Origin of the sequence: Rhodococcus sp. A14, from assembly GCF_011603105.1 — a bacterium.
GTDB lineage: Bacteria > Actinomycetota > Actinomycetes > Mycobacteriales > Mycobacteriaceae > Rhodococcus_F > Rhodococcus_F opacus.
In genome coordinates this window covers 1-100,194 of sequence record NZ_JAAOQS010000022.1, presented here as the reverse complement: position 1 = coordinate 100,194, position 100,194 = coordinate 1, and the positions used below count along the sequence as shown (strand labels likewise).

Here is a 100,194-nt window from a genome sequence, read left to right as displayed (position 1 = left end):
GCGCTTGCCGCCCTCGGCCGTTTCCGGAATAGGGCGAAGTGGTTGAATGTTGCAATAGGTTCATGCAAACGCATGGAGTTCTGGCGCGAGAGGAACAGCTATGCAGTTCGGAATCTTCACCGTCGGCGACGTGACCCCCGATCCCACCACCGGCCGCACCCCCACCGAGCACGAACGCATCAAGGCGATGACGACCATCGCAAAGCATGCCGAGGACGTCGGGCTCGACGTGTTCGCCACCGGCGAGCATCACAACCCGCCGTTCGTGCCGTCCTCCCCGACCACGATGCTCGGCTACCTCGCAGCGCAGACCGAGAAGATCATCCTGTCGACGTCCACGACGCTGATCACCACCAACGACCCGGTGAAGATCGCCGAGGACTACGCGATGCTGCAGCACCTCGCGGACGGCCGGGTGGATCTCATGATGGGTCGCGGAAACATGGCCCCCGTCTACCCGTGGTTCGGACAGGACATCCGCCAGGGAATTCCGCTGGCGCTCGAGCACTACCGGCTGCTGCGCCGGCTGTGGGACGAGGACGTCGTGGACTGGCAGGGACAGTTCCGCACCCCGCTGCAGGGCTTCACGTCGACCCCGCGTCCGCTCGACGGCATCCCGCCCTTCGTGTGGCACGGCTCGATCCGCAGCCCGGAGATCGCCGAGATCGCGGCGTTCCACGGTGACGGCTTCTTCGCCAACAACATCTTCTGGCCCAAGGAGCACTACATCGCCCTGATCAACCTCTACCGCGAACGGTACGAGCACTACGGTCACGGCCGCGCGGATCAGGCGATCGTCGGACTGGGCGGGCAGGTGTTCATGCGCAGGAACGCCAAGGACGCCGTCGACGAGTTCCGGCCCTACTTCGACAACGCACCCGTCTACGGCCACGGGCCGAGCCTCGAGGACTTCACCGATCAGACCCCGCTCACCGTCGGCACACCGGAACAGGTGATCGAGAAGACCCTGACGTTCGCCGACTTCTTCGGCGACTACCAGCGGCAGTTGTTCCTCGTCGACCATGCGGGGCTTCCCCTGAAGGCGGTGCTGGAGCAGCTGGATCTGCTCGGCGGCGAGGTCGTGCCCATGTTGCGCAAGGAGTTCGCCGCCCGGCGACCTGCGGGCGTGCCGGACAACCCGCCGACGCACGCGTCGATGAAGGCCGATCGCGAGCCGGTCGATGCCGCCCGTCAGTAGGACCGAACGAGCGGCCGAGGCGTGGGAGGCTCTCTTCCGCGCCCAGGTCGCGGTGATGCGCAACCTCGCCGCCGACGACGTGTGGGACGAACTGAGCATGCGCGAATACGACGTGCTGTTCACCCTCGCCCGGGCACCCGGACACAGACTGCGCCTGCACGATCTCAACCGGGAGATCCTGCTCAGCCAACCGTCGCTGAGCCGGCTCGTCGAGCGGCTGTCCGGCTCTGGATTCGTCACGCGGGAGTGCGATCCCGGCGACCGTCGGGGAACCGTCGTCGCCCTGACGGACGAGGGTGCGCGCGTGCAGAAGTCCGTCGGACGCAGGCACGCGGCGAGCATCCGGCGGCACGTCGGCGCGGCACTGTCCGACGACGAACTCGACACACTCACCGAACTCTGCGCGAAACTGCGCGGCGCACAGGACTGACGGAAGGCACGATGGAGCAGTGAGCAATCTGGAGACGAATTCGGTGGAAGAGCGGTGCGAGTCGCACCCCGACGGCGGGGGCATCCAGGTGCTCGGTTCGCGCGAGGTCCCGCTCGGTGGTCCCCGCGCGATGCCGGTCCGGCGCACTCTCCCACAGCGCGAACGGTCGCTGATCGGAGCCTGGTGCTTCGCCGACCACTACGGTCCGGACGACGTCGGGAACACGGGCGGGATGAACGTGCCACCACACCCGCACACGGGGCTGCAGACGGTGAGCTGGCTGTTCACCGGCGAGATCGAACACCGCGACAGCATCGGTTCGCACGCGATGGTGCGTCCCGGCGAACTCAACCTGATGACCGCGGGTCGGGGGATCGCGCACTCCGAGGTCTCGACACCGCAGACGCGCATCCTGCACGGCGCGCAGCTGTGGGTGGCGTTGCCGGCGTCGGCGCAGGACGCGGATCCGGCGTTCGAGACGTACGCACCCGACCCGGTCGAACTGGACGGCGCGACGGTGCGGGTGTTCCTCGGGAGCACGGCGGGCTCCACGTCACCGGTCCGCACGTTCACGCCGCTGCTCGGCGCCGAGATCCTCCTGGAGCCGGGTGCGGACGTCACCCTCGACATCCAGCGCGGCTTCGAGGTCGGGGTGCTCGTCGACGAGGGTGAGGTGCAGCTGCGCGGGACCACACTGCGGTGGGCGGAACTCGGCTATCAGCCGCCCGGGGAATCGCTGGTGGCGTTGCGCAACACGGGCGGGACCCGGGCCCGGCTGCTGCTGCTCGGTGGTGAGCCGCTGGGCGAGCAGGTGATCATGTGGTGGAACTTCCTCGGCCGTAGCCACGAGGACATCGTCGGCTACCGCCGCGAGTGGCAGTCCGAGCTCCGGGGCGCGGCGCCCGCCGACCCCCGGTTCGGCACGGTCGAGGGTTACGACGGCGATCCGCTGCCCGCACCCGAACTGCCGAACAGCCGGCTGAAACCGCGCGGCTGACACGTCTGAGGATCAGAAGCTGGTCATCGACGTGTTGGCGCCGCAGAGCACCACACAGAGCGGCTTGTCGTCGGCGGGGGCGAGCTGTCCGGTGACGATCGCGGCGAGCGCCGCGGCGGTGCCGTGCTCGACGACGATCCGGAACTCCTCCCACAGCAGCGTTCGCGCGTCGATGAGGGCGTCGTCGTCGACGATCAGGCTGGACACGGGCCGCGACCGGACGGTGTCCCAGGCGATGGAACCGATCTTGGTGGCGCCGAGGGAATCGCCGGCGATGCTGTCGATGTCGATGTCCACGGGCTGCCGGGCGGCGACCGCGGAGTGCAGCGTCGCCGCTCCGCTCGGTTCCACGCCGTAGATGCTGTCGTCCTCGCCGCTGCCTGCGACGACACCGGAGAGCAGTCCGCCGCCGCCGACGGCAATCACGTAGGACAGCGGCTCGGCGACGTCGTCCTGGATCTCGAGTGCGATGGTGCCTGCCCCGGCGACGATGTCGGGGAGATCGTAGGCGTGCAGGGCGAGGGCGTTCGACGACGTCGCGAGTTCGTCCGCGTACTCGGCCGCCTCGGCGTATCGAGCACCGACCTTGCGCACGTCCGCGCCGAGCGCGATCAGCTTGTCGATCTTGACGTCGGGTGCCGTGACGGGGACGACCACCGTGCACTTCACGCCCCGCAGCCGCGACGCCCAGGCCGCTCCGATCGCGGCGTTCCCGCCGGACGCGATGACGACGCCCGCGTCGTCGAGCCGCCCGTCCTCCTCCGCGTGGAGCAGAGCGTTGAGGCTGCCCCGCACCTTGAACGAGCCTCCGTACTGCAGGAACTCGAGTTTGAAGATCACCGGTACGGGGCCGTGCACGGTGGGGACGGTGGCACGGAACGTGGGTGTCCGGCGGATCAGGCCGGTGATGCGCTCACGCGCCCTGTCCACGGATGCGCGATCGACGGAGTGAGCCATGGTCCCATCGTTCCATCCCGTGCGGCCGCGACTACCGCGGCTGCTTGACCGTCGCCGTGCCCTGGGCGGCGGCGCACAGTACCTCCGAGCCGTCGTCCTGCACCGCGTAGATGTCGCACCGGCACAACGCCTGGCGCCGGGTCGAGGCGTCGGCTCGGGCGTCCGCCCGCAGCAGCACGCCCTGTGCGGGACGGAGGTAGGTGATCGTGAAGCCCGCGGTCATGATGTTCGCGCCGAGCACGGTGCCTGCGGCGAATGTCAGAGCGTTGTCGGCGGCATACGACAGGACGCCGCCGTGCACGAAGCCGTTCTGTTGCCGGAGTTCGTCCCGGACGGGGATCTCGAGGGTGGCGCCGCCCTCCCCGAACTGCGTCATGCGGGCGCCGACCAGCATGCTGAACGGCTGGGCCGCCAGTACGGCCTGCGCGGTGTCGGCGGTGAGGGCGACGTCCACTGTCATGCCTCTACTCCTGGATCCGTAGCGAGTTCCACGCGGCGCGCGCCAGTTCGGGCGCCACCGCGGTGGGGTCGGTGGTCATGGCGCCCGCGAGCCACTGGCGGGAGTACTCCTGAGCCGGGCCCAGCCACAACGCGTAGAGCACGTCGAAGTCGAACCGGCGGACCGTTCCGTAGTGTTCGTGGACCCGCCACCAGTGGGTGACGTCGCGGAAGAACGCCGCATTGGTGGAATCGGCCCGCTCGTCGACGCCCGGGGGCCGGGGCGCGGCGAGGATGGTGGCCCGCTGCGGGTTGCCGGACACCCACTGCAGGTGGCGGACCACGGCGCCTTCCACCCCGGACCGGGCGTCGGCGCATTCCGAGAGCGCGGCCCGGAATCCGTCCTGATAGTCGGCGAGCGCGCGTAACCAGACCTGGAGGTACAGCACTTCCTTGTTCGGGAAGTGGTGGTAGACGGCTCCCACGCTGACACCGGCCTCGTGCCGGATGTCGGCAAGCCGGGTCGCGAGGACGCCGCGGCGGGCGAAATGTCCCTCCGCCGCGTCCAGCAACAGACTTTGAATCGGCACATACCGAATATAGTTCGGTCATGGCAACGGGGGAAGGCGAGTTCGCAGGATTACGGCGATGGGCGACGTCGTTCCTGGGACGATGAGGACGTGCGCATCCCGCGACAGCCCCGACGGATCACGCCCCGAACGGGTCGCCTGGTGTCCCCGCCGCCTCGCCCGCTCCGCCGCCCGGGTCCGGCACCCACGCAACTCCACGAGTTCGAGGCCGCCGGCCTCCTCGACGGACTCAGCGGATCGGATCGCTCTGCGCGCATGGGGGTGCTGAACACCCTGATCGAGGACGGGGTGTCGATCGACGAACTCCGCGTCGCGTCGCGGGACAATCGCCTCGCGCACCTGCTGCTCGAGCACGCGCTGGCGCCGAAGGGCCGGTACGGCATCGACGAGATCTCCCGGAAGACCGGCGTCACCGTGGAGGACACCCGGCGGTGGTTCCGGGCGATCGGCCGGGGTGCGTCGGAGGACGGGACGTTCTACGACGACGGCGACCTCGACCTCGCGCGCGGACTCAAGCAGTACCGGGACCTGGGGCTCGACGAGAGCGGAATCTTCGCGGCCGCGCGGGTCCTCGGCCGCAACCTCTGGACGGTCGCCGACGCCGCGGACGCGCTCCTGCAGGAGCGACTCGAGGCGACGCGCGATCACCCCGAGGTGGCCCTGCGGTACGCGGTGGAGGTGCGTCGCATCGCGGATTTCGAGGCGCAGATCCTGGCTCACCTCATCGCCACCACTCTGCGCCACCAGTTGCGGTCCGATGCGGTGGGCATCGCCAGGGACTCGAACATGCAGGTTCGCGGTGCGCAGGAGATCGGCGTCTGTTTCGCCGACCTCGTCGGATTCACGCTGCTCGGTGAGCAGGTGGCGCCCGCCGATCTGGGGCGGGTGGCCGAGCGGCTCGACGGGCTGGCCACCGATCTGGCGCTCGCGCCGGTGCGTCTGGTGAAGACGATCGGGGACGCCGTCATGTTGGTCTCGCCCGATCCCAACGCGCTGGCGTACTCCGCGCTCGACCTCGTGCAGGCCGCGCGCACCGAGGGGCTTCCGCCGTTGCGGGCCGGGATCGCCTGGGGCACGGCGGTGCCCAGTGCGGGCGACTGGTTCGGCAGGCCCGTCAACATGGCCAGTCGCGTCGTCGCGGTCGCACCGTCCCACGAGGTGGTCGTAACCGGTGAGTTCTACGACGAACTCGACACCGACGAGTTCTGGGGCGAACCGGCGGGCAGTCACCGGCTCAAGGGAATCGATGCGCCCCAGGAGCTCTTCGGGATCGGCCGCCGGTACGTCGCCTGAGCGGCGCGGCTTCGAAAACGTGTCGTACCCTCGCGATACCGTGATGGCACAGCTCACAGAAGTAGATCGAGTGAGGCGCATCATGACCGGCGATTCGGGTGCAGACTGGCATTTCTACGCGGTGGTCGAAACCGCGGTGGACGGTGGTCACACGCTCGCCGCGTTCGGGCCGCGACCGACGGCGCTCGACGCCCTCCGGCTGGCCGTGCATTCGGTCAACCACACCGCGTATTCGGTTCTGGAACAGGGGATCGCGGGCGATCCGCGTGCCGAGGCGAGTGTCGTCGAGCGGTTGCCGATCACGTCGTTCACCATCAGGCGGCACCGCCGCAGCACGAGCGAGCTCGATGCCCGCTGGATGCTGAACGGCGGCAGGCATCACCGGTAGGGCTACCGCGGTTCTGTCGTGAGGTAGTACTCGAGCACGGGCCCGACCCAGCGCATCAGCTGTTCGTGTGTCATGTCCGCCACGGGCGGGACCCGGAGTATGTAGCGGGAGAAGGCGAGTCCGAGGACCTGCGACCCGACGAGGGCCGCACGTTCGTCCGCGCGATCCGCCGCGACCACGGCGAGCGCGGGCGCCACCTGGCGGGCGAAGACCTGCAACATCGCCTCGGCGGCCCGCGGGCTGGTCGCCGCCGCGCGGAGGAGGGGGAGGAACGCACCGTCGTTCTCCCACACCGCGAAGAAGCGCGGCATCAGCACGCTCGCGAGGTCCTCGACGGGAATGTTGTGGAGGTCGGGCAGGTGCAGATCGAATTCGGCGGCCTCGGCGAACAGCGATTCCTTGGTGCTGAAGTACCGGACCACCAGTGCGGGGTCGACGCCCACATCCGACGCGACGGCGCGCATCGTCGTGCGTTCGTAGCCGTCGGTGCCGAACCGGGCGCGGGCGGCGTCGAGTATCGCGGCGCGGGTGGCGACGGCGGAGCGGGCGCGACGTTCGGGCATTCCACAAGTGTAAGTCAACAGCTGTTGACCTGGCGTGGGGATGCGCCTACCGTGGAAGTCAACAGATGTTGACTTGATGGACCATCTTTCGATCGGAGGCAGCGTCATGAAGCACATCGACGTGGTGGTGATCGGCGCGGGACCCACGGGATGCATGCTCGCGGGCGAGTTGGCGACGGCGGGCCGATCGGTGACGGTGCTGGACAAGCGCGCCGCGCCGTCCACCCTCAGTCGCGCATTCGGCGTCCACGCCCGCACCCTCGAACTGCTCGACGCCCGCGGCCTCGCCGACCGCCTCGTGGCCACCGGCGCCGCCTCACCCGGTCTGAAGTTGTGGCGCGGTGCGGCGCTGAATCTCGGGCGTCTGCGGTCCCGGTTCCCGTTCGTCCTCGTCACCCCGCAACGGAACGTCGACGCCCTTCTGGAGGAGCACGCTCGGGACTGCGGCGCCGACATCATCCGTGGGTTCACCGTGACCGGGGTGGAGCAGGACGGAAACGGCGTCCGCGTTCACGGCCGCGACGTTTCAGGACGCGAGAGTACGTTCCACGCGACATATGCGGTCGGTGCGGACGGCGCGCACAGCGCGGTCCGGACGATGATCGGGCAACCGTTCCCCGGCAAGGCCGTGCTGCGGTCGATCATGCTCGCCGACGTCGAACTCGAGAACCCACCGGACAATCTCGTGACCGTCAATGCCGTCCGAGACGGATTCGCGTTCATCGCGCCGTACGGCGACAACCTGTTTCGGGTGATCGCCTGGAACCGGCGCCATCAGGTGGACGACACCGCGCCCGTGGACCGGGAGGAACTGCGCAGCACCATCGAAGTCGCGATGGGCACGGACTACGGTCTCGGCGACGTGCGCTGGCAGTCGCGATTCCACAGCGACGAACGGCAGGTCCCGCAGTATCGGACGGGCCGGGTGTTTCTCGCCGGCGATGCAGCCCACGTGCATTCGCCCGCAGGTGGGCAGGGCATGAACACCGGCATCCAGGACGCCGTCAATCTCGGCTGGAAACTCGCGGCCGTCCTGGACGGCGCGGACGACGCGGTGCTCGACACCTACCACGCCGAGCGGCACCCGGTCGGCCGGCTGGTTCTGCGGTCGAGCGGTGCCACGATGCGCATGATGATCATCCGGCCGTGGATCCTGCGGAAGCTCCGGAACGGGGCAGTGGCGGCGCTTCTCTCCTTCCCGCCGATCGGCGACGCGGTCGCCCGGATGTTCTCGGGCATCGGAATCGGGTACGGCCACGACGCCGGCGAGAGCACCCTGGTCGGCCGACGCGCCGAAGACCTGCCCACCGACGCCGGGCGGCTGTACGAGGTGATGCGCTCGGGCGGTTTCGTCCTGGTCACCGAGCCCGGGGCTCCTGTCCCCGGCGATGTCCACGCGGTGCCCCGGACCGACGGCGGACCCGCACTGCTCGTACGCCCCGACGGCTACATCGCCTGGGCGGGCGACAGTAGGTCCGGCCTGTGGCGGGGCGTCCTGGAACGGTGGACGGCCCGCACGTCGACCGGTGCCCGGCCGGTCAGCCGGTGACGTCCGAACGGCTGTTGAACGCCTGCGCTCGCAGATCCCGGGCGAGATGATCCCGTTGCTCGAGCACCAGCCGTCGTAGCGCGGCGGGCGCGTCGGCGTTGGTGGCGAGCCATCCGTCCGCCGCGTCGAGTGTCGTCTCGGACGGGAACAGCCCGACCACGATCCGCCGCGCGATTTCGATACTGCGCTCCTCCCACACCGGGCGGATCGAGGCGAAGTAGCCGGCGGCGTACCCCTCGACGAGGTCGTGCCGGGCGCCTGCGCGGAACCCGGCGATGACCGCGCCGAGATGTTCGTTGGACAGGGTGCGGTCGTGGAAGATCGATTCCCAGGCCTTCGCCTTCACGTCCGGGTCCGGTCGCGAGAACTTCGCTCGCAGGTACGCGGTGCGGCCGGAACCGGTGTCGTCGCGGCGCAGCTCACCGTCGAGGTCGGCGTCGTCGGCGTGTCCGGTGGCGGCGAGCGCGCCCCAGAACCCCCAGCGCAGATCCGGGTCGAGCGCCAGCCCGGTCGGCACCGGCCCGCCGGCCTCGAGGATCGACCGGATGTCGGCCGCGCGACTGCCGTCCATCGCAGCGGCGCCGGCAACCGCACGTGCCCAGGCGAGTTGGCTTCCCGAAGCCGGCGGGGCGTTCCACAACGCACGCCAGGTGTGCTCGAGCCAGTCGAGGCGAGCGGTGTCGCGCGAGGGCTCGGGGAGGAAGTGCTCGATCGCGTACGGGGCGTTGGCCAGCACGGAGGTGAGGAGGGTCAGGTGTGACTCCGCCGGTGAGAACCTCCGGGCCATCGACAGATAGCGCATGGCGCCCAGATCGCTGTCGCGGGTCGCATTCCACAGCGACGACCAGATCAGGCCCCGCACCAGCGGGTCCCGCAGCCGGTCGAGCGAGGTCTCGACGGTGGTCAGCGATCGGTCGTCCAGCCGCACCTTCGCGTACGTCAGGTCGGCGTCGTTGAGCAACACGAGCGGCGCGTCGGCGAGATCGATCGGGGTGCGGGCGTCGGCGAGGTCGACCTCGACCCGCTGCACGCACACGAGGTCGCCGGTCCCGTCGAAGTCGTAGCGCCCGACGCCGAGCCGGTGCGGACGCGGATCGGTCTGCACGATCGCGGCACGCCCGTCGGCGTCCCGCTGCAGGCTCAGTGCGGACACGCCGGTGGTCTGCAACCAGGCGCGCGCCCAGCTCGTCAGGTCCCGGCCCGACGTGGCCGACAGTTCCGTCAGCAGATCCTTCAGGGTGGTGTTTCCGAAGGCGTGGGCGCGGAAGTAGCGGCGCGCCCCCTCGAAGAACGCGTCACGCCCGGCGTACGCGACGAGTTGCTTGAGGACGCTGGCGCCCTTCGCGTACGTGATGCCGTCGAAGTTCAGTTTCGCGGCCTCGAGGTCGACGATGTCCGCGACGATCGGATGCGTCGTCGGCAACTGGTCCTGCAGGTACGCCCACGCCTTGCGGCGGTTGGCGAACGCCACCCACGCGTCGGTCCACCGGGTGGCCTCCGCGTTGGCCAGTGCGCCCATGTAGTCGGCGAACGATTCCTTGAGCCACAGGTCGTCCCACCACACCATCGTGACGAGGTCGCCGAACCACATGTGGGCCATCTCGTGCAGGATCGTGTTCGCCCGGCCCTCGTACTGGGAGTCGGTGGCGGCGCCGCGGAACACGTACGCCTCGGTGAACGTCACGCAGCCGGGGTTCTCCATGGCGCCGAGGTTGTACTCGGGGACGAACACCTGGTCGTACTTGCCGAACGGGTAGGGGTAGTCGAAACCGTCCGTGAAGAATCCCAGCCCCTGCCGGGTGATCTCGAAGATCGTGTCGGCGTCGAGGTATTGCGCGAGCGAGGCCCGGCAGAGGACGCCCAGCGGGATCGTGAGGTCGCCGCCGCACCACTCCGAGTCGGCCCGGTGGTAGGGCCCGGCCACGACTGCGGTGATGTAGGTGGAGATCGGCAGTGTCGGCGCGAACGTGACCACCTGGCCGCCGGTGGTGTCTTCCCGTTCGGCGATCTGCTGGTTGGAGACCACCTCCCACTGCCGCGGCGCGGTGACGACGAACGTGAACGGCGCCTTCAGGTCCGGCTGTTCGAAGCACGCGAACACCCGCCGCGCGTCCGCCGGTTCGTACTGCGTGTAGAGGTACGTCTGCCCGTCCGCCGGGTCGAGGAACCGGTGCAGACCCTCGCCGGAACGGCTGTACTCGCCCCGGGCGGCGACGATCACGACGTTGGATTCACGCAGTCCGGTCAACGCGATGCGGGCGCCGTCGTAGTCGACGGGGACGTCGTCGCCGTTGACCGTCACCGACTCCACATCGGCGCCGAGGAAGTCGAGCCAGGTCGTGGACGTGCGGGCGGTGAACTCGACGGTCGTGGTGGTCGCGAACGTCGCGACCTCCGGGTCGACGGCGCCGAGTACGTCCAGTTCCACCCGATAGCCGAGAACGTCGATCACACGGGAACGTTCGGCGGTTTCGGCTCGGGTCAGGTTAGCGGTGCTCACGCGTCGATCCTGCCAGCCCGGCCCACCGGCCGTGCCGCTACCGGTTGCTCAGGACGGAGCCGACTCCGGCCGCGACGACGAGCGCGATCGCGGCCAGCGACTGCAGTCCGAGGACCTGCCCGAGCACGATCACCCCGGCAAGGGTCGCGGCCGCCGGTTCCAGCGCGATGAGCACGGCGAACACCTTCTTGCTCATCACCTGCAGCGCCCGTAGCTCGAGCGAGTACGGAATCACCGAGGACAGCAGGGCCACCGCCGCACCGACGGCAAGGATTCGGGGGTCGAACAGTGCGGTGCCGCCGGACACCGCGCCGAGCGGAAGCGTCAGGGCCGCCGCGACGATGCTCGCCCCGGCGAGGCCGTCCGCGCTCCGAACCGTGGCCGCGAGGTTCGAGCCGGCGACGATGTAACCGGCCCATGCCGCGCCTGCGGTGAGCGCGAAACACACCCCCACGAGGTCGAGGGACGCGGTGCCCGAGTTCTCGCGCAGGCCGAGCATGACCACGCCGGTCAGCGCCGCCAGTACCCACACACCGTCCCGCAGTCTTCGCGACAGCACGGCGGCGAGGGTGAGCGGACCCAGGAATTCGATGGTGACGGCGGTGCCGAGGGGCAGCCGCGCGAGGGCCTCGTAGAACGCCGAATTCATCACGGCGAGCGCCACTCCGAGTGCGAGGATGCCCTCGCGCTGCGTTCGTGTCCACCGTCGCCACCGCGGCCGCACGATCACCCCGAGGATGATCGCCGCGATCGTCAGTCGCAGCGACACCGCGCCACTGGCGCCCACCTCCTCGAACAGGGTGCTCGCGAAGGCGGCGCCGAACTGGACGGACAGCACCGATCCGAGGACCGAGACGACGGGAAGAAGCTGACTGCGCGGCTCCGCTGTCACCGGTGTGCGATGCCCGGGTTCACTGGCCGGTGAAGTTCGGGCTGCGGCGATCGAGCATCGCACCGACCGCCTCGTGATGGTCCGCGGTGTGATGGGCGAGCGACTGCATGGCGGCCGACAGTTCGAGGAGGCTCTCGAGGCTCTGGTGACGGCCTTCGCGGAGCAGTTTCTTGGTCATCCGCAGCACCTGCGGCGGGTTGACCGCCACCCGGTCGGCGAGCGCCCGTGCCGCGCCGAGGAGTTCCTCGGGTTCGGTGATCTGCGAGACGAGTCCCCACTCCAGGGCTTTCGCGGCGTCGATCGCGTCGCCGGTGAACGCCATCTCGCTTGCCCGCGCCATCCCGACGGCCTGCGGCAGGAACCAGGCGCCGCCGTCGCCGGGGACGAGTCCGACCTTGACGAAGCTCTCCGCGAACACGGCGGCCGTGGACGCGATCCGCATGTCGCACATCAGCGACAGGTCGCATCCGGCGCCGATCGCGGGTCCGTTGACGGCGGCGATGGTCGGCACCTCGCAGTGGTAGAGGGCGAGCGGGATGCGCTGGATGCCGTGCCGGTAACCCTGCCGCAGGTCGGCGGGGGAGCCGCCGAACATTCCCGCGCGGTCGCGCATGTGCTTGACGTTGCCGCCGGAGGAGAACGCCGAACCCGCACCCGTGACGATCGCGACGCGCACACTGGGATCACCGTTGACCTGGGCCACCGCATTCTCGAGCGCCTCGATCACGTCCGGCTCGGAGATCGGGTTGCGCGCCTCCGGACGGTTGAGCGTCCAGGTGACGATGTCGCCTTCGCGGGTGGTGAGCACGGCGTCGGTCATGGACGACTCCCTCGGGTGTGAGCGCGGATTCGAGACCGTCCCAGTCTGTCATTGCGCTCAGATGCCGGTGCGCCGTACCAGTGCGTCGGTGGCGGACGGCGCGAACGTGCCGAGCACCCGGAACAGTTCGGCGTAACTGGGGAGCAGTTCGATCGGGCGGGTACGCACGGCGGTCACGAACCATTCCGCCGCCTGCTCGGGCGTCAGGGCCGCCATCGCGTCGTAGTCCGTGGTGGGCGCGATCATCGGCGTCCGGACCAAGGGAAAGTCCAGGGTGGTCACGGAGATTCCGCGGTCGCGCACTTCGGCGCCGAGGCTTCGGCCGAACGCGCCGACGGCCGCCTTGGACGCGTGGTAGGCGGAGAACTTGGGCATGACGCCGGCGGGCACGCCCCACGTCGCGACGTTGATGATGTGGCCCTTGCGACGCTCGATCATCGACGGGAGCAACGCGAGGGTCAGTCGCGTCGAGCCGAAGTAGTTGACGGCCATGGTGCGTTCGAAGTCGTGGAAGCGGTCCAGCGAGTCCTCGACCGTCCGCCGGATCGACCGTCCGGCGTTGTTGACGAGAACGTCGACGGGGCCGATCTCCCCGAGCACCTGCGCGACGAGGGCGTCGACGGACTCCGGGTCCGTGAGGTCGCAGGGTACGGCGTGCGCGTCGCAACCGGACCGCAGGATGTCGTCGCGCACGGACTCGAGGGCGTCGGAGCCGCGGGCCACGAGGACGACCTCCGCGCCGAGGTCGGCGAGCCGGCGTGCGGCCGCTTCACCGACCCCCGAGGAACCGCCGGTGACGAGGATCCGCTTCCCGGCGATGCGGTGGCCGGTTCCCGGTACGACTCGGGCGGCCACTGCGCGCGGGGAGGGCAGTGGGTTGAGCGCGGCACGGGTGAGCAACTGTCGTATCACCTGACCAGCGTGGCAGCTCGCCGGACGATCCGCAGGCAAATAACAATCAATCGTGCTTGCTTTTTTATTGGGTCGGTGTGATGCTGGTCGCATGGCTGAACTGCAGAGGTTCATCGATGACTTGTGCGCCGAGAGCGATTCGCTGGATGCCCTGGTCGCCGACCTCCCCGACTCCCGCTGGGCCGATCCGACACCGGCCGAGGGCTGGACCATCGCCCACCAGATCGGACATCTGCTGTGGACCGACGAGGCCGCCCTCCTGGCGATCACCGACCCCGACGGCTTCACCGAGCAACTGACGGTGGCCGCCTCGAACCCCGCCGGCTTCGTCGACGCCGGCGCCGAGGAGCACGCCCGCAGGGAACCGACGGAACTGCTCGCCGCCTGGCGCTCGGCCCGGGCTCGACTCGCGGAGGCCCTCCTGGCGGTGCCGCCGGGACAGAAGATCCTCTGGTACGGCCCGCCGATGAAGGCGGCCTCGATGGCCACCGCCCGATTGATGGAGACGTGGGCGCACGGCCAGGACGTCGCCGACGCGCTCTCGGTGCCGCGCACACCCACCGAGCGGTTGAAGAGCATCGCCCACCTCGGTGTCCGCACCCGCGACTTCGCCTACGCCGTCAACGAACTCGCCCCACCCGCGGAGGAGTTCCGCGTCGAACTGAGCGCCCCCGACGGAGTGTCCCTCTGGACGTGGGGCCCCGAGGACGCCGCGCAGAAGGTCACCGGACCCGCCGAGGACTTCTGCCTCCTCGTCACCCAGCGCGCGAACCGAGCCGATCTCGCCCTCGAGGCTACCGGCGCGGATGCGGACGCGTGGCTGAACATCGCTCAGGCCTTCGCCGGCCCCGCGGGCGGCGGCCGTGAGGCGGGAACCCGATGACCGTGCGGATCGGCAACTGCTCCGGCTTCTACGGCGACCGGCTGTCGGCGATGCGCGAGATGCTCGAGGGCGGCGAACTCGACTATCTGACCGGCGACTACCTCGCCGAACTCACCATGCTGATCCTCGGCCGCGACCGCATGAAGGACCCGAACCGCGGCTACGCGAAGACGTTCCTCCGTCAGGCGGAGGACTGCCTCGGGCTGGCCCTGGACAAGGGTGTCCGCATCGTCGCCAACGCCGGCGGGCTCAACCCGGCCGGTCTCGCGGACGCGTTGCGGGAGGTGAACGACAAGCTGGGGCTGCAGGCGACGGTCGCCCACGTCGAAGGCGACGACCTGATCGGCCGGGCCGCCGAACTGGGGCTGGGCAGCCCGCTGACCGCCAACGCCTACCTCGGCGCGTGGGGCATCGTCGACTGCCTGAACGCCGGCGCCGGCGTCGTCGTCACCGGGCGTGTCACCGACGCGTCCGTGATCGTGGGCCCGGCGGCCGCACACTTCGGCTGGCGGCGAGACGCTTTCGACCAGCTCGCCGGCGCCGTGGTGGCCGGGCACGTCATCGAGTGCGGCACCCAGGCGACGGGCGGCAACTACGCGTTCTTCACCGAGATCGGCGACCTCGACCGTCCCGGATTCCCGATCGCCGAGATCGACTCGGACGGATCGTCCGTCATCACCAAGCACCCCGGGACCGGTGGCGCCGTGAACGTCGGCACCGTCACCGCGCAGTTGCTGTACGAGATCACCGGTGGCCGCTACGCCGGTCCCGACGTGACCGCGCGAATCGATTCCGCCGCACTGTCGCAGGACGGCCCCGACCGGGTGCGCATCAGTGGCGTCGTCGGCGAGGCGCCGCCGCCGCAGCTCAAGGTGTCGCTGAACACGCTCGCGGGTTTCCGCAACGAGGCCGTGTTCGTCCTCACCGGCCTCGACATCGAGGCCAAGGCGGCCCTGGTGAAGCGGCAGCTCGAGGGGTGGCTTCCCACCCGGCCGGCCGAACTCGACTGGTCACTCGCCCGCACCGATCACCCGGACGCCGACACCGAGGAGGCCGCGAGCGCGCTGCTGCGCTGCGTGGTCCGGGATTCGGACGCCAACGCAGTCGGGCGCGCATTCTCCTCCGTCGCAGTCGAAATGGCACTGGCGAGCTACCCCGGCTTCACGCTGACGGCGCCACCCGGGCAGGGTCAGCCCTACGGCGTGTTCACCCCGGGATACGTGTACGCCAAGGAGGTGCCGCACGTCGCGGTGCTGCCGGACGGAACGCGCGTCGACATCGAACCCGCCACCGACGTCCGGGAACTCGAGGACGTCGCCGAGCCCGCGCTCCCGGAGCCGCGGGGCACCGAACCCACAGTGCGGGTGGCGCTCGGGACCATCGCCGGAGCGCGCAGCGGTGACAAGGGCGGCAACGCGAACGTCGGTGTGTGGGTGCGCACCGACGAGCAGTGGCGGTGGCTGGCCCACGCGCTGACCGTCGACGAACTGAAGCGCCTTCTCCCGGAGGCCGCCGACCTCACCGTCACGAGATATGTGCTGCCGAAACTGCGCGCCGTCAACTTCGTGATCGAGGGAATCCTCGGGCAGGGCGTCGCGTCCCAGGCCCGGTTCGACCCGCAGGCCAAGGGTCTCGGCGAATGGCTGAGATCCCGGCACGTCGACATACCGGAAGCACTCCTTCCCGAAGGGACAACGTTGTGAGCGTGTGGGATTCACCCGAGCGGCAGGAACTGCGCAAGACGGTGCGCAGCTTCGTCGAACGACAGATACTGCCGCACCTGGACGAGTGGGAACGCGACGGCGAACTGCCCCGCGCGCTGCACCGGGAGGCCGCCGAGCTGGGTCTGCTCGGCGCCGGCTTCCCCGAATCCGTCGGGGGCGAGGGCGGAGACCTCGTCGACGCGGTGCTGATCTGCGAGGAATTCCACCAGGCAGGTGCATCGGGTGGCGCGTTCGCTTCCCTGTTCACGTCGGGAATCGCGCTGCCGCACCTCGCGGCGGCCGGTGACCCGGAGCAGATCGAGAAGTGGGTCCGCCCCACCCTGCGCGGCGAGCTCATCGGCTCGCTCGCCATCACCGAACCCGGCGGCGGTTCCGACGTCGGGCATCTGCGGACCACGGCGGTCCGCGACGGCGACCACTACGTCGTCAACGGATCCAAGACGTTCATCACGTCCGCTGTCCGGGCCGACTTCGTGGTCACCGCAGTCCGCACCGGCGGTCCCGGCGCGTCCGGGGTCTCCCTGCTCGTGATCGAGAAGGGCACATCGGGATTCGAGGTGGCCCGCAAACTCGACAAGATGGGCTGGCGTGCGTCGGACACGGCCGAGTTGTCGTTCGTCGACGCCCGGGTGCCCGCCGCCAATCTTGTCGGCGAGGAGAACAGCGGGTTCGCGCAGATCGCCCAGGCGTTTCTCACCGAGCGCATCGCCCTCGCCGCGCAGGCCTATTCGAGCGCGCAACGGTGCCTCGACCTCACGCTGCAGTGGGTGCGCGACCGCGAGACGTTCGGCCGTCCGCTGATCAGCAGGCAGTCGGTGCAGAACACGGTCACGGAGATGGCGCGCAAGACCGACGTGGCCCGCGTCTACACCAGAGCGCTGGTGGAGCGTTCGCTCGTGTCGAACGAGGACTTCATCGCGGAGGTCTGCTTCGCGAAGAACACCGCCGTCGAGTCGGGCGAATGGGTGGCCAACCAGGCCGTCCAGCTGTTCGGCGGCCTCGGCTACATGCGGGAGAGCGAAGTGGAACGGCAGTACCGCGACATGCGCATCCTCGGGATCGGTGGCGGTACCACCGAGATCCTGACGGGGCTCGCGGCCAAGCGATTGGGGTATCGGTCATGACCACGTTGAAGTCCACGCTGGACACGAGTTCCGAAGAGTATGCCGCGGCGGCGAAGGCCATGACGGACAAGCTCGCCGAGATCGACACCGAGCACGCCAAGGCGCTCGCGGGCGGCGGCGAGAAGTACACCGAGCGGCACAAGAAGCGCGGCAAGCTGCTCGCCCGGGAGCGAATCGAACTGCTCCTCGACCCCGACTCGCCGTTCCTCGAACTGTGCCCGCTCGCGGCGTGGGGCAGCGACTTCCCGGTCGGCGCCAGCACCGTCGTCGGCATCGGTGTGGTGGAAGGCGTCGAGTGCCTGATCGTCGCCAACGACCCGACTGTCCGCGGCGGCACCAGCAATCCGTGGACGTTGCGGAAGGGATTCCGCGCCAACGACATCGCCCGGCAGAACCGGCTCCCCGTCATCTCCCTCGTGGAATCCGGCGGCGCGGACCTTCCCACTCAGAAGGAAGTGTTCATACCCGGTGGCCGCATGTTCCGCGACCTCACCCAGCTCTCCGCCGCGGGTATCCCGACCATCGCCCTCGTCTTCGGCAATTCGACGGCGGGCGGCGCGTACATCCCCGGCATGTCCGATCACGTCGTCATGATCAAGGAACGATCCAAGGTGTTCCTCGCCGGACCGCCCCTCGTGAAGATGGCCACCGGTGAGGAATCCGACGACGAAACCCTCGGCGGCGCCGAGATGCATGCCCGCAAGTCCGGCCTCGCCGACTACTTCGCGGTCGACGAGCAGGACGCCATCCGGATCGGCCGCAGCATCGTCAAGCGCCTGAACTGGAAGAAGCAGGGTCCCGCGCCCCGGGCCGAGGTCATCGAACCGCTCGCGGACCCCGAGGAACTGCTCGGCATCGTCCCCGCCGACCTCAAGATCCCGTTCGATCCCCGCGAGGTGATCGCCCGCATCGTCGACGGCTCCGATTTCGACGAGTTCAAGCCGATGTACGGATCGTCACTCGTCACGGGCTGGGCCGAGCTGCACGGATACCCGGTGGGCATCCTCGCCAACGCGCGCGGCGTGCTCTTCAGCGAGGAATCGCAGAAGGCGACCCAGTTCATCCAGCTGGCCAACCGATCGCACACCCCACTGTTGTTCCTGCACAACACGACCGGATACATGGTGGGCAGGGAGTACGAGGAGGGCGGGATAATCAAGCACGGTTCGATGATGATCAACGCCGTATCCAACTCCACCGTCCCGCACATCTCGATCCTGCTCGGCGCGTCCTACGGCGCCGGTCACTACGGCATGTGCGGACGCGCGTTCGACCCGCGATTCCTGTTCGCCTGGCCCAGTTCCAAATCCGCGGTCATGGGCGGGGCGCAGCTGGCCGGTGTCATCTCCATCGTCAGCCGCGCCTCCGCCGAGGCCCGCGGGCGGGCGTTCGACGAAGAGGCCGACGCAGGCATGCGCGCCATGATCGAGAACCAGATCGAGGCGGAATCCGTGCCGATGTTCCTGTCCGGTCGCCTCTACGACGACGGCGTGATCGACCCGCGCGACACCCGAACCGTGGTGGGAATGTGCCTGTCGGCCATTGCCAACGCCCCGATCGAAGGCGCCGAGAACTTCGGCGTCTTCCGGATGTGAGGCCCGACATGATCCAGTCCGTACTGGTTGCCAATCGTGGTGAGATCGCCCGCCGCATCTTCGCCACCTGCCGCCGCGCAGGCATCGGGACCGTCGCCGTGTTCTCGGATGCCGACGCCCTCAGCCCGCACGTCGCCGAGGCCGACACCGCGGTCCGGTTGCCGGGCAACAGTCCTGCCGACACGTACCTGCGCGGTGACCTCGTCATCGAGGCGGCACTGCTCGCCGGCGCCGATGCCATCCACCCCGGCTACGGGTTCCTCTCCGAGAATGCGGACTTCGCGCGCGCCGTCCACGACGCGGGGCTGACGTGGATCGGGCCGCCCGCGCCCGCCATCGAGATGATGGGTTCGAAGGTGGAGTCCAAGAAGATGATGGCCGCCGCCGGAGTCCCGGTGCTGGCCGAACTCGACCCGGGTGCCGTCACCGAAGCGGACCTGCCGGTACTCGTCAAGGCGTCCGCAGGCGGCGGCGGACGCGGCATGCGCGTCGTGCGTGAGCTCGCGGACCTTCCGGAACAGCTGGAAGGCGCCCGCCGCGAAGCGCAGTCGGCGTTCGGCGACCCGACCGTGTTCTGCGAGCGCTACCTGGAAACGGGCAGGCACATCGAGGTCCAGGTGATGGCCGACCGGCAGGGAACCGTCTGGGCGGTGGGGGAGCGTGAATGCTCCATCCAGCGGCGGCACCAGAAGGTGGTGGAAGAGGCGCCGTCACCGTTGGTCGAAGCCGTCCCCGGGATGCGCGAGCGACTGTTCGAGGCCGCCCGGCTCGCGGCGAAGGCCATCGACTACGAGGGCGCGGGAACGGTCGAGTTCCTCGCTTCCGGTCGAGCGGAGCGAGGGGGAGACGACCCGGACGCGGGCGAGTTCTATTTTCTCGAGATGAACACCCGGCTGCAGGTGGAACACCCGGTCACCGAATGCACCACCGGCCTCGACCTCGTCGAACTGCAGCTGCAGGTGGCGTCCGGGCAGGCGCTCGGCGCCGAATCGCCCGCCGTGTCCGGCCATTCCATCGAGGTCCGGCTGTACGCCGAGGATCCGGCGCAGAACTGGCAGCCGCAGAGCGGACCGGTCCACCGCCTGGACCTGCCCGGGAACGCGGTCGAATTCGACGTCCTGCGCTCCCCGGGGATCCGCCTCGACTCCGGTGTGGTCGACGGATCCACCGTCGGCGTGCACTACGACCCGATGCTCGCGAAAGTCATCTCGTTCGCGCCCACCCGCACGCAGGCGGCCACGCGGCTGGCCACGGCCCTGAGTCGTGCGCAGATCCACGGACTGCGCACCAACCGCGACCTCCTCGTCAACGTGCTCCGCCACCCGGCATTCCTTGCCGGCGACACGGACACCGCCTTCTTCGACACACACGGGCTGGACGTGCTGGCGCGCCCGCTGGCCTCGGCCGACACCGAGCGACTGTCGGCGCTGGCCGCCGCACTCGCGGACGCCGCGCACAACCGCGACGTCGCGACCGTGAACACCTCGCTGCCCAGCGGATGGCGGAACCTGGCGTCCGCGCCGCAGAGCAAGACGTTCACGGGAACCGACGGTGACATCGAGATCCGGTACCTGCTCACCCGGTACGGGCTGAAGGCCGAGGGCTTCGACGACGTCGCGCTCGTGTCGGCCACGGCGCGGCACGTCGCACTGGACGTCGCGGGGCTGCGCCGCTCGTTCGACGTGTCCCGGTACGGGGACGACGTGTTCGTCGACTCCGCCCTGGGCCCGGTGAGCCTGCACGCCGCACCTCGATTCACCGATCCGAGCGCCGTCGTCGCCGAGGGGTCGCTACTCGCGCCGATGCCGGGTTCCGTCATCCGCCTCGGCGCCGCGGCCGGCGACACCGTGACCGCCGGTCAGCCGATCGTGTGGCTCGAGGCGATGAAGATGGAACACACGATCAAGGCGCCGGCTTCCGGTGTCCTCACCGAACTTTCCGTGACCGCCGGTCAGCAGGTCGACGTGGGAACGGTCCTGGCAGTAGTCGAAGCAGCGCAGCCTGAAGGAGTGTCATGAGCTTCATCGAGACCGAAGAACAGAAGGAACTCCGCGCCTCCGTGTCGAGGCTCGGGGAGCGATTCAACTACGTCGACTACGTGCTGCCCCGGGCGCGGCGCAGTGAACCGCTGACCGAATTGTGGAACGAGGCGGGCAAACTCGGCTTCCTCGGCGTCAATCTCCCCGAGGAATACGGGGGCGGCGGCGCAGGCATCTACGAACTCGCCCTCGTCCAGGAAGAACTCGCGGCCCACGGCGCTGGCCTCCTGCTGGTGGTCGTGTCGCCGGCCATCTGCGGCACGATCATCGGCAAGTACGGCACCGAGGAGCAGAAACAGACCTGGCTCCCCGGCCTCGCCGACGGTTCGAAGATCATGGCGTTCGGCATCACCGAGGCCGACGCGGGTTCGAACTCGCACCAGATCACGACCACCGCGCGTCGGGTCCGGTCGAGCGAAGCGAGGGGTGATGGTCAAGCCGAGGACTGGCTGCTGTCGGGGAACAAGATCTACATCTCCGGGGTCGACCAGGCCGACGCCGTGCTGATCGTCGCGCGGACCGAGGACTCGAAGACCGGCAAGCTGAAACCTGCCCTGTTCATCGTCCCCACCGACACCGCGAACTTCGTGAAGACGCCGATGGAGATGGATATCGTCGAGCCCGACCACCAGTTCATGCTGTTCCTCGACGACGTCCGGCTACCCGCCGACGCCCTCGTCGGCGAGGCCGATGCGGCGTTGATGCAGCTGTTCGCGGGTCTCAACCCCGAACGCATCCTCGGCGCCGCCATGGCGATCGGCATGGGCCGCTACGCGCTGGGCGCCGCGGTGCGGTTCGCGAAGGAACGCACGGTGTGGAAGGAGCCGATCGGCGCGCACCAGGGCATCGCGCATCCGCTGGCGCAGATCAAGATCGAACTCGAACTCGCCAAGCTGATGATGCAGAAGGCGGCCGTCCTCTACGACAGCGGCGACGACTTCGGCGCCGCCGAGGCCGCCAACATGGCCAAGTACGCCGCCGCCGAGGCCAGCATCAAGGCACTCGACCAGGCCGTCCAGACACACGGCGGCGCAGGCCTGACCAAGGAATACGGTCTCGCGGCGATGCTCGGCGCGGCACGCATCGCACGAGTGGCCCCGGTGAGCCGGGAAATGATCCTCAACTTCGTCTCCCAACACTCGCTCGGGTTGCCGAAGTCGTACTGATGTCGAACGGACAGCACATGACCGACGTGGAAGCCGACCGGTACGTCCGGTACGAGGTGACCCGGGGGTTCGCCACCCTCACCCTCGATTCGCCCCACAACAGGAACGCGATCTCCGGCAGGCTCGTGGACGAACTGCTGCAGGGATTGCGGGACGCCGCCGCGGACAACGACGTCCGAGGCGTCGTCCTCACCCACACCGGCGGCACGTTCTGCGCCGGCGCGGATCTGAGTGAGACGTCCGGCGACGTCGGCTCGCGCACCCGGCAGATGGCCGACCTGCTGCGGGCCATCGTCGAGTTGCCCAAGCCGGTGATCGCCCGGATCGACGGTCACGTCAGGGCCGGGGGCATGGGCTTGGTCGGGGCCTGCGACATCGCCGTCGCCGGTCCGCGCAGCACGTTCGCGCTCACCGAGGTCCGGCTCGGACTCGCCGCGTCGATCATCTCGTTGACCGTGCTGCCCCGGATCGATTCGCGCGCCGCGAGCCGCTACCTCCTCACGGGCGAGAAGTTCGGTGCCCACGAGGCGGAGGCCATCGGGCTGATCAGCGAGTCCGCCGAGGATCCCGAGGACACCGTCGAGGAAGTGCTCGACCAGTTGCGGCAGGCGTCGCCGCAGGGCCTGGCCGAGTCGAAGACCCTGACGACGCGCAGTGTGCTCGCCGATTTCGACCGCTACACCGACGAGCTGACCGCCCAGTCGGCGAGGCTGTTCGAATCCGAGGAGGCGCGGGAAGGCATGATGGCGTTCCTGCAGAAGCGGCCGCCGAGATGGGCCTCCGGCCCCGTGCGTGGTTGACGAGTCTCAGGACTCGTCGAGCACTCACGGGCGCGCAGCGCGACGAGAGGAAGTGACACATGACCCGCGAACCGAAGCAGGACCGTAGCCGGGTCACGCGCGGGCATCTCCTCGAGGTCACCATCGACTGCCTCGCCGAGCTGGGCTGGGGTGCCACCACGGTGAGCCTCGTCGCCCAGCGCGCCGGGGTGTCCCGCGGCGCGACCCAGCACCACTTCCCGACCCGCGAGGACCTCATCACCGCAGCGCTCGAGGTCATGTTCGATGCCCGGATGGAGCAGGCCCGGCGCGAGGCCACCGACCTGCCGACCGGGGAGGGGCGCACCGAGGCCGTGGTGTCGCGGCTCGTCGACTACTACACGGGCACCCTGTTCAAGGCGGCGCTGCAGGTCTGGACGGCCGCGGCCGCCGACCCCGAACTCCGGGCCCGGATCGTGCCGCTCGAGGAACGGTTCGGGCGGATCGCGCACCGCACCGCCGTCGAACACTTCGGATTCGACGACGCCGATCCGGTGGCGCACCGGCTCGTCCAGGCCACCCTGGATCTCGCCCGCGGACTAGGCCTCGCCGACGTGCTCACGGACGACTCCAAACGACGAGCGGAGATCGTGCGGCAGTGGGCGGCGCAGCTGGATGCGGCGTTACCGTCCGGACAGCCGCGGAGCGGCCAGTCGGCACACCCGCGGAGCGGTCAGTCGGTACAGCCGCCGATGCTGGACGCGGCCGTTCTCGACTGACCGGGCAAAGAGCGCGGGGATCGGTAGAGTCACCGACCATGGGCCGGAAATGGGGAGCGCTCGTCCTGATCACCGTCGCCGCCGGTCTGGCCGGCTGCGGGGGAGACGGAGACGATTCCGGTACCGAGCCTGCCGCGCAGCAACTCCCGCAGGTGACCGATCCGGGCCCGTTCTTCGGTCAGTGCGGTTCGGTCACCGACGACGAGGTCGCGAAGGCGTTCGGGATGCCGCCCTTCACCGGCGTGACGCGAAATTCCGTCGGCTGCGAGTGGGAAACCGCAGGAATAGGCGGTCCCAGCGTGACGTTCTCCTGGTACCGCGGCAGTCCCATCGGCCGCGAGCGGGCAGGTTCCGAGCTGATCGGCAGGCCGGCCACCGACATCGACATCCAGGGGCACCCCGGATTCATCGCATCGTCCGAAGGAATTCTGTGTGAACTCGGCGTGGAGTTCGGGGGCGACTTCGTCCACTGGTCGGTGATGTACGCGGACGCGCAACCCGCGGCGGACCCGTGCACGGTGGCGCGCGATCTCGCCGAACTCAGCGTGTCGAGGGCCAAATGAGCGGGGGAGTGATGAACGGCGGGACGTGGCGTGCGGTTCGGGTGCTGGCCGCGGCCACCGCGGTCGGGCTGATCGCGGGGTGCGGGTCGACGATCGAGGGCTCACCCAGGGCAGAAGGGGCGTCCTCGTCCGGTGACACCGAACAGTTCACGGCCCTGCTGGAGGAGTGCAACGCCGTCGCCGACGAACAGATCGCCCAGACCGTCGGCGCCGACGCCATCGAACGGGGCTTCTTCGGCGCGATCTGCCGCTGGGACGCGGTCGGCGCCAACGGTCCCGTGAAGGTGACGTTCAACTGGTTCGAGACGGGTTCTCTCGACACGGAGAAGTCGACCGGCGAGAAGCTCGGCTACACGGTGGAGTCCTCCACCATCCAGGGGCGCAAGGCCGTCGTGATGCGTCCCCGCGGCGATCCGGGGGCGTGCGGAGTGACGGTCGGATCACCCTCCGCGGGCGTCGTCGGCTGGTGGGTACAGTTCCAGACGGGGGCGGCAGACCCGTGTGAAGCGGCATCGACGCTTGCGGATCTGACGCTCAATCTGAGTAGTTGATGTGCCCGTGTCCGTACCGACAGCTCCGAGCAGCACCCCACATCGCAGGTCAGCCCTTACCACTGCCAGCCCACTTTGACCTTCCGGCGCGCCGCCGGGTATCGTTGTGGGTCGTGTCCGGCATGCCCGGGCCGATCTGTGTGCCTAGCGAGGTATTGCCGTGCGCGCGTTCGTGCAGATTTCTGCATGGAACGAGCATCCGGCTGCCTGTGTGGGGGTATGCGACACACCCGACCTCGGGTGCAGCTCGAGGTGCGGGTGAGGGGCAGCAGCTCTCTTGCCCCAACTGCTAGATCCCTAATTTCAGAACAGCCAAGGTTGCTTGTCCAGAGCAGTCTGTTCAACACGAAGAAAGCCGGTAAATGCCAACCATCAACCAGCTGGTCCGCAAGGGCCGCCGCGACAAGACCGCGAAGGTCAAGACGGCAGCCCTCAAGGGCAGCCCGCAGCGTCGTGGCGTGTGCACCCGCGTGTACACCACCACCCCGAAGAAGCCGAACTCGGCGCTCCGTAAGGTCGCGCGTGTGCGCTTGACCAGCTCCGTCGAGGTCACCGCTTACATCCCGGGCGAGGGTCACAACCTGCAGGAGCACTCGATGGTGCTCGTCCGCGGTGGTCGTGTGAAGGACCTCCCCGGTGTGCGCTACAAGATCATCCGTGGCTCGCTCGACACCCAGGGTGTCAAGGGCCGCAAGCAGGCCCGCAGCCGCTACGGCGCCAAGAAGGAGAAGAGCTAATGCCACGTAAGGGCCCCGCTCCGAAGCGTCCGCTCATCAACGACCCGGTCTACGGTTCGCCCCTGGTGACGCAGCTCGTCAACAAGATTCTCCTGGACGGCAAGAAGTCCACCGCCGAGCGCATCGTCTACGAAGCACTCGAGCAGGCGCGCGAGAAGACCGGCACCGATCCGGTCGTCACTCTCAAGCGCGCACTGGACAACGTCAAGCCTGCCCTCGAGGTCCGCAGCCGCCGTGTCGGTGGCGCCACCTACCAGGTGCCGGTCGAGGTCCGTCCGGGCCGCTCCACCACCCTCGCGCTCCGCTGGCTCGTGACCTTCTCCCGGCAGCGCCGCGAGAAGACCATGGTCGAGCGTCTCGCCAACGAGCTCCTCGATGCCAGCAACGGCTTGGGTGCCGCTGTGAAGCGCCGTGAGGACACTCACAAGATGGCCGAAGCCAACAAGGCATTCGCCCACTACCGCTGGTGACGTCACGTCGGAGCAGTCACCTACCGTGACTGCTCCGGCGTAGTCGCACGTCGGGCCCTACCGGGGACCGGCTGATCTACAACTCGAGACAATGGCCCCGCTGGTGGAACACCGGGGAGGCCGACACCCGATACACGAGCTACGAGCGGGGAAGAATCCTGTGGCACAGGAAGTGCTGACCGACCTGAACAAGGTCCGCAACATCGGCATCATGGCGCACATCGATGCCGGCAAGACCACGACCACCGAGCGCATCCTGTTCTACACCGGTGTCAACTACAAGATCGGTGAGACGCACGACGGTGCCTCGACCACGGACTGGATGGAACAGGAGAAGGAACGCGGCATCACGATCACCTCTGCCGCGGTGACCTGCTTCTGGAACAACAACCAGATCAACATCATCGACACGCCGGGCCACGTCGACTTCACCGTCGAGGTGGAGCGTTCGCTCCGCGTGCTCGACGGCGCCGTCGCAGTGTTCGACGGCAAAGAGGGCGTCGAGCCCCAGTCGGAGCAGGTGTGGCGTCAGGCCGCCAAGTACGACGTTCCGCGCATCTGTTTCGTCAACAAGATGGACAAGATGGGCGCGGACTTCTACTTCACGGTCCAGACCATCATCGACCGCCTCGGCGCGAAGCCGCTCGTTCTCCAGCTGCCGATCGGCGCCGAGGACGACTTCGACGGCGTCGTCGACCTGGTCGAGATGAAGGCTGTCACCTGGCGTGGCACGGTCGCCATCGGCGCCGAGCCCACCATCGAGGAGATCCCGGCCGATCTCGCCGACAAGGCTGCCGAGTACCGCGAGAAGCTGCTCGAGACGGTCGCCGAGTCCGACGAGAAGCTCATGGAGAAGTACTTCGCCGGCGAGGAGCTCTCCGTCGAGGAGATCAAGGGCGCCATCCGCAAGATGACGGTCAACTCCGAGCTGTACCCGGTGCTGTGTGGTTCCGCGTTCAAGAACAAGGGCGTTCAGCCCATGCTCGACGCGGTCATCGACTACCTGCCGAACCCGCTGGACATCGGCGAGGTTCAGGGTCACGCCCTGGGCAACGAAGAAGAGATCCTCACGCGTAAGCCGAGCAAGGAAGAGCCGTTCTCGGCTCTGGCCTTCAAGATCGCTTCGCACCCGTTCTTCGGCAAGCTGACGTTCGTCCGCGTGTACTCCGGCCGGATCGATCCGGGCGCCCAGGTCATGAACGCGACCAAGGGCAAGAAGGAGCGCATCGGAAAGCTCTTCCAGATGCACGCCAACAAGGAGAACCCGGTCGACGAGGCCGTGGCCGGCCACATCTACGCGATGATCGGTCTGAAGGACACGACGACCGGTGACACCCTGTGTGCACAGGACGCGCCGATCGTGCTCGAGTCCATGAGCTTCCCGGACCCGGTCATCCAGGTCTCGATCGAGCCCAAGACCAAGTCCGACCAGGAGAAGCTGGGCACCGCGATCCAGAAGCTCGCCGAAGAGGACCCGACGTTCTCCGTCGAGCTCGACGAGGAGACCGGCCAGACCGTCATCGGCGGCATGGGCGAGCTCCACCTCGACATCCTCGTCGACCGTATGCGTCGCGAGTTCAAGGTCGAGGCCAACGTCGGCAAGCCGCAGGTCGCCTACCGCGAGACCATCACCAAGAAGGTCGAGAAGCACGACTACACCCACAAGAAGCAGACGGGTGGATCGGGCCAGTTCGCCAAGGTGATCATCGCGCTGGAGCCGTTCGTCGGCGAAGACGGTGCCACCTACGAGTTCGAGAACAAGGTCTCCGGCGGCCGCATCCCTCGCGAGTACATCCCTTCCGTGGATGCAGGCGCGCAGGACGCGATGCAGTACGGCGTTCTTGCCGGCTACCCGCTGGTGAACCTGAAGCTGTCGCTGCTCGACGGTGCATACCACGACGTCGACTCGTCGGAAATGGCCTTCAAGGTTGCCGGTTCGCAGGCGCTGAAGGAAGCCGCCCGCAAGGCCGGCCCGGTCATTCTCGAGCCGCTCATGGCTGTCGAGGTCACCACACCCGAGGAGTACATGGGTGATGTGATCGGCGACCTGAACTCCCGCCGTGGCCAGATCCAGGCCATGGAGGAACGCAGTGGTGCCCGTGTCGTGAAGGCGCTGGTTCCGCTCTCGGAGATGTTTGGTTACATCGGTGATCTGCGGTCGAAGACCCAGGGCCGGGCGAACTTCTCCATGGTGTTCGATTCCTACGCAGAGGTTCCCGCGAACGTCTCGAAGGAAATCATCGCCAAGGCGACCGGCGAGTAACCTCGGTTCCAGCCGGCCGAAGCACGACCCAGTAATAACAACCGCACTGCTGCATACCGCAAGCATCAATCAGTCCAGGAGGACACACAGTGGCGAAGGCGAAGTTCGAGCGGACGAAGCCGCACGTGAACATCGGCACCATCGGTCACGTCGACCACGGCAAGACCACGCTGACCGCGGCCATCACCAAGGTTCTGCACGACGCGTACCCGGATCTCAACGAGGCTTCGGCCTTCGACGAGATCGACAAGGCTCCTGAGGAGAAGGCTCGCGGTATCACGATCAACATCTCGCATGTTGAGTACCAGACCGAGAAGCGCCACTACGCGCACGTCGATGCTCCCGGTCACGCCGACTACATCAAGAACATGATCACCGGTGCGGCGCAGATGGACGGCGCCATCCTCGTGGTCGCGGCCACCGACGGCCCGATGCCCCAGACGCGTGAGCACGTGCTGCTCGCCCGCCAGGTCGGCGTGCCGTACATCCTCGTCGCCCTGAACAAGGCCGACATGGTGGACGACGACGAGATCATCGAGCTCGTCGAGATGGAGGTCCGTGAGCTCCTCGCTGCGCAGGAGTTCGACGAGGACGCTCCGGTTGTCAAGGTCTCCGCACTCAAGGCGCTCGAGGGCGACCCCGAGTGGACCAAGAACATCCTCGAGCTCATGGCTGCGGTCGACGAGTCCATCCCGGACCCGGTCCGCGAGACCGAGAAGCCCTTCCTCATGCCCGTCGAGGACGTCTTCACGATCACCGGTCGTGGCACCGTCGTCACCGGTCGTATCGAGCGTGGCGTGATCAACGTCAACGAGGACGTCGAGATCGTCGGCATCAAGGAAACCAAGACCAAGACCACGGTCACGGGTATCGAGATGTTCCGCAAGCTCCTCGACTCGGGCCAGGCCGGTGACAACGTCGGTCTGCTGGTTCGTGGTATCAAGCGCGAAGATGTCGAGCGTGGACAGGTTGTCGTCAAGCCCGGCACCACCACCCCGCACACCGAGTTCGAGGGCCAGGCGTACATCCTGTCCAAGGACGAGGGCGGCCGCCACACGCCGTTCTTCAACAACTACCGTCCGCAGTTCTACTTCCGTACCACGGACGTGACGGGCGTTGTGACGCTGCCCGAGGGCACCGAGATGGTCATGCCCGGTGACAACACCGAGATGTCCGTCAAGCTGATCCAGCCCGTCGCCATGGACGAGGGCCTGCGCTTCGCGATCCGCGAAGGCGGCCGTACCGTCGGCGCCGGCAAGGTCACGAAGATCAACAAGTGATCTAGCTCCACCAACGCCAATGGCGCTCACCCTCCGGGGTGGGCGCCATTGGCGTTTTCGGGGTACGGACTTGGGTGGTAGTTCAACGCATCCCATTCTCGGATGTCGCCGGGATGCGCGATGCCTTCGAGGACGAACGGGTCGCGCGCGATAAATTGTTCTGCGCGCTCGCGGCTGCTGAAGATCGCCATGGACCGGTTGCTCGCCGGGTCGTCGAACGGTCCGAGACCGAGCAGCCCACCTTCCGCGGCGAACGCGTCGAGGTACTCCCACGCCCCGCGTCAGCTTTCGACGTGCACCGGGTGGTCGGCGCGGTCGAGGTGGAGCAGGACCTGGGTGGCGACCTCTTCACCACCGAGGGTCGATGCGACCCACGACGCGACGTCCTCGGATTTGCGCGTGAAGTCGTAGATGTCGAGGGTGGGGTCGGCGGTCACGACGATCGACAGGGTGGGGAGGCCGCGTTCGATGACGGCGCGAGCGCGTGTCTGCCGGACTCCGGGATACTGGGAGAGTTCACTGGCGACCCCGTTGGCGAGGGAGCCGAGGTCGACAGTCACGTAGGTGCCCGATTCGCGATCAGGTACGGCGACGGGGGACGTGCGTCGGCGGGTGAGGTCCAGGGCGAGGAGCACGATCCCGAAGACCAGTCCCACGACGACCGTGGCGGCGAGCGCCCAGCCCCACCAGTCCTGGTCGGGGAGTGCGGTGACGCGCGCGCGGTCGTACCGCGACACCCATTCGCGGACGATCGGAACCTGGAGGTCCCAGGCCATGGCGTAGGCGCCGAACCCGAGAAGCGCGAGCCCGACGATCAGGACGATGAGCCGGTTGACGGCGGCGGTCCGATGTCTCACGGCTTCACCTGCACTCGGAGTTCGGGGGACGTGCCGAGCAGCGACAGCGTCGGTTCCACCGCCTCGCGGACGGAGATGGCCACGTCGCCGGCGGGTGTCGATTCGGTGCGCACCACGCGGACGGTGACGTGCTTGCGGTCGACCGTCGTGTGCGCCGACAGCACCCCGGGGACGGTCTTGGCGTGGCTACTGGAATTGCGAGCGAGGTCCGTGGGGCGCAGCCAGACGATCGGGGTGTCACCTACGGCGAGCGGCAGGTGGGTGCGCGGCCGCGGTTTGAGGGCCGCGACGATGAACACGACCCCCAGGACGATCGCGCCTGCCGCAGCGGGGACGATCCACTCGGACCAGTGCAGCCGGCCCAGCCATTGCACGGTGTTGCGGATCCAGGGCGCGTTGGCGAAGGTGCCGCGCATGATGAGCAGCTCACGCGCCGCAACGACCGCGAGACCGAGGGCCCCGACGGCGACGATGATTGCGGCGGGCACGGCGGCCGGAGTCGCACGCGGCGTGCGTGGCCGGATGGGTGCCACCGGGGCGGGCGGCACGGCAGGGTCGCCTTGTTCGGAGTAGCGGCTTTCGGTCGAACTGTCTTCGGGGGCTGCGGATTCCGTTCCGACGACCACGATGTTGAGTTCGATGACCGGCATGCCCGTCATCTGTTCGACCTGACGGTGCACCTGCGCGCGGAGCCGGCGGTTGACGAGGTCGAGGTGACACGGCCACTGCACCGCGATGTACAGGTTGATCGCGACGGCGCCCGCTCCCGTCGAGACGTCGGCTCGGGGCAGTTCCCGGCCCGTCAGGCGAGACAGCCCACCGGACTGCTTGACGACGCCGGGTACCTGAAGCGCCGCGGCGACGGCGATCTTCACGACGGCGCGCTCCTTGATGACCAGTTCGCCGCGCAGGGCGGTGTCGTCGAGCGCCGTGTCGTCGTGGGGACCGGCGGAGGGTGCGGTGAAGGGTTCAGCCACGGCCGCGGCTTCGGAGGATGGCGCCGAGATCGAGGTGGCCGTCGCGGTGCGCGCCGACGGCCATGCCCAGCGCGCCGAGGAGGACGGCGAAGACGAATCCGCTGAAACCACCGAGGATGCCGGCGATGGCGAGAAGTAACCCGACGATCAGGCCTGTGATTGTGCTGTTCATTGAGCTTGTCCTGTCTCTGTCAGGAGATCTTCGATGGTCACGTCGACGGGGACGTCCACCAGCGATTCCACTGCGGCCCGCACTCTTTCGGCGGTGTCGACGACGTTGGCGGGGTAGCGCGCCGCGAGGTGGACGGCACAGGACGTGGGGCCGACGGTCACCCCGGTCACCCGGCGTCCGGGCAGGTAGGTCGCGACTTCACCGAACGCGCCGCCGTGCATCGCTGCCACCCCGGGGGTTGCGAGGACGGCAGCGACGATGCGTTCGGAGATGTCCTCGGCGTGGGTGTCCGGTGGAAGTGGTCCGGTCACTGCACCCTCGGTTTGCCGTCGAGCTCGGACGCGGCCTCGGATTCGTCGAACAGCATGACGTCGAAGACGGTGATGTTCACTTCGGTCACTTCGAGCCCGGTCATGCGCTCGACGGCCGCGATGACGTTTCGCCGGATGCCGACCGCGAGTTCGTGCAGTGCGACGCCGTATTCCGCGACGATGCCGATGTCGATGGCGGCCTGCTTCTCGCCGACTTCGACGGCGACGCCCTGGGCGTGGTTGACGCGGGCGCCGGGGATCCGATCGCGGAGAGCGCCGACAGCGCGTGCGGTGCCGCCGCCGACGTCGTAGACGCCGTTGATCTCACGGGTGGCGATACCGGCGATCTTGGCAACCACTGCGTCCGCGATGATGGTCCGTCCCTCGGAACTGACGAGTTCCGGCGTCGCCCCGGCACCGAACTGCACGCGGCTGCGTGCGCCTGAATCGCTGGTCATCGTGGATCCCCTTCGAGTCGCCTGCCTTCTCCTCAACAGTAATGATCACCGACCGTACGCGGGGTCTCCCACGCGCCTTTGCACCCGCGGATCTGCCGACGAATGACACCGAAAAATATTTGATATGACCACCCGGTAGCATCTGACGTGATGCAGGTAACAGAGGCGGGCACGACGAAAGGAACTCCATGGCGGAAGAGCCCACCGGTGAGGACGCCGCTCCCCAGGCCCGGACGCCGGCCGTCACCGCGAGTGTCGTGGTTCTGGCCGTCCTCGCGCTCGCGTTCGTCGCGGTCAGCGGCTACTTCGGCTACACGCACCGGCAGGCGGAGCAGGAGGCGCAGCAGAGATCCGAGATCCTCGATGCAGCGCGCCAGGGCGTCGTCGATCTGACGACGATGGACTTCGAGCGGGCCGACGAGGACGTGCAGAAGGTGCTCGACGGCTCGGCCGGAGAATTCCGCGACGAATTCGAAGCCCGGTCCGCAGACCTGATCGCGGTCATGCAGGAGGCCAAGGTCAAGTCCCAGGGGGAGGTGCGCCAGGCTGCGATCGAGACGCAGAACGGCGACTCCGCAGACGTGCTCGTGGCGGTCGCGCAGAAGGTGTCCAACGCGGGCGGCGCTGCCGAGGAGCCACGCGGTCAGAGAATGCGCGTGACGATGCAACTCGAGGACGGCACATACAAGATCGTGAAGGCAGGGTTCGTGCAGTGAGTACCGACGCATCGCCGAAGTCGCGCAGACTCCTCCTGATCCTGGGCGCGCTCACCGCGGTCGCGGCCGTGCTGGCGGGGGTTCTGTACTTCACGCTCTACCGGCCCGACCAGCGCGTCGACGACACCGTCCGCGCCGCCGTCACCGACACCGCTTCGCAGGGCGCGATCGCCCTGCTGTCGTACGAGCCGGACACGGTGGAGAACGACGTCGGCGCCGCAAAGGAACGCCTGACGGGGGAGTTCCTCGACTACTACACCCAGTTCACGACGGACGTCGTCGTCCCGGCGGCCAAGGAGAGTCAGGTGGCCACCCGGGCGACGGTGGCCGCGTCCGGTCCGGTCGAGGTGGCGGCCGACACCGCGACCGTGCTGTTGTTCGTCAACCAGACCACCACCAGTGCGGCGAAACCGGAACCGGCGGTGACGGCGACGAGCATCAACGTCGAGCTGACCAAGTCCGGCGAGAACTGGCTGATTTCCGGCTTCGATCCGGTCTAGCCGCACGGGTAGCGTTGGCGCCCATGAGTACTCTTCGAGAGGTCGGCGACCGCGAGTCGTGGCGCTGCTGGCTGTGTGACGAACCGGTGGATCCCGACATGTCGGTCAACGATCCGCGCGGCCCCAGTATCGACAGCGTCGTCACCGCGAAGAAGGCCAAGGCGAAGGGCGGCGTCGAACGCCTCGCTCACCGTGCGTGCAACACCAAGAAGGGTGCCGTCAAACCGGTCGTGCCGTGGCCCGACCGGTTGTTCGTCGTCGATCCCGCTCCGATCATCGGTGTGGTCGAACAGCTCGGCCGCAAGGGTGGCCGGGTGGCGGTGGCGCGGTGCCCGGGCAAATCGGACGCCGAGGACGCGGCGGCGTGGTTGCTCGACAGGTTGTCCCGTCTCGCACCGGAACTGAACGTCGAGACGCAGATCGATGCCGCCGGTGGTGCGTACCTGCTCGTCCTCCGCACCGCCTGACCTGTGAGCCGCACGAGGGAGTAACGTCGGGACCAGAACATGAATCCGACCTCGAGTGCGAAGGAATTCCGATGAATCTGGCCTTGACCGACGAGGAGCTGGCGTTCCGCGACGAGATGCGAACGTTCTTCACCACGCAGATTCCGGCGGAGATCCGCGAGCGGTATGCGCGTGGAGAAGAAGTGGGGAAGGAAGGGTTCATCGAGTCCCAGCGGATTCTGAACGCCAACGGTCTCGCGACGCCGCACTGGCCGGTCGAGTGGGGCGGCCGCGACTGGACGCCGGTGCAGAAGCACATCTGGCTCGACGAACTGCAGCTCGCGTCGGTGCCCGAGCCGCTCGCGTTCAACACCAGCATGGTCGGCCCGGTCATCGCGGCCTTCGGTTCGCAGGAGCAGAAGGAGAAGTTCCTTCCCCCGACCGCCAACCTCGACATCTGGTGGTGCCAGGGATTCTCCGAACCCGAGGCCGGCTCCGACCTCGCGTCGCTGAAGACCCGCGCCGTCCGCGACGGCGACGACTACGTGCTCAACGGCCAGAAGACGTGGACCACGCTGGCGCAGCACGCCGACTGGATCTTCGTCCTCGCTCGCACCAACCCGGACGCCCCCAAGAAGCAGGCCGGTATCTCGTTCATCCTCGTCGACATGAAGACGCCCGGCGTCACGGTGCGCCCGATCAAGCTGATCGACGGCGGCTACGAGGTCAACGAGATCTTCTTCGAGGACGTGCGCGTGCCTGCCGAGAACCTCGTGGGCGAGGAGAACCAGGGCTGGAGCTACGCCAAGTTCCTGCTCGGCAACGAGCGCACCGGTGTGACCCGGCTGGGATTCTCCAAAGTCCGTCTCGCGCAGGCGAAGGAACGCGCAGCCGAGATCTCGGTCGGCGAGGGGACGCTGCTCGACGATCCGCTGTTCGCCGCCCGGATCGCCGAGTTGGAGAACGAGATCATCGCGCTCGAACTCACCCAGCTGCGGGTGGTGGCCAGTTCGGCGGACGGCAAGCCGAACCCGGCGTCGTCGCTGCTGAAGCTGCGCGGGTCCGAACTGCAGCAGGCCACCCTCGAACTGCTCACCGACGTCGCGGGACCCGACTCCCTGCCCTTCGCCGCAGGTGACGGCATCTCCTCGCCGCTCTGGGCGCAGCGGACGACTCCGACGTATCTGAACTACCGCAAGGTTTCCATCTACAGCGGATCGAGCGAAGTGCAGCGCAGCATCATCGCCTCCTCGATCCTCGGATTGTGAGGGCGTGACATGGACTTCGAACTGACCGACGAACAGAAACTGCTGCGCGACACCACCCGTGAACTGCTGGGCCGCAGCTACGACGCGGAGAAGCGCAACGCCGTCACCGACACCGAGCAGGGGTGGAGCCCGCAGGTGTGGAAGCAACTCGCCGAGGTGGGACTGCTGGGCCTGAGCTTCGACGAGGAAGACGGCGGAATGGGCGCCGGACCGGTCGAGGTCGCATCGGTGATGACCGAGATCGGCCGCCGCCTCGCGCCCGAACCCGTCCTCGACGCCGTGCTCGTCCCCGGCGGCCTGATCGCCGCGGCAGGCAGCACGGAGCAGCGCCGCCGGATTCTGCCCGACGTGTCGGAGGGCAACCTCCTGCTGGCCTTCGCGGATCGGGAACCGGGTGTGCGCTGGCCGTCGACCCAGGTGTCCACGTCCGCGAAGAAAGACGGCGACGCGTGGACCCTCACCGGTACCAAGAACCCTGTTCCGCACGGCGGTAGCGCGAACACACTGGTCGTCACGGCGGCACTCCCGGACGGTGGGGTCGGACTGTTCCTCGTCGACGCCGGCGCCAGCGGCCTGACCCGCACCGCCTACGCGACCCACGATGGACTGCGGGCCGCGCAGGTGGAACTGTCGGACACCCCGGCGGAGCCCCTCGGTGAGGGCGGCGACGCGTCGTCGGCGATCGAGAGTGCGCAGATCCGGGCGCAGGCGGCGCTGTGCGCGGAGGCCGTCGGCGCGATGGAGGAGGCGCTGCGGCTGACCACCGAGTACCTGAAGACCCGCAAGCAGTTCGGTGTCCCGATCGCGAAGTTCCAGACGCTCACGCACCGTGCGGCCGACATGTACGTGCTGCTGGAACTGGCTCGCAGCATGAGTCTCTACGCGACGATGTCGCTGGCCGACGGAACCGTCGATCCGGTGGTCGCCTCGCGCGCCAAACTGCAGATCGGCCGCTCCGCCCGCACGATCGGGCAGGAAGCGATCCAAATGCACGGCGGCATCGGCATGACGGCCGAGTATCCGGTCGGACACTACGTGAGCCGGCTGACCGCCATCGAGCACACACTCGGCGGGTCCGACGACCACCTGCGGGTGCTCGCGTCGGCGACCACCCAGGGGGCCATCAGCATCATCTAGCCGCCCCCGTGAGTAGTTATTAACCGCCCGCGGTTAATAAGTACTCACGGGTCCAGGTCTCGGATTGGTATCGGAAAGAGCGTTTTCGACGTGTCGCACAGGGACCCCAGTGTGACGCGGCTAACGTTCTGCGCGCACACCAGAACTCACGGGGGATGTACGTAATCTCGGTGAAGGAGCATTGCCATGGGGTCCGGTCCAGTCAAAGCGATCATGTGGAGCCTGCTTTTCGTGGGACTCGTCGGTGCGGGAGTCGGGATCTCCGAACTGCACGTTCCCTGGACGGTCGCATCGCTGATCGTCGCCTCGGTCTCCGGACTGGTCCTGCTCAGGATCCGCGCCGACGCGCACCCCGAACTGCACAGCGACCGCCGGATGGCCGCCGGCTGACCCCCGGTCACTCCGTCTGGAGACTGACGGCCCACCTGCCGATATCGCCGCGTTCCAGTGCGAGCGCCAGCAGTTCCGGGAACTTGTCCGGTGTGCAGGCGAACGCGGGAATGCCGAGCCGACCCAGGGCCGCCGCATTGTCGTGATCGAACGACGGGGCGCCGTCGTCGGACAGTGCCAGCAGAACAACCACCTGGACGCCTGCGTTCTTCATCGCCGCCATCCGCCGCAGCATCTCCGCGCGGATCCCGCCCTCGTACAGGTCCGAGATCAGCACGAACAGCGATTCCGTCGGCCTGTCGATCAGTGACTGGCTGTAGGCGATGGCCCGGTTGATGTCGGTGCCGCCGCCGAGTTGCGTGCCGAACAGCACGTCGACCGGATCGGACAGCTTGTCGGTGAGGTCGACGACCGCCGTGTCGAACACGACCAGCGACGTCTTCAGCGCCCGCATCGAGGCGAGCACCGCGCCGAACACGGACGCATACACGACGCTCGACGCCATCGACCCGGACTGGTCGATGGCGAGGACGACGTCGCGGTGCACGGCCTGCGATCGGCGGCCGTATCCGAGCAGCCGCTCCGGCACCACCGTCTTGTACTCGGGCAGGTAGTGCGCGAGGTTGGCGCGGATGGTGCGATTCCAGTCGATGTCGCGGTACTTGGGGTTGGTGATGCGGGCCGACCGGTTCAGGGCACCGGTGACGGCGGTCCTGGTCTTCTGCGCGATCCGTTCCTCCACCTCCCGGACCACCTTCTCGACGACCATCCGGGCGGTGGCCTTGCTGGTCTCGGGCATCACCCGGTTCAGGCTCAGTAGCGTGCCGACGAGGTGGACGTCCGGTTCGACGGCGTCGAGCAGCTCGGGTTCGAGGAGCAGCTGGGTGAGGCCGAGTCGGTCGATGGCGTCCTTCTGCATCACCTGCACGACGCTGCTCGGGAAGTAGGTGCGGATGTCGCCGAGCCAGCGGGCGACCTTCGGCGCCGATCCGCCGAGACCCGCGCCGCGACGGCGGCTCTTCGACCCTTCACTGGTGGTGTCGTACAGGGCGGCCAGAGCGCCGTCCATCGCGGTGTCCGTCTTGGACGCGAGACCGCCGGTGGACTCCTCGGCGGCGTTGCCGAGCAGCAGCCGCCACCGTCGGAGCCGCTCCGCGTCTTCGGTCACGATGTCACCCCCAGAATGTCCGCGACGGTCCGGACCGCGATCGTGCCCCGACGAGCGTCGATCTCGGCGCGGGCATCTTCCGTGGACCCGCCCTCCACGGACTGCCCGATCGCCCGGCGTTCCCCGGTTTCGAAGCCGCCGAACGTGCGCCGCAGCAATGGCAGCACGTCGACGAAGTCCTGCTCGCGCAGTCCCGACACCCAGCCGTCGAGCAGTCGCAGCAGCTGCCGGTCGTGGACCAGCAGCAGACCTCCGCCGCCGAGGAAGCCGTCCACCCACCCCGCCTTGGCGGAGGGATCGGCGCCGACGGACAGCGCCCGCGACAGTCGGGTGGCGGACTCGGTTTCGCTGACGGTGCCTGCGTCGCGGAGCAATCGGACCATGCGTCCGATCACGACGCCGTTCACGTCGCTGCGGTCGACGAGGCCGGCGAGCGTGCCGAGCCACCGCGCCGACGCACGATCGTCGTCGCGCAGCATCACCGCCGCATGGACGTCGTCGACGGCGCGGCGCAGGTCGAGTGCGCTGTCGTAGTCCAGACCCGACAGCGCCGAGGGCAGTCCCGCGCAGATGCGGACGAGCAGGCTGTCGGTGACGCGGGTGAGGGACGAGACGTCGGTGCCGCGGACGTCGCCGTATCGCAGCGTGCGGGTGAGCGCGGGCAGGGCATCCATCAGGTGCATCACGTCGTGGTCGAGCGTGGCCGCGGTCTCCAGCGCGCGCAGCAACTCGACCAGCGCATCTCCGAGATCCGACAGCAGGGCCTGCTCGAGCAGCCCGGTGAGCCGGGCGAGGGAGACGTCACCGGACGAGGCCTCCTCGCGCACCTTCGCTGTCGCCGCGGCCTCGACGGTGGTGCCCCACAGCGACGCCTCGATGATCGACACCGCCAGTTCGGGTTTCCAGGTGAGGGACCACGTCTCGCGGAACGTGCCGGTACCGCGGACGTCGCTGTCGGCCGGGGTGCCCCAGCCGACACCGAGGATCTGCAGGCGGTGCAGGAGCCGGGACCGCGCGACGTCGTTGTCTCGGCGCAGGTCGAGGTCGATGGTCTTCTCGGTGGCCTGCTGCTTGAGCCGCAGGGTCTTCGCCCGCGCCCGCAGGTCGGCGTCGAGGGGCACCGTCGGGGTGTCGTCCGGGACGGTGCCGAGAGCCTCGCCGACGACGAGTCGCCGCGTGATGAGGTCGAGCAGGACGTCGTCGCCGTCGCACATCACGGCGCGGGTGGCCTCGGTGACCTCGGAGAGACCGGCCAGCGGCCGCGCGCGCATCGCTGCCAACGTGTCTGCGAGACGGACGGATTCGATGACATGCGCACTCGATACCGGAAGGTCCTCGTCCCGCAGCACCCGCGCGACCTTGGTGAGCCATCGGGTGATCGTGCGGTCCGGTGCGGTGAACAGGTGGTGATACCAGCCGGGGGACGTGATCCCGGCGCCGTACCCCGACGCCGCGGACAGTCGTGAGTGCGTCCACGGCACCCACGTCAGCGAGGTCTTGATCTTGGGGATTCCCTTGAGGATTCGCGCGTCCGCGGTGGCCGGTCCGAGAGGTCCGGCGAGTGCCGGGGCGTGCCAGGCGCCGCACACCACCGCGATCCGCTGGGCGCCGCCCTTGATCACCTTCCGCAGCGTCTGGCGCATGTACGCCTCGCGCCTGCTGGTGGGTTCGTCGAGTTCGACGGTGTCCCGCAGCGCGGTCATGGCCTCGGTGATCGCGTCGAACGAGTCGGGGCCCGAACCTGATTCGATGACGGCGTCCCACCAGCGTTCGGTGTCGTCGTAGCCCGCCGCGGCGGCCAACTGGGTCAGCGGATCCTCGGAGCGGGGGTCGGAGTCGTCGGCGGCGAGGGTGTTGGCGGCCGGAAGGTCGCAGAAGCGGACGTCGACACCGCGCCCGGCCGCCCACGACAGCGCCTGCCACTCCGGGGAGAACACGGCGAACGGCCAGAACGCCGCCGTCCTGGGCTCCCCGGTGGCATACGCGAGCAGGGCCACCGGAGGTTCCATGGTGTCGGAGGCAGTCAACGCGACCAGCGGATCGGCGTCCGCGGGCCCTTCGATGAGGACGGCGTCGGGGACGAATTCGTCGAGCGCGCGACGCACCGATCGTGCCGAACCGGGCCCGTGGTGGCGGATGCCGAAGACACGGACGTCGGAGTTCACCCGGTGACCTCGCGGCACGCCCGGTAGAAGTCGGCCCAGTCCTCCCGTTCGCGGACCACGGCCTCGAGGTATTCGGTCCACACGACCTTGTCGGCCACCGGGTCCTTCAGCACGGACCCGAGAATGCCGGCGGCGACGTCGGACGGACGGAGCACCCCGTCGCCGAAGTGCGCCGCGAGGGCGAGTCCGTTGGTGACGACCGAGATCGCCTCCGCCGTCGACAGCGTTCCGGACGGCGACTTCAGTGTGGTGCGGCCGTCGCCGGTGACGCCCGACCGGAGTTCGCGGAACACGGTGACCACACGCCGGATCTCGTCGACGGTCGCCGGGATTTCCGGCAGTTCCAGCGAGGACCCGAGTTGCTCGACGCGCCGCGCGACGATGGCGACCTCGTCCTCCTCGTTGGCGGGCAGGGGCAGGACCACCGTGTTGAACCGCCTGCGCAACGCGGAGGACAGTTCGTTGACCCCGCGGTCGCGGTCGTTCGCGGTGGCGATCAGGTTGAAACCCTTGGCGGCCTGCACCTCGGTGCCCAGTTCGGGGATGGGCAGCGTCTTCTCCGACAGCACGGTGATGAGTGCATCCTGCACATCGGCGGGAATGCGGGTGAGCTCTTCGACCCGTGCGATCCGCCCGCCCTGCATGGCCGTCATGACGGGGGACGGAACGAGTGCGCCCTCTGTCGGGCCCTCGGCGAGAAGCCTCGCGTAGTTCCAGCCGTACCGGATGGCCTCCTCCGGTGTCCCCGACGTTCCCTGGACGAGCAGGGTCGACTCGCCGGAGACCGCCGCCGACAGGTGTTCGGACACCCACGTCTTGGCGGTTCCGGGGACACCGAGCAGGAGCAACGCGCGATCGGTCGCGAGCGTCGCGACGGCCACTTCGATGAGCCGGCGGGGACCGACGTACTTGGGGGTGATGACGGTGCCGTCGTCGAGTTCGCCGCCGAGCAGGTACGTCACGACCGCCCACGGAGACAATTTCCACGACGGTGGCCGGGGCCGGGTGTCGTGCGCGGCGAGGGCGGCGAGTTCGTCGGCGTAGGCCTGCTCGGCGTGGGGTCGTAGCAGGTCGGCCTGGGCGGCCGCGATCTCGGTCACTCGAGCTCCTTCAGGACTGTTCTGCGGTGGTCGATGTTGGTGGCGACAGTGGCGAATGCCTGGTGCCAGCCGGGATCGCGGGTGCGTTCGGCGGCTGCTCGGAGAATCGGCGCCGCAGCGAACGGGAAGTGCGTCTCGGCGCTGCGGAGGGTCGAGTAGTGGCTGTGCCGGGAGAACTGCCCGAGGTCCTTGCCGGTCTCGGCGTGCCGCCCGGCGACGTCCTCGAGGCGAGCGATCACCCGCTCGGCCAGGTCGAGCGGCCAGGGATGGGGCAGACCGTCGAACAGTGCGGCGCCGTCGACGCCCAGCAGGTAGGAGTCGGCGCGACCCGACAGGATGTATGCGAGGCGTTCGCGGGCGGGGACGATCGGTACGACGCGACGTTCGGTCTTCCGCCCTTCGCGGTGCAGCAGAGCCGACGCCCAGCGCGGATTGCGTTGCAGCACAGTGGCGGTGGTCCACGCCTCCATCATCACCTCCCGCCACTGGTCTTCGATCCGGATCTCCAACGCGGTGGAGGCGGAGCCGATCATGCCTTCCCACACCGACAAGGGGGCTGCGGTGACCACCATCCGCAACCACCAGCTGCGGATTCCCTTGTTCTTGAAGTGGACGTCCTCGATGCCGTCGCGACGGGCCGAATCGTCCAGGGAACCGGGCATGTTCACCACGAGACGGGTACGCAGCGGCTTCTTCTCCACCCGCACCCATGCCCGGGCGCGAGCGGCCATTCGCCCGGCGTATGCGGAGTTCGGCAGCTGCCGCAGCAACTGGACCGCCTGCTGGCGCACCTCTTTCCGCCGGTCGTCGAGTGCGTGCTCGAGCAAGGCGGAGTCGGCGTCACTCAGCCCCGTTCCCAGAACGGCGATGAACGCCGCCCGGTGCTCGCCCCGTTCGGAATCCCAGGTGCGGCTCAATTCGGCCATCGCGATCGCCGGGTTCACCGCCCGCATGGTCGTGAGCCATTGCAGTCGTTCCTGGTGTGCGCCGTGTGTCCACACGTCGGTGCGATCGGACCGGCGGACCAGCATCGACCAGTCCGGGTTCTGCGCGGCGAGCCACTGGCCGCGGGAACCCACCAGTCGGAGAATGCTCTCGCGGTGGGTGTCGTTGGTGCGGGCCGAGGTCATCAGGTCGGCGACGAGATGATCCGGCGCGCGGTAATCCCGCTCGGCCACGACCGCGAACCACTCGGTGAGCGTCCACGACTTGGCCGCGAGCAACTGCATGAGATGCGACGCGGACCCGGGTGGCAACTGCAGTCTCGGATCGTCCTCGGCGGGTGCGGGCAGCACGCGCGCGGAGGCGGCGACCCCGCCGTCGCGGTACGCGTTCTCGAGGGCGGCGGCGCCCAGCAGAGTCTCCGCCGGATCGCCGCTGACCGAGTGTGCCAGTTCACCGGTGGCCAGATCCTCGAACGACGGGACGGTCCGTGCCGTGCCGAGCAGGGCTGCGGACAGGAGTTCGCTCATCGCCGACTCCCCACGGCCGAGGGTGTACCGGCCCCGAGTGGGTACACGTCGCCGCGATCGAACACGGACACGGGAACCAGCGATTCGCTGTTCCACTCACCGAACACGGTGACGGGACGGCCGCCGGACATTCCGAGGAGCCGCCACAGGACCGGGTCTTCGCCGGACAGCGGCAACGCGCGCCCCTGCGCGTCGACGACGAACCAGTGTCCGTCGTCGAATGCCGGGGTGACGCCGGTGAGCAGAGCCGGCCACGAGCGGACCCACGGGTCGGCTCCGACCGCGGCGGCGAAGTGGTCGAGAGCGGTGTCGATGTCGCTCGGTGCGACGGTGGTGAACGGTTCGGGGGTCTCGTGGACGTCGCCGAACTGGGCGCGCAGCGGTGCGGCGCCGGGGTAGAAGTGCAGGGTGGCGTCGACGAGCGATCCGAGCGGCGGGACCACTGTGGAGAAGTTCGCGGAGCCGTGCGCGAAGTCCAGGAGGATCGCGCGGCGACCGTGGTCGCGGCCGATCAACCACACCTTGCGGGTGAAGAGGCGCTTCTCCTCGGTGGTCTGCATTCCCAGGACCATCCACCGGTCGCGGACTCCCGGCTCGCTGCGCACGCTGTCGGTGGCCACCGGGTATCCCACGTGCGCGCGCACCGACGCCTGCAGGGGTTCCGGTAGTTCGCTCAGGCGGCGATGGGCGACGACGAGAAGGTGCAGCCTGGCGTACTCGCGGAGCAACCGGTCCGGCCAGTCTGCTCGAGTGGCCACGACGATCGGCAGGCGACGCAGGGCGGACGCGACGCCGGGCGCCTGGGCGTCGACCATCCGGGCCGCGATGGCGTCGAACGCGGATGCCGAGATGTCGGCTGCTCCGAGCCCGCCGCGGATCTGGTCGGTGAGCCACAGGTCGAGTTCGTCGAGGCCCGCCGTCACCCGCTCGGCCCGGCGTTCGGTGGCCTTCACACCGGCCGTCTTGGTGGCCGGAGCCGCCGGAGCGGCTGCCCGCCCGGCCCTGCGGCTGAGCCATTCCGCCGCGAACGGGGGCGGTTCGGACTGCTCCGGGACCCGGCCCCGCGACCAGATCAGCAGCAGGCCGAGCGTGTGTTTGCAGGGAAATTTCCGGCTCGGGCACGAGCAGTTGTACGCCGGCCCGGACAGGTCGACGACCGATCGATAGGGGCTCTTGCCGCTGCCCTGGCACAGTCCCCAGAGCGCGCCGCCGTTGCTGCCCGTCTCCGACCACGCGGCCGACAGCTTTCCTGCGGCAGCGAGCGAGCCGGCATCGGGCGCGACCGATGCGACCTGTCCCTCCGACCAAGGCGACGTCACTCCGTCACCGTAGGGGAGTTGTCCGACAGGAAGGGAGGAGGGTGGCCGGAATTGTGGCCCAACTTCGGTGTGGACGTCGGTCTCCCGTGTCAAGCTGTCGTCAGGTACGACAGCGAGGGAGTGGGCCGGTGATCCACGGAAGGTATTTCGAGTTCAAGGGTCGTCCCGCCGTGCGGTTCCGGTGCACGTACCCGTTTCCCGTCCAGAGGCTGTGGGAGGCGGTGTCCGAGCCGGACGAGCTTGCACAGTGGTTTCCGTCACGGGTCCGCCTCGACACCTACGCCGGTGGCGACATCGAGTTTTTTTCCGGAACCGCACAGCGACCCGGAGACGGGGACGGTCCTCGTCTACGGCGCCCCGTGCACGCTCGCGTTCACGTGGGGCGGGGACGAGATCCACTTCGAGGTCGAGCCGACCGCGGACGGGTGCGCCCTGACGCTCGTCAACGTTCTCGAGGTCCGCAACACTGCGGCCAGGAACGCCGCCGGGTGGAGTGTCTGCCTCGCCGACCTCGACCGGCACCTCGACGGGTCCGACGCGCCCGGTCACCGTGGAGATGCGTCCGCGGACTGGCGGCCGTTCTACCAGACCTATTTGGGGGAGGGGATGCCGTCCGGTGCGCAGATCCCGGGCGAGTCCGCCTGATCGCGGCCGTCGGCAGTCCGGCGGCGAGGGCGTTCGAACAGGCTCTCCACGTCCGACGCCGGCTCGTCCGGTTCCTCGACCGCGATGTTCCCGCCGGTCCTCAGCCACCCGTTCCGCAGTGAAGACGTCAACCAGTTGTCCAGCGCGGCTTGGGTTTCGAACTTCAGCACGATCACGCAGACATCCGAGGTGCTGCTCTCCTTGAGCCATCCTCCGCCGAGGAATCCGGGAAACAGCCGGGCGAGCCCGAGTCCGGTCTGGATCCAATCGGCGAATTCCTCGTCGCAGCCGGGAAGGACCCGGCGGACGATGGTCGTCGTGACGGACGCATCCACAGGCCCGGCTGTTCCGGCGCCCTCGGCCGCGTGCTCCATCGTTTCCTACCTCGGTTCCCGCTCACCCCCATGACACGTGCCACCTCAAACTACCAGCGGATACGAGCTCACAGGTCGTAGAAGGGCGCGGCGTACCTGAACGTGCCGGACATGCTCGGATCCCAGCGAGCGAGCAGGCGAACCTGGAAGTGGGACGACCACGAGGGCTGGTCCGGCTCGATCCCGACCGACGTTCCGGAGACGAAGCCGAACCGCGGGTAGTAGTCGAGGTGACCGAGCAGTGCCACCAGGGGTTCGTCCCTGGCGTCGGCGCCGCCGAGCGCGGCGTGCATCAGTGCCGAACCCACGCCATCGCGCTGGAGGCCGGGGAGCACGCCGATCGGGCCGAGCGCGAGTACGTCCGTGGAGTCGACTGTCGCGCGGGTCAGGCACACGTGACCGGCGACGGACCCCGCCACTTCGGCGACGAGGGACAGCTGCGGAACCCACGCGTGGCTCGAGCGCAACCGGGTCACGAGGCCGACCTCGAGGGGAGCGTCACCGTCGAACGCCTGCCGGTGCACCGCCGCCACCGCGTCGATGTCGCCCGGATTCTCGCGTCTGATCAGCATGCGGACAGAGTGCATCGACGGGCCCGCGCCCGCAACGGATTTCTGACGGCGCCCGTTGTCCGGCCGGTAGCGGTGGACGGAAAGCGTTCTCCAATTGTGACCGTGTGACGTCTCCGGCCGAATGAATTTCCGGAGCATCGATAGCAGTATGGGCAGAACGTGAGTCGAGCAAACGACAACGGGAATCGAGGTGCGGGTGGTCGAGGCCAGAGTGGTCGGATACAGTTGCGGTGTGCAACACAACGAGGTCGAGCCGGAGGAAACGCCCGCATCGGGCGTGGTGGCCGTCCATGACGAACTCGTCCGCCTCGTCCGTCAACTGGTTGCCGGTGACCGCCCTCCCGTCGGATCCCCGACGTTCGCTCAACATTCGCTGCTCTCCTTCGTCGCCCGCAATCCGGGATGCCGGGCCACCCAGATCTCGGACGCATTCGGCGTGCACCGCTCCACCGTGTCGCGTCAACTCCGGGGCTGCATCGACGAGGGATGGGTGCACGCCGAGCCGGGACCGCTCCGCAGCGGTCACCCGCTGAGCCTCACGGACGGCGGGGTCGCGGTGCTGGCCGGCGCCGACGCACGCCGTGTGGAGGAAGTACGCGACCGGGTCGCCTCGTGGTCGGACGGCGAAATCGCCGCGTTCGCCCGGCACCTCCGGAAATTCCGCCAGGGCGGCGACACAGACCGTGACAGCATCGGAGACGACACCCGTGCGTGAGTACACCAGCGCCCCGACGTTCACCGTCTCCGACCACGAGAACGCCGTGCTGAGGGTGTTCGCGCACGCCGAGAGCCATCCGGATCGGGTGATGTACACCCGCCCGGAGTCCGGCGGATGGGTCGACGTGACGGCCAAGGACTTCGGCGCGCTCGTCGTCGGGGTCGCGAAGGGTTTGATCGCCAACGGTGTCCAGCCCGGCGACCGCGTGGCACTGCTGTCGTCGACGAGATTCGAATGGTCGCTGCTCGACTACGCGATCTGGGCGGCGGGCGCCGCGTCCGTTCCGATCTACGACTCGTCCTCGCACGACCAGATCCGGTGGATCATCGAGGATTCGGGGGCCGTCGCCGCGCTCGTGGAGACGCCGGCCCACGCGTCGAGTTTCGCGGGCGACGGCATCCCCTACACGCTGAAGCGGATCCTCACCATCGACGAGGACGCGGTGGGCACGCTCATCAGGGACGGATTGTCGATCGACGATTCCGAGGTGTTCAAACGCGTGGTGGCGCTGACCGCCAACGATCTCGCCTCGCTCGTGTACACGTCCGGGACCACGGGCCGTCCCAAGGGCTGCATCCTCACCCACCGGAACTTCCTGTCGGAGGTGCGGGCGTTGCTCGCGGCACCGATCGGTGACGTCGCCCGGCCGGGCAACCGGGTCCTGACGTTTCTTCCACTGGCACACGTGCTGGCGCGCGCGGTGTCGCTGGCGATGTTCGAGGCCGGCGCGATTCAGGCGCACTGGTCCGACTTCGGCACGGTCACGGGCGAGTTCGAACGGTTCCGGCCCAACACCATTCTCGGTGTTCCCCGCGTGTTCGAGAAGGTGCGGGACGGTGCGGCGCGCAAGGCGTCGTCGGCGGGCGGCCTGCAGAAACGGATCTTCGACTTCGCCGAGGCCACGGCGGTGGCGTACAGCGAGGCCCAGGACGCGGGTGGTCCGTCGCTGCGGCTCCGGCTCGAGCGTGCGCTCGCCGACAAGCTCGTCTACGCGAAACTCCGTGCCGCCCTGGGCGGCGACTGCTGGTGGGCGATCTCGGGTGGCGGGGCGCTCATGCCGAGGCTCGGTCATTTCTTCCGCGGCATGGGAGTTCCGGTCTACGAGGGCTACGGTCTCACCGAATCGACTGCCGCGCACTGCGTGAATGTCCCCGGTGTCCAGAAGATCGGGACGGTCGGTCAGCCCCTGAGCGGCAACAGTGTGCGCATCGCCGAGGACGGTGAGATCGAACTGCGCGGCGGCGTCGTGTTCGGCGGCTACTGGCGCAACGAACACGCCACCCGGGAAGTACTGGACGACGGCTGGTTCCGCACCGGCGACCTCGGCGACCTGGACGACGAGGGCTACCTCACCATCACCGGCCGCAAGAAGGATCTGCTGATCACCGCAGGCGGCAAGAATGTGTCGCCGGGACCCCTCGAAGACCGGCTGCGCTCGCACACCCTCGTCTCGCAGGCCGTGGTGGTGGGGGACGGCCGCCCGTTCGTCGGTGCCCTGCTGACCGTCGATCCGCAGGAATTCGACAAGTGGAAGTCCGCGCACGGCAAGCCGTCCGACGCCACGGTCGCGGACCTCCGCGACGACGAGGAGCTGCGCGGGGATCTGCAGGACGCGGTGGACGACGCAAACACCACCGTGTCGCACACGGAGTCGATCAAACGGTTCGTCGTCCTCGGCCGCGACCTCACGGAGGCCGACGGGGAATTGACCGCCACCCTGAAGATCAAGCGTCGCGTGGTGACCGAGCGCTTCGCCGACGACATCGCGAGCCTGTACCGGCGGGGCTGACCCGCTACGGTGGCGGCATGACAACAGCTTTCGTTCTGTCGGGCGGGGCGAGCCTCGGGGCCATCGAGGTCGGCATGTTGCAGACCCTCATCGGCAGGGGAATTCGGCCGGACCTCATCGTCGGCACGTCCGTCGGCGCGCTCAACGGCGCCTGGCTCGCCGGCGGCTCCTCCGACGCAGACCTGCGTGAACTCGCCGACCTGTGGCGCGGTCTCACCCGCAGTGCGGTGTTCCCCACCGGATTGCTCACCGGATTCACCGGTTTCGTCGGCCTCCGTAACCACCTGGTGTCCAACCGCTCCATCCGGAGGCTACTGGAGCAGAATCTCCGGTTCGAGCGGATGGAGGACGCACCCACCCCGCTGCACGTCATCGCCGCCGACGTGCTGACCGGCAAGGACGTCCGGTTGTCGACGGGACCGGCCGTCGACGCCGTCACCGCCAGCGCGGCGCTGCCCGGCATCCTCCCACCCGTGGTGATCGACGGCCGCGCGCTGATGGACGGTGGGGTCGTCAACAACACGCCCATCTCCCACGCGATCGAACTGGGGGCCACGACCGTGTGGGTGCTCCCCACCGGATATGCGTGCACACTGTCGAAGGTCCCCGGAAGTGCCCTGGGTATGGGACTGGTCGGTGTGACCCTCGCGATCAATCAGCGGCTCGCCCTCGACATCGAGCGGTACGAGAGCGCCGCCGACATCCGGGTGGTGCCCCCGCTGTGCCCGCTGGACACGAGTCCCGCCGACTTCGGCGACGCCGACGAGCTGATCACACGGGCACGGGAGCAGACCGCGAAGTGGCTCGACGAGGCGCGGGTCGTCGAGGTCGGTCAGGCCGATCTGCTGCTGCCGCACGTGCACGGATGACCGTCAACGGCACCCCGCAGGTGCCGGCACCCCGGCCAGTCGCTCGTCGATCCAGCGCACCACCTCGGGAAACGCGAACACGGCCGCGGTGAGGTGCTCGCCGAACTGCGGGGCGTAGGCGACGTCGCCGCCACCGCCGCACCATTCCTGCTGCAGAGCGATCACCCCTTCCTCCGGAATCCACTCGTCGCCGAGGAACACCCGCGACGACCCGTGATAGAGCAGCACCGGCGTGGCCGGGGTGAGCGCTCCCATCCTGTTCTCGGCGACCAATTTTCGGGCGGTGGGATTGCCGAACGGGTCGGGTACGGCGAACAGTTCGGCGGGAAGCAATGCGATCCCGGCCGGCGCGAGCGCCAGGATGCACTGGTCCTTCAGCGGGGACGTCGCCAGCAGCACACCGAGTGGATTCGCCAATGTCAGCATTTCCGGATACTCGCGGGCGAGCCCGAGGACGGCGGACAGGTACAGACCCGAACCGAGCTGGCCGTTCATGGTCCTGCGCAGCAAACCGAAATCGGCGGGTATCCCGCCCGCGGCGGCGCCGGCGAGTTCGACGTCCGGCGCGTACGACGGTTGCAGTTGCGCTGCCCAGCCGGTGGCGATAGCACCGCCGCTGTAACCCGTCGCGACGACCGGACTGTCCGAGAGCCCGAGGCCGGGCAGCCGCTTCATGCCGCGAATGCTGTCGAGCACGGCATGACCCGCCATTCGTCCCGCGCTGTACGCCATCCGCGGTCCCTGGTGGTCGGGCACGAGCACCGCGTAGTTCTTCGCGAGGAACAGCGACAGCACCGGTGGGATGTCCAGGTCCAGGGTCTGCCAGTCGTGCACCATCTTGTAGGACGGGGTGCACCGGGCGCCCAGGGAGTCGATGGGCATGTTGTAGTCGACCACCGGTCTCGGTCCCGTCTCCGTCCACGCCGCGGTCGGCACCAGGACCGTCGCGGTCACCGGCACGGGGCGGTCCTTGGAATCGTTGGAACGCACCATGATCTGGTGGGCGCGGTGCGGCACCAGCGTGTTCGGGAACGCCCGGAGCGTCACTTCCCGTGAGCGAATGATCTCGCCGGCACCGAACTCCGCGACGTTCGGCGGCCACGCGAAGAAGTCGTCGTCCAGAATGGGGGACGGGAGAATGGATTCGGTCCCCAGGGGCTGGGCGGACACCCGTGGGGGATGGGCGCAGACATACGCGGCTGCGCAGGTGGACAGTGTCATCAGGACCACTGCACGAAACAGCTTCACCGCTACCACCGCCTGAGGTAACTGTCCCAGAATGTAACTGTAACTCCAGTCACATCATCGCAGATCGACACGGGTACAGCGGTGGTTTGTTTTTGCCGCTGGGTGGTTACTGTGTGTGCATGGCGGTCACCGTGGAGCGGGCAGTACTCGAGCAGGCTGAAGACATCGTTCAGATGCACTGGGACGCCGAGGATTGGATCCTGGCCAGGGAACTCGACGCACCCGCCCGGGGTGAGGTGTCGCTCGCCGACGTTCGTGAACAGATCGAGTCCGGGGAATGGCGTGTCGCACTGTTCGCGGGCATCGTGGTGGGGGCGCTGCGGGTGCTCCGGTCCGACCCGGACGTGTGGATCGAGGACGACATTCCGGCCGCCTACGTGGCCCGCGTCATGACCGACCGCCGGCACGCCAGCGCCGGACTCGGCGCCCAGTTGCTCCGTTGGGTCGACGAGCACGCCCGCTCCGAAGAGGCGTCCGTCGTCCGGCTCGAATGCGTCGAAACCAACGCCCGGCTCCGGGACTACTACGAGGAGCAGGGTTTCTTCCTGGTGGGTCGCAGGGACTTCGAGGTGGAGTGGCCGAGCGTGGTGCTGATGGAGAAATCCCTGCGCTGACCGTTCACAGCGGGTCGAGGATGCGGTGCAGGAACTGACGCAGTCTCGGCCCGGTCGGATTGGCGAGTACGTCTTTCGGTGTGCCGCGTTCGAGTACGACCCCGTTGTCGACGAACAACACCTGGTCGGCCACCTGCTGCGCGAACCGGATCTCGTGGGTGACGATCACCATCGTCCAGCCCTCGGTCGCGAGATCCCGGATCACGCGCAACACCTCGCCGACGAGTTCGGGGTCGAGTGCGGAGGTGGGCTCGTCGAACAACATCAGTTTCGGCTTCAGGGCGAGCGCCCGGGCGATACCGACCCTTTGCTGCTGACCGCCCGACAGCTGGTACGGGTACTGGTCCGCCTTCTCCGCCAAGCCGACCTGGGTGAGCAACCGCATCGCGTCCGCGCGCGCCACGTCCTTGGGGCGTTTCTGCACCACGATCGGGCCCTCGGTCACGTTCTGGATCACCGTCTTGTGCGGAAACAGGTTGTGGGCCTGGAACACCATGCCGCTCTGCCCGCGGAACCTGGCCAGCGTCGACCGGTCCACATCGGCGCCGAAGTCCACGGACACGTCGCCGATGGAGATCGTCCCGCGGTCCGCAAGGTCGAGGGCGTTGAGGGTGCGCAACACCGTGGTCTTGCCGGAGCCCGACGGCCCGATGATGACGGTCACCGTTCCTGCCCCGACGTCGAAGCTGATGTCGCGCAGGACGTGATGGTCGCCGAACGACTTCTCGACGCCGGATACCTGAAGCAGGGGAGAGGTGTCGGTCATGTGGCTACATACCTGTCGAGTCGGGCTTCGAGCCGGCCCTGGATGGCCGACAGGAAGATGCAGATCACCCAGTAGTACAGGGCAGCGACGCTGTACAGGGCGAAGAAGTCGAAGGTGGGCGCGGCCGCGAGCTGGGCGACGCGCAGCAGTTCGGTCACCAGGATCGTCGACGCCAGCGAGGTGTCCTTCACCAGTGAGATCAGCGTGTTCGACAGCGGCGGCACCGCGACCCGTGCGGCCTGTGGCAGGACGATCCGCTGCAATGTGGTGGTGTACCCCATCCCGATGGTCTGCGCGGCTTCCCACTGCCCCTTGGGGATCGACAGGATCGCCGACCGGATCACCTCGGCGGCGTACCCGCCGACGTTGAGGCTGAACGCGATCACGGCCGCCGGGAAGGGGTCGAGAACCACGCCGAACTGGGGCAGCGCGTAGAACACGATGAACAACTGCACCAGAAGCGGCGTGCCGCGGATGATGGAGACGTAGAACCGGGCGATCACCGACAACGGTCTGATCGACGAGATCCGGGCGAGCGCCACCAGCAAAGCGATGACGAGTCCGATGCTGAAGCTGATGATCGTCAACGGAATCGTCATGGTGACGGTGGCCTTCAGCATCGGCCACAGGTTGTCCAGAATCAGCTGGAGTGTTGCGTCGTCCACAGGCAGGCTCTCAGTTGGTCGGTGCCGAGACGTCGGTGCCGAAGTACTTCTGCGAGATCTGGGCGAGCGTTCCGTCGGCGCGCAGTTCGTCGAGGGCCTTGTCGATGTCGGGCATCAGACCGCTGTCCTTGCGGGCCGCGAACGCCTGCTCGCTCGTGTCACCGGTCTCGGCGGCCACCTTCACACCGGTGTCGTTCGTCTGCTTCTGGTATTCGGCGACGGCCAGATTATCGTTGACGGTGGCATCGACGCGGCCGTCTTTGAGCAGCGTGATGGCCTGCACGAAGCCCTCGACGGATTCGACGTTCGCGCCCGCATCCCTGGCGACCTGCGCCCAGTTGCTCGTCGCGGACTGCGCCGTCGTCTTGCCGTTCAGGTCGGCGAGTGAGGTGATCGAGTTGTCGTCGGCGCGGGTGACGATCACACCCTCGGAGTAGGTGTACGGCGTCGACAGGTCGTACTTCTGGGTGCGTTCGTCGTTGACGGTCACCTGGTTGGCGACGAGGTCGTAGCGTTTCGCTTCTAGGCCCGCGAAGATCGAGTCCCACGGTGTCTGCGTGAACTCGACGGAGACGCCGAGTTTGTCACCGACCGCGCGGATGACATCCACGTCGTACCCGGTGAGCTGACCGTCGGGGCCCTGGTAGCTGAACGGTGTGTACGTGCCCTCGGTGCCGACCTTCAGGACCCCGGCCTCGCGAACCTGGTCGATGACCGGCCCCGAGTCGGAGTTCCCACACCCGGCCAGCGACAGCGCGGTCAGGACGGTGATCAGGACGGCCGGAAGTGTGCGTCGCACGGGGTTCCTCCTCTGTCGGCGGATCAGCTAACCGTACTGGTCGAACGCTACCCGGATAGGATCTTCGGGTCTCCTCAGGAAGTAGGTTTGTCGCGTCGTGCCTTCTCTCGCTCTCCGACGGCCGGTGTGGCTGCATCCGACGGTTTTTCGTATCGAGTCGTTGTCCGCGCTCGTCGTGGCGATGGCCCTCATCCCGGAGGCGTTGTCGTTCTCCATCATCGTGGGGGTCGATCCGCGGGTCGGCTTGTTCACCGCCGCGATCATGGCGATGACCATCGCGTTCACCGGCGGACGTCCCGCGATGATCTCCGCGGCCACCGGTTCGGTGTCGCTGGTGCTGGCCCCGCTCATGGCATCACACGGATTGCAGTACCTCATTGCCGCCGTCTTCCTCGGCGGTGCGATGCAGATCCTCCTCGCCGTCCTCGGGGTCGCGCGTCTCATGCGGTTCCTGCCTCGCAGCGTGATGGTCGGGTTCTGCAACGCGCTGGGGGTCCTCATCTTCGTTCACCAGTTTCCGTATCTGACGAACGTGCCATGGGCGGTGTACGCGCTCCTCGCCGCCGGTCTGGCGCTGCTCGTGTGGATCCCGAAGCTGACCACCGCGGTGCCCGCCCCGCTGCTGGTGATCGTCGGTCTCACCGCGTTCACCGTCCTCACCGGTGTCGCGGTGCCCACCGTCGGGGACCAGGGGGAACTGCCCGACGGACTGCCGACCCTGATCGGGCTGCCGGACGTTCCGCTCACGGTCGACACCCTGAAGATCGTCGCCCCGTTCGCGCTGGCGATGGCCGTCGTCGGACTGCTCGAATCATTGATGAGCGCCAAACTCGTGGACTCCGTCACCGACACACATTCGGACAAGACGCGGGAGTCGTGGGGCCAGGGCGTCGCGAACATCGTGACCGGGCTCTTCGGCGGCATGGGCGGGTGCGCACTGATCGGGCAGACCATCATCAACGTCAAGACCGGCGGCGCGCGAACCCGGTTGTCGACGTTCCTGTCCGGTGCGTTTCTGCTGATTCTCGTGGTCGGGCTCGGCGACGTGGTGGGGACCATTCCGATGGCGGCGCTCGTCGCCGTGATGGTTCTGGTGGCCGCCACGACCTTCGACTGGCACAGCGTCCGCACGCTTCGGCCGATGCCGCTGAGCGAGACGATGGTGATGCTCAGCACCGTGGCGGGCACCCTGGCCACGGACAATCTTGCGATCGGTGTCGGTGTCGGCGTGCTGGTGGCGATGGTTCTGTTCGCGCGCCGGGTGGCCCACATGGTGGACGTGCGCGGCGAACTCGACGGCGACGTGAAGACGTACCGGGTGAGCGGTCAGCTCTTCTTCGCCTCGTCCAACGACCTCGTGTTCTCGTTCGACTACGCCGACGACCCCGGCCGCGTCGTGATCGATCTGTCGGGCGCCACCATCTGGGACGCGTCCACCGTGGCCGCGCTCGACGGCATCACCACCAAGTACGCGAGTCGCGGCACCGACGTCACGGTGGAGGGGCTGAATCCCGTCAGCGAGGAGCGGTACCGCAGGCTGACCGGCCGGCTGGGCGACTAACCTACGGTTTCCCGCAGGTACGCGAGGTCCTCGGCCAGCCCCTCCGCCGGTGTCTCGAGGACGACGGGCGCGTCGGCGGTGCGCACGACCTCGGCGAGCAGTTCGGCGTCGATGGTTCCGTCGGCGAGATTGGCGTGCCGGTCGCGGGCCGAGTTGAACTCGTCGCGGGAGTTGTTGAGGTGCACCAGGTCGATGCGTCCGGTGATGGCCTTGATGCGTTCGACGACACCCACCAGTTCCTCACCGCCCGCCCACGCGTGACAGGTGTCGAGGCAGAATCCGGCGCCGAAATCGCCGACCTCCTGCCACAGCCGGTCGATGGCGTCGAAGTGCCGTGCCATCGCGAAGTCGCCGCCTGCGGTGTTCTCGATCAGGATGGGGACGGGGAATCCGCCCTTGTCTGCCTGGCGTTCGAAGAGTTTGCGCCAGTTGACGATCCCCGCGTTCACGTCCTCGCCGTCGCGGACGTGGCCGCCGTGGACCACCAGCCCGAATGCGCCGATGTCGGCGGCGGCCTGGGCCTGCTGCGCGACGGCGTTGCGGGACGGCATCCGGAGCCGGTTGTTGAGGCTGGCCACGTTGATCACGTACGACGAGTGCACGACGACGTCGATGGGGCTGTTCCGGATCTCGTCGGTCCGCGGATGCGTCGGCGGCTTCTCCCATTTCTGTGGGTCCGTGAGGAACATCTGGATGACGTCGGCGCCGAGCGTTTCGCCGTATCCGATCGGATCTTCGTCCTGGCGGACGTGTGCTCCTATGCGCATGAATCCAGGGTAGGGGGTGGGTGTGTCCACGTCCTTTGTGCTTGTGATCGCAGGCTTAACGTGGGAGATGACCCGGTTCATGTTCTTCTCGCGCTTTAAGCTTGCTATCGCAGTCATAGGGGTGGACTTCGGGGCAGAATCGGCGCACACTGTCGTTAAGCGTCCGTCGACAAGCATTGCACCGATCAGGGAGGCTTCATGGCAACCCCACGCCGCCGCGAGCGAACCGAGACCGGCGGAGTCGCCGACGGGTTCGTCGCGCGGCGGCACCAGCTCGGGCTGACGCAGGCGGAGCTGGCCGACCTGGCCGGGGTGTCGAGGTCGAGTGTGCAGTCGATCGAATCTGGTCGGGGGACCGTGCAACTGGACCTCGTCGTCGCCGTCGCGGACGCGATGGGGTGCCGTCTGGCGCTCGTCACCCGCTCGGGTGTGGAGGTGGCGTCCTGATGGTCGAGAACCTCAGCAGTGTCGACCGCGCCGACGTCTACAAGGGCGAACGCCTCGCGGGCAGTCTCGTGCGGGAGGGCGGTGACGTCGTCTTCCGCTACGACACCGCCTACCTGCAGGACCCCGGCGCCCCGCAGGTCGCATGGACGATCCCCACGTCGTCGACCGAGGTGCGCGCGAGTGGGGGCAGCGTCCCGCCGTTCTTCGCGGGGCTCCTCCCGGAAGGAATCCGGCTGCGGGGCGCGGTGGCAGCCACCAAGACGTCCGAGGACGATCACCTCACAATCCTGATGGCGGTCGGGGCCGACACGATCGGCGACGTGCGCGTCCTGCCCGCGGGGGTGCCGCCGCCCGAGACCGCACCGATGTTCGACCCCGACGCGGTCGAGCGCCAGGACCTGCGGGCGCTGTTCGAGCACATGTCGGGGCACGAGGCGGTGAAGCTGGACCCCACCTCGCTGCCCGGTGTTCAGGCGAAGGTGTCGGCGCAGATGTACTCGACGCCGATCGCGACAGAGAAGGGTCCCGCCATCCTCAAACTCTCACCACCGCAGGGGTATCCGCAGTTGGTCGAGAACGAGCACTTCTTCATGGGACTCGCCGCGCAGTGCGGGTTGCCCGTCGCCGATCATCAGCTGGTGCGTGACGGGAAGGGCAATGCCGGTCTGCTCGTCGCCCGTTTCGACCGGCGCGTCGATCCGTCCGGCCGCGTCATCCGCACACCCCAGGAGGATGCGTGCCAGGTGATGGGGATGTTCCCCGCCGCCAAGTACCGGCTGAAGACCGAGAGCGTGATCACCGCGCTCGCCGGCGTCTGTGAGCGCGGCGGCGGTTCGGCGCGGGTGGCCACCCTGGAACTGCTTCGGCTGGTGGCCTATTCGTACGCCATCGGCAACGGCGACCTGCACGGAAAGAACTTCTCGGTGCAGCTCGCTGAATCGGGGTTGTGGAGTGTCACACCCGCCTACGACCTGCTGTGCACCCAGCCGTACCTCGGATGGCGTGACCCGATGGCTCTCGACTTCTACGGCAAGGCGAACAAACTGAACCGCAGGCACTTCGTCGAATCAGGTGGGCGCCTCGGTGTTCCCGAGCGCGCGGTCACCAGAATGCTCGACGGCGTCCGCAAGGGCATCGGACGGGGCATCGAGGAGATCGAGACGATCGGCTTCACCGCGAAGGAGAACGCCCTACTGCGTACGCTGATGGAACGGCGCTCGGACGAACTGGGCTGAACCGGTTCACCACACTCGAAACGCGCTGTCCGAGAGCGTGAATCCGTGGCCCACATCGCTGCGGCACGTGACCCCGGACGTCTCGTCGACGAGGCACATCAGGTCGTTCACCTGCAACGCGGTGCCGTACGACAGTGCGGGCGCGGCGGATCCGTCGAGGGGGTAGTACCGGGGATCGCCGGCACTGGCGAACTGACCGGCGCGGCCACCGGTGACCTCGATCGCGTTGGGCGTCACCGGGGTGCCGGACGCGCCGGCACCCGGAACCTTCGGCGCCGACGCCGGCATCGGGCCGTGACAGCCGGCGGTCGGGAGGTCGCCGCCGGTGAGGATCGCGCAGTGGAACTTGGTGCTCGGCGTCGTGAAGTAGTAGCTCCCCGCCGCGGTACCGGCAAACGTCTGCGGGTTTGCCTCGGCCGGGGTGTTCGTGGTGGTGGTAGTCGTCGTGGTGATGGGGCTCGTCGACGTGGTTCTGGTCGTGCTCGTCGTACTTGTCGTCGTCTTCGGTGCGGTCGTCACCGCCGGGGTGGTCGCGGGCCCCGCGACGGCGCCGGTCTCGGGGGATCCGTCGACCGAGCGACCGCAACCGGCCACCACCAATGCCGTCGCGAACAGAAGCACCGCACGCACCGTGTAGGTCATGGTGGAGAGCCTAGAACCGCACCCCGCCTCGGCGGTCGCGGCGCGTCGGACGAAATTCTGGGACAGTGGTGACCAGTGAACTGCCAGGAGGTCCGATGTCGGAAAGCACCCAGTACGAGGAGCGGCGTGCACGCATCTCGCTGCAGGTCCGCCAGTGGTGCGAACGATCCGCGATCACGGGCACCCACGCCCCGTTGTCGGACGCCGCTGCGGTGCTGATCGCCGCCGGACACCTCGATTCGCCCACCCGGCAGGTACTCGCCCACCGGCGTCGCGCGGGCCGCACCGTCCCGTCGATCGGCGGCTTCGGGGCACTGCGTCTGCTGACGGACGAGTACCACCAGGTGGCGCGCCGCGCCGACAGCCTGCGTCCCGGACCGGCGCAACTACTGTTCAAATACCGTGCCACCGAACTGGGCCGCAAGCTGCAGTCGTCTCGGTCTGCGGTCGTGATGTCCCCGGCGCACTACGGCAACGGTGTCCGGGCGATGCGGCGGGATCGGCGTGAGGGCGTCCATCTCGATCTCGAACAGCGTGAGGCTCTGTTCCGGGCTCTGCAACGCACACCGGCGCCGATCGCCGGTACCGCGCTCGAACGTGCAGGCAACTATGCCCGCGGCACCGCGGCGGAACGACTCGGCCAGGCGGCCGAAAACACGCCGATGGCCGCGGTCGGACGACGCGTCGCCGACGCCATCGGCAAGGGCGTCGATCTCGACAACGACAGATTCGCCGACTCGTACGACACCCTGCTCTACCTGGCGGGGATGCTCTTCGACAGGATCGACGGTTCTGCAGTCTGGCATTCGGAGCACTTCGCGATCCAGCGGTACCAACTCGACCTCGCCGAAGAACTGACACAGATCGCCGTCGACACCGTGGCGCTGCGCGGAATCCGGACCGAGCTCGACGAAGCGCTGCGCGCCACCCATTCCGACACGGCGCGCGAACAGATCGAGGCCCGGCAGAACGCGCTGAAGCCGGTGTGGGATCAACTGGTCGACCGCGTCGCCGCACTCGCACGGATCGGCGACCTACTGTCCCGAGCCGAGGTGCAACTGCGGTCCGTGCTGGCGGTCAACCGGGCGATGAGTCTCGACAGCCGCATCGACGAACTCATCGCACGCTCCGGCGACCGCGAGCTGTCGGCGGAGAACACCCATCACGTGGGCGATCAGTTCGGCGGGGTGGAGGAGCTGATGTTCACCTACCAGTCGGCGCTGTACGGAGACATCGCCGAACTCACCTCCTGGTCGGGTGGGAACAGGTGACCCCGGCGACCGCGAAGGTAGCCGCCGCCACCTCATGACGCGCGCAGGTGTGCCGGGACCGGGAGCGGTGGGGCCGCCGACCGGTAGTGGTGTCCGGTCGGGGTGCCGAGGTCGATGAGGTGGGTGCGGCCGGGCCGCTGTATCGGGCGGGCTGTCCAGCCTGGTGCTTCCTTCGCGTAGTTGCAGGCCTCGCACAGTCCGGACCCGTTTCGCGCGGTGGTCGCCCCGTGCTGTCGGCGGGAGCGGATGTGGTCGTGGTGCCGGATCGGTGCATCGCACCACGGCGTACGACACGTGCGGTCGCGGAGGTCGATCAGCTTCCGCAGGCTTTTCGGGAACGTGCGGGACTGGGATTCCATCGCGGTCAGCGCCCCCGAGTGCGGGCAGGAGTACACCCGCTGTAGCGATGTCTCGGTGTCACTGTCGACGGCGTCGGCCACCAGCCGCCGGGCGATTCCGGCCGGCATCGGCCCGAAGCCGTGCAGCTGCGCGGCCTCGTGCCCGCCGGCCAGCAACGTCTCGTCCGAGAGGACCAGGTTCACCGCCACCGGGACACCCGACGCCACTGACGCTCCGGTGCCGCGCTCGAACAACAGATCCACCATCAGCTGATTGCGGGTGCGACCACCACTGTCCCCGGTCGCGATCAGACTGTCCGCATCCCGGCCCAGGGTCGCCTGCAGGCACACGGCCTGCTCGACCGGCATCAGCACGCTCAGATAGGCCATCGAATCCGGCGCCGGGCGTGTCGTGACCCGCCGCTCCGACACCGCCTTGCGATGCCGCCGCACCACGGATGCGGCGTCGAGTTCGACCGCCAACGCTTTCGCTCGTGCGATCAGCCCGCGGTCGCCAACCCCGTCGAGAATGGCCGGGTCCGAGCACAACCGGCGGTCCACGATCGCCCGATCCGTAGCCGACAGGCAGGCCGTTTCGCGCACCAACAGTGTGGCGCGCCATTCGTTCAACCGCCCGGTCTGCAACATGGCCAGGGTGTGCGGCATCTCGTGCACCAGAGCCTGCGCGAAACCCAGATGCCGCCCGCCGCGGTTCGGGGATTCTCTGCGCGCCAACGCAATCTGCGAGGCAATACCGCGGTCCCACTCCGCCCGCGGCAACTCTCGAGCCCTGCGGTCCGCACGGATACTCGTGGCGACGCCGTCGGTGATCACCGCCTGCGCCGCACACCCGACCGACTTCAACGCCTCGATCGCATCGAGCCACTCGATCCCCAACCCCGCATCCCCACCCGCCTCGACACATCGCAGCCGCGCCGCGAACGCCCGCAACTCGTCCAAATCCGCTGCAACCAGAGCCCCCACAACCAACCTCCCCCAAGGTTCGAATGTATGTTCGACTTTATCAATCAGGTTCGACCAAGGCAATACCCGGATACGGTGGTGTGGGAACTCTCGTCGAGAAAGATGTAGGGGCTGGGTGCGATGACCGATGACGCCGATCTGCAGCGGGCGGTTGCGAACGAGTTCTCGGCACTGGCCGATCTGCTCGACGGGATCTCGGATGCGGAATGGGACACGCCGTCGCTGTGCGAGGGCTGGCGGATTCGGGAAGTGGTCGCGCATTTCACCATGGCAGCGCGCTACTCCGAGGAGCAGTTCATGGCGCGCTTGCGTGAGTGCGAGTTCGATTTCACCCGGCTCTCCAACGAGATCGCCCGTAGCGACGCCGAATTGGCACCGGCGGAACTCGTCGCCAACCTGCGCTCGGATGTCATGCGCCAGTGGATCCCGCCGGGCGGCGGCTATCACGGCGCGCTCAACCATGTGGTGATCCACGGTCTCGACGCCACCGTGCCGCTCGGCGTGCCACGACACGTACCGGAGGAGACGATGCGCGTCGTCCTCAACGATCTCACGGCGGGTGGTGGGCACTCGAATTTCGGCATCGACATCGAGGGACGCGGCCTGCGGGCCACGGACCTCGACTGGTCGTACGGGTCGGGCGCCGAATTACGCGGAACGGGCGAGGATCTGGCGCTGATGATCTGCGGCCGTACGCTGCCGGCCGGACGGGTCGAGGGCGACCCGTTGTAGCCCGGTTCAGATACCCGGGATGAAGCCCGGGTAGACGAAGTGCCCGGGACCTCCGCCGGGGAGGGTGGCGCCGAGGGATCCGGGGAAGTTCATGGACAACTTGACGAGTTTGTGTGGTTGGCCGTTCTGGTCGGCTTGCCAGCAGTCGAGCAGTACGCCGTGGAATCCGGTGCAGACGATGCGGTTGGCGGTTCCGAACGGTGACGTGAGCCGATTCGCGCTGACGAACGGATTCCAATAGTCGAGGTCGGTGGGGGTGAGGAAGTTCTGGGTGTCGAACGGCGCGACCGGACTGGGCTCGGTGGGTACCGGCGGCCATTCGTCGGCCGCGGCCATACCGGCGCTCCCGAGAAGGGCGGCGGCGACGACGGCCACGGTCGCGGTGAGCTGTGCGAATCGGCGAGTAGCGGTAGTCATCTCCACCACGCCACAGTAAACCGGCGGCAGTTTCTACGTCCGCAAACCGGGATGGCGGTTGGCCAGGACGGGGACGAGGAGCTTGTTCGGCGCGAGGTGGGCGAACACGGACGCCGCCCGGTTCGCGAGGCCGGGGATGGCGATCATGTGCCCCTTGTCGAGGCCGTCGATTCCGGTCCTGGCCACGGATTCTGGGCTTTCCCACATGAAGCTGGGCAGTGCGGCTTCGGCGTCTTCCTTCGCGAAGCCGGCTGTCTCACCGAAACCGGTGTCCACGGGCCCGGGGCAGAGGGCGGTCGCGGTGACGCCAGTGCCCTTCAGTTCGCCGGTGAGGCTCTCGGTGTAGGACAGGACGAATGCCTTTCCGGCGGCGTAGGCAGCCTGTCCGGGCAGCGGCTGGAACGCGGCCGTGGAGGCGACGTTGAGGACCGCTCCTCGGCGTCGTTGCACCATGCCGGGCAGGGCGCGGCTGCAGAGGTCGGCGACGGCCATGACGTCGACCTCGATCATGTTCATCTCGGCGTCCGGGTCGGACGCGGCCACCGGGCCGAGCGTGGACAGGCCGGCATTGTTGACGAGGATGTCGAGGGTGAGCCCGAGCCCGCCGACCCGGTCGAGCAACGTCGCGCGGGCAGAGCGGTCGGAGAGATCGGCACCCAGCACATGCGCCCGACCGCCTGCGGCCCGCAGTTCGGTGGCCAGTTCCTCCAGCTTCTCCGCCCTACGGGCGACGAGTACGACCTGGTGACCGCGGCGGGCGAGTTCACGGCTGATCGCTTCGCCGATCCAGGACGACGCTCCGGTGACGAGCGCGGTGCGATCGGCGGCAGGGGTGGGCAGGCTCTCAACTGTCGACTTAATGTCTAATACTGGCACCGTGTACCGGGTCTACACCGATCGTGGTTCAGGTCTGCGGGAGAGACTCGAGCGGGACTGAATCGGATGCTCGACGACGCAGCCAAGGGTCACTTCACGGTGGTGCGAATGGTGTGGCGGGACCGGTTGGCGCGGTTCGCCGGTGGCGTGGATCGAACGTTACTTGTCGGTGGTCGGCGTTAAGGTCGAGGTCCTACGGGAGCATGGGGACACGTCGCTGGTAGAGGAGCTGATGGATGACTTCATGGCAGTGCTCGCTTCATTGTCCGGCCGCTTCCACCCATTGCGGTCGAAGCAGAATCAACGTCGACTTCTTCCGGGCGATGCGGCAGCACGGTTGGAGATGGACTAACTGATGGCCGATACCGGATTCACTGCGCTGCGGCAGTTCTCGTTCACCACCCGCCCCTACCTGGCTGTCGATGACGAGACCGGTGCGCCGATCGGGCTTGACGACCTCGACGTGCGTGTCGGGTGGCTGCTCGACCTGATCTCGGGCGCCGAAGCGCAACTGTTGTCGCGGCTGTGGCAACCGGCCACCTTCGATGTCCTGGCCGCCGGATGTGACCGCCAGGGCCGGAAACTGCCGATGCAAGGTCATGTCGCTGCTGCGCGTCTGGGCTGGACCCCGCATTACCCGGACGGTGTCTACGTCCCGTCGCGTGTCACGCGGGTGGTGACCGCGCAGGCAGTCGGCACTTTGCGGGCGCTGGCCTACCGAGACACCGCGATCATCGCACTGTCGGCCCGGTTCGACCCGGCCACCGGCCGGATCGCCGCACCCACTACTGCTGCGGAGTACGTCCCGTCCGGATTCGCCCGGGGCGTGGTGCGGCAGTTCGCGGCGCACGCGCGCGGCGCGGCAGACGCGCGCCTGCGGATCACCGACGTGCAGGGACCGCCACAGACGAGCGCGATGGCCCGGCTCTCGGCCGCCGATCGACAACTCGCACAGCTTGCCGTCACCGGTCACGAGCTGGTGTTGACGGTGAAGCTGCCCACCTGCCCCGCCCCGGCGGGGCGGGCGCAGTGGCGCAGTGTCCGGCTGAGCGCGACCATCCCCGAGCACCTGCACGGCCGGGCGGTCACCGATTGGCATCTGCCGACCCTGGTCCTCGACCGCCGGGGACTGCTCTGGCGGTGCGCCGCGACCGAGATCGTCCCAGCAGCCGACCTGGAATCGGCCTCCGTCGCGGTCGGGGTGGACTGGTCCCCGACCACTCTGGGTGCCGCCGCCATCACCGCCGAAAACCCCGACGGGTTGTCCTCGGATTACCGGGGTTGGACCTACGACGACCGCGGGCTCGGGATCAAACTGGCCCGCCTGCAGGCTGAGGGGCAGCTACTCCATGGCAAGGCGGCCCGGTTGACACGACTGGCCGCCACCGCCCCGCCCGAGGTCCGCGCTCAGCTGGAGGAGAAGATCGCCGTCCTCGACGAACACCGCACCGCGGTGGGTATCAAGAGGGGGAAGATCAACCGGGAAATGGCCTTCGACTTCGCCCGTCAGGTCACCGACTACGCCACCGACGCCCAAGCGCAGCTGATTGCGGTGGAAGATCTCACAACCCTCGAGAGCCGTGGGCACGGGCGGGTGAACAACAATCGGGCCGCGCAATCGGCCCGCCGCAAGGCCGTCGACGCGCTCACCCACACCGCCGCCGGTGTCGGTGTGACGGTGGTGTCCGTACCGGCCCGCGGATCTTCCGCGTGGTGTCCGGGCTGCAACGAACCACTCTCTCGCCCCGGCGGTTACCACCGGGCATGGTGTGAGCAGTGCAAAATTGGCGGCAACCGGGACCACGTCGCCGGGGTGAACCTGGCCAAACGCGCGCTGCTCGGCAGAAACAAGACCACCCGGCGGCGCGGAGGACTACCGGCGGTCCGGGTGACCGAACATGCGCCGGTACGGCAATCGCGCGACAAACACGCTCCTACCCCGAGCAGGCCGCGGCATCGCCGGGTCCGCCGCAGCCTGCCCACCGTGACACCGCGGTTGGGGGTGACTCCGAATCAGCATGTTCCTGCATCACAAGCGTCGGTGTGGGACACGGTCAAACCCACACCGCCGCACGGTGATGCGGGTAGCCGTGACACACGTCCATCTCCCACGCCCGCCACGCAAGTGGCAGATAGTATGAGATCTACGTAGACGCTCATGTGTCCAACCTACGTGCCGCCGTCGCACGCGCAAGGGTTCAACCGGTCAGGCGTGGGTTCCGCCGTCGATGCGGATCTCGGTTCCGGTGACGAACGCGCCGTCGTCGGATGCGAGCATGGCGACGACTCCGGCGACCTGCTCGGGTCCGCCCATGGCCGCGCCGCCCGATTCCAGGGTGGTGGGCAGGATGGGTGAGAGCTTGGCGAACAGGCTCCAATCGGCATCGGACGGAACGTATCCGGATGTGGCGTCGGTGATGCCGGTCTTGATGCTGCCGGGGGCGACACCGACGGCGCGCAGACCCTGCTTGCCGTATTCGAGGGCCAGCGCATGGGTGAACGACTGGATGCCGCCCTTGCTCGCGGCGTACGCGGCCATGTAGGGGTGCGCGAACGCGGCGGACGTGGAACTGAAGTTCACGACCACGCTGCGTTCGTTGCGCAGCAGCGCGGGCAGGCATTCGCGGACCATGAGGAACGTGCCGGTGAGGTTGATCCCGATCACCTGATTCCACAGGCCCAGCGACGTCCCGTGGGTGTGCGAGGCGCGGAGGATGCCCGCGGCGTTCACGAGTACGTCCAGTCCGCCGAGCTTCTCGACGCTGCGGCTCACGCCGTCGGTGACGGACTTCTCGTCGCCGATGTCGATTGCGGCGACGCTGAGGCGTCCCGCCGTGCCTGCCGCGTCGGCCAGTTCCGCCGTCCGCGCGAGGCCGTCCTCGGAGACGTCGGCTGCCACGACGGTGCCGCCTTCCTCGAGCAGGCGGAGGGCGGTGGCCTGTCCGATCCCCGACGCGGCTCCGGTCACCAGGATCCTCCGGTTGTCGAATCGATTCATCGTGTGTGCTCCTCGTGTGGCTTGCGAATTCGATCTCATTGGCCCATGACGTATTTGACGGTCGGCCCGGCGGTCCATCCGCCGTCGACGGCCAGTTCCGCTCCGGTGACGTACGTGGACGCATCCGACAGCAGGAACCCGACGGCACCGGCGATCTCCTCGGGCACGCCGACCCGGGCCATGGGAGTGTTCGGGTAGTTGCCGTCGCCCTGCTGGATTCCGAGGCCCGCGGTCATCGGGGTATACGTCATCCCGGGGTGGACGGAATTGACGCGGATCCGGTCGGTGCCCAGTTCCACGGCGGCGATCTTCGTGAGCCCGCGCACGCCCCACTTGGACGCGCCGTAACCGGCGGTCAGCGCGAGTCCCATCAGACCGGCGGCCGACGAGATGTTGACGATCGATCCGCCGCCGGCGGCGCGCATCGGGGCGATCACGGCCTGCAGGCCGTTGAACACACCGGTCAGGTTGATGTCGAGGACCGTCCGGAAGTGTTCGAGCGGTTCGTGCTCGATGTATTGGCCGGTGGAGATACCGGCGTTGTTGACGAGGCCGTCGACGCGTCCGAATTCGCTCGTCGCCACGTCGACTGCCGCCTGCCACTGCTGCGGGTCCGTGACGTCGAGGTGGCTGTACCGCGCCCGGTCGCCCAGCTGGTCGACGGTCGCGCGGCCGTCGTCGTCGAGAACGTCGCCGACCACGACGCTGCCGCCCTCGTCGACGATGCGCTGGGCGAATGCTGCGCCGAGCCCCCGCGCCGCCCCGGTCACGATCACCACCTTCTCCGCCAGTTGCTGTGCGGTCTCGGTCATCTCAGCTCACATCCTCGTCGTCAAAGAGTCACGTTCGTCGGGCACGTCGGCTGCCGACGGCCCGAGTCTGCTGTGGGCGCCGCCGGCGGGAAACGGGTTCTCCCGGTGATCGGAACAACTCGTAGCCACGGGAAACGTCCGACCACTGTGATGTGGGTTACCCGCTGACACTCCGGACATGCCGGACGAGCGGATCTCCCCGACAGCTCATCGAAAGGCTTCCCCTATGTCTCGACGCGTCACCTCCACCGCCGTGGTGCTGATCACCGGCAGCGTCCTGTTCGCGGGTTTCGGCACGCCTGCGCTCGCTTCGGCGGACCCGCTGTCGCTGCCCGGAATCAGCCTCCCGGGATTCGGTTCGTCCGACTTCGGGAGCGCGGGCCCGGTCGTCGAGACACCGCGACTGGCGTCGGTCGACAACTTCCGCGACGTCGGGGGATCGGGTAGGGGGTACGCCACCACCCACGGAGGACACGTCACGAGGGGGCTGTTCTACCGTTCGAACGCTCTGGTTCCGAACGATCAGGATCTCGCTGTCCTCACCGGGCTCGGACTGACGGCGGTGTACGACGTGCGGACCGTCGAAGAGGTGGCGGCGAAACCCGACCGGCTCCCGGCCGGGCCGCGCTACCTCGGCATCCCCATCCTGTCGGGAGACCTGGGTGCCGCAGTCGCGCAATTGAAGTCGCCCGCCGACGCCGTCGTGTTCATGCAGCAGATGAACCGCAGCTTCGTCGACGACGCGGCGACCCGGGCCGGGTTCGCGCAACTCCTGACGGCATTGGCCGACACCGAGGGGCCGCAGATCTTCCACTGCACGGCGGGCAAGGACCGCACCGGCTGGGCGTCCGCGCTGCTGCTCTCCATCGCGGGCGTCCGGCAGGACACCATCTTCGACGACTACCTGCTCACCAACGAGTACACCGCCGCGTCGATGAAGGTCACGTACGACCAGATCGCCGCCAGCCGCGGCGAGGCGGTGGCGCAGATCTACCAGCCGTTGCTGGGCGTCGACCGGAGCTACCTCGAGGCCGGACTCGGCCGGCTCACCGAGCAGTACGGCACGGTCGACCGCTATCTCACCGAAGGGCTCGGTCTGAGCGCGGCGACCGTCGACCGGCTCCGGGGCAAGCTGCTGAGCTGAGGTCAGGCGCTGATCGCGTCCGAGAGAGTCGTGAGCCGGCTGATCTCGGATGCGGTCAGGGTCACGGTCGGGGCGTCGAGCAGAGCGGGAAGTTGTTCGAGGCGGCTCGCGCTCGCGATCGGCGCGGTGATGCCGGGCCGGGTGAGGAGCCACGCGAGCGCGATGGTGGAAATCTCCGCCGAGTGCGTGTCGGCGATCTCGGCCAGGGCCTCGACGACGGCGAGTCCGGACTCGGAGAAGTAGCGGGTCGCCATCCGCTGGCGCGGCTGACCGTCCAGGTCGGCCTGGGTGCGGTACTTGCCCGCGAGGAAGCCTGCGGCGAGCGAGTAGTACGGGAAGACGCCCAGGCCGTTCTCGGTGGCGATCGCGGCCACCTCGGGCTCGTAGTCGTGGCGGTGCACCAGGTTGTAGTGCGGCTGCAGCGCGATCGGGGCCGCGAAGCCGTTCTCGGCCGTCAGCGACAGCCACTCGCGGATGCGCTCGGGCGAGTAGTTGGAGATGGCGACGTGGCGGACGAGTCCGTCGCGGACCAGTTCGTCGAAGGCGCCGAGTGTGTCGACGAGGGGAGTGTCGGCGTCGTCGAAGTGGGCATAGTACACGTCGATGTGGTCGGTCTGCAGCCGCTTCAGGGATGCCTCCGCCGCCGCGCGGACTTTGGCGGGGGCCAGGCCCTTGAACTCCGGGTGCTGGCTGACCTTGGTGGCGATCACCATGTGGTCGCGGTTGCCGCGGGACGCCATCCAGTTACCGAGGACGGTCTCGGACTCGCCGCCGGAGTTGCCCTCGGCGAACGCCGAGTACGAGTCCGCCGTGTCGACGAAGTTGCCGCCGCCTGCGGCGAAGGCGTCGAGGATCTCGAACGACGTCGGTTCGTCACTGGTCCAGCCGAAGGTGTTACCACCGAGGGCAAGGGGAAAGATGTCCAGATCCGAGTTGCCGATCGCGACCACGGGTGCTCCGTTTCTAGGTGTGTCCTGTCCGGGAATGTGCGAAGAGTTCGCCTGACGACGCTATCGCAGCCGCTAGGCGCACGCGCGTCCGGCTACCGGACACAGTCTTCTCGGTAACGGATACCGTCGTGAATCGGACATGTGTGCGCGATCCCCGTCCACCGCGACTCCGACGGCATACCGTAAAGGGGGTGCGTTCGTTCCGGCGAGACACGGAGTTGAGTGATGCAGGACCAGTCGATCGATGACCACTTGAACACGGGCCTGTTCGTCGACGGGCAGTGGATCCGCTCCAGCTCCGGTGAGACCCGGGACTGCATCAATCCGGCCGACGGATCGGTGGTCGCCACCGTCGACGAGGCCTCCCCGGAGGACGCGACCCGCGCAGTCGCCGCGGCCCGCGCGGCGTTCGACGAGGGAACCTGGCCCCACACACCCGTCGCCGAGCGCACGGCGTTGGTCGCGAGGATCGCCGATCTCCTCGAGCGAGACAAGGAGACCCTGGCGCGCATCGAGACGCTCGACACCGGAAAAACTCTGGAGGAGAGCAGGATCGACATAGACGACGTGGTGTCGGTGTTCCGGTACTACGCGCAACTCGCCGCGGTCGAAGCCGACAATCTGGTCGATGTCGGGCGCCCCGAGGTGATCAGCCGGGTGGTGCGTGAGCCGATCGGTGTGTGCGTGCTCATCGCACCGTGGAACTACCCGCTGCTGCAGATCTCCTGGAAGGTGGCGCCCGCGCTGGCCGCCGGGTGCACCATGGTCCTCAAACCGAGCGAGGTGACCCCGCTCAGCACCATTGCGTTCACCGCGCTGATCGCCGAAGCGGGTGCCCCCGCCGGGGTGGTGAACCTCGTGCAGGGCAGCGGCGCCGTCCTGGGCGCCGCGCTCACGGGCACCCCCGACGTCGACTTCATCTCGTTCACCGGCGGGCTGGCCACCGGACGCGTCATCCTCGAGACCGCGGCGAAGAACGTCACCAAGGTGGCGGTGGAACTCGGTGGCAAGAATCCGCACATCGTCTTCGCCGACGCCGACGGAGACGATTCGGTGGACCAGGTGCTCACCGGGGTGTTCCTGCACTCCGGGCAGGTGTGCTCGGCGGGAACCCGCCTGATCATCGAGGAGTCCATCGCCGACCGGTTCGTCGCCGCACTGGCCGCGCGGGCGGAGAAGATCCGGATGGGCAACGGTCTCGATCCCGCGAGCCGAACCGGCCCGCTGGTATCCGAGGCCCACCGGGAGAAGGTCGAACGGTACGTGGCGCTCGGCCTCTCCGAGGGCGCCCGGTTGGTGACCGGGGGCGCCCGGCCCTCCGATCCCGCGCTGGCGGACGGGAGCTACTACCTGCCCACCATCTTCGACCACTGCGACCGCACCATGCGCGTCGTGCAGGAGGAGACGTTCGGACCGATCCTCACGGTCGAGCGCTTCAGCACGGAGGAGGAGGCGCTGCGACTGGGCAACGACACCGAATACGGCCTCGCCGCCGGCGTCCGGACCGCCGACAGTGCGCGGGGCGAGCGGATGGTGCGCGGTCTGCGCCACGGAACGGTGTGGCTCAACGACTTCGGCTACTACACCGCGGCCGCCGAGTGGGGCGGCTTCAAGATGTCGGGGAACGGGCGCGAACTCGGTCCCACCGGTCTGGCGGAATACCAGGAGACGAAACATATCTGGCACAACACCTCGCCCACGGCGGCGGGGTGGTTCGACAACGGCTAGGTCGGCGCACGGAGAGGCGAGAGAACCATGGCTACTCGGCACGGAGCAGTGGGTGACGGAGGTGCGCCGGGGGACAGTGGACTCGGCGAACTGGGGTACAAACAGGAATTGGACCGCAGCCTCGGTAAATTCGCCAGTTTCGCGGCGGGGGTCAGCTACATCTCGATTCTCACCGGCACGTTCCAGTTGTTCTACTTCGGGTTCGGCACCGCGGGGCCGGCGTACCTGTGGTCCTGGCCGATGGTGTTCGTCGGGCAGATGGCCGTCGCCCTGTGTTTCATGGAGCTCGCCGCCAAGTACCCCGTCGCCGGCTCGGTCTACAACTGGGCCAAGCTGCTCGGCAGCAGGATCGTGGGATGGTCGTCGGGCTGGCTGATGCTCACCGCGTCGATCGTGACCCTCTCCGCGGTCGTGCTCGCGCTGCAACTCAACCTTCCGCGGCTGTGGAGCGGGTTCCAGATCATCGGTGACGGCAGCGGTGAATACGACTTCGCCACCAACGCCGTGATTCTCGGCACCATCATGATCGCGTTCACCACGGCCGTCAACGCGTTCGGCGTCAAGCTGATGGCCCTCATCAACAGTTCGGGTGTCTTCATCGAATTGATCGCGGCCGTGCTCATCGCCGTCATCCTCGCCGCCAACATCACTCGCGGTCCGGACGTGTTCTTCTCCACCCACGGTTACGGCGCCGGAGAGAGCGGCGGCTATCTGACCGTCTTCCTCGTGGCGTCACTCGCGTCGGGCTACGTGATGTACGGATTCGACACCGCGAGTTCGCTCGGCGAGGAGACCGTCGACCCCCGGCGGACGGCGCCCAAGGCGATCCTGCGGGCGATCCTCGCCTCGTTCGTGATCGGCGGGGCGATCCTGGTGTTCGCCGTCATGTCGGCCCCCGACCTCGAGGATCCGCTGATCGGCAGCAGCGAGGGCGGCCTGCAGTACATCGTCGAGCAGGTGATGTGGGGGCCGCTCGGCAAGATCTTCCTGGTCTGCATCGTCGTCGCGGTCACGGTGTGTTCGCTCGCGGTGCACGCCGCGGCCATCCGGCTCACGTTCGCGATGGCCCGCGACAACGCGCTGCCCTTCGGGGAGCGGCTGGCCCACGTCAACCCGAAGCATCAGACGCCCGTGGTCCCCGCCATCGTGATCGGTGTGCTCGCGGCGTTCATCCTCGTCATCAACATCGGTCAGCCGCAGATCTTCACGGTGCTGACGTCGATCGCGATCATCATGATCTACCTGGCGTACCTCATGGTCACCGGGCCGCTGCTGAAGAAACGCCTGCAGGGGCAGTGGCCGCCGAAGGAACTCGCGGAGAGCGGCTACTTCACGATGGGCCGGTGGGGGCTTCCGGTGAACATCTTCGCCGTGCTGTGGGGAGTGGGGATGGCGCTCAATCTCGCGTGGCCGCGCCCCGAGGTGTACGGCACTCCCTGGTACAACACGTGGGGTGCGTTCGTCTACATCGGCATCATTCTCGGGCTCGGTCTCCTCTGGTATGCGGTGAAGGGCCGCAACCACATCGGATGTCTCGCCTCGCACGCGGCGTCGTCGAAGGACGAGGCGGAGAGTGAACTGCCATGACGGACACCGTGTTCGACTACGTCATCGCAGGCGGGGGAACGGCCGGATGTGTGCTCGCCGCGCGGCTCAGCGAGGACCCCTCGGTGACCGTCTGCCTCGTGGAGGCCGGGCCGTCCGACGTCGGTGACCGCAACGTCCTCGAGCTGTCGCAATGGATGCATCTGCTGGACTCAGGCTACGACTGGGACTATCCGGTCGAGCCGCAGGAGAAGGGCAACAGCTTCATGCGGCACGCCCGCGCCAAGGTGCTCGGCGGATGCTCCTCCCACAATTCGTGCATCGCGTTCTGGCCACCCGCCGAGACACTCGACGACTGGGCGGCGGCGGGCGCCACCGGCTGGGGCGCGAAGGACGTCCTGCCGCTCGTGGCGCGGGTGGAGAACAACGACGCCCCCGGCGAGCAGCACGGCCGCAGCGGTCCGGTGCGGTTGCGTGACGTCCCGCCGAACGACCCGTGCGGCGTGGCCCTGCTCGAGGCCGCGGCGAAGGTCGGGTTGCCCACCGTGCAGTTCAACCGGGGCACGACGGTGCTCGACGGGGCGGGGTGGTTCCAGATCAACGCGTCCGAGGACGGCACGCGCATGTCGACGTCGCACGCCTACCTGCATCCGATTCTCGGGTCCCGCCCCAACCTCGACGTGCGCACCGACTGCCGGGTCAGCGAGATCGTCATCGACGACGCGCTGGCGGCGACCGGCGTGCGGTACCAGCGCCCCGATCTCATCGGATACGACACCGTGTCCGCGCGCCGCGAGGTGATCGTCACCGCCGGGGCCATCGACACACCGAAACTTTTGATGCTCTCGGGTATCGGGCCGACGGTGCACCTGCGCGAGATGGGTGTGCGGGTTCGGGTCGACGCCCCCGGGGTCGGGCAGAACCTCGACGATCACGTCGAGGGGCTGGTGTTCTGGGAGGCGTCCCGGCCGATGGTCGAGACGTCCACCCAGTGGTGGGAGATCGGTCTGTTCGCCGCCACCGAGGAGGGGTTGAACCATCCGGACCTGATGATGCACTACGGCAGCGTGCCGTTCGACATGAACACACTCCGGTGGGGATACCCGACCACGGACAACGGCTTCTGTCTCACCCCGAACGTCACGCAGGGACTCTCTCGCGGAACGGTGCGGCTGCGGTCCCGTGACTTCCGGGATCGTCCGCGAGTGGATCCCCGGTATTTCACCGACCCCGACGGCCACGACGAGGCGGTGATGCTCGCCGGAATCCGGCTGGCACGTCGCATCGCCGAGCAGGAACCTCTCCGCGGCTGGATCACGAGGGAACTGGCTCCCGGGCCGGAGGCGGTCACCGACGACGAACTGATCGACTACGCGCACCGGACGCACAACACGGTGTACCACCCCGCCGGGACCGCCAGGATGGGTGCGGCCACCGACCCGATGGCCGTCCTCGATCCGGAACTGCGGGTGAAGGGCGTCCGCGATCTGCGGGTGGTCGACGCGTCCGCGATGCCGAAACTGCCCTACGTCAATCCCAATATCACGGTCATGACGATGGCCGAGAAGTGCGCCGATCTGATCCGCGGAATCTGACCCGACGAGGTGCCGGAGGCCCTGCGTGAACCGCTGGGTACTTTGAAGTCCTACTATCTCTCCATACTGGTAGCGAGACGGAAGGACACGTCATGAATTCTCCTGAACCGATCGTGGTAGTCGACGGCGCGAGGACCCCGATCGGCAGCTTCGGTGGTGCGTTCAAGGACGTGCCCGCCCACGAACTGGGTGCCACCGCCGCGAAGGCCGCGCTGGACCGTGCCGGGGTGCCGGGTGAGGACATCGACGAGGTGGTGATGGGCTGCATCGGTCAGGTCGGACCGGACGCCTACAACGCCCGCCGCGTCGCCCTCGCCGCCGGACTTCCCGAGAAGACCCCCGCGTACACCGTCAACCGGCTGTGCGGGTCCGGTCTGCAGGCGGTGTGGTCGGCGGCGCAGCAGATGCGCTGGGGTGGGGTGGACTTCGCCCTCGCCGGCGGCGACGAAAGCATGTCGCGGATGCCGTTCTACGACTTCTCCGCCCGCTCCGGCTACAAACTCGGCGACCGCACGCTCGTCGACGGCACGGTCGCGATTCTGACCGACCCGTTCGGTGGCGTGCACATGGGCCGCACCGCCGAGGCCGTCGCCCGCAAGTACGACGTCAGCCGGCAGCAGCAGGACGAGTTCGCCGTCGAATCCCAGCGCCGTGCCGCCTCCGAGGCCGCGAAGGCCGCGTTCGCCGAGGAGATCACCCCGGTCGAGATCGGGGGCCGCCGCCCGAAGACGATCGACGTCGACGAGCACCCCAAGCCCGACACCACCCTCGAGACCCTGGCGAAGCTGCGGCCGGCGTTCGAGGAAGGCGGCTCGGTGACCGCGGGCAACGCGTCCGGTATCAACGACGGCGCCGCGGCCCTGGTGCTGGCGACGCAGTCCGCCGCGCAGGAGAAGGGCCTGACCGGGCTGGTCACGTTGGAAGCCGTCGCGACCGCGGCGATGGACCCGGGCCTGATGGGATACGCCCCGGTGCTGGCGCTGGCGAACCTGTTCGAGCAGACCGGCACCACCCCCGGCGACATCGACGTGATCGAGCTGAACGAGGCGTTCGCGTCGCAGGCGGTCGCGGTGATCCGGGACGCGAAGCTGAACCCGGAGAAGACCAACCCGTACGGCGGTGCGATCGCGCTGGGTCACCCGGTCGGGGCGACCGGCGCGATCCTGAGCCTGCGCCTCGCGAAGGACCTCGTGCGCCGCGACCTCGAACTCGGCATCGTCACCATGTGCATCGGCGGCGGCCAGGCCCTCGCGGCACTCTTCCGGCGCGTCTAGAAACAGGGCAGGCGATGAAGAAGCACATCCCGTCGTGGCACGACGACGAGGTGAAGGCCCTGTCCGAGCTCGCGGTCGGGTTCTTCGAACGTGAGGTGGTCGCGCACAACGAGAAGTGGGACGCCCAGCACCGCATCGACCGTGCGGTGTGGCTCGCGGCCGGCAAGCTGGGGTTGCTGTGCTGCTCGATCCCGGAGGAGTACGGCGGCGGTGGGGGCACGTTCGCGCACGATCTCGCCGTGTTCGAGGCCCAGGGCTATGCCGGCGACCTCGCGCTCGGCATCTCGGTGCATTCGGGCATCGTCGCGCACTACCTCCTCGCGTACGGCACCGAGGAGCAGAAGAAGACCTGGCTGCCGGCGATGGCGACCGGGGAGATTCTCGGCGCCATCGGCATGACCGAGCCCGGCGCCGGCTCGGATCTCAAGGCGATCAAGACCACCGCCATCCGGGACGGTGACGAGTACATCGTCAACGGGTCGAAGACGTTCATCACCAACGGTGCGTCGGCCGACATGATCGTGCTGGCGGTCAAGACCGACCCGAAGGCCGGTGCCAAGGGGGTGGCGCTGCTGATCGTCGATCTGCGGGACTGCCCGGGGTTCGCTGTCGGGCGGGTGCTGGACAAGGTCGGTCAGCACGGGGCCGACACGTCGGAGTTGTCGTTCACCGATGTGCGGGTGCCGGTGTCGAATCTGCTCGGCGAGGAGGGGCAGGGTTTCGGGCAGCTGATGGCGCAGTTGGTGCAGGAGCGGTTGATCATCGGCGCGCAGGCGTCCGGTGCGATGACGCGTGCGGTGGAGGACACCGTTGCGTACACGAAGTCGCGGCAGGCGTTCGGGCACAGTCTGTTCGAGTTCCAGAACACGGCGTTCGAGCTGGCCGAGTGCCAGACCATCGCCCGCACCTGTGCGGTGTTCCTGGACCACTGCATCGAGGCGCACCTGCGTGGGGAACTGGACCCGTCCGAGGCGGCGATGGTCAAGTACTGGCTCACCGAGCAGCAGTGCGCGGTGATCGACCGGTGCGTGCAGTTGCACGGCGGTTACGGGTACATGCGCGAGTACCTGATCGCCCGGATGTACGAGGACGCCCGCGTCCAGAAGATCTACGCGGGCGCCAACGAGGTGATGAAGGGAATCATCGCGAGATCGCTGTAGCCGACGCCGGCTCACACGACACGTCGTACGCCGCCTCGTCGAACCGGCCGAGTCGCTGCCGCATGCGGTCGGTCGACCACGGCCAGTTGAAGCTGTTGCGGCCGTTGGCGTCGAGGAAGTAGCTCTGGCAGCCACCGGCGTTGTACACGGTGGTGGCCAGGGCTTCCTGGACCTGGGCGTTGAACGCGTCCTGCACTTCCCGGCGCGGTTCCATCCTGGTCCACCCGTTGCTCCGGGCACTGGTGACGGCCTGGATCAGGTAGTCGAGTTGCGCCTCGAGGATCATGAACGCCGACGTGTGGCCGGTGCCCAGCGCGGGCCCGAGGAGGACGAAGGCGTTGGGAAAACCCGCGACGGTGGTGCCGAGGTAGGCCTGCGGGCTGCCGTTCCAGTGATCGTCGAGGCTGCGATCGTCGCCGTCGAACACCGTGGCACCGATCGGCATGTCGAGAATGTGGAAGCCGGTGCCGAAGATGATGGCGTCCACTTCCCGTTCTGCGCCGTCGCTGCCGATGACGACGTTTCCGCGCACCGACTCCACGGCGTTGGCATGCACCTCGACATTCGGGCGGGTGAGTGCGGGGTAGTAGGTGTTGGACAGCAGCAGTCGCTTGCACCCGAGCGTGTAGTCGGGGGTCAACGCCGTGCGCAGCTTCGGATCCCGCACCTGCGCGCGGAGTTGTGCCTTGCCGACCTGCTGGATCACCCGCAGGATCCACGGGTGCCGGAAACCGAGTCCGAGCGATTCCATGATCGCGTACTCGACGCGTCGCAGCGCGCGGATCGCACCCGGTACCCGGCGCAGGATCGCGCGCTCGACGCCGGGCAGGGTGTGATCCGGTTTCGGTAGCACCCACTGCGCGGTGCGCTGGTAGAGATGCAGCATTTCGACCTGCGGCTGGATCGCCGGGACGAATTGCACTGCGGACGCACCGGTTCCGACGACGGCCACGCGTTTGCCGGTGAGGTCGTAGGTGTGATTCCAGCGGGAGGAATGGAACACCTCGCCGGTGAAGGTGTCGAGGCCGGGGATGGTGGGAACGAGCGGTTCGTTCCACGGTCCGGCGGCGGCGATGACGGCGTTCGCGGTGAACGTGCCCGCGGACGTGTCCACCGTCCACCGCCTGCTCTGTTCGCTCCACTGGGCACGCTGCATCTCGGTGCCGAACTTCACGTGTGCGGGCACCCCGTGTTCGGCGGCGGTGCGCTCGATGTACCCGCGGATCTCCTCCTGTCCGGCGAACAACCGCGACCACTCCCGGTTGGGTGCGAACGAGTAGGAGTACAGGGCCGAGGGGACGTCGCACGCGCAGCCCGGGTAGGTGTTGTCGCGCCAGGTCCCACCCAGCGCGTCCCCCTTCTCGAGGATGGCGAAGTTGTCGATTCCGCTCTGCTTCAGACGAATTGCGGCTCCGATGCCGGAGATCCCGGCCCCGACGATCAGAATGTCGTAATGCTTCATGCGCGTACTCCGTTCGCGAGCTGAGTGCGGGTGGTGACGAGGGAATGTTCGAGTGTGGCGAGCCGACGCCGGCCGTCCATGAAGTTCGGACCCATGACGGCGAGGTCCTCGGCGGTCGCGTCGAGGCGTATCACCCCGGTGCCGGCCGCCTCCAGCTTCGCGATCTCGGCGTCCAGCCCGGAACTCATCCAGTTCCGCAGCATCAGGCGTTCGATCCGGGCCGCCCCGCGGCCGGCGATGCGGCCCGTCGACGCCATCGGTGCCAGCACGACCACCTCATCGAGTTCGAGGGGCAGCACCAGGTCGGCGGATGCCGTGGACGCCGCGCCGCCGTCGACGAACCGGCGGCCGTCGACGGGGACCGGCGGATACCAGCCGGGAATCGCCCACGACGCCCGCAGCGCCTCGGACAGGGTGGCGGTCGGTGCACCGGGTGAGCCGAACGCGACGCGCTCTCCCGTGTCGTAGTCCATGCTCACCAGCCACGTCGCCGGGTGGCGCACCCAGCCGGAGTTGCAGACGAACCGCTGTGCGAGCCGGTCGAGCCAGGCGGCATCGCCGCGACCGTGGGGGAGGAGCCCGCTCGCGGCGGTCACGGGTGGCAGCCCGCGGCGCAACAGCCCTGGCGAACCGAGGCCCGGCCCGGGGAGCGGCGGGAACCGTCCCGGTGCGGCGGCGAGATGTCCGTCGAGCGCCGGATGGGTGGGCCCACCGAGCTGCATCGCAAGCAGTTCGTCGACGCCCGCCCCGCCACCCAGCATGGTGACGAGTTCGGCGCCGGCGGACGTGCCCACGAGGACGTCGGCGTCGCGTGGGTCCCAGGCCAGCGCGTCGCTCACGGCGACCAGGGCCGCCACCGTCCAGGCCGCGCCGAGCGTGCCGCCGCAACCGATCACCAGTCCGCGGCTGTGTTGTGTGTCACTCGAAGTCATATCTAGAAGCTAGCAGAAACCAGATACCGGCGGTATATGAAAATTGGAATATTCTCGCAGGGGCTTCGAAGAAAGGGTGAGCATGGCGCGATTGACCAGGTCGGAGAGTCAGGCGCGCACGCGGACGCATCTCGTCGCGACTGCACGCGACCTCTTCCTGGCCGACGGGTACGCGGCCACGTCGCTCGAGAAGGTGGCCGACGAGGCCGGCTATTCCAAGGGGGCGGTGTACTCCAACTTCAAGAACAAGAAGGAACTGTGCCTCGAGGTGCTCGGGCTCATCCACGCCACCAAGGGGCAGGAGATCGCCGAGGCGCTCGGCGGTGGCGACACGATGGAGGAGCGACTCGAGGCGTTCCAGTCCTGGGCGGAGAAGACGCTCGGCGACGTCGGATGGACCATGCTCGAGTTCGAGCTGATCGTGTTGTCCCGCCACGATCCCGAACTCCGCGACGCACTCACAGCCACTCTCGGGGTCGCGCGGGAGATCACGGTGACACTGCTGAAGTCGTTCACCGACTCACTCGGGGTCGTCCTGCCGGTGCCCGCGGAGGATGCGGCCGGCAGCATCCTCAGTCTCGGTGTCGGACTGGGTATTCAGCGCGCCATCGATCCGACCATTTCCGCTCGGGTGGTCACCGACAACTTGCGGGTGCTGCTTTCGGTGTCGCAGGAGGCTCCGACTCCGGGGTCCGTGCCGGGGTGAAATTGGCGCGAGGAGCCGATCCGAGTGGCGGCGCGCGCGTACGGTGAATTCATGAAGCGGTGGAACGTCCTGGCAATTCCGGCTGCCGCCGCGGCTGCGATCGCGTCGTACGACCTTGTTCAGCGACGCCACGCGCTGCTCCGGAATTTTCCCGTGGTCGGGCACGGACGCTATCTGCTCGAGTCGCTCGGCCCGGAACTCCGGCAGTACATTACGACCGGCAACGACGAGGAACGTCCCTTCACCCGGGACCAGCGTCGCTGGGTGTACGCGTCGTCGAAGCGGGTGACCGACACGTTCGGGTTCGGTACGGACAACGACATCGAGTTCACCGACGGCTACACCATCATCAAGCACCGGACGTTCTCGGAGATTCCTCCCTCGGCGATGCCGCATGCCGACGAACATCTCGCGATTCCGTCGGCGAAGGTGCTCGGTGCCGCCCGCGGCCGGACGCATGCCTTCCGCCCGCGCTCCATCGTGAACATCTCGGGGATGAGTTTCGGGGCGCTGTCGTCGGCGGCCGTGGTCGCTCTCAACCGTGGTGCCGCTGCCACCGATTGCCTGCACAACACCGGCGAGGGTGGAATCTCCCGATACCACCGGAACGGCGCAGACCTGATCTTCCAGATCGGGACCGCGTATTTCGGCTGCCGCGACGAGGACGGCCGGTTCGACCTGGCGCGGCTCCGGGCGCTGGTCGAGTCGGCGCCGGTGCGGGCCATCGAGATCAAACTCAGCCAGGGCGCGAAACCGGGCCTCGGGGGTCTCCTGCCCGGGGCGAAGGTGACACCGGAGATCGCCGAGATCAGAGGCGTACCGGAGGGCCGTGACTGCATCAGCCCGTCCCGGCACACGGCCTTCCGTGACGTCGACAGCATGCTCGACTGGGTGGAGCTCCTCGCCGCCGAGACGGGGCTGCCGGTCGGGATCAAGTCCGCGGTCGGCGACCCGACGTTCTGGGACCTGCTGGTCGACGCGATGAGCAACTCCGGGCGGGGTGTCGACTTCGTGACCATCGACGGGGGTGAGGGCGGTACCGGCGCGGCACCGCTGGTGTTCACCGACGCGGTCTCGCTGCCGTTCCGTAGCGGCTTCGCGCGCGTGTACGCCAAGTTCGCGGAAGCCGGTCTGACCGACGGCATCACGTTCATAGGCTCGGGCAAGCTGGGCCTGCCCGACAATGCCGTGGCGGCGATGTCGCTCGGATGCGACCTGATCAATGTGGCGCGTGAGCCGATGCTCGCGGTCGGGTGCATCCAGGCGCAGAAGTGCCACACCGATCGGTGCCCGACGGGTGTTGCGACGCAAAACCCCTGGCTCGCACACGGACTCGACGCCGGCATCAAATCGGTCCGGGCCGCGAACTACCTGCGGGCGTTGCGCCGGGACGTATTCAAGGTGGCCGAGGCGTGTGGTGTCGCGCACCCGGGCCTGATCACCGCGTCGGACGTCGAGGTCGCGGACGGCAACCGGCATTCGATCACGCTCGCCGACCTCTACGGTTACCGGACCGGCTGGGGGCTGCCCGGTGACGCCGACCGTGCCGAGATCACCCGCCTGATGAGCGAGGCCGCCGCCGTTCCCGCGGGCGAGACCGGGTCGCCAGGAGCGAAGACGGCGCCCTGAGGGCGTGTCCGTCCCGACTACAGCCAGTCGCGTCGGCGGAACAGGATGTAGAGCAGGGTGGCCGACGTCACGATCACGATGGTGCTGGCGATCATTCCCGACAGCTGCCCGACTCCGGGGAACAAGACGTTCTGACCGAACCACCCGGTCACCGCGGTGGGAACCGCGATGATGGCCGCCCAACCGGTGAGCTTCTTCATGACGGTGTTGAGCCGGGCATCCTGGAGCGACAGATTCGTCTCGAAGACGGTCACCACCATGTCGCGCAACGACTCCGTCCACTCCGCGGCGCGCGTCACGTGGTCGTAGAGATCGGTGTACAAGCTGTCGAGAACCGGCGACTTGTCGCGTCCTGATTCGGCGCGCCCGCGCATGACGGCGCCCACCACCTCACGCATCGGCAGCACGACGCGACGCAGTTGCACCAGTTCCTTCCGCAGCCGGTACGTGCGCTGCTGAATCTCCCGGGTCCGCGCGGACTCGTCGAACAGGCCCTCCTCGAGCGCTTCGATCGCGTCGTCGATCGTCTCGATCGTCTCGAACTGCCCGTCCACGATGGCGTCGAGCAGTCCGTGCAGGAGCGCGAGTGCGCCGGAACCCGGTGTGAGCAGTGCGGGGTCCTCCTCCCAGCGCTCCACCACCTGCGACATGTCGAATCGATCGTCCCGCCGCACCGTGATGATCCCGTTCGGCACCACGAACGCGGAGACGCGGCTGAGCCGAAGCCGGGAATCGAGGACGCCGAGAGTGCTGACGTCGTCGGTCTCGAACCAGGTGGCGTACGCGGTCACGAACGCATGGCCCGCATAGCGCGTCGCCTTCGGCCGCTCACCGCGGGCGACGGCATCCTCGATGGCGTTCGGATCGAGCGACCACTCGGCCGCCAGTTCGGTCAGGCACTCGTGGTCGGGGTCGCACAGGTCGACCCACACGAGCGCATTCTCGTCCTTCACCTGTTCGGACACGTCGGCAAGCGGAAAATCCTTGCCGACGCACTCGCCATCGCGCCACACACGGGTCTGCACCAGGTTGAGGGTCACGCTCCCAGTCTGCCGAACCATTCCGGCAGGGAAGCGGTTATGACGCGCGATCGGACGAATACCCCCACAGCCAGTCGGTGTACTTGTAGCTCGACGTGTCGCGGGTGCGGAACAGTTCGTTGCGCGCGATGCGGGCGGTGCCCTCGAGGTGCCACAGCTCGCCCCACATGCGTCCGGTGGTGAGGATGCGGTTGCAGCGCGGTGCGCGTTCGGTGTTGACCTCCTTCAGGATCTGCGGCCACGCGGAGTTTCCGCCTGCGGAGAAGTCTTCGGCGGCATAGTCGGCGAGGCACTTGGCGTCCTCGATCGCCATCACGGCTCCCGAGGCCAGGTACTGCAGTGGCGGGTGTGCTGCGTCGCCGAGCAGGATCATCCGCCCGTCCACCCAGTTCTCGATCGGCTCGCGGTCGTACATCGGCCACCACCGGTCCTTCCACAGGTAGTCGATCCCGCGGCGGACGTTCTCGTGGCAGTGCGCGTAGGCCTGTTCGAGCTCCTCGGGTCCACCCCAGTTCTCGATTCCGTTCTTGAAACCGGGCGATTCGAACACCGCGACCTGGTTGAGCATTTCGCCGCCGCGCAGCGGGTACTGGATGAAGTGGCACCGCGGTCCGATGTAGCCGACCACATCCTCGATGTCCTCGTCGAGTGCGACGTCCTGGTACGGGGTGGTGCCCCGGTAGGCGGCGTAGCCGGAGGACACGGGTTCGTCGTCCGAGATCTTCCCCCGCAGCCGGGATTTGAGGCCGTCCATGCCGAGCGCGATGTCCGCTTCGTGCCTGCAGCCGTCGTCGGTGCCGACGGTCACCTTGTCACCGTCGGTGATCACGTCGGTGACGGTGACGCCCGTGTGCAGTTCGGCGCCCGCAGCCCGCGCGGCGTCGACGAGGGTCGCGTGCAGGTCACTGCGGTGGGTGACGAAGTACGGTCCGCCGTAGCGGGCGCGGAACTCGGCGCCGAGGTCGATCGTGGTGAGCACCTCCGCGGTGATCGCGTCGCGGAACACGATGTTCTTCGGCAGGAAGGCCCGGGAGAGAACGTCGTCGAGCACGCCCCAGGAGTCGAGGATGCGGGCGCCGTGCGGTCCGACCTGCAGTCCGGCGCCGACCTCACCGAACTCGGAGGCACGTTCGAACAACGTGACGTTCGCGCCCTTCCGGGCGAGAGCCAGGGCGTTGGCCGCGCCACCGATCCCGCCTCCGGCGATGATGATGCGTGTGTCCTGCAGATTCGACATGACAGTTCCTTCGTTTCGAGCGTTCGGGGCATGTGAGTGGCAATGCGTGCCGGGGCACGCGGTGGCACTCACCTGGGGGAGGGGAAGCGGCGCCAGATCACGGTGAGCAGCAGTGCGGCGACGAGCGCGCTGACGCCGAAGAGGATGAAGTTGGAATCCGCGCCGAGTCCGGCGGCCAGGAGCAAGCCACCGATCTGCGGTGCGGCGACGGCACCGATTCGGCCGACACCCAGCGCCCAGCCGAGGGCGGTGCCCCGGAGGTAGTCGGGGTAGTAGGACGCGACCGCCGCGATGATGAGGCACTGGGTTCCGTGTGTCCCGACGCCGGCGAGCACGAAGATGACGTAGATCAGCGCCACCGGTGGGCCGGTGAGCAACGTCAGCAACGCGAGACCCGCGAGGAGTGCGGCGACGATGCTCGTGGGGATCGTGCCGAACCGGACGCCGCCCCACGCGGTGACGAACGAGCCCGCCACGGCGCCGAGGTTGAGTGCGAGGGCGAACGTGAGCGCGCTGCCGAGATCGGTTCCCTCGCCCTGCATGAGTTTGGGCAGCCACGTGCCGAGGCCGTACCAGGCGAGCAGGGTGACCATGGTGGCGAGCGCGAACATGATGCTGACAGACCGGCACCGGGTACCGAGCAGTGCGCTGAAGCCGGTTGCCGGCCGCACCTCCGTCGACGTCACCGCGGCGGTGTGATCGGGCAGCGTCTTCCACGCGATCGGCACCAGCAGGATCAGCGGGACGAGCGCGAAGACGAACATCGGCTGCCAACCCCAGTTCGGGATGACGGGGATGCCGATCAGTGCCGCGATCGAACCGCCGATGGGAACACCGGACATCATCATCGTGGCCACCGCGGCGCGCCACTTCGCGGGGATCAGCTCTGCGGCAAGTGCATTGGAGGTCGGCACGAGGCCGCCCAAGCCGAGTCCGGCGATCAGACGCAATGCGCCGAACATGACCGGTCCGGTCGCCAGCGCACACAGCGCGGTGAACACGGACAGGACGATCGCGCATCCGATTACCGCGCGTTTGCGTCCCACCACGTCGGAGAGGCGTCCCGCGAGCACGGCGCCGATCATCATCCCGAGGAATGCGAGGCTGCCGAGCGTGCCCGCGGTCGCGGCGCTGATGCCCCATTCCTTCTGCAGGCTCGGGATGACGTTGCCGTAGACGATGAGGTCGTAGCCGTCGAAGACTACGAACAGCCAGCAGACGACGACGGCGATCATGGCGGTGCGGTCCAGTCCGACGCGGTTCACCGGTGGCGCCGCGGTGGTGGCAGTGAGGGGCATGAATCGAGGGTGATGCGGCGCACAGCGCACGTGCAATAAAGTTCTGCTGTGCAGAAGAAGCGAACGATCGAAAAGCCGACGTACATGTTGGAGTCCGTCGACAACGCGTTGCGCCTGCTGCAGATGCTGCGCGACGTCGGCGGGCTGCGGCTCAAGGACGCTGCGGAGGAACTCGGCATCGCGCCGTCCACCGCGCACCGTCTGCTGGCGATGCTGGTGTACCGGGGGTTCGCCGTTCAGGACGAGAGACGCATGTACCACCCCGGGTCGGCGATGGGCGCCGGCCCGGCCCGCCGCGGGTGGACGCGCGAATTCACCGACCTCTGCAGGCCGCACATGGAAGCGCTGGCCATCCTGTGCGGCGAGACCGTCAACCTCGTGATCCGCGTCGGCACCCAGGCGCGCTTCCTGTCGTCCGCCGAGTCGACCGGGATGTTGCGCGTCGGCGACCGTCAGGGGCAGGTGCTCGACGCGGAATTGACTGCGGGCGGGCGCATTCTGCTGGCAGAACTGCCGGGGGAGACCCTCGAACAGTTGTACCTGCGGCCCGCGAATCTGGCCGACGACGAACGCGAGTGGGGCGACCGCCGTCTGTCACCCGACGACTTCGAGCGGTTCCGGCGCGAACTGTCCGCCGCCCGCGCCGTCGGATTCGCCGTCAACGTGCAGCAGACCGAGGAAGGGGTCGCGGCGTTCGGTGTCGCGATCCGGAACCGGGCCCGCACGGCCGTCGGGGCGCTGACGGTGGCCGTGCCGATCACCCGCTTCCGGCAGCACTCACAGGGACCGCTGGTGTCGCAGATCAAGAACGCGATCCGCGAGCTCGAGGTGGACATCGCCGACCTCGAACCCTGACAGCAATTCTGCACAGAAGAATTCTGTATCGGCCGGGACGCCGACCCTCCTAGCGTCGATGCCATGACCGCTACCGAACCGCACGTCGACGACGCTCCGCTCGCCCAGTTGTACCGGGACTTCGAGAGCGAACACCTGAATCCGTTGTGGACCCAGCTCGGTGATCTGATGCCGATGACGCCGACGTCGCGGGCGGTGCCGTTCGTGTGGAAGTGGTCGACGCTGTATCCGCTGGCGCGGCGGGCCGGGGACCTCGTGCCGGTCGGCCGGGGCGGGGAACGGCGGGCGATCGCCCTGGCGAATCCCGGTTTGGGTGGGGTGCCGTATGTGACGCCGACGTTGTGGGCGGCCATCCAGTATCTGGGCCCGAAGGAGGTGGCCCCCGAGCACCGGCACGCGCAGAACGCCTTCCGGTTCGTGGTCGAGGGGGAGGGGGTGTGGACGGTCGTCAACGGGGATCCGGTGGCGATGCGGCGCGGTGATTTCCTGCTGACGCCGGGCTGGCATTTCCACGGTCACCACAACGAGACCGATCAGCCGATGGCCTGGATCGACGGCCTGGACATCCCGTTCGTGCACTACACCGACACCGGGTTCTTCGAATTCGGGTCCGATAACGTCACCGACGACTCCACCCCGGATGTGTCGCGGTCGGAGCGGTTGTGGGCGCATCCGGGGCTGCGGCCGCTGGTCGGGTTGGACGCGAAGACGTCCTCGCCGATCGCGGCGTACCGGTGGGAGCACACCGACGCCGCGCTGCGCGAGCAACTGGCGCTCGAGGACGAGGGGTATGCGGCGACCACCGAACCCGGTCATGCCGCGGTCCGTTACACCAACCCGACCACCGGCGGGGACGTGATGCCCACGATCCGTGCCGAGTTCCACCGGCTGCGCGCGGGTGCGCACACCCGGCCCCGTCGCGATGTCGGGTCCACCGTTTACCAGGTGTTCGAGGGGTCGGGCCGGTTCGTCCTCGGCGGCGAGAGCCGTGAGGTCGGCACGGGCGACATGATCGTCGTCCCGTCCTGGACGGAGTGGTCGGTCGAGGCCGACACCGAGTTCGACCTGTTCGCGTTCTCCGACGCCCCCATCGTCGAGCGCCTGCACTTTGATCGCACGTACATTTCCGAAGGAGCCTGAAAATCTCATGAAGCTTGCCACCCTGCGCCGCGCCGGTGCCACCGTCGCCGTCCGCGTCGATGCCGACACCGCCGCCACGATCATCGACGGGTATGCGGACCTGTCCGCCCTGCTGGCCGACCCGGACTGGAAAACCTTCGCGCAGAACGCGTCCGGTGCAACCGTCGACCTCGACGGGGCCGATTACGCCCCGGTGGTCCCGAATCCGGGGAAGATCATCTGCGTCGGCTTGAACTACGCGAACCACATCCAGGAGATGGGCCGGGATCTGCCCGAGTACCCGACCCTGTTCTCGAAATTCAAGGAAGCCCTCACCGGCCCGTACGACGACGTGATCGTCCCGTCGTATGCCGCCGCCCAGTTGGATTGGGAGGGGGAGTTGGCGTTCGTCGTCGGCAGGCAGGCGTATCAGGTGCCGGAGGCGGACGCCGAGCAGTACATCGCCGGGTATTCGGTGATGAACGATTACACGATGCGCGACTACCAGTACCGGACGCTGCAGTGGGATCCGGGCAAGACGTTCGAGAAGACCAGCGGTTTCGGGCCGTTCCTGACGACCACCGACTCGTACACGTTCGGCGGCACCCTGGTCACCACACTGGAGGGGCAGGTGGTGCAGTCCACCACCACCGACGATCTGGTGTTCACCCCGGCCAGGCTGGTGGAGTACATCTCGCACATCGTGACGTTGCAGCCCGGTGACGTGGTGATCACCGGCACCCCGGGCGGGGTGGGGCACGCCCGTAAGCCCGGTCTCTACATTCAGGACGGGCAGACCGTCGAGGTCACCATCGAGGGCCTGGGCACCGTCCGCAACACGACGATCGTCAAGTAAGGGTGCACCCGGTGGGTTTCCACGACCTTCCCCTGTCCGAGCGGCTGCTGATCGCGCGCCGCGGTACCGCGTACTTCGCGCAGCGCCTGGCCGAGTTGACCGACGAGCAACTGTCTGAGCCGACGGCACTGGACGGGTGGTCGCGGCGACACCTGGTGGCGCACGTCGGCTACAACGCGGCCGCGTTGTGCCGGCTGCTGGACTGGGCGGCGTCGGGCGTGGAGACCCCGATGTATGCGTCGGCGGAGCAGCGGGGCCGGGAGATCGCCGAGGGTGCCACCCTGTCGGCGGCGGCGCTGCGGAACCTGTTCGACCACACCGTCGCCCGGCTCGACGAGAAGTGGCGCAACCTGCCCGCCTCGGCGTGGGAGGCGCAGGTCCGCACCGCGCAGGGCCGTCTGGTGCCGGTGTCGGAGACGGCGTGGATGCGCACCCGGGAGGTGTGGATCCATGCGGTGGACCTCGGCAACGGTGGCCGGTTCGGCGACTTCCCCGACGTGGTCCTCGAGTCGCTGCTCACCGACATCGTCGGGATGTGGCAGCGCAAGGACCTCGGCACACGCCTGATACTCGCGGTCGACGGAGGTGAACCGGTTGCGGTGCAGCCGGATTCACAGCCCGCGGAGAAGGTGTCCGGGCCCCTCGCCGCGGTCGTGCGGTGGGCCGCCGGACGCGGCACCGTCGGCGTAGGAATCGAAGGGGATCTGAAACAGCCACCGCACTGGTTGTAAGCGGGCGGCCGATCCTGCGCGAGGTTGAGCGGTCAGAGCCCGGCCTGACGCATGAAGGCCGGACCGTCCGCTTCGTTCAGTTCATACTCCGCTCGGTGTCTACAACGCCATGCCCCGCAACAATTAGGACGGGCACGTCTGAGCAAGGAAGGGCGCTGGGATGGACGGCCATTCGGGCTGCCAGCGGCCGTGGCGTTGATCGTCGGCGATGTCGGTGAGGAGTCCGGTGACGGGTTCGCCGCCGTCCGCCACCAGCCGGGGCAACCCGTATTCGGCACAGTCGGCGGCAACGGGAATGAGGACCTGTTTCGCGTCCGCGACCCTTCCCGCGGCGGCCAGGCACCGGGCGTGCAGCATCCTGGCCTCGAGGAGGACCCGCGGTCGCCGCGCTGTTTCGAGTGCCCGTACCACCGCCTCCACACGGGCACAGGCTTGGTCGTAGGCGTGTGCGGTCAAGAGCATTCTGATCTGGGAATCTTCGTCGAGTTCGGTTGTTCGTGTGCCGATCTCGGACGGATGATGTTCTGACACCGATTTCCCTGTCCGAGTGCGGAATTCGATGCCCGGCTCCACTCCGCAGCGAATCCGTTCGTTGTCGATCCGCGCGGCGAGCCGCGGCAATGACAACTTCCGGGCGGTGTCGGCGCCCTCGTCCAACCGCCGCACGGCCGCGGGCATGTCCCCGCGCAAGACTTTGATCCGGGCGCCGGTGCCGTAACTGGCGAGCATGAAATCGACGACGCCACCCTCGGCGCCGAGGCGGTAACTTGCGTCCAGCAGGCGCTCGGCCTCATCGATCGTGCCCTGCTGGTACAGCAGGTCACCGAGCAGGGCACCGGACAGCTGTGCCGCATACGAGTGAACTCCGACCGAGGCGACGGCGAGGTTCCAGGCGGCGCGGAAGTGGCCCTCGGCGGCAGTGATGTCGAGAAGTTCGTTGGCGGCGATGCCGGCGAAACAGTGCCCGATCATCCCGAAGTGTGGGCCGCGGGTCTGCTGGTGGTAGCGCCGCGCCCAGTCCTGCCGGCGACGGGCGGCGTCGAACTCGAAGCTGCGGATGTCCGCGAAGGAGGTCACGTCGGCTGCGGCGGCGACAACGAAGGGCGGCAAGGTGTCCGGTCGCTTCAGACATTCGCGGACCTGCTCGCCGGGCCCGTCGATGACGTCGGCGTGGCACCGTCCGACGTCGGCGATGACGGCTGCCTCCACCCGCAGATCGATCGCCTGCGCCTCGGTCAGGGTGTGCTCGTCGAGGGCGGCCCCGACCCGCGTCAGGGCAGCCTGCATCGGCTCGAGTCGGTGCAGCAGAACGTTGGCCCACCCCACGATCATCTGGAGCCGGGCCCGGTCCTGTGCGAGCGACGCGGGCAGTTTCGCGACCAGAGCGAGGACCGTGCCCATCTTCGAACTTTCGATCAAGCTCATCGCGTGCGACTCGATCAGGTCCACGGCACGGTCGTCATTGCCGGCGGCCAGTGCATGATCGACCGCCTCGCCGAGAGCGTGGTGGTCGGCGAACCAGTCCGACGCTTTCCGGTGCAACCGTGCGAGCTGCTCGGGTGCGTCGCGCTCGAGCCGGCGACGGAGAAACTCCGCGAACAGATGGTGATAACGGAACCAGTCGCGGTCGTCGTCGAGGCTGCGCAGGAACAGATCCCGCTCTTCGACCTCCTCGAGCAGCGCCTGTCCGCGGGTCGTGTCTGCAAGGACCCCCGCGAGCTCGCCGCAGATTCGTTCCGGAACCGAAGTGGCCATCAAGAAGTCGAGAAGTTCGGGTTCGAGTGCGTTCAGCACATTCTCGGCCAGGAACTCGCCGATGGCATGATGTCGGCCGGACAGGTGGGCGATCAGTTCTCCCGCTCCGGATCTGCCGCGGAGCGACAGGGACGCGAGCTGCAGAGCGGCGACCCATCCGTCGGTGGAGCGGGTCAGCGCCGCCAGCTCGGAGTCCGCCAGTGCGAGTCCGTTCACGTCGACGAGAAAGCGGGTGGATTCGTCGAGATCGAACCGCAGGTCCGCGGCGGTGACCTCGACCAGTTCGTCGCGAACCTTCATTCGACCGAGCGGCAGTCCGGATCGGGTCCGGCTGGTGACGATGAGCTGTAGGTGGTGGCAGCCGTTGTCGAGCAGGTAGCCCAGGGCGGCGAGGGTCGCGGAATCGGTAATCCGGTGCCAATCGTCGATCACAACCGCCACCGGCAGGCCCCGATCGTGGACCTCGTTGACCAGTGAGGTCAGCACGTAGCGGTCGGCGTCGTCGCCGCGGTCCTCGAGTACCTGACCGAGATCGTGACCCAGAGTGGGCTGCACACGTCGGATCGCCTCGATCAGATGCGCGAGAAACCACACGAGGTTGTTGTCGTCGTTGTCGACGGAGAGCCACGCACCTACCGTGCCTCCGGCGACGAGCACCTCGCGCCACTGGGCCGCGAGGGTGGACTTGCCGTACCCGGCGGGCGCATGGATGAGCACCAGCCGACGCCGCCTCGCCGCCCGCAAGACGTCGAGCAGCCGTGCCCGGGGCACCAGGGCCTTCGGTGCGGTGGGTGGCCGGAACTTCGTCGCCGGAGTCGGCGGCGCAAGCCGCGTCCGTTGCGTGCCTGCGAGAGGCTCGGCCGGCACGGGCACCGATTTCGGCGAGCCCACGTGCACATCTGCGGGACCGCGGAGCGGCGGGTCCTCGTCGGCGTGCGCTCCGGCCCGGGTCCGAGTGTCGCGCAGCTCGTCCGCGAACTCCGCCGCCGTATGTGGCCGAGCCGCTGGGTCGGTGGCCATGGCGTGTCCGATCACCGCCGTCACCGCATCGGGAATGGCCGGATCCCGCAGATCCGGCACCGGCTCGGTGGTGATCCGCACAAACTGGGCGACGAGTTGCTCGCCGCTGCGGCGTTCGAACGCGGCGTGCCCGGTAAGCGCGCAGAACAAGCTCGCGCCCAGGCTGTAGATGTCCGATACCGGGGTGGGGCTCTGCCCTGCGAGGACCTCGGGGGCGGTGAACGCGGGCGAACCGGTGATCACACCGGTACCGGTCTCGAAGCCCCCTGGAATTCGGGCGATCCCGAAATCCGCCAACTGCGCGTCGCCGTATTCGGTCAGCAAGATGTTCGCCGGTTTCACGTCGCGATGCACCACCCCGGCCTGGTGGGCCGTCTCGAGCGCCCCAGCCAACGCGATCCCCATGTTCACCGTATCGGCCCAGTTCAGGGGGCCGGTGCGGCGGATCGTAGCGTCGAGCGAGCCGTACCGGTGATACGGCATCACGAGGTACGGTCGGCCCGCCGGGGTGGTGCCCACCTGCAGAACGGTGACGATGTGAGGGTGCCCGGACAGTCGGCCCATCGCCCGCTGCTCGCGCAGGAACCGCTCCAGATCCTCCGGCGCCGGGTCCGCGGCAAGTACCTTGACCGCGACCGTGCGGTCCAAATGCGGTTGACGGCATCGGTAGACGACGCCGAACCCTCCGCGGCCGATTTCTTCGAGGTCGGTGAATCCGGCTGCCTCCAGCTCTGCCGTTATGTTCCCGGCGTTGTCGCGCTGGGTGGCAAGCGGATCGAATTCGGTCATCGCACGCCCCATCCCGGTCGGCGTCACCACACCGGTGGCCGGCTCGAGTCGTCCCGTCGTCGGCGGGCAGTGATCCCAGAGTATCCCCACACCGACACCCGGGGGTACCGACTGCGGTGGGTGCTCCGCCCCCCTACTCGGAGAGGAACTCGGCTACGAGCTTGCTGAAACGGGTTGAATGCTCGATTTGCACCCAATGACCGCAGCGCCCGAACACGTGCAGCTGCGAGTTCGTGATGAGTTCGAGCAGACGAAGCGAGTTCGAGAGGGGAATGACCTGATCATCGCGTCCGTGCACGATAAGGGTTTCGTTCTCCAAGCCTGCGATCAAGGTTTCATCGACGGCCATCTCGTCGACGCCACGCTGCCGGGGGGCGGGGAACATCGCGCTGAATGCTTCCTGCACACCGGGGCGAGTTGCGGCAGCGAGTCGGAGTTCGGCGAGCTCGTCGTTGACCAGTGAGCGGTCGTAAGCGAATATGTCGAGCAACTCGCGCATGCCGGGTAGCGAGGGCTTGAAGCCCCAGACGGCGTCGAGTCCGTCGGTGATCTCGAAGGGCACCCCGACACTTCCCATCAGCACGAGGCGGTCGACACGTTCGGGGTGCTCGGTCGCAATGCGCAGGGCGAGTGAGCCCCCGAAGCTGTTGCCGACGATGGACACTCTGTCGAGTCCGAGGGCGTCGAGGAAACCGATGAGGTGGTCGGTCCACGTGGCGGAGTTGTATTCGACTCCGTCAGGGCGTTCGGTATATCCGAATCCGAGGATGTCGGGGGCGATGACCCGGAAGTTCTCGGCGAGAACCGGGATCGTTGTGCGCCAGTTCGCCCACGCCGTCACACCGGGTCCTGATCCGTGGATCAGAACGACCGGTGCGCCGTCGCCCTGGTCGTGGTAGTTCGTCGCTATTCCGTTGACCACGATGGTCTTGGCGATTTCTGGGCTGTGTTCGACTGAGGTCGTCATGGTGGCTCCTCGAGGAGAATGGTCGGGTGGAGGGAGCGGGCGGGCTCGGCGCCCGTGGGTGTCGAGAGTGCCGCGGGGAACGGTTCAGGTGACGACGGTGAGGAAGTCCTGGTCGAGTTCGCGGTGGGTGAAGTTGATGCCGCGGGCGGCCTGGTCCATGGTCCATGTGATGGTGCGGAAATCCTTGCCGGTTCGGTATCCCCCGGAGAAGACCTCGTTGCGGTTGCCTGCCGGGTCGAAGAAGTAGATCGTTTCGCCGCGCGTGATGCCGTGCCGGGCGGGACCGAAATCGATCGGGACGTCGTGCATCGAGAAGATGTCGCCAGCGTGGAGAAGGGCTGACCAGTCGGCAATGTGGTAGGCGAAGTGATGCAGTTTGCCGTTCTCGCCCTGCACGAAGGCGATGTCGTGTGGTTGGTCTCCGCAGAACATCCAGGACGCCACGAGTTCGGTGTTGTCCTCGCCGCCTACCAGTCGTTCCGCCGGCCGGAAGTCGAGCACCTCGGAGAAAAAGCGCTCGAGGAGCACCGGCTCTTCGGTGGTGATCAGCGTGTGATCGAGGCGGGGTACCCCGATGCCGCGGATTCCGTCCCGCGGCCATGGGTCCGGGTTCCACAATCCTGTGGCGGTGCCAACGTATTCGATGTCGCTGTAGAGCTCCAACGTGTGTTCGGACGGCAGCGTGATTCGCAAGCCGTCGCCGACGGATTGGTTGTCTCCTTTGCTCATTCGCTCGTACGATGCTCCGAACGCGCGGACGCGTTGCTCGATGTCGGCGAGTGACGCTTCATCGGAGACTTTGTAGCCCAGTTTGACCAATCCGACGCCGCCCTCGGTGAGGACGACCGAGTGGTGATCGGCCTCGTCCCATGACTTGAGGTAGATGGTGCCGTCCTCTTCGTGGACGGCGTCCATGCCGAGGGTCTCGATGTAGTGCTTTTTGGATTCGGCTAGATCGGTCACATTGATGTGGACGTAGCCCAGTCGCATCACGGACATGATGGGTACCTTTCCTAATGTTTCGTCGAGTTAGGGGTGGGGTGTGGTCGTGTCTCGCACGGCCGGGCCCCGCCGAGTCCGGCCAGGACGTTCTCGAGGCGGTCCCGCGGCCCGAGTTCGAAGATCACGTCGGACTTCGGGGTTGCTCTGCACGGCAGGAATTTCTGTGTATCGGGTGCGGTGTCGTTGTCGGCACCGTCGATGACGGGTGCACTGACCTGGGCGACGTAGGTGATCTGCCCTTCGAGCAACGTCGCCCGGCAGGCTCCGCATCCACCGCGCCGGCACTTGTACCGAGTGCGGTAGCCCTGACGACGCAGTGCGTCGACGATCGTTTCGTGTGCTCGAACGCCGATGCGGAGCTGGTTCGGCAGGACAGTGACGACATGGTTGTCGTCGAGGTTCATGGCGCCGCTGTCGCCGCCCTGGGTACTTTCCACTGGGCCCTCCTGACTGGTTCTGCGCTGGTTGTCGGGCCGCGCCGTCCGGCATGACGTGCGGCCGATGGGAATTACCCGATGTCCGCGGGGACTGCGGATCCTTGGGGGCGGCCGATCGGTGGATGTGGCGTCGATCGGCCGCCCGGCGCACCAGCGTGTTCCGGGACTATTTGCGGCCGAAGTAGGACACGTCGTCATTGCCGATGAGGTCCGGGACAGTCCAGCCGTCGAGGTCGTACTCGCTCATGAACTGCTCCGCCAGGCCTTTCATGCCGGACACGACGCCGGTGGCCTGCGCACCGAACAGCAACTCGGCCTTGACGTTCTCGTGGTTGCCGGAGTAGTTGCGTTCATACAGCTCGTGACGCCCACCGAACTCGCTGCCGATCGAATCCCACAGTGCCTTCATGACCTTCACGCGGTCCACTGCCGGGATGCCGTCCGAGCCGCGCACGTACTTGTCGAGGTACGGTCGGATTTCCGGCGACTTGAAGTCGGCCGCCGAGGACGGGAGGTAGATCAGCCCGGAGGCGACGTCCTGTTCGATGATCTCCTTGATCCGGGGGTAGCCCTGCATCATGAACATCCGGTAGGTCAGGCCGTATTCGAGCTTGGGGATCACAGTATCGCCGATCCACTGTTCCGGGTCGCGTGCCATCGATTCGGTCAGTGACCAGAACAGGTTCCGCCAGCCGATGACTTCGCCGACACGGGTTTGCACGCCGCGAAAGCCGCCGGCTCCGGTGCAGTCGAGGGCCTTCATCAGAAGACCGGCGATGAAGTCGAGCTTGACCGCGAGCCGTGTGCACCCCTGCAGCATGGCGCGCGGGAGGAAGCCGGACTGCGGGAAGAAGGTGTTGATCTTGTCGACGGCCCCGTACATGAAGACGTTCTCCCAGGGCACCAGCACCTTGTCGAAGACGAGGATGGCATCGTTTTCGTCGAAGCGGCTCGACAGCGGGTAGTCGAACGGTGTTCCGGTGATCGCTGCGTTCTGCGCGTAGGAAGCCCGCGAGATCAACTTCACCCCCGGCGCCCCCATGGGCACCGTGCAGATCAGCGAGAATTCCTTCTTCTTGATCGGCAGACCGTAGTGGGCGATGAAGTTGTAATTGGTGATCGCCGAACCGGTGGCCACCACCTTGGCACCCGACACGATCAGGCCCGAGTCGGTCTCCTTCTCCACCTTCATGAACACATCGCCCACCTCATCCGGCGGGAGCTGCCGATCGACCGGGGGGTTGACGATGGCGTGGTTCCAGTACAGGACCTTCTCCTGGGACTCGCGGTACCAGCGTTCGGCGTTGGCCTGGAACGGCGAGTACAGCTCCTTGTTGGCGTGCAGCGTCCCGAGGAAGGAGGCCTTGTAGTCGGGGGAGCGGCCCATCCAGCCGTAGGTCATCCGTGCCCAGGTGGCGATCGCGTCGCGGTCGGCGAGAACGTCTTCGGTGGTTTTGGCGGTACGGAAGAAGGGCATCGTCACGCCGCCGTTGCCGGTGTCGGTCGGACAGGTGAGGGTGTCGACGTGCTCACCGGTGTGCAGGTTGTCGTACAACCGGGCGATCATGCGAACCGAGTTGCGAAATGCCGGGTGGTTGGTGTGGTCTTTGACCCGCTCGCCGTGCAACCAGATCTCGCGGTCGTCCGTGATCGACTCGATGTACTCGTCGCCGGTCATCGGCCGCGTGGCATAGGTCTGGGGTTGGTTGACGGGTGCGTCCGCCGCTGGATTGACCTGGGTCGGGTCGATGGAGGCCACGTCAGTGACAGGGGCAGTGGTGGTCATGGTGTTCCCTTCGATACGTTCGAGCTGTGGGGCAGTGGTGGGGAGTTGTGCGGACTACGCCGGTTGCCCCGCCATGAGGTGAAGTGGTGTGAAGGAGGTGGTCGCGTCGAACCAGCCGCTGTGTGGGTCGTCCATCGACCCGTTCCACGCGGAGCCGGCGGAGGAGCTGCCGAGGTTGTGGAACTTGCTGCGGTAGAACAACAGTGGGTCGTCATTGCTGGTGGTCACGTCGACGATCTCGCCGATGAAGATGATGTGGTCACCGCCGTCGTATTGCGCCCACGGTGTGCAGGACAGTGTGGTGGCAGCCCCGCAGAGCAGGGGAGCGGTCGGCCCGTCAGCCCACACCGGGCCGGGTACTTGCGGACGTCCGGCGAAGTGCATCGCGGTGTCCACCTGATCGGCGCCGAGGATGTTCACCGCGAACGGCGCGTCACTGAGGAACCCGCACGCCTTCGACTTGCGGGTGAGCGTCACCTGGCACAGCGCGGGTTCGAGCGATACCGAGGTAAACGCCGTGACCGTCGCGCCGTGGGGCTCACCGTCGGCATTTCTGCAGGTAATGACGGTGACGCCGCTGGCGAACTGCCCGAAAATGTCACGTAGTGTGCGTGCGTCCATGCGTGGCCACCTGCTTTCGTTCGCTTGGCCGAGTCGCTCGACTTCGGGGTGCGAACCCAAGGTATGACTGGGGTCACAGGGCTGGCGATCCACTCAGCGAAGGGGCTATCCACTCAACGCAACGAAGAAATCGCGGGCCCGGTGAGGCTTTCCTGGTGATATAACTCACTAGAAGCGACGTTGTCATACGCGGCATCATCCTGGGCCGCGCTGGAGAGGTTGGTACGACTCTCGTGGAGAACACTGGCGATACCCCACCCTTCGAGGATTGGCACCACGTCCACGAAGCGGTCGCTGATGCGTACTTCCCGCATGTAATGAGGCCACTGGCTGCCGGAGCCAAACCCCATGCGTCACTGGGAAGCGTCGATCTCGGATCATGTCGCATCACGCACATGGCGCTCGGCGGTGAGGTCACCGTGGTGTCGGAACACCCCGGTGCCTACGGCATCAACATCCCGGTCAGCGGCGAGATGAAGTCGGTGATCGAGCGCACCGAAGTCGTCTCTGCTGTAGGGCAGGCCACCGCATGCCCACCGAATGTCCGCACGGTCATCCCGCACTGGAACGCGGAATGCCGCCTGATCGGATTCAAGATCGACGAAGACTATTTGCGACGCGAAATGGACCGCATTCTGGACCGGCCCGGACGGCGACTACCCCTGCAGCTCGATCTCCGCAGCGACACCGCACAGAGTTGGCTGAAATTCCTGCGTTCGACCTACGACCAGATCGCGTCCAACGACAACCTGTTGCGTAACAACTTGATGCTCGACCAATTGTCCGGGGCCATCACGACAGGTTTCGTCCTCGCAGCGGTGCCCGACGAGGAACCTGGGCGGTTCACCGACCGCCCCCGCGTCGTAAAGCGAGTTCTCACAGCGATTCACGATGATCCTGCCCGAGCGTGGACACCCGGAGACATGGCCGAGATAGCGGGAGTCAGCGTGCGAAGACTGCAACAGGCCTTCCGCGAGTACGTCGGGATGACGCCTTTCGCCTACCTGCACGACGTCAGGCTCGAATGCGCACACACGGACCTGACCGTATCGGTGCCACCAACAACAGTCCTGGACATCATATTCCGTTGGGGTATCACCCATCCAGGGCGCTTCGCGGCAGAATACCGCCGCAAGTACGGGGTACCCCCCTCTCAGACCCTCACGAACTGAGCACGGACCACTGCAGCCGGACGAGAGTGATCCCGGTTGCGACTTCGCACTTTCCAGGTCCGCGTGGCATCACTGGGTGGGGCGACCCCTCGACGCCCCACCAGCGTGCGAACGAGGAACGTCGGCAACGGTTCACGCGTGCAGGGATTCGAGCGGTCGACGCTACCGCGGCGGAGTCGGCGGCTGTGCTTTCTTCGGTCCCCTTCAGTCATGCCACCCCAAACACCGTAGGTTTCGCCCACCACGAGTGCGTGATCGCGGCACTGTGCGAGCACGGGGCAGGGCCGGCAAATCTGCCGCGCCTGCGTTTCACGCCGATCGCGGGCGTGGCCGCGTTCATCGTCGGGCGAAAAGAACACTGCCAGTTCGGCATCACGGCACGCGGCACGCGTCCACCAGTCACCGGAGTCTAGTGTCGCATCGGCCTCGTCGATCTCCTGCTCACGCGGAACCACCACGTTCCGTACGAACGCCCGCGTGTGGGCCAGGCTGTCGCGGAAGTCGTCGTCCAACTGGGTGCTCGGATCACGGGTCACGGTGGCGGTCACGCTTGTCTCCAGAAGATCGAAATACGAATTGAACGTCAGCTCACGCGGCCGGCGAGCCTCGGTACGCCGGGTGCGGCGTGTGGTGGGTGCCTCCAGTATCGGTCAACTACCCAGGTGTCGTGGTGTTCCAAAGCGGAACACATGTGGGTTGAAACATGCTCTTACGTTTGATCCACCCCGCCATGGCGGCCATCACAATGTTGCCCATCCGCCGCCGGCGGTCACACACGCCCTCGGGCCCCGCCCTGCCACCACCGAGTCTGTTTCAGGAGAAACACATGACCCGTACAACATCGTCGCCGCCCGCGATGACTCCCCGTCGTGCGGCGACAGCCGCGCTCCTCGGCAGCGCACTGGAGTACTACGACTTCTTCGTGTACGGCGCCGCAGCCGCTCTGGTCTTCAACGTGTTGTTCTTTCCCTCCGGCGACCCCACCGTCGCGCTCATCGCATCATTCGCGACGTTCGCCGTGGGGTACGTGGCCCGCCCCGTCGGCGCGGTGGTGATGGGGCACTTCGGCGACAGACTCGGCCGAAAACGCGTCATGCTGGCTACCGTCGTGATGATGGGCGTCGCATCCTTTGCCATCGGATGTCTTCCGACATATGAACAGCTGGGCCTGATCGCCCCCGTACTACTCGTCGCCCTCCGAATCGTCCAGGGATTCTCCGCGGGGGCCGAATCGGCGGGAGCGTCGACGTTGACCGTGGAACATTCCCCGGTCGGGCGCCGGGGATTCTTCACCAGCTTCGTCATGGTCGGCTACGCCGTCGGTTGTTCACTGGCGACCGTCGTGTTTCTCCCGGTGGCGATGCTGCCCCACGACGCGCTCTACACCTGGGGCTGGAGAATTCCCTTCTGGCTCAGCGCCGTAGTCGTCGTCATCACCTATTACGTGCGAAGCCATCTGGACGAAACTCCGGCGTTCACCCAAGCGCGAGAAGGAAGCCAAGTCCGGAAGCGACCGCTGAACGACGTGATCACGCATCACTGGCGCGACGTGATCCGAGTCGCCGGAGCATCATTGATGGCGTCGATGCAAACCTTGTTCGCTGTGTTCAGCCTGTCGTATGCCACCTCGGTCGGGGTGGATCGGGGCGCAATGCTCGCCATCATCTCCGGGGCAATAGCGTTGTCGATCTTCGGCATCCCGGCGGCCGGCTACCTCTCCGACATGATCGGCCGGAAGCGAACGATGTTGATCGGCGCTGTCGGCTGCGCGCTCACCATTTTCGCGTACCTGTGGGCGATTTCGACAACGAATATCCTGCTGATCGCGATCTTCGCGTTCATCAACATGTCGCTGTTCTTCAGCTGCTACAACGGCGTGTGGACGTCGTTCTTCGCCGAGCAATTCCCGGCACCCGTTCGATTCACCGGCATGGCGGTCAGCAACCAGATCGGTAACCTCCTTACAGGATTCGCACCTCTCATCGCGGCCGTGCTCCTCGGCGCGGGCCCGTCGGACTGGCTTCCGGTCGCAATGTTCGGTGCGATTGCCACCGGAATCGCTGCGCTCGCGGTTATCGGAATGCGCGAGACGTCGAAGACTCCCGCAGAATTGCTCGGCGGTCCGCGAAGTGCAGAACTGCTGGGTCGATCGCACCCCGAAAATCGCGAGCGATCCGCAGCCGCCACGACGATTTAGTCCGTCAAGGACAATGACCAGACCCCGGACACATTGTCGGGGGTCTGTTCAGTCATGGCAGGCGCATCGCCCCGAGATCACGGACCGGGGGCGGTCATTCGTTCGTCGGCATTGATTTTCAGGGCCCGCATCTTGCGGTACAGGGTGGTACGGCCGATACCCAGAATCTTGGCGGCGCGCGCCTTGTTTCCGTCGGCTTCACGCAGGGCGCCCTCGATCGTCTCACGCTCGGCCTGCTCGTAGCGGCTCAGCGAGGACCATGCCGTCTGTCGCATGGGGGCGGGCAGGTCCTTGGTCTGAATCAGGCCGCTGCGAACCGGATACGGGAAGGCGGTGAGAAGCCGGGTCAACTCGGCGACGTTACCGGGCCAGCGCCAGGCCAACAGGCACTGGAGCGCAGCGGGGGAAAACCGCAGCGCCGGCGCGCCGGGGAAGAGCTCGGCAGCGACCGCGCGCACGATGTCGGGAAGTTCCTCGCGCAGGTCCGCGAGGGAGGGGACCCGTACCGCTGCCGGACCGGCGCTTGCACCGTCGTTGTCCACATCGCCGGTGCGTTCGATGACGATGATCCGGGCAACCGCGGGGACTCCGGGGCGAGGGATCATGGCGAAGTCCCCCAGACGCGCGCACAGGTTGTCGGAGAGATCGTCTCCTCCCACCACGACGATCCCGCGACCTTCGCGCAACGCGGCTTCCCCGCGAGCCCGGACCGCGTCATCCGCGGCGAGGTCGCGGGCGGCGACGACCTCGGGCTCCTGGCCGGTGTGCCGGCGCAGCCATCTCGAGGCCTGGTGGCGTTTGCCGGTGCCGGGGCCTCCGACGACGCGAATGAGCCCGTCGACGTCAGCGGATGCGGTGAGCTGCCGTTGCACGTCGCCATACGGGGTCGGCCGGGTCCGATGGGACGCCACGCCGTCCAGCGCAACGCCGTCGGTAGGTGCGGCCGCACTGTCCTGGCTGTGGGCGACGGTCACCTGTTCGGACGCGGCCGCTGCGGCCTGCTCGGTGAACTCCAGCGCGAAGATCGCGTCCTGACCGGCGCGGCCGAGGCGCCGGACCATGGCCTCGGTGCCGAGCGTGGGCAGCTCGAGCTGCAGTTCGTCCTGATCCCAGCGGTGGCGGCGTAGCTTTTC

The 100,194-nt window shown here is 67.7% G+C and carries 97 protein-coding genes and 1 pseudogene; 51 read left to right on the top strand and 47 right to left on the bottom strand.

Annotated elements, in window-relative coordinates; all coding sequences use genetic code 11:
- Positions 1 to 100: 100 nt before the first annotated feature.
- Genes G9373_RS14650 through G9373_RS14640 form a run of 3 tightly spaced genes read left to right on the top strand, consistent with a single transcriptional unit; the run spans position 101 to position 2,625 of the window.
- Entirely contained in the window at positions 101 to 1,198 is a 1,098-nt protein-coding gene (locus tag G9373_RS14650; protein ID WP_167115569.1) for an LLM class flavin-dependent oxidoreductase, read from the top strand.
- The gene (locus G9373_RS14645; RefSeq protein WP_005574390.1) at positions 1,182 to 1,628 is read left to right on the top strand and encodes a MarR family transcriptional regulator; all 447 of its coding nucleotides are present in this window, start codon (positions 1,182 to 1,184) and stop codon (positions 1,626 to 1,628) included. The genes G9373_RS14650 and G9373_RS14645 overlap by 17 nt, the downstream gene beginning before the upstream one ends.
- A gap of 19 nt (positions 1,629 to 1,647) precedes the next feature.
- Positions 1,648 to 2,625: a pirin family protein gene (locus G9373_RS14640; RefSeq protein ID WP_005574392.1), complete on the top strand. Its 978-nt coding sequence runs from the start codon at positions 1,648 to 1,650 to the stop codon at positions 2,623 to 2,625.
- 12 nt (positions 2,626 to 2,637) lie between these two features.
- On the opposite strand, the gene G9373_RS14635 is transcribed toward G9373_RS14640, so the two are convergent.
- Genes G9373_RS14635 through G9373_RS14625 form a run of 3 tightly spaced genes read right to left on the bottom strand, consistent with a single transcriptional unit; the run spans position 2,638 to position 4,610 of the window.
- The gene (locus tag G9373_RS14635) at positions 2,638 to 3,582 is read right to left on the bottom strand and encodes a serine/threonine dehydratase (protein WP_054245446.1); all 945 of its coding nucleotides are present in this window, start codon (positions 3,580 to 3,582) and stop codon (positions 2,638 to 2,640) included.
- A gap of 31 nt (positions 3,583 to 3,613) precedes the next feature.
- Entirely contained in the window at positions 3,614 to 4,042 is a 429-nt protein-coding gene (locus tag G9373_RS14630; protein WP_005258207.1) for a PaaI family thioesterase, read from the bottom strand.
- 4 nt (positions 4,043 to 4,046) lie between these two features.
- Positions 4,047 to 4,610 (bottom strand): TetR/AcrR family transcriptional regulator, encoded by a 564-nt coding sequence (locus G9373_RS14625; RefSeq protein ID WP_120660521.1) that lies wholly within the window; start codon positions 4,608 to 4,610, stop codon positions 4,047 to 4,049.
- A gap of 90 nt (positions 4,611 to 4,700) precedes the next feature.
- Here G9373_RS14625 and G9373_RS14620 point away from each other — a divergent pair, with 90 nt between their 5' ends.
- Positions 4,701 to 5,903: an adenylate/guanylate cyclase domain-containing protein gene (locus tag G9373_RS14620; protein ID WP_043793831.1), complete on the top strand. Its 1,203-nt coding sequence runs from the start codon at positions 4,701 to 4,703 to the stop codon at positions 5,901 to 5,903.
- A gap of 82 nt (positions 5,904 to 5,985) precedes the next feature.
- Positions 5,986 to 6,291, top strand: a complete 306-nt coding sequence (locus G9373_RS14615; protein WP_005258203.1) for a hypothetical protein — start codon at positions 5,986 to 5,988, stop codon at positions 6,289 to 6,291.
- Between the two features lie 2 nt (positions 6,292 to 6,293).
- Here G9373_RS14615 and G9373_RS14610 read toward each other — a convergent pair whose 3' ends face one another.
- A complete protein-coding gene (locus tag G9373_RS14610; RefSeq protein WP_005258188.1) occupies positions 6,294 to 6,854 on the bottom strand; it encodes a TetR family transcriptional regulator in 561 nt (186 codons plus the stop codon).
- Positions 6,855 to 6,930: 76 nt separating this feature from the next.
- Here G9373_RS14610 and G9373_RS14605 point away from each other — a divergent pair, with 76 nt between their 5' ends.
- The gene (locus tag G9373_RS14605) at positions 6,931 to 8,403 is read left to right on the top strand and encodes an FAD-dependent oxidoreductase (protein ID WP_133984962.1); all 1,473 of its coding nucleotides are present in this window, start codon (positions 6,931 to 6,933) and stop codon (positions 8,401 to 8,403) included.
- On the opposite strand, the gene pepN is transcribed toward G9373_RS14605, so the two are convergent.
- The 4 genes from pepN to G9373_RS14585 are packed head-to-tail and all read right to left on the bottom strand — an operon-like array spanning position 8,393 to position 13,641.
- Positions 8,393 to 10,903, bottom strand: a complete 2,511-nt coding sequence (gene pepN, locus G9373_RS14600) for an aminopeptidase N (protein WP_133984960.1) — start codon at positions 10,901 to 10,903, stop codon at positions 8,393 to 8,395. The two genes, G9373_RS14605 and pepN, sit on opposite strands and share 11 nt — an antisense overlap.
- A 37-nt stretch (positions 10,904 to 10,940) precedes the next feature.
- Entirely contained in the window at positions 10,941 to 11,795 is an 855-nt protein-coding gene (locus G9373_RS14595; RefSeq protein ID WP_133984958.1) for an EamA family transporter, read from the bottom strand.
- 19 nt (positions 11,796 to 11,814) lie between these two features.
- On the bottom strand, positions 11,815 to 12,615 hold the full coding sequence (locus tag G9373_RS14590; RefSeq protein WP_005258164.1) for a crotonase/enoyl-CoA hydratase family protein: 801 nt from the start codon (positions 12,613 to 12,615) through the stop codon (positions 11,815 to 11,817).
- A 57-nt stretch (positions 12,616 to 12,672) separates the two neighbouring features.
- On the bottom strand, positions 12,673 to 13,641 hold the full coding sequence (locus tag G9373_RS14585) for an SDR family oxidoreductase (RefSeq protein ID WP_257237437.1): 969 nt from the start codon (positions 13,639 to 13,641) through the stop codon (positions 12,673 to 12,675).
- Between G9373_RS14585 and G9373_RS14580 the strand changes: the two genes are divergently transcribed.
- The 14 genes from G9373_RS14580 to tuf all read left to right on the top strand — a co-directional run bounded on the left by G9373_RS14580 (position 13,619) and on the right by tuf (position 29,459).
- Positions 13,619 to 14,410 carry a TIGR03084 family metal-binding protein gene (locus tag G9373_RS14580; protein WP_005574412.1) on the top strand — a complete coding sequence of 264 codons (792 nt, stop codon included), beginning with the start codon at positions 13,619 to 13,621 and terminating at the stop codon, positions 14,408 to 14,410. The genes G9373_RS14585 and G9373_RS14580 overlap by 23 nt on opposite strands.
- On the top strand, positions 14,407 to 16,113 hold the full coding sequence (locus G9373_RS14575; protein WP_133984956.1) for an acyclic terpene utilization AtuA family protein: 1,707 nt from the start codon (positions 14,407 to 14,409) through the stop codon (positions 16,111 to 16,113). Before G9373_RS14580 ends, G9373_RS14575 begins: the two co-directional genes overlap by 4 nt.
- Entirely contained in the window at positions 16,110 to 17,258 is a 1,149-nt protein-coding gene (locus G9373_RS14570; protein ID WP_133984954.1) for an acyl-CoA dehydrogenase family protein, read from the top strand. The genes G9373_RS14575 and G9373_RS14570 overlap by 4 nt, the downstream gene beginning before the upstream one ends.
- Positions 17,255 to 18,853: a carboxyl transferase domain-containing protein gene (locus tag G9373_RS14565; RefSeq protein ID WP_133984952.1), complete on the top strand. Its 1,599-nt coding sequence runs from the start codon at positions 17,255 to 17,257 to the stop codon at positions 18,851 to 18,853. Before G9373_RS14570 ends, G9373_RS14565 begins: the two co-directional genes overlap by 4 nt.
- Before the next feature lie 8 nt (positions 18,854 to 18,861).
- Positions 18,862 to 20,871 (top strand): biotin carboxylase N-terminal domain-containing protein, encoded by a 2,010-nt coding sequence (locus tag G9373_RS14560; RefSeq protein WP_133984950.1) that lies wholly within the window; start codon positions 18,862 to 18,864, stop codon positions 20,869 to 20,871.
- Positions 20,868 to 22,058 (top strand): acyl-CoA dehydrogenase family protein, encoded by a 1,191-nt coding sequence (locus G9373_RS14555; protein ID WP_133984948.1) that lies wholly within the window; start codon positions 20,868 to 20,870, stop codon positions 22,056 to 22,058. The genes G9373_RS14560 and G9373_RS14555 overlap by 4 nt, the downstream gene beginning before the upstream one ends.
- Entirely contained in the window at positions 22,058 to 22,858 is an 801-nt protein-coding gene (locus G9373_RS14550) for an enoyl-CoA hydratase family protein (protein ID WP_120660523.1), read from the top strand. Before G9373_RS14555 ends, G9373_RS14550 begins: the two co-directional genes overlap by 1 nt.
- A gap of 59 nt (positions 22,859 to 22,917) precedes the next feature.
- Positions 22,918 to 23,595 (top strand): TetR/AcrR family transcriptional regulator, encoded by a 678-nt coding sequence (locus G9373_RS14545; RefSeq protein ID WP_005572736.1) that lies wholly within the window; start codon positions 22,918 to 22,920, stop codon positions 23,593 to 23,595.
- Between the two features lie 38 nt (positions 23,596 to 23,633).
- Positions 23,634 to 24,158 carry a DUF3558 domain-containing protein gene (locus tag G9373_RS14540; RefSeq protein ID WP_054245451.1) on the top strand — a complete coding sequence of 175 codons (525 nt, stop codon included), beginning with the start codon at positions 23,634 to 23,636 and terminating at the stop codon, positions 24,156 to 24,158.
- Positions 24,159 to 24,169: 11 nt separating this feature from the next.
- Positions 24,170 to 24,709, top strand: coding sequence for a DUF3558 domain-containing protein (locus G9373_RS14535; RefSeq protein WP_133986739.1), 540 nt, complete (start codon positions 24,170 to 24,172; stop codon positions 24,707 to 24,709).
- Positions 24,710 to 25,071: 362 nt separating this feature from the next.
- On the top strand, positions 25,072 to 25,446 hold the full coding sequence (gene rpsL, locus G9373_RS14530) for a 30S ribosomal protein S12 (protein WP_005252198.1): 375 nt from the start codon (positions 25,072 to 25,074) through the stop codon (positions 25,444 to 25,446).
- Positions 25,446 to 25,916 carry a 30S ribosomal protein S7 gene (rpsG, locus tag G9373_RS14525; protein ID WP_005252199.1) on the top strand — a complete coding sequence of 157 codons (471 nt, stop codon included), beginning with the start codon at positions 25,446 to 25,448 and terminating at the stop codon, positions 25,914 to 25,916. Before rpsL ends, rpsG begins: the two co-directional genes overlap by 1 nt.
- Positions 25,917 to 26,076: 160 nt before the next feature.
- Positions 26,077 to 28,179, top strand: a complete 2,103-nt coding sequence (gene fusA, locus G9373_RS14520; protein WP_005258137.1) for an elongation factor G — start codon at positions 26,077 to 26,079, stop codon at positions 28,177 to 28,179.
- Between the two features lie 89 nt (positions 28,180 to 28,268).
- A complete protein-coding gene (gene tuf / locus G9373_RS14515) occupies positions 28,269 to 29,459 on the top strand; it encodes an elongation factor Tu (RefSeq protein WP_005252203.1) in 1,191 nt (396 codons plus the stop codon).
- 26 nt (positions 29,460 to 29,485) lie between these two features.
- Here tuf and G9373_RS14510 read toward each other — a convergent pair whose 3' ends face one another.
- The 6 genes from G9373_RS14510 to G9373_RS14485 form a co-directional block, all read right to left on the bottom strand.
- Positions 29,486 to 29,650 (bottom strand): hypothetical protein, encoded by a 165-nt coding sequence (locus G9373_RS14510; protein WP_240960496.1) that lies wholly within the window; start codon positions 29,648 to 29,650, stop codon positions 29,486 to 29,488.
- A gap of 90 nt (positions 29,651 to 29,740) precedes the next feature.
- Positions 29,741 to 30,316 carry a hypothetical protein gene (locus G9373_RS14505; RefSeq protein ID WP_133984946.1) on the bottom strand — a complete coding sequence of 192 codons (576 nt, stop codon included), beginning with the start codon at positions 30,314 to 30,316 and terminating at the stop codon, positions 29,741 to 29,743.
- Complete coding sequence (locus tag G9373_RS14500) at positions 30,313 to 31,293, bottom strand: DUF6286 domain-containing Asp23/Gls24 family envelope stress response protein (RefSeq protein WP_005258132.1); 981 nt, start codon at positions 31,291 to 31,293, stop codon at positions 30,313 to 30,315. The genes G9373_RS14505 and G9373_RS14500 overlap by 4 nt, the downstream gene beginning before the upstream one ends.
- Entirely contained in the window at positions 31,286 to 31,465 is a 180-nt protein-coding gene (locus G9373_RS14495) for a hypothetical protein (protein ID WP_005252219.1), read from the bottom strand. The genes G9373_RS14500 and G9373_RS14495 overlap by 8 nt, the downstream gene beginning before the upstream one ends.
- Entirely contained in the window at positions 31,462 to 31,776 is a 315-nt protein-coding gene (locus G9373_RS14490; protein ID WP_005252220.1) for an Asp23/Gls24 family envelope stress response protein, read from the bottom strand. Before G9373_RS14490 ends, G9373_RS14495 begins: the two co-directional genes overlap by 4 nt.
- Positions 31,773 to 32,234 carry an Asp23/Gls24 family envelope stress response protein gene (locus G9373_RS14485; RefSeq protein ID WP_005252221.1) on the bottom strand — a complete coding sequence of 154 codons (462 nt, stop codon included), beginning with the start codon at positions 32,232 to 32,234 and terminating at the stop codon, positions 31,773 to 31,775. Before G9373_RS14485 ends, G9373_RS14490 begins: the two co-directional genes overlap by 4 nt.
- Positions 32,235 to 32,422: 188 nt before the next feature.
- Between G9373_RS14485 and G9373_RS14480 the strand changes: the two genes are divergently transcribed.
- The 6 genes from G9373_RS14480 to G9373_RS14455 all read left to right on the top strand — a co-directional run bounded on the left by G9373_RS14480 (position 32,423) and on the right by G9373_RS14455 (position 36,691).
- Positions 32,423 to 32,950 carry a hypothetical protein gene (locus G9373_RS14480; RefSeq protein WP_065492009.1) on the top strand — a complete coding sequence of 176 codons (528 nt, stop codon included), beginning with the start codon at positions 32,423 to 32,425 and terminating at the stop codon, positions 32,948 to 32,950.
- Positions 32,947 to 33,450: a twin-arginine translocation pathway signal gene (locus tag G9373_RS14475; protein ID WP_065492008.1), complete on the top strand. Its 504-nt coding sequence runs from the start codon at positions 32,947 to 32,949 to the stop codon at positions 33,448 to 33,450. The genes G9373_RS14480 and G9373_RS14475 overlap by 4 nt, the downstream gene beginning before the upstream one ends.
- 23 nt (positions 33,451 to 33,473) lie before the next feature.
- A complete protein-coding gene (locus G9373_RS14470; RefSeq protein ID WP_043790546.1) occupies positions 33,474 to 33,917 on the top strand; it encodes a hypothetical protein in 444 nt (147 codons plus the stop codon).
- Positions 33,918 to 33,988: 71 nt separating this feature from the next.
- Positions 33,989 to 35,164: an acyl-CoA dehydrogenase family protein gene (locus G9373_RS14465; RefSeq protein ID WP_005568314.1), complete on the top strand. Its 1,176-nt coding sequence runs from the start codon at positions 33,989 to 33,991 to the stop codon at positions 35,162 to 35,164.
- A gap of 9 nt (positions 35,165 to 35,173) precedes the next feature.
- The gene (locus G9373_RS14460) at positions 35,174 to 36,301 is read left to right on the top strand and encodes an acyl-CoA dehydrogenase family protein (RefSeq protein ID WP_133984944.1); all 1,128 of its coding nucleotides are present in this window, start codon (positions 35,174 to 35,176) and stop codon (positions 36,299 to 36,301) included.
- Positions 36,302 to 36,487: 186 nt separating this feature from the next.
- Positions 36,488 to 36,691: a hypothetical protein gene (locus G9373_RS14455; protein WP_005252231.1), complete on the top strand. Its 204-nt coding sequence runs from the start codon at positions 36,488 to 36,490 to the stop codon at positions 36,689 to 36,691.
- Between the two features lie 7 nt (positions 36,692 to 36,698).
- Here G9373_RS14455 and G9373_RS14450 read toward each other — a convergent pair whose 3' ends face one another.
- The 5 genes from G9373_RS14450 to G9373_RS14430 are packed head-to-tail and all read right to left on the bottom strand — an operon-like array spanning position 36,699 to position 43,915.
- Positions 36,699 to 37,859, bottom strand: a complete 1,161-nt coding sequence (locus G9373_RS14450) for a VWA domain-containing protein (protein WP_133984942.1) — start codon at positions 37,857 to 37,859, stop codon at positions 36,699 to 36,701.
- A complete protein-coding gene (locus G9373_RS14445; protein WP_208328685.1) occupies positions 37,856 to 40,024 on the bottom strand; it encodes a DUF5682 family protein in 2,169 nt (722 codons plus the stop codon). The genes G9373_RS14450 and G9373_RS14445 overlap by 4 nt, the downstream gene beginning before the upstream one ends.
- Complete coding sequence (locus G9373_RS14440) at positions 40,021 to 41,124, bottom strand: AAA family ATPase (protein ID WP_005564872.1); 1,104 nt, start codon at positions 41,122 to 41,124, stop codon at positions 40,021 to 40,023. Before G9373_RS14440 ends, G9373_RS14445 begins: the two co-directional genes overlap by 4 nt.
- Positions 41,121 to 42,596, bottom strand: coding sequence for a DUF5691 domain-containing protein (locus G9373_RS14435; RefSeq protein ID WP_054245455.1), 1,476 nt, complete (start codon positions 42,594 to 42,596; stop codon positions 41,121 to 41,123). Before G9373_RS14435 ends, G9373_RS14440 begins: the two co-directional genes overlap by 4 nt.
- Positions 42,593 to 43,915: an SWIM zinc finger family protein gene (locus tag G9373_RS14430; RefSeq protein WP_065492003.1), complete on the bottom strand. Its 1,323-nt coding sequence runs from the start codon at positions 43,913 to 43,915 to the stop codon at positions 42,593 to 42,595. The genes G9373_RS14435 and G9373_RS14430 overlap by 4 nt, the downstream gene beginning before the upstream one ends.
- A gap of 285 nt (positions 43,916 to 44,200) precedes the next feature.
- On the opposite strand from G9373_RS14430, the gene G9373_RS14425 reads away from it, so the two are divergent.
- Positions 44,201 to 44,560 (top strand): hypothetical protein, encoded by a 360-nt coding sequence (locus G9373_RS14425; protein ID WP_240960495.1) that lies wholly within the window; start codon positions 44,201 to 44,203, stop codon positions 44,558 to 44,560.
- On the opposite strand, the gene G9373_RS14420 is transcribed toward G9373_RS14425, so the two are convergent.
- Positions 44,506 to 44,934: an antibiotic biosynthesis monooxygenase gene (locus G9373_RS14420; RefSeq protein WP_005564878.1), complete on the bottom strand. Its 429-nt coding sequence runs from the start codon at positions 44,932 to 44,934 to the stop codon at positions 44,506 to 44,508. The genes G9373_RS14425 and G9373_RS14420 overlap by 55 nt on opposite strands.
- Positions 44,935 to 45,002: 68 nt before the next feature.
- Positions 45,003 to 45,506, bottom strand: a complete 504-nt coding sequence (locus G9373_RS14415; RefSeq protein WP_007298027.1) for an N-acetyltransferase — start codon at positions 45,504 to 45,506, stop codon at positions 45,003 to 45,005.
- A 190-nt stretch (positions 45,507 to 45,696) separates the two neighbouring features.
- Between G9373_RS14415 and G9373_RS14410 the strand changes: the two genes are divergently transcribed.
- From G9373_RS14410 to G9373_RS14400, 3 genes are read left to right on the top strand one after another with little or no spacing between them, the layout of a single operon-like run.
- Positions 45,697 to 46,221 (top strand): MarR family winged helix-turn-helix transcriptional regulator, encoded by a 525-nt coding sequence (locus G9373_RS14410; protein WP_007298026.1) that lies wholly within the window; start codon positions 45,697 to 45,699, stop codon positions 46,219 to 46,221.
- Positions 46,214 to 48,013, top strand: coding sequence for a long-chain fatty acid--CoA ligase (locus tag G9373_RS14405; RefSeq protein ID WP_005258104.1), 1,800 nt, complete (start codon positions 46,214 to 46,216; stop codon positions 48,011 to 48,013). The genes G9373_RS14410 and G9373_RS14405 overlap by 8 nt, the downstream gene beginning before the upstream one ends.
- A 17-nt stretch (positions 48,014 to 48,030) precedes the next feature.
- The gene (locus tag G9373_RS14400; protein WP_005258102.1) at positions 48,031 to 48,882 is read left to right on the top strand and encodes a patatin-like phospholipase family protein; all 852 of its coding nucleotides are present in this window, start codon (positions 48,031 to 48,033) and stop codon (positions 48,880 to 48,882) included.
- 3 nt (positions 48,883 to 48,885) lie between these two features.
- Here G9373_RS14400 and G9373_RS14395 read toward each other — a convergent pair whose 3' ends face one another.
- The gene (locus tag G9373_RS14395; RefSeq protein ID WP_206032164.1) at positions 48,886 to 50,103 is read right to left on the bottom strand and encodes a lipase family protein; all 1,218 of its coding nucleotides are present in this window, start codon (positions 50,101 to 50,103) and stop codon (positions 48,886 to 48,888) included.
- 146 nt (positions 50,104 to 50,249) lie between these two features.
- Between G9373_RS14395 and G9373_RS14390 the strand changes: the two genes are divergently transcribed.
- The gene (locus G9373_RS14390; protein WP_005258099.1) at positions 50,250 to 50,744 is read left to right on the top strand and encodes a GNAT family N-acetyltransferase; all 495 of its coding nucleotides are present in this window, start codon (positions 50,250 to 50,252) and stop codon (positions 50,742 to 50,744) included.
- 4 nt (positions 50,745 to 50,748) lie between these two features.
- Here G9373_RS14390 and G9373_RS14385 read toward each other — a convergent pair whose 3' ends face one another.
- The 3 genes from G9373_RS14385 to G9373_RS14375 are packed head-to-tail and all read right to left on the bottom strand — an operon-like array spanning position 50,749 to position 52,974.
- On the bottom strand, positions 50,749 to 51,510 hold the full coding sequence (locus G9373_RS14385) for an amino acid ABC transporter ATP-binding protein (RefSeq protein WP_005564884.1): 762 nt from the start codon (positions 51,508 to 51,510) through the stop codon (positions 50,749 to 50,751).
- Positions 51,507 to 52,175 (bottom strand): ABC transporter permease subunit, encoded by a 669-nt coding sequence (locus G9373_RS14380; protein ID WP_054245460.1) that lies wholly within the window; start codon positions 52,173 to 52,175, stop codon positions 51,507 to 51,509. Before G9373_RS14380 ends, G9373_RS14385 begins: the two co-directional genes overlap by 4 nt.
- Before the next feature lie 10 nt (positions 52,176 to 52,185).
- Entirely contained in the window at positions 52,186 to 52,974 is a 789-nt protein-coding gene (locus G9373_RS14375; protein ID WP_005564885.1) for an amino acid ABC transporter substrate-binding protein, read from the bottom strand.
- 97 nt (positions 52,975 to 53,071) lie between these two features.
- Between G9373_RS14375 and G9373_RS14370 the strand changes: the two genes are divergently transcribed.
- Complete coding sequence (locus tag G9373_RS14370; RefSeq protein WP_133984936.1) at positions 53,072 to 54,535, top strand: SulP family inorganic anion transporter; 1,464 nt, start codon at positions 53,072 to 53,074, stop codon at positions 54,533 to 54,535.
- Here G9373_RS14370 and G9373_RS14365 read toward each other — a convergent pair.
- On the bottom strand, positions 54,532 to 55,302 hold the full coding sequence (locus G9373_RS14365) for a deoxyribonuclease IV (RefSeq protein WP_005564888.1): 771 nt from the start codon (positions 55,300 to 55,302) through the stop codon (positions 54,532 to 54,534). The two genes, G9373_RS14370 and G9373_RS14365, sit on opposite strands and share 4 nt — an antisense overlap.
- A 198-nt stretch (positions 55,303 to 55,500) precedes the next feature.
- On the opposite strand from G9373_RS14365, the gene G9373_RS14360 reads away from it, so the two are divergent.
- Together G9373_RS14360 and G9373_RS14355 are read left to right on the top strand one after the other, a co-directional pair.
- Entirely contained in the window at positions 55,501 to 55,749 is a 249-nt protein-coding gene (locus G9373_RS14360) for a helix-turn-helix domain-containing protein (protein WP_005258081.1), read from the top strand.
- Positions 55,749 to 56,984, top strand: a complete 1,236-nt coding sequence (locus G9373_RS14355) for a HipA domain-containing protein (protein WP_005258080.1) — start codon at positions 55,749 to 55,751, stop codon at positions 56,982 to 56,984. The genes G9373_RS14360 and G9373_RS14355 overlap by 1 nt, the downstream gene beginning before the upstream one ends.
- Before the next feature lie 6 nt (positions 56,985 to 56,990).
- Here the strand turns inward: G9373_RS14355 and G9373_RS46405 are convergent, their stop codons facing one another.
- Positions 56,991 to 57,626 carry a hypothetical protein gene (locus G9373_RS46405; protein WP_005564890.1) on the bottom strand — a complete coding sequence of 212 codons (636 nt, stop codon included), beginning with the start codon at positions 57,624 to 57,626 and terminating at the stop codon, positions 56,991 to 56,993.
- Positions 57,627 to 57,721: 95 nt separating this feature from the next.
- On the opposite strand from G9373_RS46405, the gene G9373_RS14345 reads away from it, so the two are divergent.
- Positions 57,722 to 58,897 carry a hypothetical protein gene (locus G9373_RS14345; protein WP_133984934.1) on the top strand — a complete coding sequence of 392 codons (1,176 nt, stop codon included), beginning with the start codon at positions 57,722 to 57,724 and terminating at the stop codon, positions 58,895 to 58,897.
- A gap of 32 nt (positions 58,898 to 58,929) precedes the next feature.
- On the opposite strand, the gene G9373_RS14340 is transcribed toward G9373_RS14345, so the two are convergent.
- Positions 58,930 to 60,219, bottom strand: coding sequence for an HNH endonuclease signature motif containing protein (locus G9373_RS14340; protein ID WP_133984932.1), 1,290 nt, complete (start codon positions 60,217 to 60,219; stop codon positions 58,930 to 58,932).
- A 120-nt stretch (positions 60,220 to 60,339) separates the two neighbouring features.
- Between G9373_RS14340 and G9373_RS14335 the strand changes: the two genes are divergently transcribed.
- Entirely contained in the window at positions 60,340 to 60,951 is a 612-nt protein-coding gene (locus G9373_RS14335; RefSeq protein WP_005565301.1) for a maleylpyruvate isomerase family mycothiol-dependent enzyme, read from the top strand.
- Positions 60,952 to 60,957: 6 nt separating this feature from the next.
- Here the strand turns inward: G9373_RS14335 and G9373_RS14330 are convergent, their stop codons facing one another.
- Together G9373_RS14330 and G9373_RS14325 are read right to left on the bottom strand one after the other, a co-directional pair.
- Positions 60,958 to 61,368 (bottom strand): hypothetical protein, encoded by a 411-nt coding sequence (locus tag G9373_RS14330; protein WP_039952808.1) that lies wholly within the window; start codon positions 61,366 to 61,368, stop codon positions 60,958 to 60,960.
- A gap of 33 nt (positions 61,369 to 61,401) precedes the next feature.
- A complete protein-coding gene (locus G9373_RS14325; RefSeq protein ID WP_283291047.1) occupies positions 61,402 to 62,244 on the bottom strand; it encodes an SDR family oxidoreductase in 843 nt (280 codons plus the stop codon).
- Positions 62,245 to 62,599: 355 nt separating this feature from the next.
- Here G9373_RS14325 and G9373_RS14320 point away from each other — a divergent pair, with 355 nt between their 5' ends.
- Positions 62,600 to 64,396 carry a zinc ribbon domain-containing protein gene (locus tag G9373_RS14320; protein ID WP_005565290.1) on the top strand — a complete coding sequence of 599 codons (1,797 nt, stop codon included), beginning with the start codon at positions 62,600 to 62,602 and terminating at the stop codon, positions 64,394 to 64,396.
- A 54-nt stretch (positions 64,397 to 64,450) separates the two neighbouring features.
- Here G9373_RS14320 and G9373_RS14315 read toward each other — a convergent pair whose 3' ends face one another.
- Both G9373_RS14315 and G9373_RS14310 read right to left on the bottom strand, forming a co-directional pair.
- Positions 64,451 to 65,242, bottom strand: coding sequence for an SDR family NAD(P)-dependent oxidoreductase (locus G9373_RS14315; protein WP_133984930.1), 792 nt, complete (start codon positions 65,240 to 65,242; stop codon positions 64,451 to 64,453).
- Between the two features lie 35 nt (positions 65,243 to 65,277).
- Positions 65,278 to 66,054, bottom strand: coding sequence for an SDR family oxidoreductase (locus G9373_RS14310; RefSeq protein ID WP_005565287.1), 777 nt, complete (start codon positions 66,052 to 66,054; stop codon positions 65,278 to 65,280).
- 226 nt (positions 66,055 to 66,280) lie between these two features.
- On the opposite strand from G9373_RS14310, the gene G9373_RS14305 reads away from it, so the two are divergent.
- The gene (locus G9373_RS14305) at positions 66,281 to 67,198 is read left to right on the top strand and encodes a tyrosine-protein phosphatase (protein WP_133984928.1); all 918 of its coding nucleotides are present in this window, start codon (positions 66,281 to 66,283) and stop codon (positions 67,196 to 67,198) included.
- Between the two features lie 2 nt (positions 67,199 to 67,200).
- Here the strand turns inward: G9373_RS14305 and G9373_RS14300 are convergent, their stop codons facing one another.
- Positions 67,201 to 68,148, bottom strand: a complete 948-nt coding sequence (locus tag G9373_RS14300; RefSeq protein ID WP_167115566.1) for an aldo/keto reductase — start codon at positions 68,146 to 68,148, stop codon at positions 67,201 to 67,203.
- A 225-nt stretch (positions 68,149 to 68,373) separates the two neighbouring features.
- On the opposite strand from G9373_RS14300, the gene G9373_RS14295 reads away from it, so the two are divergent.
- The 5 genes from G9373_RS14295 to G9373_RS14275 all read left to right on the top strand — a co-directional run bounded on the left by G9373_RS14295 (position 68,374) and on the right by G9373_RS14275 (position 75,450).
- Positions 68,374 to 69,876, top strand: coding sequence for an aldehyde dehydrogenase family protein (locus tag G9373_RS14295; protein ID WP_005565281.1), 1,503 nt, complete (start codon positions 68,374 to 68,376; stop codon positions 69,874 to 69,876).
- Between the two features lie 27 nt (positions 69,877 to 69,903).
- The gene (locus G9373_RS14290; protein WP_052023959.1) at positions 69,904 to 71,463 is read left to right on the top strand and encodes an amino acid permease; all 1,560 of its coding nucleotides are present in this window, start codon (positions 69,904 to 69,906) and stop codon (positions 71,461 to 71,463) included.
- Positions 71,460 to 73,016, top strand: coding sequence for a GMC oxidoreductase (locus tag G9373_RS14285; RefSeq protein WP_133984924.1), 1,557 nt, complete (start codon positions 71,460 to 71,462; stop codon positions 73,014 to 73,016). The genes G9373_RS14290 and G9373_RS14285 overlap by 4 nt, the downstream gene beginning before the upstream one ends.
- A gap of 92 nt (positions 73,017 to 73,108) precedes the next feature.
- A complete protein-coding gene (locus G9373_RS14280) occupies positions 73,109 to 74,290 on the top strand; it encodes a thiolase family protein (RefSeq protein WP_005560545.1) in 1,182 nt (393 codons plus the stop codon).
- A gap of 14 nt (positions 74,291 to 74,304) precedes the next feature.
- Entirely contained in the window at positions 74,305 to 75,450 is a 1,146-nt protein-coding gene (locus G9373_RS14275) for an acyl-CoA dehydrogenase family protein (RefSeq protein WP_005560546.1), read from the top strand.
- On the opposite strand, the gene G9373_RS14270 is transcribed toward G9373_RS14275, so the two are convergent.
- Both G9373_RS14270 and G9373_RS14265 read right to left on the bottom strand, forming a co-directional pair.
- Complete coding sequence (locus G9373_RS14270; protein ID WP_133984922.1) at positions 75,431 to 76,912, bottom strand: NAD(P)/FAD-dependent oxidoreductase; 1,482 nt, start codon at positions 76,910 to 76,912, stop codon at positions 75,431 to 75,433. The two genes, G9373_RS14275 and G9373_RS14270, sit on opposite strands and share 20 nt — an antisense overlap.
- A complete protein-coding gene (locus G9373_RS14265; protein ID WP_133984920.1) occupies positions 76,909 to 77,844 on the bottom strand; it encodes a patatin-like phospholipase family protein in 936 nt (311 codons plus the stop codon). The genes G9373_RS14270 and G9373_RS14265 overlap by 4 nt, the downstream gene beginning before the upstream one ends.
- Positions 77,845 to 77,926: 82 nt before the next feature.
- On the opposite strand from G9373_RS14265, the gene G9373_RS14260 reads away from it, so the two are divergent.
- Together G9373_RS14260 and G9373_RS14255 are read left to right on the top strand one after the other, a co-directional pair.
- Positions 77,927 to 78,550, top strand: coding sequence for a TetR/AcrR family transcriptional regulator (locus G9373_RS14260; protein ID WP_133984918.1), 624 nt, complete (start codon positions 77,927 to 77,929; stop codon positions 78,548 to 78,550).
- Positions 78,551 to 78,601: 51 nt separating this feature from the next.
- Positions 78,602 to 80,179 carry an FMN-binding glutamate synthase family protein gene (locus G9373_RS14255; protein WP_206032162.1) on the top strand — a complete coding sequence of 526 codons (1,578 nt, stop codon included), beginning with the start codon at positions 78,602 to 78,604 and terminating at the stop codon, positions 80,177 to 80,179.
- Between the two features lie 17 nt (positions 80,180 to 80,196).
- Here the strand turns inward: G9373_RS14255 and G9373_RS14250 are convergent, their stop codons facing one another.
- The 3 genes from G9373_RS14250 to G9373_RS14240 all read right to left on the bottom strand — a co-directional run bounded on the left by G9373_RS14250 (position 80,197) and on the right by G9373_RS14240 (position 83,754).
- Positions 80,197 to 81,219 (bottom strand): magnesium transporter CorA family protein, encoded by a 1,023-nt coding sequence (locus tag G9373_RS14250; RefSeq protein WP_005560552.1) that lies wholly within the window; start codon positions 81,217 to 81,219, stop codon positions 80,197 to 80,199.
- Between the two features lie 37 nt (positions 81,220 to 81,256).
- Complete coding sequence (locus G9373_RS14245; protein ID WP_133984914.1) at positions 81,257 to 82,456, bottom strand: FAD-dependent monooxygenase; 1,200 nt, start codon at positions 82,454 to 82,456, stop codon at positions 81,257 to 81,259.
- 68 nt (positions 82,457 to 82,524) lie between these two features.
- Positions 82,525 to 83,754, bottom strand: a complete 1,230-nt coding sequence (locus G9373_RS14240; protein WP_133984912.1) for an aromatic acid/H+ symport family MFS transporter — start codon at positions 83,752 to 83,754, stop codon at positions 82,525 to 82,527.
- 48 nt (positions 83,755 to 83,802) lie between these two features.
- Between G9373_RS14240 and G9373_RS14235 the strand changes: the two genes are divergently transcribed.
- The 4 genes from G9373_RS14235 (at position 83,803) to G9373_RS14220 (ending at position 87,315) form a co-directional block, all read left to right on the top strand.
- Positions 83,803 to 84,609 (top strand): IclR family transcriptional regulator, encoded by an 807-nt coding sequence (locus tag G9373_RS14235; protein WP_054248014.1) that lies wholly within the window; start codon positions 83,803 to 83,805, stop codon positions 84,607 to 84,609.
- Positions 84,610 to 84,672: 63 nt separating this feature from the next.
- Positions 84,673 to 85,749, top strand: a complete 1,077-nt coding sequence (locus G9373_RS14230; protein ID WP_167115563.1) for a cupin domain-containing protein — start codon at positions 84,673 to 84,675, stop codon at positions 85,747 to 85,749.
- A 7-nt stretch (positions 85,750 to 85,756) separates the two neighbouring features.
- On the top strand, positions 85,757 to 86,584 hold the full coding sequence (locus tag G9373_RS14225; protein WP_167115561.1) for a fumarylacetoacetate hydrolase family protein: 828 nt from the start codon (positions 85,757 to 85,759) through the stop codon (positions 86,582 to 86,584).
- Positions 86,585 to 86,595: 11 nt separating this feature from the next.
- Positions 86,596 to 87,315, top strand: a complete 720-nt coding sequence (locus tag G9373_RS14220) for a maleylpyruvate isomerase family mycothiol-dependent enzyme (RefSeq protein ID WP_167115558.1) — start codon at positions 86,596 to 86,598, stop codon at positions 87,313 to 87,315.
- Positions 87,316 to 87,438: 123 nt separating this feature from the next.
- On the opposite strand, the gene G9373_RS14215 is transcribed toward G9373_RS14220, so the two are convergent.
- The 7 genes from G9373_RS14215 to G9373_RS48180 form a co-directional block, all read right to left on the bottom strand.
- On the bottom strand, positions 87,439 to 90,879 hold the full coding sequence (locus G9373_RS14215) for a serine/threonine-protein kinase (protein ID WP_167115555.1): 3,441 nt from the start codon (positions 90,877 to 90,879) through the stop codon (positions 87,439 to 87,441).
- Between the two features lie 133 nt (positions 90,880 to 91,012).
- A complete protein-coding gene (locus G9373_RS14210; RefSeq protein WP_133985717.1) occupies positions 91,013 to 91,846 on the bottom strand; it encodes an alpha/beta hydrolase in 834 nt (277 codons plus the stop codon).
- Between the two features lie 84 nt (positions 91,847 to 91,930).
- Entirely contained in the window at positions 91,931 to 92,845 is a 915-nt protein-coding gene (locus tag G9373_RS14205) for a catechol 2,3-dioxygenase (protein ID WP_133985719.1), read from the bottom strand.
- A gap of 14 nt (positions 92,846 to 92,859) precedes the next feature.
- Entirely contained in the window at positions 92,860 to 93,285 is a 426-nt protein-coding gene (locus tag G9373_RS14200; RefSeq protein WP_265146737.1) for a 2Fe-2S iron-sulfur cluster-binding protein, read from the bottom strand.
- 166 nt (positions 93,286 to 93,451) lie between these two features.
- Positions 93,452 to 95,071, bottom strand: coding sequence for a 4-hydroxyphenylacetate 3-hydroxylase N-terminal domain-containing protein (locus tag G9373_RS14195; RefSeq protein WP_133985721.1), 1,620 nt, complete (start codon positions 95,069 to 95,071; stop codon positions 93,452 to 93,454).
- A 54-nt stretch (positions 95,072 to 95,125) separates the two neighbouring features.
- Complete coding sequence (locus G9373_RS14190; protein ID WP_133985723.1) at positions 95,126 to 95,692, bottom strand: flavin reductase family protein; 567 nt, start codon at positions 95,690 to 95,692, stop codon at positions 95,126 to 95,128.
- A 113-nt stretch (positions 95,693 to 95,805) separates the two neighbouring features.
- Positions 95,806 to 96,006: a hypothetical protein gene (locus G9373_RS48180; RefSeq protein WP_167115552.1), complete on the bottom strand. Its 201-nt coding sequence runs from the start codon at positions 96,004 to 96,006 to the stop codon at positions 95,806 to 95,808.
- Between G9373_RS48180 and G9373_RS14180 the strand changes: the two genes are divergently transcribed.
- On the top strand, positions 95,926 to 96,864 hold the full coding sequence (locus G9373_RS14180; protein WP_265146738.1) for an AraC family transcriptional regulator: 939 nt from the start codon (positions 95,926 to 95,928) through the stop codon (positions 96,862 to 96,864). The genes G9373_RS48180 and G9373_RS14180 overlap by 81 nt on opposite strands.
- Positions 96,865 to 96,996: 132 nt before the next feature.
- Here the strand turns inward: G9373_RS14180 and G9373_RS46400 are convergent.
- Positions 96,997 to 97,298, bottom strand: a pseudogene (locus tag G9373_RS46400) (WhiB family transcriptional regulator).
- Between the two features lie 392 nt (positions 97,299 to 97,690).
- Here G9373_RS46400 and G9373_RS14170 point away from each other — a divergent pair.
- Positions 97,691 to 99,061, top strand: coding sequence for an MFS transporter (locus G9373_RS14170; protein ID WP_240960494.1), 1,371 nt, complete (start codon positions 97,691 to 97,693; stop codon positions 99,059 to 99,061).
- Between the two features lie 77 nt (positions 99,062 to 99,138).
- Here the strand turns inward: G9373_RS14170 and G9373_RS14165 are convergent.
- The coding region (locus G9373_RS14165) for a helix-turn-helix domain-containing protein (protein ID WP_277346574.1) at positions 99,139 to 100,194 on the bottom strand (1,056 nt) is incomplete at its 5' end.

Excerpts from the sequence above, each read along its gene's own strand:
- G9373_RS14295 (WP_005565281.1), top strand. The coding sequence starts at position 68,374 with ATGCAGGACCAGTCGATCGATGACCACTTGAACACGGGCCTGTTCGTC.
- G9373_RS14305 (WP_133984928.1), top strand. The coding sequence starts at position 66,281 with ATGTCTCGACGCGTCACCTCCACCGCCGTGGTGCTGATCACCGGCAGC.
- G9373_RS14495 (WP_005252219.1), bottom strand. The coding sequence starts at position 31,465 with ATGAACAGCACAATCACAGGCCTGATCGTCGGGTTACTTCTCGCCATC.
- G9373_RS14190 (WP_133985723.1), bottom strand. The coding sequence starts at position 95,692 with ATGGACGCACGCACACTACGTGACATTTTCGGGCAGTTCGCCAGCGGC.
- G9373_RS14205 (WP_133985719.1), bottom strand. The coding sequence starts at position 92,845 with ATGTCCGTGATGCGACTGGGCTACGTCCACATCAATGTGACCGATCTA.
- G9373_RS14270 (WP_133984922.1), bottom strand. The coding sequence starts at position 76,912 with ATGAAGCATTACGACATTCTGATCGTCGGGGCCGGGATCTCCGGCATC.
- G9373_RS14585 (WP_257237437.1), bottom strand. The coding sequence starts at position 13,641 with ATGAACCTCTGCAGTTCAGCCATGCGACCAGCATCACACCGACCCAAT.
- G9373_RS14260 (WP_133984918.1), top strand. The coding sequence starts at position 77,927 with ATGGCGCGATTGACCAGGTCGGAGAGTCAGGCGCGCACGCGGACGCAT.
- G9373_RS14265 (WP_133984920.1), bottom strand. The coding sequence starts at position 77,844 with ATGACTTCGAGTGACACACAACACAGCCGCGGACTGGTGATCGGTTGC.
- G9373_RS14330 (WP_039952808.1), bottom strand. The coding sequence starts at position 61,368 with ATGACTACCGCTACTCGCCGATTCGCACAGCTCACCGCGACCGTGGCC.
- G9373_RS48180 (WP_167115552.1), bottom strand. The coding sequence starts at position 96,006 with ATGCGGGAAGTACGCATCAGCGACCGCTTCGTGGACGTGGTGCCAATC.
- G9373_RS14195 (WP_133985721.1), bottom strand. The coding sequence starts at position 95,071 with ATGACCACCACTGCCCCTGTCACTGACGTGGCCTCCATCGACCCGACC.
- G9373_RS14560 (WP_133984950.1), top strand. The coding sequence starts at position 18,862 with ATGATCCAGTCCGTACTGGTTGCCAATCGTGGTGAGATCGCCCGCCGC.
- G9373_RS14510 (WP_240960496.1), bottom strand. The coding sequence starts at position 29,650 with ATGGCGATCTTCAGCAGCCGCGAGCGCGCAGAACAATTTATCGCGCGC.
- G9373_RS14465 (WP_005568314.1), top strand. The coding sequence starts at position 33,989 with ATGAATCTGGCCTTGACCGACGAGGAGCTGGCGTTCCGCGACGAGATG.
- G9373_RS14245 (WP_133984914.1), bottom strand. The coding sequence starts at position 82,456 with ATGTCGAATCTGCAGGACACACGCATCATCATCGCCGGAGGCGGGATC.
- G9373_RS14385 (WP_005564884.1), bottom strand. The coding sequence starts at position 51,510 with ATGACCGACACCTCTCCCCTGCTTCAGGTATCCGGCGTCGAGAAGTCG.
- G9373_RS14555 (WP_133984948.1), top strand. The coding sequence starts at position 20,868 with ATGAGCTTCATCGAGACCGAAGAACAGAAGGAACTCCGCGCCTCCGTG.
- rpsL (WP_005252198.1), top strand. The coding sequence starts at position 25,072 with ATGCCAACCATCAACCAGCTGGTCCGCAAGGGCCGCCGCGACAAGACC.
- G9373_RS14630 (WP_005258207.1), bottom strand. The coding sequence starts at position 4,042 with ATGACAGTGGACGTCGCCCTCACCGCCGACACCGCGCAGGCCGTACTG.
- G9373_RS14225 (WP_167115561.1), top strand. The coding sequence starts at position 85,757 with ATGAAGCTTGCCACCCTGCGCCGCGCCGGTGCCACCGTCGCCGTCCGC.
- G9373_RS14275 (WP_005560546.1), top strand. The coding sequence starts at position 74,305 with ATGAAGAAGCACATCCCGTCGTGGCACGACGACGAGGTGAAGGCCCTG.
- G9373_RS14535 (WP_133986739.1), top strand. The coding sequence starts at position 24,170 with ATGAACGGCGGGACGTGGCGTGCGGTTCGGGTGCTGGCCGCGGCCACC.
- G9373_RS14580 (WP_005574412.1), top strand. The coding sequence starts at position 13,619 with ATGGCTGAACTGCAGAGGTTCATCGATGACTTGTGCGCCGAGAGCGAT.
- G9373_RS14280 (WP_005560545.1), top strand. The coding sequence starts at position 73,109 with ATGAATTCTCCTGAACCGATCGTGGTAGTCGACGGCGCGAGGACCCCG.
- G9373_RS14415 (WP_007298027.1), bottom strand. The coding sequence starts at position 45,506 with ATGCTGATCAGACGCGAGAATCCGGGCGACATCGACGCGGTGGCGGCG.
- G9373_RS14240 (WP_133984912.1), bottom strand. The coding sequence starts at position 83,754 with ATGCCCCTCACTGCCACCACCGCGGCGCCACCGGTGAACCGCGTCGGA.
- G9373_RS14210 (WP_133985717.1), bottom strand. The coding sequence starts at position 91,846 with ATGACGACCTCAGTCGAACACAGCCCAGAAATCGCCAAGACCATCGTG.
- G9373_RS14255 (WP_206032162.1), top strand. The coding sequence starts at position 78,602 with ATGAAGCGGTGGAACGTCCTGGCAATTCCGGCTGCCGCCGCGGCTGCG.
- G9373_RS14230 (WP_167115563.1), top strand. The coding sequence starts at position 84,673 with ATGACCGCTACCGAACCGCACGTCGACGACGCTCCGCTCGCCCAGTTG.
- G9373_RS14390 (WP_005258099.1), top strand. The coding sequence starts at position 50,250 with ATGGCGGTCACCGTGGAGCGGGCAGTACTCGAGCAGGCTGAAGACATC.
- G9373_RS14605 (WP_133984962.1), top strand. The coding sequence starts at position 6,931 with ATGGACCATCTTTCGATCGGAGGCAGCGTCATGAAGCACATCGACGTG.
- G9373_RS14365 (WP_005564888.1), bottom strand. The coding sequence starts at position 55,302 with ATGCGCATAGGAGCACACGTCCGCCAGGACGAAGATCCGATCGGATAC.
- G9373_RS14355 (WP_005258080.1), top strand. The coding sequence starts at position 55,749 with ATGGTCGAGAACCTCAGCAGTGTCGACCGCGCCGACGTCTACAAGGGC.
- G9373_RS14635 (WP_054245446.1), bottom strand. The coding sequence starts at position 3,582 with ATGGCTCACTCCGTCGATCGCGCATCCGTGGACAGGGCGCGTGAGCGC.
- G9373_RS14400 (WP_005258102.1), top strand. The coding sequence starts at position 48,031 with ATGACAACAGCTTTCGTTCTGTCGGGCGGGGCGAGCCTCGGGGCCATC.
- G9373_RS46405 (WP_005564890.1), bottom strand. The coding sequence starts at position 57,626 with ATGACCTACACGGTGCGTGCGGTGCTTCTGTTCGCGACGGCATTGGTG.
- G9373_RS14170 (WP_240960494.1), top strand. The coding sequence starts at position 97,691 with ATGACCCGTACAACATCGTCGCCGCCCGCGATGACTCCCCGTCGTGCG.
- G9373_RS14575 (WP_133984956.1), top strand. The coding sequence starts at position 14,407 with ATGACCGTGCGGATCGGCAACTGCTCCGGCTTCTACGGCGACCGGCTG.
- G9373_RS14460 (WP_133984944.1), top strand. The coding sequence starts at position 35,174 with ATGGACTTCGAACTGACCGACGAACAGAAACTGCTGCGCGACACCACC.
- G9373_RS14360 (WP_005258081.1), top strand. The coding sequence starts at position 55,501 with ATGGCAACCCCACGCCGCCGCGAGCGAACCGAGACCGGCGGAGTCGCC.
- G9373_RS14435 (WP_054245455.1), bottom strand. The coding sequence starts at position 42,596 with ATGAGCGAACTCCTGTCCGCAGCCCTGCTCGGCACGGCACGGACCGTC.
- G9373_RS14650 (WP_167115569.1), top strand. The coding sequence starts at position 101 with ATGCAGTTCGGAATCTTCACCGTCGGCGACGTGACCCCCGATCCCACC.
- G9373_RS14395 (WP_206032164.1), bottom strand. The coding sequence starts at position 50,103 with ATGACACTGTCCACCTGCGCAGCCGCGTATGTCTGCGCCCATCCCCCA.
- G9373_RS14420 (WP_005564878.1), bottom strand. The coding sequence starts at position 44,934 with ATGGAGCACGCGGCCGAGGGCGCCGGAACAGCCGGGCCTGTGGATGCG.
- G9373_RS14610 (WP_005258188.1), bottom strand. The coding sequence starts at position 6,854 with ATGCCCGAACGTCGCGCCCGCTCCGCCGTCGCCACCCGCGCCGCGATA.
- G9373_RS14470 (WP_043790546.1), top strand. The coding sequence starts at position 33,474 with ATGAGTACTCTTCGAGAGGTCGGCGACCGCGAGTCGTGGCGCTGCTGG.
- G9373_RS14545 (WP_005572736.1), top strand. The coding sequence starts at position 22,918 with ATGACCCGCGAACCGAAGCAGGACCGTAGCCGGGTCACGCGCGGGCAT.
- G9373_RS14215 (WP_167115555.1), bottom strand. The coding sequence starts at position 90,879 with ATGACCGAATTCGATCCGCTTGCCACCCAGCGCGACAACGCCGGGAAC.
- G9373_RS14485 (WP_005252221.1), bottom strand. The coding sequence starts at position 32,234 with ATGACCAGCGATTCAGGCGCACGCAGCCGCGTGCAGTTCGGTGCCGGG.
- G9373_RS14320 (WP_005565290.1), top strand. The coding sequence starts at position 62,600 with ATGGCCGATACCGGATTCACTGCGCTGCGGCAGTTCTCGTTCACCACC.
- G9373_RS14645 (WP_005574390.1), top strand. The coding sequence starts at position 1,182 with ATGCCGCCCGTCAGTAGGACCGAACGAGCGGCCGAGGCGTGGGAGGCT.
- G9373_RS14455 (WP_005252231.1), top strand. The coding sequence starts at position 36,488 with ATGGGGTCCGGTCCAGTCAAAGCGATCATGTGGAGCCTGCTTTTCGTG.
- G9373_RS14285 (WP_133984924.1), top strand. The coding sequence starts at position 71,460 with ATGACGGACACCGTGTTCGACTACGTCATCGCAGGCGGGGGAACGGCC.
- G9373_RS14345 (WP_133984934.1), top strand. The coding sequence starts at position 57,722 with ATGTCGGAAAGCACCCAGTACGAGGAGCGGCGTGCACGCATCTCGCTG.
- G9373_RS14290 (WP_052023959.1), top strand. The coding sequence starts at position 69,904 with ATGGCTACTCGGCACGGAGCAGTGGGTGACGGAGGTGCGCCGGGGGAC.
- G9373_RS14480 (WP_065492009.1), top strand. The coding sequence starts at position 32,423 with ATGGCGGAAGAGCCCACCGGTGAGGACGCCGCTCCCCAGGCCCGGACG.
- G9373_RS14540 (WP_054245451.1), top strand. The coding sequence starts at position 23,634 with ATGGGCCGGAAATGGGGAGCGCTCGTCCTGATCACCGTCGCCGCCGGT.
- G9373_RS14565 (WP_133984952.1), top strand. The coding sequence starts at position 17,255 with ATGACCACGTTGAAGTCCACGCTGGACACGAGTTCCGAAGAGTATGCC.
- G9373_RS14550 (WP_120660523.1), top strand. The coding sequence starts at position 22,058 with ATGTCGAACGGACAGCACATGACCGACGTGGAAGCCGACCGGTACGTC.
- G9373_RS14590 (WP_005258164.1), bottom strand. The coding sequence starts at position 12,615 with ATGACCGACGCCGTGCTCACCACCCGCGAAGGCGACATCGTCACCTGG.
- G9373_RS14615 (WP_005258203.1), top strand. The coding sequence starts at position 5,986 with ATGACCGGCGATTCGGGTGCAGACTGGCATTTCTACGCGGTGGTCGAA.
- G9373_RS14310 (WP_005565287.1), bottom strand. The coding sequence starts at position 66,054 with ATGACCGAGACCGCACAGCAACTGGCGGAGAAGGTGGTGATCGTGACC.
- G9373_RS14335 (WP_005565301.1), top strand. The coding sequence starts at position 60,340 with ATGACCGATGACGCCGATCTGCAGCGGGCGGTTGCGAACGAGTTCTCG.
- G9373_RS14315 (WP_133984930.1), bottom strand. The coding sequence starts at position 65,242 with ATGAATCGATTCGACAACCGGAGGATCCTGGTGACCGGAGCCGCGTCG.
- rpsG (WP_005252199.1), top strand. The coding sequence starts at position 25,446 with ATGCCACGTAAGGGCCCCGCTCCGAAGCGTCCGCTCATCAACGACCCG.